This is a genomic window from Psychrobacter sp. SCQQ22, assembly GCF_015864605.1.
Lineage (GTDB): Bacteria > Pseudomonadota > Gammaproteobacteria > Pseudomonadales > Moraxellaceae > Psychrobacter > Psychrobacter fozii.
The window spans coordinates 363338-478680 of record NZ_JADYWZ010000002.1; the positions used below are offsets into that span (position 1 = coordinate 363338).

93 protein-coding genes, 3 tRNA genes and 1 pseudogene (2 of these 97 running past the window's edge) are annotated in these 115343 nt (G+C 42.3%); 43 read left to right on the top strand and 54 right to left on the bottom strand.

Features of this window, described 5'->3' with window-relative positions:
- Both I6E84_RS04245 and I6E84_RS04250 read right to left on the bottom strand, forming a co-directional pair.
- A protein-coding gene (locus I6E84_RS04245) for an OmpP1/FadL family transporter (protein ID WP_197216363.1) crosses the window boundary here: on the bottom strand, nt 1-1164 show its 5' portion. 39 nt of this gene lie to the left of the window's left edge; only the first 1164 of its 1203 coding nucleotides appear in the window; its start codon is at nt 1162-1164; its stop codon lies beyond the left edge, outside the window.
- A 209-nt stretch (nt 1165-1373) separates the two neighbouring features.
- Entirely contained in the window at nt 1374-1598 is a 225-nt protein-coding gene (locus tag I6E84_RS04250) for a SlyX family protein (RefSeq protein WP_413786936.1), read from the bottom strand.
- 285 nt (nt 1599-1883) lie between these two features.
- Here I6E84_RS04250 and I6E84_RS04255 point away from each other — a divergent pair, with 285 nt between their 5' ends.
- From I6E84_RS04255 to I6E84_RS04280, 6 genes are all read left to right on the top strand, one after another.
- On the top strand, nt 1884-3821 hold the full coding sequence (locus tag I6E84_RS04255) for an ATP-binding cassette domain-containing protein (RefSeq protein ID WP_197216367.1): 1938 nt from the start codon (nt 1884-1886) through the stop codon (nt 3819-3821).
- A gap of 472 nt (nt 3822-4293) precedes the next feature.
- Complete coding sequence (gene petA, locus I6E84_RS04260; protein WP_110922523.1) at nt 4294-4878, top strand: ubiquinol-cytochrome c reductase iron-sulfur subunit; 585 nt, start codon at nt 4294-4296, stop codon at nt 4876-4878.
- A 7-nt stretch (nt 4879-4885) separates the two neighbouring features.
- On the top strand, nt 4886-6106 hold the full coding sequence (locus I6E84_RS04265; RefSeq protein WP_370463022.1) for a cytochrome b: 1221 nt from the start codon (nt 4886-4888) through the stop codon (nt 6104-6106).
- Nucleotides 6106-6819 carry a cytochrome c1 gene (locus I6E84_RS04270; protein ID WP_110922521.1) on the top strand — a complete coding sequence of 238 codons (714 nt, stop codon included), beginning with the start codon at nt 6106-6108 and terminating at the stop codon, nt 6817-6819. The genes I6E84_RS04265 and I6E84_RS04270 overlap by 1 nt, the downstream gene beginning before the upstream one ends.
- 208 nt (nt 6820-7027) lie before the next feature.
- The gene (locus I6E84_RS04275) at nt 7028-7642 is read left to right on the top strand and encodes a glutathione S-transferase N-terminal domain-containing protein (protein WP_197216369.1); all 615 of its coding nucleotides are present in this window, start codon (nt 7028-7030) and stop codon (nt 7640-7642) included.
- A 401-nt stretch (nt 7643-8043) separates the two neighbouring features.
- Nucleotides 8044-8481: a ClpXP protease specificity-enhancing factor gene (locus I6E84_RS04280; RefSeq protein ID WP_197216371.1), complete on the top strand. Its 438-nt coding sequence runs from the start codon at nt 8044-8046 to the stop codon at nt 8479-8481.
- Between the two features lie 80 nt (nt 8482-8561).
- Here the strand turns inward: I6E84_RS04280 and dcd are convergent, their stop codons facing one another.
- From dcd to I6E84_RS04310, 6 genes are all read right to left on the bottom strand, one after another.
- The gene (gene dcd / locus I6E84_RS04285; protein WP_010199897.1) at nt 8562-9137 is read right to left on the bottom strand and encodes a dCTP deaminase; all 576 of its coding nucleotides are present in this window, start codon (nt 9135-9137) and stop codon (nt 8562-8564) included.
- Between the two features lie 201 nt (nt 9138-9338).
- Nucleotides 9339-10574 (bottom strand): iron-sulfur cluster carrier protein ApbC, encoded by a 1236-nt coding sequence (gene apbC / locus I6E84_RS04290; protein ID WP_197216373.1) that lies wholly within the window; start codon nt 10572-10574, stop codon nt 9339-9341.
- 481 nt (nt 10575-11055) lie between these two features.
- On the bottom strand, nt 11056-11856 hold the full coding sequence (locus I6E84_RS04295; RefSeq protein ID WP_197102776.1) for a 3-hydroxybutyrate dehydrogenase: 801 nt from the start codon (nt 11854-11856) through the stop codon (nt 11056-11058).
- A 170-nt stretch (nt 11857-12026) separates the two neighbouring features.
- Nucleotides 12027-12656, bottom strand: coding sequence for a 3-oxoacid CoA-transferase subunit B (locus I6E84_RS04300; RefSeq protein WP_197216375.1), 630 nt, complete (start codon nt 12654-12656; stop codon nt 12027-12029).
- A gap of 94 nt (nt 12657-12750) precedes the next feature.
- The gene (locus tag I6E84_RS04305; protein ID WP_197102773.1) at nt 12751-13455 is read right to left on the bottom strand and encodes a CoA transferase subunit A; all 705 of its coding nucleotides are present in this window, start codon (nt 13453-13455) and stop codon (nt 12751-12753) included.
- A gap of 255 nt (nt 13456-13710) precedes the next feature.
- Complete coding sequence (locus I6E84_RS04310; RefSeq protein WP_197216377.1) at nt 13711-15051, bottom strand: short-chain fatty acid transporter; 1341 nt, start codon at nt 15049-15051, stop codon at nt 13711-13713.
- Between the two features lie 410 nt (nt 15052-15461).
- On the opposite strand from I6E84_RS04310, the gene I6E84_RS04315 reads away from it, so the two are divergent.
- Together I6E84_RS04315 and metG are read left to right on the top strand one after the other, a co-directional pair.
- On the top strand, nt 15462-16877 hold the full coding sequence (locus tag I6E84_RS04315) for a GntP family permease (RefSeq protein WP_197216379.1): 1416 nt from the start codon (nt 15462-15464) through the stop codon (nt 16875-16877).
- Nucleotides 16878-17188: 311 nt separating this feature from the next.
- Nucleotides 17189-19288 carry a methionine--tRNA ligase gene (metG, locus tag I6E84_RS04320; RefSeq protein WP_197216382.1) on the top strand — a complete coding sequence of 700 codons (2100 nt, stop codon included), beginning with the start codon at nt 17189-17191 and terminating at the stop codon, nt 19286-19288.
- Between the two features lie 260 nt (nt 19289-19548).
- Here the strand turns inward: metG and I6E84_RS04325 are convergent, their stop codons facing one another.
- Nucleotides 19549-19956, bottom strand: a complete 408-nt coding sequence (locus I6E84_RS04325; RefSeq protein ID WP_197216384.1) for a hypothetical protein — start codon at nt 19954-19956, stop codon at nt 19549-19551.
- Nucleotides 19957-20486: 530 nt separating this feature from the next.
- On the opposite strand from I6E84_RS04325, the gene I6E84_RS04330 reads away from it, so the two are divergent.
- The 5 genes and pseudogenes from I6E84_RS04330 to I6E84_RS04350 form a co-directional block, all read left to right on the top strand.
- A complete protein-coding gene (locus tag I6E84_RS04330) occupies nt 20487-21542 on the top strand; it encodes an ABC transporter substrate-binding protein (RefSeq protein ID WP_197216386.1) in 1056 nt (351 codons plus the stop codon).
- Nucleotides 21543-21649: 107 nt separating this feature from the next.
- Nucleotides 21650-22687: an ABC transporter substrate-binding protein gene (locus I6E84_RS04335; protein ID WP_197216388.1), complete on the top strand. Its 1038-nt coding sequence runs from the start codon at nt 21650-21652 to the stop codon at nt 22685-22687.
- A gap of 356 nt (nt 22688-23043) precedes the next feature.
- Nucleotides 23044-23943 (top strand): ABC transporter permease, encoded by a 900-nt coding sequence (locus tag I6E84_RS04340; protein WP_194197089.1) that lies wholly within the window; start codon nt 23044-23046, stop codon nt 23941-23943.
- A 31-nt stretch (nt 23944-23974) separates the two neighbouring features.
- Nucleotides 23975-24769: an ABC transporter ATP-binding protein gene (locus tag I6E84_RS04345; protein WP_197216390.1), complete on the top strand. Its 795-nt coding sequence runs from the start codon at nt 23975-23977 to the stop codon at nt 24767-24769.
- 133 nt (nt 24770-24902) lie between these two features.
- A pseudogene (locus tag I6E84_RS04350) lies at nt 24903-25049 on the top strand (IS5/IS1182 family transposase); the annotation flags it as partial.
- 27 nt (nt 25050-25076) lie between these two features.
- Here I6E84_RS04350 and I6E84_RS04355 read toward each other — a convergent pair.
- Both I6E84_RS04355 and I6E84_RS04360 read right to left on the bottom strand, forming a co-directional pair.
- Nucleotides 25077-25472 carry a VOC family protein gene (locus tag I6E84_RS04355; protein ID WP_197216392.1) on the bottom strand — a complete coding sequence of 132 codons (396 nt, stop codon included), beginning with the start codon at nt 25470-25472 and terminating at the stop codon, nt 25077-25079.
- A gap of 279 nt (nt 25473-25751) precedes the next feature.
- Nucleotides 25752-26360 carry a LysE family transporter gene (locus tag I6E84_RS04360; RefSeq protein WP_197216394.1) on the bottom strand — a complete coding sequence of 203 codons (609 nt, stop codon included), beginning with the start codon at nt 26358-26360 and terminating at the stop codon, nt 25752-25754.
- Nucleotides 26361-26507: 147 nt separating this feature from the next.
- On the opposite strand from I6E84_RS04360, the gene I6E84_RS04365 reads away from it, so the two are divergent.
- From I6E84_RS04365 to I6E84_RS04390, 7 genes are all read left to right on the top strand, one after another.
- Nucleotides 26508-27398, top strand: a complete 891-nt coding sequence (locus I6E84_RS04365; RefSeq protein WP_197216396.1) for a LysR family transcriptional regulator — start codon at nt 26508-26510, stop codon at nt 27396-27398.
- A gap of 417 nt (nt 27399-27815) precedes the next feature.
- Nucleotides 27816-30164 (top strand): FdhF/YdeP family oxidoreductase, encoded by a 2349-nt coding sequence (locus I6E84_RS04370; protein WP_197216398.1) that lies wholly within the window; start codon nt 27816-27818, stop codon nt 30162-30164.
- Nucleotides 30165-30276: 112 nt separating this feature from the next.
- Entirely contained in the window at nt 30277-31218 is a 942-nt protein-coding gene (gene fdhD, locus I6E84_RS04375) for a formate dehydrogenase accessory sulfurtransferase FdhD (RefSeq protein ID WP_413786937.1), read from the top strand.
- A 948-nt stretch (nt 31219-32166) separates the two neighbouring features.
- Complete coding sequence (locus I6E84_RS04380; protein ID WP_197216501.1) at nt 32167-33807, top strand: sodium:solute symporter family protein; 1641 nt, start codon at nt 32167-32169, stop codon at nt 33805-33807.
- A gap of 107 nt (nt 33808-33914) precedes the next feature.
- Nucleotides 33915-34049, top strand: coding sequence for a putative transporter small subunit (locus I6E84_RS14080; RefSeq protein ID WP_220034714.1), 135 nt, complete (start codon nt 33915-33917; stop codon nt 34047-34049).
- A gap of 188 nt (nt 34050-34237) precedes the next feature.
- Nucleotides 34238-34311 (top strand) — tRNA-Cys (locus I6E84_RS04385).
- Between the two features lie 124 nt (nt 34312-34435).
- A tRNA-Leu gene (locus tag I6E84_RS04390) sits at nt 34436-34522 on the top strand.
- A gap of 366 nt (nt 34523-34888) precedes the next feature.
- On the opposite strand, the gene I6E84_RS04395 is transcribed toward I6E84_RS04390, so the two are convergent.
- From I6E84_RS04395 to I6E84_RS04460, 14 genes are all read right to left on the bottom strand, one after another.
- Nucleotides 34889-35950, bottom strand: a complete 1062-nt coding sequence (locus I6E84_RS04395) for a DUF6708 domain-containing protein (protein ID WP_197216400.1) — start codon at nt 35948-35950, stop codon at nt 34889-34891.
- 10 nt (nt 35951-35960) lie between these two features.
- Nucleotides 35961-39446 carry a toxin VasX gene (locus tag I6E84_RS04400; protein WP_197216401.1) on the bottom strand — a complete coding sequence of 1162 codons (3486 nt, stop codon included), beginning with the start codon at nt 39444-39446 and terminating at the stop codon, nt 35961-35963.
- Entirely contained in the window at nt 39443-40315 is an 873-nt protein-coding gene (locus I6E84_RS04405; protein ID WP_197216402.1) for a hypothetical protein, read from the bottom strand. Before I6E84_RS04405 ends, I6E84_RS04400 begins: the two co-directional genes overlap by 4 nt.
- A gap of 2 nt (nt 40316-40317) precedes the next feature.
- Complete coding sequence (locus I6E84_RS04410) at nt 40318-43041, bottom strand: contractile injection system protein, VgrG/Pvc8 family (protein WP_197216403.1); 2724 nt, start codon at nt 43039-43041, stop codon at nt 40318-40320.
- 107 nt (nt 43042-43148) lie between these two features.
- Nucleotides 43149-44300 carry a type VI secretion system protein TssA gene (gene tssA, locus I6E84_RS04415; protein ID WP_197216405.1) on the bottom strand — a complete coding sequence of 384 codons (1152 nt, stop codon included), beginning with the start codon at nt 44298-44300 and terminating at the stop codon, nt 43149-43151.
- On the bottom strand, nt 44300-47212 hold the full coding sequence (gene tssH, locus I6E84_RS04420) for a type VI secretion system ATPase TssH (protein ID WP_197216407.1): 2913 nt from the start codon (nt 47210-47212) through the stop codon (nt 44300-44302). Before tssH ends, tssA begins: the two co-directional genes overlap by 1 nt.
- A gap of 140 nt (nt 47213-47352) precedes the next feature.
- A complete protein-coding gene (gene tssG / locus I6E84_RS04425) occupies nt 47353-48393 on the bottom strand; it encodes a type VI secretion system baseplate subunit TssG (protein ID WP_197216409.1) in 1041 nt (346 codons plus the stop codon).
- Nucleotides 48357-50180 (bottom strand): type VI secretion system baseplate subunit TssF, encoded by a 1824-nt coding sequence (gene tssF / locus I6E84_RS04430; protein WP_197216411.1) that lies wholly within the window; start codon nt 50178-50180, stop codon nt 48357-48359. Before tssF ends, tssG begins: the two co-directional genes overlap by 37 nt.
- Nucleotides 50181-50234: 54 nt before the next feature.
- Nucleotides 50235-50726 (bottom strand): type VI secretion system baseplate subunit TssE, encoded by a 492-nt coding sequence (gene tssE, locus I6E84_RS04435; protein WP_197100910.1) that lies wholly within the window; start codon nt 50724-50726, stop codon nt 50235-50237.
- A 101-nt stretch (nt 50727-50827) separates the two neighbouring features.
- Entirely contained in the window at nt 50828-51331 is a 504-nt protein-coding gene (locus I6E84_RS04440; RefSeq protein WP_025651832.1) for an Hcp family type VI secretion system effector, read from the bottom strand.
- A 53-nt stretch (nt 51332-51384) separates the two neighbouring features.
- Nucleotides 51385-52875 (bottom strand): type VI secretion system contractile sheath large subunit, encoded by a 1491-nt coding sequence (tssC, locus tag I6E84_RS04445; protein ID WP_110922488.1) that lies wholly within the window; start codon nt 52873-52875, stop codon nt 51385-51387.
- Between the two features lie 3 nt (nt 52876-52878).
- A complete protein-coding gene (tssB, locus tag I6E84_RS04450) occupies nt 52879-53391 on the bottom strand; it encodes a type VI secretion system contractile sheath small subunit (RefSeq protein WP_110922487.1) in 513 nt (170 codons plus the stop codon).
- Between the two features lie 27 nt (nt 53392-53418).
- A complete protein-coding gene (locus tag I6E84_RS04455; protein WP_197216413.1) occupies nt 53419-54120 on the bottom strand; it encodes a tetratricopeptide repeat protein in 702 nt (233 codons plus the stop codon).
- A gap of 120 nt (nt 54121-54240) precedes the next feature.
- A complete protein-coding gene (locus I6E84_RS04460; RefSeq protein WP_197216415.1) occupies nt 54241-54672 on the bottom strand; it encodes a hypothetical protein in 432 nt (143 codons plus the stop codon).
- A 211-nt stretch (nt 54673-54883) separates the two neighbouring features.
- On the opposite strand from I6E84_RS04460, the gene I6E84_RS04465 reads away from it, so the two are divergent.
- The 6 genes from I6E84_RS04465 to I6E84_RS04490 all read left to right on the top strand — a co-directional run bounded on the left by I6E84_RS04465 (nt 54884) and on the right by I6E84_RS04490 (nt 63422).
- Nucleotides 54884-57838 carry a contractile injection system protein, VgrG/Pvc8 family gene (locus I6E84_RS04465; protein WP_197216416.1) on the top strand — a complete coding sequence of 985 codons (2955 nt, stop codon included), beginning with the start codon at nt 54884-54886 and terminating at the stop codon, nt 57836-57838.
- Nucleotides 57839-57869: 31 nt separating this feature from the next.
- Entirely contained in the window at nt 57870-58640 is a 771-nt protein-coding gene (locus I6E84_RS04470) for an XAC2610-related protein (RefSeq protein WP_197216417.1), read from the top strand.
- An 18-nt stretch (nt 58641-58658) separates the two neighbouring features.
- Entirely contained in the window at nt 58659-61271 is a 2613-nt protein-coding gene (locus I6E84_RS04475; RefSeq protein ID WP_197216418.1) for a hypothetical protein, read from the top strand.
- Nucleotide 61272: 1 nt separating this feature from the next.
- Nucleotides 61273-61920: a hypothetical protein gene (locus I6E84_RS04480; RefSeq protein WP_197216419.1), complete on the top strand. Its 648-nt coding sequence runs from the start codon at nt 61273-61275 to the stop codon at nt 61918-61920.
- Nucleotides 61921-62201: 281 nt separating this feature from the next.
- A complete protein-coding gene (locus I6E84_RS04485) occupies nt 62202-62540 on the top strand; it encodes a hypothetical protein (RefSeq protein ID WP_197216420.1) in 339 nt (112 codons plus the stop codon).
- A 162-nt stretch (nt 62541-62702) separates the two neighbouring features.
- Nucleotides 62703-63422, top strand: coding sequence for a hypothetical protein (locus I6E84_RS04490; protein WP_197216421.1), 720 nt, complete (start codon nt 62703-62705; stop codon nt 63420-63422).
- 148 nt (nt 63423-63570) lie between these two features.
- On the opposite strand, the gene I6E84_RS14085 is transcribed toward I6E84_RS04490, so the two are convergent.
- From I6E84_RS14085 to acnB, 3 genes are all read right to left on the bottom strand, one after another.
- Complete coding sequence (locus I6E84_RS14085; protein ID WP_320158622.1) at nt 63571-63684, bottom strand: hypothetical protein; 114 nt, start codon at nt 63682-63684, stop codon at nt 63571-63573.
- 700 nt (nt 63685-64384) lie between these two features.
- Nucleotides 64385-65029, bottom strand: a complete 645-nt coding sequence (locus tag I6E84_RS04500) for a hypothetical protein (protein ID WP_197216422.1) — start codon at nt 65027-65029, stop codon at nt 64385-64387.
- A gap of 160 nt (nt 65030-65189) precedes the next feature.
- A complete protein-coding gene (gene acnB, locus I6E84_RS04505) occupies nt 65190-67793 on the bottom strand; it encodes a bifunctional aconitate hydratase 2/2-methylisocitrate dehydratase (protein ID WP_197216424.1) in 2604 nt (867 codons plus the stop codon).
- A gap of 440 nt (nt 67794-68233) precedes the next feature.
- Here acnB and I6E84_RS04510 point away from each other — a divergent pair, with 440 nt between their 5' ends.
- Nucleotides 68234-68638 carry a carboxymuconolactone decarboxylase family protein gene (locus tag I6E84_RS04510; protein ID WP_197216426.1) on the top strand — a complete coding sequence of 135 codons (405 nt, stop codon included), beginning with the start codon at nt 68234-68236 and terminating at the stop codon, nt 68636-68638.
- Between the two features lie 148 nt (nt 68639-68786).
- Nucleotides 68787-69830 (top strand): lipoyl synthase, encoded by a 1044-nt coding sequence (gene lipA, locus I6E84_RS04515; protein ID WP_110922474.1) that lies wholly within the window; start codon nt 68787-68789, stop codon nt 69828-69830.
- 262 nt (nt 69831-70092) lie between these two features.
- Here the strand turns inward: lipA and I6E84_RS04520 are convergent, their stop codons facing one another.
- The 3 genes from I6E84_RS04520 to I6E84_RS04530 all read right to left on the bottom strand — a co-directional run bounded on the left by I6E84_RS04520 (nt 70093) and on the right by I6E84_RS04530 (nt 73670).
- A complete protein-coding gene (locus tag I6E84_RS04520; protein ID WP_197216427.1) occupies nt 70093-72135 on the bottom strand; it encodes a TRAP transporter permease in 2043 nt (680 codons plus the stop codon).
- Nucleotides 72107-72586: a DUF1850 domain-containing protein gene (locus I6E84_RS04525; RefSeq protein WP_227681295.1), complete on the bottom strand. Its 480-nt coding sequence runs from the start codon at nt 72584-72586 to the stop codon at nt 72107-72109. Before I6E84_RS04525 ends, I6E84_RS04520 begins: the two co-directional genes overlap by 29 nt.
- A gap of 61 nt (nt 72587-72647) precedes the next feature.
- A complete protein-coding gene (locus tag I6E84_RS04530; protein WP_197216429.1) occupies nt 72648-73670 on the bottom strand; it encodes a TAXI family TRAP transporter solute-binding subunit in 1023 nt (340 codons plus the stop codon).
- Nucleotides 73671-74177: 507 nt separating this feature from the next.
- On the opposite strand from I6E84_RS04530, the gene mtnP reads away from it, so the two are divergent.
- Nucleotides 74178-75071, top strand: coding sequence for an S-methyl-5'-thioadenosine phosphorylase (mtnP, locus tag I6E84_RS04535; RefSeq protein ID WP_197216430.1), 894 nt, complete (start codon nt 74178-74180; stop codon nt 75069-75071).
- Nucleotides 75072-75252: 181 nt separating this feature from the next.
- Here mtnP and I6E84_RS04540 read toward each other — a convergent pair whose 3' ends face one another.
- The 6 genes from I6E84_RS04540 to I6E84_RS04565 form a co-directional block, all read right to left on the bottom strand.
- Nucleotides 75253-76296, bottom strand: coding sequence for a methyltransferase domain-containing protein (locus I6E84_RS04540; RefSeq protein ID WP_197216431.1), 1044 nt, complete (start codon nt 76294-76296; stop codon nt 75253-75255).
- Nucleotides 76297-76432: 136 nt separating this feature from the next.
- Nucleotides 76433-77107, bottom strand: a complete 675-nt coding sequence (locus I6E84_RS04545; RefSeq protein WP_197216433.1) for a TIGR04282 family arsenosugar biosynthesis glycosyltransferase — start codon at nt 77105-77107, stop codon at nt 76433-76435.
- 34 nt (nt 77108-77141) lie between these two features.
- Nucleotides 77142-77861, bottom strand: a complete 720-nt coding sequence (locus I6E84_RS04550) for a TIGR04283 family arsenosugar biosynthesis glycosyltransferase (protein ID WP_197216434.1) — start codon at nt 77859-77861, stop codon at nt 77142-77144.
- A gap of 70 nt (nt 77862-77931) precedes the next feature.
- Nucleotides 77932-78753 carry a DUF547 domain-containing protein gene (locus I6E84_RS04555; protein ID WP_197216435.1) on the bottom strand — a complete coding sequence of 274 codons (822 nt, stop codon included), beginning with the start codon at nt 78751-78753 and terminating at the stop codon, nt 77932-77934.
- Between the two features lie 128 nt (nt 78754-78881).
- The gene (gene arsS / locus I6E84_RS04560; RefSeq protein WP_197216436.1) at nt 78882-79877 is read right to left on the bottom strand and encodes an arsenosugar biosynthesis radical SAM (seleno)protein ArsS; all 996 of its coding nucleotides are present in this window, start codon (nt 79875-79877) and stop codon (nt 78882-78884) included.
- 347 nt (nt 79878-80224) lie between these two features.
- A complete protein-coding gene (locus I6E84_RS04565; protein WP_197100879.1) occupies nt 80225-80380 on the bottom strand; it encodes a hypothetical protein in 156 nt (51 codons plus the stop codon).
- Between the two features lie 678 nt (nt 80381-81058).
- Between I6E84_RS04565 and I6E84_RS04570 the strand changes: the two genes are divergently transcribed.
- From I6E84_RS04570 to I6E84_RS04595, 6 genes are all read left to right on the top strand, one after another.
- Complete coding sequence (locus I6E84_RS04570) at nt 81059-82027, top strand: alpha/beta fold hydrolase (RefSeq protein WP_197100877.1); 969 nt, start codon at nt 81059-81061, stop codon at nt 82025-82027.
- A 129-nt stretch (nt 82028-82156) separates the two neighbouring features.
- On the top strand, nt 82157-82978 hold the full coding sequence (gene dapD, locus I6E84_RS04575; RefSeq protein WP_110922464.1) for a 2,3,4,5-tetrahydropyridine-2,6-dicarboxylate N-succinyltransferase: 822 nt from the start codon (nt 82157-82159) through the stop codon (nt 82976-82978).
- A 360-nt stretch (nt 82979-83338) separates the two neighbouring features.
- Complete coding sequence (locus I6E84_RS04580) at nt 83339-84085, top strand: radical SAM protein (RefSeq protein ID WP_197100875.1); 747 nt, start codon at nt 83339-83341, stop codon at nt 84083-84085.
- Nucleotides 84086-84141: 56 nt separating this feature from the next.
- Entirely contained in the window at nt 84142-85275 is a 1134-nt protein-coding gene (locus tag I6E84_RS04585; RefSeq protein WP_197100873.1) for a multidrug resistance efflux transporter family protein, read from the top strand.
- Nucleotides 85276-85380: 105 nt separating this feature from the next.
- Nucleotides 85381-86016 carry a trimeric intracellular cation channel family protein gene (locus I6E84_RS04590; RefSeq protein WP_197216437.1) on the top strand — a complete coding sequence of 212 codons (636 nt, stop codon included), beginning with the start codon at nt 85381-85383 and terminating at the stop codon, nt 86014-86016.
- Between the two features lie 95 nt (nt 86017-86111).
- Complete coding sequence (locus I6E84_RS04595) at nt 86112-86777, top strand: trimeric intracellular cation channel family protein (RefSeq protein WP_110922460.1); 666 nt, start codon at nt 86112-86114, stop codon at nt 86775-86777.
- 67 nt (nt 86778-86844) lie between these two features.
- Here I6E84_RS04595 and recJ read toward each other — a convergent pair whose 3' ends face one another.
- Entirely contained in the window at nt 86845-88656 is a 1812-nt protein-coding gene (gene recJ / locus I6E84_RS04600; protein WP_197216438.1) for a single-stranded-DNA-specific exonuclease RecJ, read from the bottom strand.
- A gap of 342 nt (nt 88657-88998) precedes the next feature.
- Here recJ and I6E84_RS04605 point away from each other — a divergent pair, with 342 nt between their 5' ends.
- Nucleotides 88999-89514: a hypothetical protein gene (locus I6E84_RS04605; RefSeq protein ID WP_197216439.1), complete on the top strand. Its 516-nt coding sequence runs from the start codon at nt 88999-89001 to the stop codon at nt 89512-89514.
- A 101-nt stretch (nt 89515-89615) separates the two neighbouring features.
- On the opposite strand, the gene I6E84_RS04610 is transcribed toward I6E84_RS04605, so the two are convergent.
- Nucleotides 89616-89930 (bottom strand): hypothetical protein, encoded by a 315-nt coding sequence (locus I6E84_RS04610; RefSeq protein ID WP_197216440.1) that lies wholly within the window; start codon nt 89928-89930, stop codon nt 89616-89618.
- Between the two features lie 381 nt (nt 89931-90311).
- On the opposite strand from I6E84_RS04610, the gene I6E84_RS04615 reads away from it, so the two are divergent.
- Both I6E84_RS04615 and I6E84_RS04620 read left to right on the top strand, forming a co-directional pair.
- The gene (locus tag I6E84_RS04615; protein ID WP_110922455.1) at nt 90312-90710 is read left to right on the top strand and encodes a hypothetical protein; all 399 of its coding nucleotides are present in this window, start codon (nt 90312-90314) and stop codon (nt 90708-90710) included.
- A gap of 89 nt (nt 90711-90799) precedes the next feature.
- Complete coding sequence (locus tag I6E84_RS04620) at nt 90800-91294, top strand: hypothetical protein (protein ID WP_197216442.1); 495 nt, start codon at nt 90800-90802, stop codon at nt 91292-91294.
- Between the two features lie 121 nt (nt 91295-91415).
- Here the strand turns inward: I6E84_RS04620 and I6E84_RS04625 are convergent, their stop codons facing one another.
- The 3 genes from I6E84_RS04625 to uvrB all read right to left on the bottom strand — a co-directional run bounded on the left by I6E84_RS04625 (nt 91416) and on the right by uvrB (nt 95439).
- Nucleotides 91416-91799, bottom strand: coding sequence for a hypothetical protein (locus I6E84_RS04625; RefSeq protein ID WP_227669259.1), 384 nt, complete (start codon nt 91797-91799; stop codon nt 91416-91418).
- A 174-nt stretch (nt 91800-91973) separates the two neighbouring features.
- The gene (locus I6E84_RS04630; protein WP_320158623.1) at nt 91974-93026 is read right to left on the bottom strand and encodes a histidinol-phosphate transaminase; all 1053 of its coding nucleotides are present in this window, start codon (nt 93024-93026) and stop codon (nt 91974-91976) included.
- A gap of 301 nt (nt 93027-93327) precedes the next feature.
- Entirely contained in the window at nt 93328-95439 is a 2112-nt protein-coding gene (gene uvrB / locus I6E84_RS04635; protein WP_197216443.1) for an excinuclease ABC subunit UvrB, read from the bottom strand.
- Nucleotides 95440-95841: 402 nt separating this feature from the next.
- On the opposite strand from uvrB, the gene dps reads away from it, so the two are divergent.
- Entirely contained in the window at nt 95842-96324 is a 483-nt protein-coding gene (gene dps, locus I6E84_RS04640) for a DNA starvation/stationary phase protection protein Dps (RefSeq protein ID WP_110922451.1), read from the top strand.
- 168 nt (nt 96325-96492) lie between these two features.
- Here dps and I6E84_RS04645 read toward each other — a convergent pair whose 3' ends face one another.
- The 8 genes from I6E84_RS04645 to I6E84_RS04680 form a co-directional block, all read right to left on the bottom strand.
- The gene (locus tag I6E84_RS04645) at nt 96493-97086 is read right to left on the bottom strand and encodes a DUF2059 domain-containing protein (RefSeq protein WP_197216444.1); all 594 of its coding nucleotides are present in this window, start codon (nt 97084-97086) and stop codon (nt 96493-96495) included.
- Between the two features lie 130 nt (nt 97087-97216).
- Entirely contained in the window at nt 97217-98299 is a 1083-nt protein-coding gene (locus tag I6E84_RS04650; RefSeq protein WP_197216445.1) for a cation diffusion facilitator family transporter, read from the bottom strand.
- 162 nt (nt 98300-98461) lie between these two features.
- A complete protein-coding gene (locus I6E84_RS04655; protein ID WP_197216446.1) occupies nt 98462-99007 on the bottom strand; it encodes an acyl-CoA thioesterase in 546 nt (181 codons plus the stop codon).
- A gap of 77 nt (nt 99008-99084) precedes the next feature.
- Complete coding sequence (locus I6E84_RS04660; protein WP_197216447.1) at nt 99085-99495, bottom strand: DUF2177 family protein; 411 nt, start codon at nt 99493-99495, stop codon at nt 99085-99087.
- A 215-nt stretch (nt 99496-99710) separates the two neighbouring features.
- Entirely contained in the window at nt 99711-101165 is a 1455-nt protein-coding gene (locus I6E84_RS04665) for an SAM-dependent methyltransferase (protein WP_197216448.1), read from the bottom strand.
- 122 nt (nt 101166-101287) lie between these two features.
- Nucleotides 101288-102238: a DUF1365 domain-containing protein gene (locus I6E84_RS04670; RefSeq protein WP_197216449.1), complete on the bottom strand. Its 951-nt coding sequence runs from the start codon at nt 102236-102238 to the stop codon at nt 101288-101290.
- Nucleotides 102239-102278: 40 nt separating this feature from the next.
- Nucleotides 102279-104009, bottom strand: a complete 1731-nt coding sequence (locus I6E84_RS04675) for an NAD(P)/FAD-dependent oxidoreductase (RefSeq protein ID WP_197216451.1) — start codon at nt 104007-104009, stop codon at nt 102279-102281.
- 256 nt (nt 104010-104265) lie between these two features.
- Entirely contained in the window at nt 104266-105003 is a 738-nt protein-coding gene (locus I6E84_RS04680; RefSeq protein WP_197216452.1) for an SDR family NAD(P)-dependent oxidoreductase, read from the bottom strand.
- 673 nt (nt 105004-105676) lie between these two features.
- On the opposite strand from I6E84_RS04680, the gene I6E84_RS04685 reads away from it, so the two are divergent.
- Both I6E84_RS04685 and I6E84_RS04690 read left to right on the top strand, forming a co-directional pair.
- Entirely contained in the window at nt 105677-106879 is a 1203-nt protein-coding gene (locus I6E84_RS04685) for a pyridoxal phosphate-dependent aminotransferase (protein WP_197216454.1), read from the top strand.
- A 260-nt stretch (nt 106880-107139) separates the two neighbouring features.
- Nucleotides 107140-107215: transfer RNA gene (locus I6E84_RS04690), tRNA-Asn, on the top strand.
- A gap of 278 nt (nt 107216-107493) precedes the next feature.
- On the opposite strand, the gene icmH is transcribed toward I6E84_RS04690, so the two are convergent.
- The 4 genes from icmH to I6E84_RS04710 form a co-directional block, all read right to left on the bottom strand.
- The gene (gene icmH / locus I6E84_RS04695; RefSeq protein WP_110922442.1) at nt 107494-108306 is read right to left on the bottom strand and encodes a type IVB secretion system protein IcmH/DotU; all 813 of its coding nucleotides are present in this window, start codon (nt 108304-108306) and stop codon (nt 107494-107496) included.
- 241 nt (nt 108307-108547) lie between these two features.
- A complete protein-coding gene (tssK, locus tag I6E84_RS04700) occupies nt 108548-109894 on the bottom strand; it encodes a type VI secretion system baseplate subunit TssK (RefSeq protein WP_197216456.1) in 1347 nt (448 codons plus the stop codon).
- A gap of 9 nt (nt 109895-109903) precedes the next feature.
- Entirely contained in the window at nt 109904-110572 is a 669-nt protein-coding gene (locus I6E84_RS04705; RefSeq protein ID WP_197216458.1) for a hypothetical protein, read from the bottom strand.
- A gap of 43 nt (nt 110573-110615) precedes the next feature.
- Nucleotides 110616-111650 (bottom strand): M15 family metallopeptidase, encoded by a 1035-nt coding sequence (locus I6E84_RS04710; RefSeq protein ID WP_320158624.1) that lies wholly within the window; start codon nt 111648-111650, stop codon nt 110616-110618.
- 429 nt (nt 111651-112079) lie between these two features.
- Here I6E84_RS04710 and I6E84_RS04715 point away from each other — a divergent pair, with 429 nt between their 5' ends.
- Together I6E84_RS04715 and tssM are read left to right on the top strand one after the other, a co-directional pair.
- Nucleotides 112080-113774: a hypothetical protein gene (locus I6E84_RS04715; protein WP_197216460.1), complete on the top strand. Its 1695-nt coding sequence runs from the start codon at nt 112080-112082 to the stop codon at nt 113772-113774.
- 67 nt (nt 113775-113841) lie between these two features.
- A protein-coding gene (gene tssM, locus I6E84_RS04720) for a type VI secretion system membrane subunit TssM (protein WP_197216462.1) crosses the window boundary here: on the top strand, nt 113842-115343 show its beginning. It continues 2536 nt past the right edge of the window; the window shows 1502 of its 4038 coding nt (coding positions 1-1502); it begins with the start codon at nt 113842-113844; its stop codon lies off the right edge, out of view.

Consider the following 115343-nt stretch of genomic DNA (forward strand, 5'->3'; position numbering starts at 1 on the left):
ACCGTCATTGTTTTCAAAGTTAGCAACAGTGTCACCAGTTGGCACTTGACCATCAGCATCACCAAGCCATAAATATTTACCACCAGCTGAGATTGCCCAGTTTTCAGTGACATTATACTTAGCTCCCAATCCTGCGCTATAGTAGCCTTCAGTAGGCCCTAATGAGGTCACAGGGTTACCAGCACCACTATCCCAACCTACCGTACCACTTACTGCTAGAGCTGGCGCCAAACGTTTGGCAAGGCCTAGCTCAACTACCCACTGATCTTCATCATAGCTTACTAGTGGCAAGCCATCTGGTTGGTAAGCAGGGTTCAGTTTGCTAACGTCATTATATAATGACGGTACAATTGAAAAATCACTCCATGGCACCCAACGTACTTTTGCTGTGGCTAAAGTCGTAGGGTTAATACCAGTCTGGAAATCAAAGTTTACTGACTCAGGGGTAGTAATATCAATATCACCTGATCTTGGACCATATCCAGGGAAGCTTGCTACTGCAGGATAACTTTCAGCTGCATTAGCTGTATGCTCGATTTCTGAGCGATAGGTCAACGCTGCTTTCAGTGCAATTTCAGGCTTGCTGTATGCAATACCAGCAATATAGCCATACTCTTGATCTGTACCAATATGAGTAGTATAGCCATTAGCAGCACTATAAGCTGGACCGCGCAGCTTTACATCCGCTTCTACACGTTGAGCGACTGGACCACCATATACTTGAAAGTTCTTCTTTTCACCGAATTTTGCACCAACAATAGCAGTAATGCTTTCGGTACGTACTTCTACATTTGTACCTTCACCATTTCTAGGTGAAGCGGTATTTTGGTCGACGAAGTTATTGTCACCACTATAGTCAGCCGCAGCACCAAAAGGCTCGTCATATAAGATACCAACACTAAAAGTCTCATTAACGTCTGCTTTTACACCATAACGAAAGAAATCATAAGATTCTGCGATATCACCAATTTTATTACCTGAGACATCATTGCCTGTCACATCAGCATCGATATAAGTATAGACGGCTTCGGCATAGGTGCCGTCTTGTAGGAATGCGGTGACATCCTGACCTGAGCGATCAAGACCAGCAGCACTAGCAATGCTAGTAATAGAAAGTGCAGCAACAGCTACTGTAAGAGTTTTTAAATGAAAGGTGTTGCGCATTATATGTCTCCAAACGTCCGCATTGTTTTACTGCCTTACCCATTTTTGACAAGTAAGCAGTATCCGAGATGGAGAATAGTAATGATTTTCGAACATTAAAACAACTAGAAGAATACATTATTTCTTCATTATGACCAGATAGTCATAATATAGTGCCTTTATATAAATACGTGAATATAATTTTATTAACGGTTCAATATTTATATATATCAATAATGAGGCGGTCTGTCTGCCATCACATCAAATGGTGCAATGCCCGTTTCTATATCTTGACTATCCACTTGCTTATAAATCAGCTGCAACTGCCGCTGTAATGTCTGAAGATCTTTATCTTGACGTGCAATCACCGCATCGAGTCTCTCTACTGTCATCTCAAGATGCGCCATACTCATTTGCAAGTCAATGACTTGTTGCGTTTGTAAATCAACCTGCATAGCTGATTCATCGATTTGAGCATCGTTTTGAACATTGTCTTGAGTGTTAGATTGATTCATGTCTTTCTCTGAGTTATCGTAAATATAAAGCTAGTAGTATTGGTTACACAAGTAAATGAGTAACCGATATATTACCGCTATTAAAAAATAAGGCTTTTAAAACGGTAGCTATAAATAGTGTGTATAAAACCATTTACACGCACTACAGTCACGTAGTGGCATGTTATACTGCTAGCAATTCTGCAACAACCCCTACCTCACTATTATATAAGCTTAAGATATTCTATGGCACTGATACATTTAAAAGATATTCACCTTGCATTTGGCGTCGCTCCTGTACTTGATGGCATTGATTTTGCTATTGAAGCAGGCGAGCGTGTCTGTCTAATTGGCCGTAATGGCGAAGGCAAATCCACTCTATTTAAGCTGATTAGCGGCACCTTACAACCTGATAGCGGCGAAGTTATTATCAATAGTAGCGTACGTGTTGCGATGCTAGAACAAGACGTTCCTGAAACCAGCGGACGTATTTTGGATATAGTCATGGGTGGCAGCCGCCGCACGGCCGATCTGCTTATCAACTATAACGCCCAAACTGACTTATGTGCGAATGGCGATATGGATGCCTGCGAGCGTATGGCTGATTTGCAACATGATATCGATGCCGTACATGGCTGGGATCTAGAGCGCGAAGCTACCCGCCTTATCAAAACCATGGGGCTTAACCCAGACGATGATTTGTCTTCATTATCAGGTGGCCGTAAGCGCCGTGTACTACTAGCACGCTCTTTGGTAACCAAACCTGATGTACTGCTTCTCGATGAACCAACCAACCATTTGGATGTTGATAGTATTGAATGGTTAGAACGCTTTTTATTAGACTGGCAAGGTCTGACACTATTGTTCGTGACCCATGATAGAGCATTCGTTAACAAACTATCGACTCGCATCATTGAGCTTGATCGTGGCCAATTGACCAGCTATGACGTCACCCAAGGCGAAGGTGGCTACGCACGCTATCAAGAGCTAAAAGAGCTACAGTTACTGGCTGAAGAAAAGAATAACGCCAACTTTGATAAAAAACTGGCGCAAGAAGAAGTTTGGATTCGCCAAGGTATTAAAGCCCGCCGTACCCGTAATGAGGGCCGTGTCCGTGAGCTAAAAGCCTTACGTGAAGAGCGTGGTGATCGCCGTGAGCAAGTCGGCAATGTCAACATCACGATGGGTCAAGGCGAAAAAAGCGGCAAGCTCGTCTGTAAAGTTAAAAACTTACATCTTGAGTATGACGGCAATGTATTGGTTGAAAACTTTACGACGACTATTATGCGCGGCGATAAAATCGGTATTGTCGGACCTAACGGTGCGGGTAAAACCACCCTTATCAAAGCCCTACTCGATATGTCTGATGACGAAGTGACCAAGTCTGGTAGTGTCGAATTGGGAACTAACCTAAAAATCGCTTTCTTCGACCAGTTACGCGATCAGTTAGACCTTGAAGCAAGTGTGGCGCAAAACGTCTCAGAAGGCTCGGATTTTGTAGAAGTGGGTGGTCGTAAGACGCACATCATGAGCTATTTGCAAGATTTCTTGTTTGCCCCAGAGCGTGCACGTACGCCCGTTAAGGCATTATCAGGTGGTGAGCGTAACCGCGTCCTACTTGCCAAGCAATTATTGAAGCCTGCCAACATTCTAGTACTTGATGAGCCAACCAACGATTTGGATATGGCAACACTTGAGCTATTAGAAGAGTCAGTCGCCAGCTTTGGTGGTACGATTTTGCTCATCAGTCATGATCGTTCATTCATGGACAACGTCGTTACCTCAACATGGGTATTTGGCGAAGACGAAGATGGCAAAGGTACTGTCAGCGAGTATGTCGGTGGCTATCAAGAGTATTTGGTACAAAAAAACCGTGAAGAAGCAGCAAAGGCGGCTAGAGCACCAGTAATCAATACAGCAGGTAAAGCTGCCAGTAAACCAACAGCCGCAAAACCCAATAAAGCAGCCAAGAAGCTTAACTTTAATGATCAACGCGAACTAGACAATTTACCAAAAGAAATCGCAGCATTAGAAGCTGAACAAAATGATCTACAAGAAAAACTGGCAGATGGCTCTTGGTTCAATAGCGACTTTGATGCGGCGACTGCTGCTAGTGAGCGTCTATTGACTATCGAAGATGAGATGATGACTAAACTTGAACGCTGGAGTACGCTAGAGGGTTAAGTATTCGTTTTAGGTTCTTTGATAAATGCTTATTTGATGAGCATTTATAGTGGTAAGCAGTTAAATATTAAAAAATAATCACCACTTGATTGTACAAAGTGGTGATTATTCGTTTATAGCGACTTACAAAGCAGTTAGATAGTGAAAGTTACCTTAATTTCAAGTATCATTCGCTATTGCTAAATATCCTTATTAATTATAAGGTCATCCGCATTTATAATCCTTGCTAGAAAACAGAGTCCAGATAGTGATAAACCATCTACTTTACTTAGGTTATCGCTTTCAACCTTATAATATATCCTATTAAGGTTGCTTTATTTTTAACGCAATAATTTATTTTATCACCGAAATAGCTTAGAATAGCAACAATTAGCAAAATTAGGCATAGCCAAAGTGGCTTGATATTATATATTTTATAAGTCACAAACCCAGTGTGGGATAATCCCATTTCATTCACCTGGAGGAAGTATTAATGAGCCAAGCCGAAGGCGTTAATGTACAACGCCGTAGAGTTCTTATTGCCTCAACTGCCGCGATTGGTGCAGTTGGAGTCGCTGCTGTGGCAACACCTTTTGTCCGTTCTTGGTATCCAAGCGCTAAAGCTGAGGCTGCAGGGGCTGCAGTGACCCAAGACATTGGTTCTATCGAAGCAGGACAGATGATTGTTGTCAAATACCGTGGTAAACCTATCTATGTGGTTAAACGTACCGAAGAAATGATTGCAGGACTAGAGTCAGTCAAGCCATTATTGTCTGATCCTGAGTCTGCAGCATCGTTACAGCCTGAATACTGTACCAATCCTACTCGCTCTTTAGAACCAACTGTGTTGGTCGTCGAAGGCGTTTGTACGCATCTAGGCTGTGCACCGAACTATCGTCCTGATGTTGGTGCAGCTGATTTGGGTGGTAATGACTGGTTTGGTGGATTTTTCTGCCCGTGTCATGGGTCTAAATATGACTTAGCCGGTCGCGTCTTTAGTGGCGTTCCAGCACCGCTTAATTTACCTATTCCAGAGTACAACATGGATGGTACCATCTTGACGGTTGGGGAGGCTTAATATGAGTATGGGTAAAAAGTTAATGCATTGGGTAGACGCTCGCTTCCCAGCGACCGAAACCTATGAATACCATATGTCAAAGTACTATGCACCAAAAAACTTTAACTTTTGGTACTTCTTTGGCGTATTGTCAATGATTGTACTGGTTAACCAATTGGTGACTGGTATTTGGCTGACGATGATGTATAACCCAAGTGCCGAAGGGGCGTTTGCATCTGTTGAATACATCATGCGTGATGTAAAAGGCGGCTGGCTCATTCGTTATATGCACTCGACTGGCGCATCAGCGTTCTTCGTCGTGGTATATTTGCATATGTTCCGCGCATTACTATATGGTTCATATCAGAAACCGCGTGAGCTTATTTGGCTCATCGGTATGGGTATTTACCTAGCGCTAATGGCAGAAGGCTTCTTTGGTTATCTACTACCTTGGGGTAACATGTCATTCTGGGGTGCACAGGTTATTTTGAACCTTCCTGCTGCCCTACCTGTGATCGGCGATGGTCTTGCTGAATGGGTACGTGGTGATTATATTATCTCTGGCATTACGCTAAACCGTTTCTTTGCTCTACACGTTGTTGCTATTCCATTAGTACTGGTAGGCTTAGTATTTATGCATTTGGTGGCACTGCATCACGTGGGTTCGAACAACCCTGATGGCATTGACATTAAAAAGCTAAAAGATAAAAATGGTGTGCCATTAGACGGTATCGAATTCCATCCGTACTACACTGTGCATGACATGGTTGGTATTGTTGTGTTCTTTATCTGCTTCTTTGCAGTGGTATTCTTCTTCCCAGAAGGCGGCGGTTTCTTCCTTGAGCCACCAAACTTTGAGACAGCGAACTCACTGAAAACACCAGCACATATTGCACCAGTATGGTACTACACGCCGTTCTACGCTATTTTACGTGCAGTTCCTGATAAGCTAGGTGGTGTGGTCGCGATGGGTGCTGCAATTGCCGTACTATTCTTGATACCATGGCTGGATAGATCACCAGTACGTTCTATACGCTATAAAGGCATATTGTCTAAGATTGCTTTAACAGTATTCGCTATTAGCTTTGTCGTACTAGGCTACTTGGGTGCAACACCAACGACCCCAACAGCAACATTAATGGCTCGTATATTTACGGTCTTGTATTTCTTATTCTTCTTATTGATGCCGTTCTACACTGCTATTGAGAAGTGTAAACAGCCACCAGAACGCGTTACCGGAGGTCACTAATGAACACGCTAATTAAATCCCTAGCTGGTCTAGGCTTGGGCGCGGCATTAACCTTGACTGCTGGTACTGCAATGGCCGAAGGTAGTGGCTGTGGTACGTTCACTAATGCCGATGGCGTTGATGAACATCTGGCTTGTAGTACAGCTCCTATTGATTTTACCAATAAGGGCTCATTACAAAACGGTGCTAAAATCTTTATGAACTACTGTGCTGGGTGTCACTCAGCCAAGTATGTTCGTCATTCGCGCATTGCCAAAGATTTAGAAATACCGCCTGAGCTTGTTGAAAAGTATCTGATGGTCACCACCGATCAAATCGGTGACCATATTACTGCTGAGATTGATCCTGATATTCAAGCATCTTGGTTTGGTGCTGCGCCTCCGGATTTGTCACTTGAGACAAGACTACGCGGCGATGACTGGGTATATACTTACCTACTGTCGTTTTATGAAGATCCAAACCGTCCTTGGGGCGCTAATAACCTAGTGCTTAAAAACGCTGCTATGCCTCACGTCTTGCATAACATGCAAGAAAAATTGAGTGCAGAAGAGTTTGAGAGCGAAGTTGGTGACCTAGTGAACTTTATGGCATGGATGGGTGAACCTGCTCGTCATGACCGTCAAGTGATTGGTTTCTTTGTGATTCTATTCTTATTAGTACTGCTCATCCCAGTTTACTTATTGAACAAAGAATTCTGGAAAGACGTAAAATAAGATAGTAGTAGAAGCATAAGAGACAAGCATGATATTAGGCACTACTTCGGTAGTGCCTTTTTCTATTCTGATAAACCATTAAATAGTAGAACTATCGCCAAAGAAGTAGACAAATAAAGCGCTCACAAGCAATGTTTACGTACGTTGCCTTGATAATCAGGGCAACTTTGTTTACGATGATAGTCTTTACTATTAACATTAGGCTTTCATGATTGATGCGAACGACATTCCAAGTAGTCAGCTGATTTTGTATGCTGATGACGGCTACGACAGTCATGTGGTACGCCTATTACTTGAAGAAAAAAAGCTCGCCTACTATTTATCACGTTTGCACTCTGAGCGTCCTGAAGATTTGACTGAGCTGAACCCCTATCATACTTTACCTGTCCTGCAGCAGCGAGAAATTGCGCTCTATGAGATCAATGTTATCTTTGAGTATCTCGAAGAACGCTATCATACAAACAAACTACTGCCTGATACCCCGCAGGAGCGTGCACAGTTCAGACAGTTAGCGTGGCGTATTCAGCGTGATTGGCTCTCACTTGGTAAGCGCCTACTCGTACATCCAGATAGCTTTAATAAAGCACAAGCAGTGGTTGCCAAAAAACAGCTGAGTGATTCGCTGATTACCTTATCGCCTTTGTTTGCCCATAAGCCTTATTTTATGGCAGATGAATTTGGCTGGTGTGACATACTATTAGCACCGTTATTGTGGCGGCTTGAAGAGATGCATATCGAACTGCCTCGTGCCATTAGTCGTCCACTATTTGATTATCAAAAGCGTGTCTTTGAACGCGATAGCTTCCAAAAAAGTGTGCGTTGATTAGACAGCTGGCTTAGAATAGAAAATTATTAGAATAGAAGTTAAATAGGGTCTGTTGAACATTCAAATGTGGTGCTGGCAGTCACCATTTTTTAGACAATATGCAGTGAAATTTTTGACGCCTAGTTATTCTAGGTTAGACAATTTCGCCATATATTGGCAAAAAATAGTACTGCCCTGAAAGGCTGATGCTAAAATTACCCCAAACGTTGTTGCAAGCCTAGTTAAGGTCTCGACATTATCGTCGACTTACGCCTAGCTTGATGCAATTTTAGCAATCAGCAGCCCTAATATTTGAATGTTCAACAGACCCTAATATTTATTTAGTTTTTTTCAATGAACAAGCTACTCCAAGAAGTATCTGTTCACTATTAAAAATAATTCGTATAGGAAATCATCAAATGAGCGAAACCACCTCTATTACCCCAACACGTCCCTATATGGTGCGCGCACTGTATCAGTGGATAGAAGACAATTCACTTACCCCGTATCTAATGGTTGATGCCACTGCTGAAGAAGTACAGATTCCAAGAGAGCATGTGCAAGATGGTCGTATCGTGCTCAATATTGCTAGCCGTGCAACTGGTAATATGAGTATGGGAAATGACTATATTAACTTCAGTGCCCGCTTCGGTGGTGTATCGCAAGAAATTTGGGTGCCACTGACTGCCGTATTGGGTATCTATGCAAAAGAGAACTCACAGGGTATGTTCTTTGATCCTAACGAATATGATAATTACGTACCTGAAGAAGACTCAGATGTTACGGTTAAGACAACCCCTACTGCTGCGCCCAAGCCAAAACGCGATAACAAAGCAGGCCTAAAAGTCTTAAAGTAGTCAATTTTTCTATATAAAAAAGGCCAGTCATATGAAATATGACTGGCCTTTTTTGTACTACGTATCGCCTAAGACCTAATCTAGGTTCTTGGTAGTGTCACACCGCGCTGACCTTGGTATTTACCACCGCGATCTTTGTAACTGGTCTCACAAACATCATCAGCATCACTTTGGAAAAACAGCATTTGTGCCACACCTTCTCCGGCATAGATACGCGCTGGGAGATTGGTGGTATTACTAAACTCTAGAGTGACGTGCCCTTCCCACTCAGGCTCAAGCGGCGTCACGTTGACAATAATACCGCAACGCGCATACGTTGATTTACCTAGGCAAATAGTCAATACGTCACGTGGAATACGGAAGTACTCCATGGTACGAGCCAATGCAAATGAGTTTGGCGGAATGATACATTCGTCACCAACGATATCAATAAAACTTTTTTCATCGAAGTTCTTAGGGTCCACTACTACTGAATGTACGTTGGTGAATACCTTGAACTCAGGTGCACAGCGCACGTCATAGCCATAGCTTGACGTGCCATAGCTCACCAAACGCTCGCCAGCATCGTTAAAGCGTACTTGACCCGCTTCAAATGGCTCAATCATGCCATGCTCTTCGGCCATTTTACGAATCCAGCGATCAGATTTGATAGACATTGTTATTCATTCCTTAGCAAATATTTAATAGCGACGATTATACGGAATTGATGACTTAATTTATAGGGTAGCGAGGACTTTAAAATCCACTACTCTATTAGATTGATAAATCAAATCGATGATTAGACAACTCTCAACACCCTCATTCCATACATGCTAAATGTTAAGCGTTGAGATTGAGACATCTACACTGAATAACCATCAGAAAATCCGCTTATCATCGACAGGCTTGGCAAATTTATTAATATTGGTTTCAATGTTTTTAGCAATGCTCAAATAATATGGTGCAAACTCATCATCAGCCAATACACTTGGTTCGCCTTTATCCACTTGAGCACGAATACCGCTGGCTAAAGGTAACTGTCCTAATAATGGCACATGATATTGTTCAGCAATTTTTTCGCCGCCACCTGTACCAAAGATAGCTTCGGTATGGTTACAGTTGCTACAGGTATGCAGTGCCATGTTTTCAACCACACCCAGCACAGGGATGTTGGTTTTGTTAAACATCTCGATACCTTTTTGCGCATCCAGTAGCGCAACATGCTGCGGTGTCGTCACAATCACGGCTCCGGTGACTGGAATACGCTGTGCCAATGTCAGTTGTATATCGCCAGTACCGGGTGGCATATCAATCACTAAATAATCTAGCTGCGGCCAGTTGGTTTGATTATAAAGCTGCATCAAAGCACCAGTCGCTTTCGGTCCACGCCATGCGACAGGCGTATTATCGCCATCAAGTAAGCTACCAATTGATAGCATCGCTATGCCATGTGCATCAACAGGTACGAATTGCTCGTTCTCTAGTTGTGGCTTCACATCGGCAACACCCAACATCGTAGGCATACTAGGACCATAAATGTCAGCATCAAGCACACCAACACGATTGCCAAGCTTTTGTAATGCCAACGCGATATTGACTGTCGTTGTCGATTTGCCGACGCCGCCCTTACCCGATGCCACCACGATAATATGGCGAATACGCGGATGTGCTGCTAACGATGCTTGTGTCGGTGCCGCTTTAGTAATCGGTGGTTCAGCATTGTTATCATTATTACTATTGTCATCAGGATTGGCTACAGGCTTGCTTTGACTATCCATAGCATTGGTCGTCTTCGGCATTTTCTTTGGTAAACTTGAACCTGAGCCTTTTTCTGGCGCTGGTAGACGTACATTCATATGAATCGTCGTAATACCATGCGGATGCAGTAATTGACCCAGCTCTTGCTGAATGGCTTCAGGCTTACTCTCTTGCGGTAGACGCAAGTCTAAAGTGAGCTGGTCACCATCGCGATTAAGACCCGTTACCATAGTCGCGATACTAACCGTACCGACTTCATAACCAAGTAATACCTTGTCCACAGCACTATCTCGAGCCGCTCGCTGCTCTGGCGTTTCTGGTTTATTGGTGGGAGTTTTCTTCATAAAGTTAAACATAGCGACCATTACTGCCTATACAAGTGGGTTGGTATGCTAAAACAGCTCGTTCAACACCATAGTAGATATGATAAACCACATAGTCAGTTCAATATAATTTGAATACAAGGAAGGCGAGTGAAAGTGCTACAAGTAGTAGACTAAGCGAGCCTGACACCGTATCCAATTTATAGAGGATTGACTATATAATATATGAGCGTTTAGCCAGACCTTTTATCTTGATAGTGTAGCTGAATTACAAGCATAAAAAAACCACAACGCCAGTAGGACTGAGCTTTGCTACATATGTTCTACTGTGAGCCAAGTTTGCTGCCTGCTATTTCTTAAACTATCTCAACCATTAATCAAAAAATAGACAGGAAAAAGCAATAAAAAAGAGCCAATCTAATTGGCTCTAATGGGTATAAAACAAGATGCTGATCCGATAAGAATCTAGAAGAAAACGAGTGGCTATTCCATCGAATGGATAGTTAATAATTTCTTAGTTCATAAACCAACCATGACTGGCAACGATAGATTGTCCAGTAAATACATTGGTTGGGAACGCCGCTAAAAATAGCGCCAATTGCGCAATGTCTTCTACCGTCGTAAATTCTTTGTCTACCGTGTTTACCAACATAATATCGTTAATGACAGACTCTTCACTGATGCCCTTTTCAGCTGCCTGCTCTGGGATTTGTTTTTCTACCAAAGGTGTTTTAACAAAGCCTGGACAAATCACATGCGAACGTACTTTATGCTCGGCACCTTCTTTGGCCAATACACGACACAGACCTAATAATCCATGCTTGGCGGTCACATAAGGGGCTTTATATAATGAGGCCTCATGCGAATGAGCAGAGCCCATATAAATGACCGTGCCGCCTTTATCGCCTTTATACATATGCTTAATCGCTGCTTTGGTGGTTAAAAATGCACCGTCCAAATGGATATTGAGCATTTTTTTCCAATCGCTGAAAGCCATTTTATCAATAGGGTCAATGATCTGAATACCAGCATTAGAGACTAGAATATCAATACCACCAAAGGTATCTACTAGCTGCTGTACACCTTCGTTGACTGCATCTTCTGACGTAACATCCATCGCAATCGCGAGAGCACGTCCGCCAGCCGCTTCAATAGCATCAACGGTTTTCTGTGCTGCTTCTAGATTAATATCTGCAATACCAACCGCTGCACCTGCTTTTGCATAAGTCTCAGCGATATCACGTCCGATACCACTTGCAGAGCCAGTGACTAACGCTACTTTGCCTGTCAAATCTTGTTGTAGTTGGGTCGCCATACATATTCCTTATAATGGTCTAAAATATTGTTAATTTTTATAAAAATAGAACTGAATGAATACGCCACTATAATTATAGTGGCGTATCTATCTGAGGGATAAAGCTCATTGATGTTAAGACAATCACATTACAGTAAAGAGCTTACTGTACAAAGTTTACTGGATAATGTTTACTGGATAATGTTTACTGGCGTTTTTTCTTGTAACGCTTCAAAGCTAACACCGTCTGCTAATTCAACCAATTTTAACCCGTTATCAGTAACGTCTAATACAGCAAGCTCGGTGATGATACGATCGACCACGCCTTTGCCTGTCAATGGTAGCTCGCAATTGGCCAGAATTTTTGGGTCGCCGTGTTTATTGACTTGTTCCATTAGGACAATCACACGCTGTACGCCTGCAACCAAATCCATCGCGCCGCCCATGCCTTTGACCATCTTTTTGGGAATCATCCAATTGGCCAAATCGCCATTTTCTGATACTTCCATCGCGCCCAATATCGCCAAGTTAACATGGCCACCACGAATCATCGCAAAAGACTCTGAGCTGCTAAAATAGCTGGAGCCTGGCGCTGCTGTGACCGTTTGCTTGCCAGCATTAATCAAGTCAGCATCAACGTTGTCTGCTGTGGGAAACTCGCCAATCCCTAGCAAGCCGTTTTCTGATTGTAGCCACACATCCACGCCTTCAGGAATGTAGTTAGCGACCAACGTTGGTAGACCAATGCCTAAATTTACGTAATAGCCGTCTTGTAGTTCCTGTGCAGCACGCTGCGCCATTTGTTCTCTTGTCCATGCCATGGTAAATTCCTTATTTCTACGATATTCTATTTTTGTTCATTTAGACTGCTAATTATTTTCAATTAAGCTTCGACCACGTTTTTATTTAAGCACCTTACACTGCTTTAATTGTCGTTTTTTCGATGCGTTTTTCAGGGCTATTATTCAATACAATACGTTGAACAAAGATACCCGGTAGATGCACTTCATCTGGATCAAAAGTGCCTGTCTCTACAATCTCTTCGACTTCGACAATCGTGATTTTACCTGCCATTGCACAGTCTGGATTGAAGTTACGAGCGGTTTTGTTAAAGATCAGATTACCCGCTTTATCGGCTTTCTGTGCTTTGATTAAAGCAACATCCGCGCGCAATGAATGCTCTAACACATAAGTTCGACCATCAAAATCACGCGTCTCTTTACCTTCAGCGACCAGAGTACCTACGCCTGTTGCGGTATAAAACGCAGGGATACCTGCCCCGCCTGAGCGTAATTTCTCAGCCAATGTGCCTTGTGGTGTCAACTCAACCTCTAACTCGCCAGCTAAATATTGACGCTCAAACTCTTTGTTTTCACCGACATAAGAGGAGATCATTTTTTTGATTTGGCGAGTTTGTAGTAACAGCCCAAGACCAAAGTCATCCACGCCCGCGTTATTACTGATACAGGTTAGACCCTTAACTTTACTATCACGCAATGCTTCGATTAACGATTCTGGAATACCGCATAGACCAAAGCCACCAATAGCGAGTGTTTGCCCATCAGTCACGACGCCTTTTAGCGCCTCTTCAGCACTACTGTATATCTTTGATTGACTCATACTTATCTCCTGTAATTCTCATTTATATTTTTAATCCTTGCATAAACTAATGCTGAATTAAGTATTTCAATTATCCATTTGCTTGTTACTTTTAATAAGACCTAACAGCGAAAACTCATTATGCTTGTTTTTCTTTTGAGCGTTATAACCTTGTATAGTCAATTCAATTTAAAAATAGTACAAGGCAACCGAGTGTAGATGTATATTAAATACTTCAAGCGAGGTTAACGCAGTAATACTTTTATAGTGGAATGACTATACCACCAGCCAAAACACACTCATGATAACAGCACCAGATACCGCCAGTACTATCAGACAGTAACCCATGATAGCGCGTGCATCCAAACCTGCGATACCCAATAATGGCAAAGCCCAAAACGGTTGAATCATGTTGGTCCACGCATCACCCCACGCAATCGCCATCGCAGTAATGGCTGGACTAACACCCAGCTCAATGCCAGCAGGAATCATAACAGGACCCTGTACCGCAAACTGTCCACCGCCCGATGGTACAAAGACGTTGACCAAACCAGCACTCAAAAAGGCAAAAATCGGGAAACTGTCTGCGGAAGCTGAATTGACGAAAAATTCGGTCACTTGCGTACTGATAGAAATCCCATCAGCATTCGCACCAGTCATGATGCCCATGATACCGCCATAGAACGGAAACAGTAGCACAATACCTGTGATGCCACCTATCCCTGAGTGCACGGCTCGATAATAACGCTCTAACGTGCCATGCGATAGTAACCCTATAAACAAAAACAGCCCAATGACGATGTTGAGCCCGAGGTTAAAACCGTTACTACCAAACTCGCTGATATAGTACATCAGTGCCAACGCCAATAGGATAACAGCAATAATACGGCTGTCATCTAGTTTTTGTGCCGGCGTGTCTCTCTGAGGTGCGACATACACTTCTTGTTTGATCAATTTAGGATCGATAACCGTAGGGTTTTTGGGATGCATAAAGCGATTGACGAGTGGCAAAATAATGATGAGCAAACCTACTAGCAACAAGTTATAGCCTGCAAATACCGTCTGTGACAGAGGTACCGCTTCGGTCATGGTATTGCCTGATAGCGTCAGCAGCGTATCACCGCCAGAGCTAAGCGTCAGTGGTATCGAACCTGAAAAACCGCCATGCCAAATCACGAAACCTGAGTAAGCAGCAGCGACCAATAGCGGATAATCGACATTAGCGACCTTTTTTGCCAGTGCTTTGGCAAAGATAGCCCCGATGATAAGACCAAACCCCCAGTTTATCCATGAACCGACCAGACCAACCAAGGTTGATACGATAATAGCGGTCGTAGGAGAATGCACTCTACTGGCAAGATTGTCTAACAAACGCTGAATAAATGGTGCGCTGGCAAATGCGTAGCCTGTCACTAGGACCAATGCCATTTGCATGGCAAAGCTATGTAATGACCATAACCCATTGCCCCAGTGCCCTGCCATAGCAATCATATCTTGGCCAGTAATAGCCAGTCCCACCGCAAACGCGATGAGCGTCAAAACGATCGAAAATACGAATGGGGATGGTAGATAGCGGTTGACTAACTGCACGCTCATATTGGTGATGGCACTAAACATATTCACATTCCTTGTAAATTTAATGTTTGGTTTTAAAAAATATAGTTAGAGCTATATTGAACGATTATCATATTTGAGAGTAATTACTGTTTACTGTACCTAATAAATGGAAAACATTGTATTTTATATTGTCATCCATAACAATACATTTTATATCGCTATATCATGCGTGAAACACTTGTGCTAACTTAACATATTATTTTCGTAGCGACTAGAAAATAACAGTCAGTGCATGTGAGTCAACGCTGTGCAGTATATAGTTCGGTAAGATATTAATGATGGATAGCGCATGAGTCTAGATTTATGTTTGATAAAACAGACGAAATAGACCTGTTTTGATTAATTTTATTGACCTATATGGATAAGCACGGCATACTCGCTGCCTTATTTTTTTGCCAAGGAGGGCCATCATGTTTAGTACGCTTGCTATTGTCATTACTCTAATATTACTCATGTTCTTTGCTTATCGCGGTTATTCTGTGCTGATCTTAGCACCGATTATGGCGACATTAGCCGTATTTCTTTCAGGTGACTTTTTAAGCAGTATTCCCGCCTATACCGATGTTTTCATGGGTGCTTTGAGTGGATTTTTACTCAAGTTCTTCCCTATTTTCTTATTGGGCGCGCTCTTTGGGCGTTTGATGGCAGACTCTGGTGCAGCAACAGCAATTGCCAATACCGTGGTCGAAAAGCTTGGTGCTAGCAAGGCTATTTTAGCCGTTATCTTAGTCTGTGCTATTTTGACCTATGGCGGTGTGTCATTATTCGTCGTGGCATTTGCTATTTATCCAATCGCCAAAGACTTGTTCAAAGCTGCCGATATTCCTAAGCGCTTGATACCAGCAGCGATTGCTTTGGGCTCATTTACCTTTACGATGACAGCATTGCCAGGTACGCCTGCCATTCAGAACGCCATTCCAATTCCTTATTACAATACCAACGTATTTGCCGCGCCTATTTTGGGTATTATCGGTGGTCTGGTTATGTTTATTGGTGGTTGGTTGTGGTTGCAGTCACGAGCCAGAAAGGCCAATGCAGCGGGTGAAGGCTATGGTCAGCATGATGAAGAGGATGTGGGCGGTATCAGTTCAACTGCAAAAGAAACTGAAGCATTAAACACGCATCACACCTCATTTACCGTTGCGATGATTCCATTAATATTGGTCATCGGTTTAAACGCTGTATTGACGTACGCTATCTTTCCATCGATGGACTTTAGCGCTTTACAGACGCAGTTTCCTGACTTAAATATCGCAGGCTCACTCGGATTATGGTCAATTATTCTCTCATTGGTTGTGGCTTGTGTGGTATTAATCTTGCTACGTATCGGACATTGGAACAATCTACAAAAAACCATTAACCGTGGTACTTACGACTCTATGTTGCCGATTTTTAATACTGCATCGGAAGTCGGTTATGGTGCTGTCATCGCCTCGTTGGCAGGCTTCCTTATCATTCGTGATAGCATCTTGAACCTAAGCCCTGAAAACCCACTCATCTCAGAAGCGGTCGCAATGACCACGCTGGCGGGTATTACCGGTTCATCGTCTGGTGGTTTGAGTATTGCTCTATCCACTTTGGGTGAAGACTATCTCAGAATGGCCGTAAATGCTGGTATCAATCCAGAGCTGATGCATCGAGTCGCTGTCATGGCAGCCGGTGGTTTGGATACCTTGCCACATAGTGGTGCGGTTATTACCTTACTAGCGATTTGTGGTCTGACCCACAAGCAGTCATATCTAAACGTTGCCATGGTCACAATGGCTATTCCACTGGTAGCGGTCGTCACTGTTATCACTTTAGGTACTATGTTTGGTTCGTTTTAATTTTTAATAATAAAGTCTAAACAACAGTACCTAACCAAAAACCCACCTAGCGATTGCTCGGTGGGTTTTTTATGGCCAGCTGATAACGTCTAAATTCGATGTAAGCCTATTGTTTATGGTTAGTAGATGCCTAACGAATGAGAAGTAATTACCAAGGAATATCACAAATTTAGCCGAATTACGGTATCATAGGCACACTTTTTAAATTTTCATTATTTTTGGAAGTTTTTAGCATTGATAACATCGCGTCTAATGGCCATAAGCTGCTTAAGACGTTTGATAACTAACCCGTTTATATAAAAATATAGGTGATGAAAGTGCGTGAGATTCTAGTAACCAGTGCGCTGCCCTACGCCAATGGCTATATCCATTTGGGGCATCTTGTAGAATATATTCAGACAGACATTTGGGTACGTGCGATGAAAGCGCAAGGCCATCAGGTCACTTATGTCTGCGCAGATGATGCACACGGTACCGCCATCATGCTAAAAGCAGAAGCCAATGGCGTGACACCAGAAGAACAAATTGCGTCAGTGAAAGCATCACATGAAGCTGATTTTTCTAAGTTTTTGATTAATTTTGATAATTATCACTCTACTCACTCAGAAGAAAACAAAGAGTTTTCTGAGCTTATTTATCGTCGTCTTAGTAGCGCTGGACACATCAGCACCAAAGACGTTGAGCAGTTATTTGATCCTGAAAAGCAGTTATTTTTAGCCGATCGCTTTGTCAAAGGCACCTGTCCTGAATGTGATAGTCCAGACCAATATGGTGATAACTGTGAAGTATGCGGCACCACATACAATGCCACCGAACTTAAAAATCCACAGTCTACGCTGTCTGGTTCAACGCCTGTACTCAAAACCTCTAAGCATTATTTCTTTAATTTGCCAGAGTTTGAGCAATTCTTAAAAGACTGGACACGCAGTGACAACCGTTTGCAAACGTCAGTGGCCAATAAATTGCAAGAGTGGTTTGAGGCAGGCTTAGCGACTTGGGACATCTCACGCGATGCGCCTTATTTTGGCTTTCAAATTCCAGATACTCCAAGCGATGAACCAGACAAATACTTTTATGTATGGCTAGATGCACCAGTCGGCTACATGGCAAGTTTTAAAAACCTATGCGACAAACGCGCAGGTACAGAGCAAGCGCTTGATTTTGACCGCTATTGGGCACAAGAAAACGAGCACAAAACCGAGGTTTACCACTTCATTGGTAAAGACATCGTTTACTTCCACGCTTTGTTTTGGCCAGCCATGCTTGCGGGCAGCGAGTATCGTACACCAACAGGCGTCTTTGCCCACGGCTTTTTGATGGTCAATGGCGAGAAGATGAGTAAGTCACGCGGTACCTTTATCAAGGCCGAAACGTACGCTGAGTATTTACATCCTGAGTACCTGCGCTATTACTTCGCCAGTAAACTGTCTGACAAAGTCGAAGATATCAATCTAGATTTAGAAGACTTTATGCAAAAGGTCAACTCTGATCTGGTTGGAAAAGTGGTCAATATTGCCAGTCGCAGTGCAGGGTTCTTGGTTAAGAAATACGACGGCATGCTTTCAGAAGTTTGCGCAGAACCAGAACTGTTAGAAGACATCACCAAAACGGGCGATGAGATTGCTGCTGCCTATGAAAACCGCGAATTCTCACGTGCTATGCGCTTAATCATGCAGTGTGCAGATAAGGCCAACGAATATATTGACGAGAAAAAACCATGGTCGCTTGCTAAACAAGAAGGCACTGAACAAGAAGTTCAAGACGTCTGCTCGGTTGCGATTAATATTTTCCGTCAATTGATGGTCTACCTTGCGCCTGTACTACCTGAGCTGACCAATAATGCCAAAGAATTCTTAAACATTGACAGCTTAGATTTCGCTAGCCGTAATCAGTGGTTACTTGGACATAAAATCAATAAGTTCAAACCACTCATGCAGCGTATCGAAGAAAAAGATATTGAAGCTATGGTAGAAGACTCAAAAGCCTCTCTCGCACAAGTAGACGCGCCAGCTGCTATCACAAACAGCAAGCCAGCAGCAAAAAATGCAGCACCAGAAGCCAATGCAGACGCTGAGCAAACTGACTACATTGGTATCGAAGACTTTGCCAAAGTTGAGATGAAAGTGGCACACGTCTTAGCCTGTAACCATGTCGAAGGCGCGGACAAGCTTTTACAGTTTACGTTAGATGTTGGTGAAGACAAGCCACGCAACGTGTTCAGCGGTATCCGTAAGTTTTATGAGCCAGAGCAATTGGTTGATAAAAAAGTCGTTTGTGTGACCAACCTTGCACCGCGTAAGATGAAATTTGGTATCTCAGAAGGCATGGTACTATCAACTGGTGAGCCAAAGACGGGCTTAACAGTCGTTACCTTACCGGATGCTTGTGTCGTTGGTGATGTTTTAGCTTAACGGTTATTTTTAGGGCGTGTCTTCATTTCAAAAATGGTGATAAAAATGAGATAAATTGCCGTCAAACGAGGAAAATAGTGCAGATAATATCGGGATATTAACTAGCTATTTAACGATATTTGGCAAAATTTAGCTGTTTTTAGCCCATTTAGATAACTATCGAGTGAATTGAAGACACGCCTTAGTAGTAAAAAATAAAAAAGATGCCCTAGTGGCATCTTTTTTTATGGTTGATTTATTAAATGAATAAAAACCAAGCCTTACCTATTCAAAATATTAATAATCTGCAACGTGTCACTAATCACCGTCACAATATTATTTTCTGGCGTGCGAATACGAGTGTAGCGGTTATCATAACGGTCTAAGACGACCGAACGATCGTAATCTCTTCTATCAATCTTGCCGACTACTCTGTAACCGTATCTATCGAGATCACGCTTGAATGAGGCGTTAGGGCTAGCATTGCGATAAGCGTTAATATTAGGTCGGGCTTTACTGTGATGGTTATTATCTTTATGGACATAAGCAGATTTGCCATTTCCGTGTCCATTTCCATGTCCATTCCCGTGCCCGTTTCCATGACCATTTTTTGCCATAGCAGGTAAGCAAATCAATGAGGTAGCAGTGATGCCAGCGATGGTTAATAGTTTGAGATTAGCAGTGTTCATAATGTTGCCTTCATAATGTTGCTTGCAGAGTATTCGTTTAAACAATATCAAGTAGAGACCAGCGTGAGTTCTATATTCGCCACGTCAGCGCAATAGTAATGGGAACTTTGGACTTACTATCATTCTTGTATCAGAAAATTCTTGTATAAAAATTAGCTTACGTTAATTATGAAGGCAGTCCGTAATAGATGCGTTGCTAGCTTGTAAGCTTTTTGATGGTGATTTTACTGAATAAGATAGCCAACCTACTCCTTATTAGCACCGATGACGAACACGACTGAATTTTTTATTGCGATAACTTACATTACTGTCATAATATAAATATAATGATCGATGGAACGATTATTTTATTGTTAGCCTGCTATTTTGGCATCAACATAGCATTGACTCGGCTAACCTGCATTTTCCAATATCATGTTTAAAACCCAAGCATAACGAAGGCGAGTAAGGTCTCTTATAAATAGACTGAACACATCTAACGATATGCACTTGGTTTTTACGATTGATATAACCTATGAGTTAACCTAATAATGACTATTGCTTCTACCTTACGCTTAAGCCTATACGGTGCTGCTATCAGCGCCACTCTCGGACTGATCGGCTGCTCAAACGCTACAGACACTACAGACACTACTGCAACTGATGACAGCGCCACTGCTGATGCTAGCAAGCCCGCCAAAACATTGGCCATCACGCAAATTGTCGAACACCCTTCGTTAGATGAGATGCGCCGCGGTATCATAGACGAGCTGGCTGATAACGGTTATGTCGAAGGCCAAAACCTAACAATTAACTTCCAGAGCGCTCAAGGAAACACAGCGACAGCGGGTCAGATTGCCAAGCAGTTCGCAGGAGATAACCCAGATGCCATCGTGGCCATCTCAACGCCCTCTGCCCAATCAATCGTGGCTTCAACCAAAACGGTTCCTGTTATCTATACCGCTATCTCAGATCCTGTCGCGGCAAAGCTTATCGATGCAAATGCGGTGCCTATCCAATCTAATGTGACAGGCTTATCTAGCGAGTTGCCTATCGAGCCGCAATTAGACAACATTCAGAAAATTGCGCCTAATGCTAAGACCATTGGTTACGTCTATAGCCCAGGTGAGGTCAACTCTGTATCAGTACTCAACCAACTGAAAAAAGCTGCACCCGCGCGTGGCCTTAAAATATTAGAAGTCACTGCCAATCGCCCAACGGACGTTGCTATGGCAACGCGTAGCTTATCTGGTCGTGCTGATATTATTTATACCTCGTTAGACAACAATGTCGTCTCTGCCTTTGAAGCGATGGCAGGTGCAGCCAATGAGCTTGATATTCCTGTCATTGCCTCAGACGAGTTTAGTGTGAGACGCGGTGCTACTGCGGCGCTTGGTGTCAATGACTATGACTTTGGTCGTACCACAGGCAAAATGGTATATCGAGTATTAAGTGGCGAAGCCGTCAATACGATCAAGCCCGAAGTCATGAATACCTTAACCTTATATGCCAGCCCAAAACATGCGGCTGAACAAGGCGTAAGCTTGACCGATGAGCTGCTAAAAAATGCCATCAATGTCGACAAAGAAGCAAAGAGTGCCAAATAAGTAATCGTTACCTATCTGGTGCGTGTTATCAATATAAGAACCGCTAGCAATCATTTTTATTTATTAAATAATGTACGGACACATTATTATTTTCAGGAGTGAGACCCATGTTGTATCAAAATCGTTTTGGTCATTTCAATTTTAGTAAGGCGCTATTATTAGGCGGTGTTTGTACCGCTCTATTGACTGGTTGCAATCAATCAGCACAAGATACTGGTAGTACTGACAGCGCTACTGGCGATGCCGCAACAGAGATGAAAAACGTCGCTATTACGGCTATTGTTGAGCATCCAGCGCTTGATGACGTACGCAAAGGTGTCATCGATGAGCTAAATGAGGCCGGCTTTAAAGACGGTGAAAACTTAACCGTTAATTTCCAAAGCGCACAGGGTAACACTGCTACTGCAGGACAGATTGCCAAGCAATTTGTTGCAGACAACTCAGATGTTATCGTTGCCATTGGTACGCCATCAGCACAATCGGTTGCGGCTGCTACCAGCACTATTCCTTTGGTATTCTCTGCGGTAACCGACCCAGTAGAAGCCAAATTAGTATCAAAGCTTGATGGTTCTGGCACCAACGTTACTGGTGGTTCTGATGCGCTCCCTTATGAGCCACAAATTGCTTTAATGCGCCAAATTATTCCAAGCTTGAAAAATGTAGGTTATGTTTATAGCCCAGGTGAGGTGAACTCTACCATCATCCTAAAAAATCTCAAAGAAAAGCTGACACCAATGGGCATCACTGTACATGAAGCCCCTGCCCAGCGCAGTACCGACATCGCAATGGCTGCACGTAGCCTCGAAGGTAAAGTCGATATGATTTACACATCAACCGATAACAACGTGGTATCTGCTTACGAGTCGCTATTCCAAGTCGCTAAAGAAAGTAAAATCCCGCTGGTTGCTTCAGACACCAGTTCTGTTGCACGCGGTGCCATTGCCGCATTGGGCGTTGACTATTATGCACTTGGCCGCGAAACAGGTAAAATTGTGGTGCGTATTTTGAACGGTGAAAAAGCAGGTGATATCCCTGTTTATACACCACAAGCACTTGATTTGTATGTCAGTCCAAAAAATGCCACAGCTGAAGGCATCACATTGCCACAAGCAGTTATCGATAAAGCAAAAGAAGTGGTAGAATAGCGCCCTCTGAATGTAAGCATCACGTTAAACGACTATATAGATAGTTTAATCATAGATTGTTGCTTATATTTACTGCTATTATTTCAGTATAAAAATGACCCAGCTACTGGTATATGAGCTGGGTTATTTTTAATGTGATATAAGCATTAAAACCGAATTTCGAACCAAGGTATTTTATGCTCATTCCTCATAGGAAGATGTTTTGGTTTACCCTAACCGCAGATTGCTTAATCTGTTAAATTCACCGCTTAGCCGTTTGGGTTATATAGGCTTATAGGCAGCATGCTTCATGCCTTTGCTGCTTTTTGCTTGTGATAATAATCGCTAAACGCTTGATGATAACCGACTAATATCTTATGTCCTTAATTGCTTTTTTTGGTGCGCTTGAAAGCGGTCTAATTTATGGCCTTGTTGCACTTGGCGTGCTGATTTCATTTCGTACGCTCGACTTTCCCGACTTGACCGCTGATGGTAGCTTTCCGCTAGGTGGCGCAGTCGCTGGTATATCCATCATCGCTGGTATCAACCCATGGTTGGCCTGTGCCTTTGGTATGTTAGCAGGCTCCGTCGCTGGTATCGTTACTGCATGGTTGCATGTCAAACTTGGCATACTGCAATTACTTGCCAGTATCTTAGTGATGGTTGCCCTATATTCTATCAATTTACGTATTATGGGAGCGCCAAACTTACCGCTATTGGGCGAAACCACGGTATTTAGCACCTTGGTGACCGATGGTAATGGCTATTGGATGCGCTGTTTGATTATTGGTATGGTTGTGATACTTGCCATGCTGTTTTTAAACTGGTTCTATAGTACCGAGACTGGTCTTTCAATGCGTGCCACTGGCTCAAACCTAAGAATGGCGCAGGCTCAAGGTATTAATACCTCATGGATGACCATCGTTGGTATGGCAGTGTCTAACGGTTTGATCGCTTTAGCGGGTGCATTGTTCGTTCAGACTCAAGGCGGTGCAGATATCTCGATCGGTATCGGTACGATCGTCATTGGTCTAGCAGCGGTCATCATCGGTGAAACCATCATTCCGGCCAAGCGCATTTGGCTGATTACTTTTGCTGTGGTCGTCGGTGCTGTGCTGTACAAGCTATTTATTCAGGTCGCCCTATCGAGTGATACGCTGCGTAGTATTGGCTTTGGCCCGCAGGATTTGAACTTGATTACAGCGTTACTCGTCGTATTTGCCTTGGTATTGCCAAAAGCTAAAAATAAATTCTTAAGTCGTAAAGTTCGAGCTTAATGTCAATGTGCAACCATAAGGAATAATTATTATGATGCAAGCTACAGATTTGCGGTTGACCTTTAATCCTGGAACGCCCATTGAAAACCCTGCACTACGCGGTATCAATTTAAACATTGCAGATGGTGAGTTTGTGACTGTCATCGGTACCAATGGTGCTGGTAAGTCGACCTTTCTAAACGCCGTCAGTGGCACCACGCGCGTCGATAGTGGCTCAATCCTGTTAAACGGTATTGATGTCACCAAAAAGACTGCGCACCAACGTGCTCATTGGGTTGCTCGTGTGTTTCAAGACCCAATGGCAGGAACTTGTGAAGCGCTCACTATTGAAGAAAACATGGCGCTTGCCTATAAGCGCGGCGGCAAACGTGGTTTGAGCTTTGCGCTGAACCCAAGCAACCGAGACTTGTTTAGAGAGAAACTCTCAGTCCTAAAGCTTGGACTAGAGAATCGACTGACTGACCGTATGGGACTGTTGTCCGGTGGTCAACGACAAGCCGTCAGTCTGCTTATGGCATCATTGCAACCGTCTAAAATCTTGTTACTGGATGAGCATACAGCGGCACTGGATCCCAAAACGGCGGCTTTTGTCTTAGAGTTGACCGATAAGATTGTAACGGACAATAAGCTGACAACGATGATGGTCACGCACTCAATGCAACAAGCATTGGCGCATGGCACACGTACTGTTATGTTGCATCAAGGCCAAGTCGTACTAGACGTCGCTGGTGATGCTCGCAAAGGCATGACTGTACATGATTTGCTCGATATGTTTGAGCAAACTCGTGGCGAAAAAGTCGAAGATGACAGTTTGATTTTGAGCTAACTTGCAAAACAGCTGCATTTGAATGCTAAATAAAAAATGCCTGTTAAGTGGGCGTGTTGAACATTAGGAACAAAAAAATAGCAAACGAGTAATCTTTAAGTTCTCACACAAAAAGGACGTCGTTTGCTATGCCTTGCTCAAAGAGCAACACTGGACAAGACTAAGGTCTATATTACTAGAGCTTAATATCTATGTCACAGGGAATCTTAGACAAACGGTCGAAGGCGTACTGTATCGTATGCGTGTCGGCTATCCTTGGCGTGATCTACCCTCCTCATTTTTAATCATCATAGTCATTATATAAATTTTATAAAGAATGACAAACGACTTCAATCTTGTTCCCTGAAGGGTCGATTAGAAAAGCAGCATAATAACCCTCATGATACTCAGCTCGAAGTCCTGGCTGCCCAGCGTCATATCCACCATTAGCAATGCCTTGAACATGAAAGGAATCAACTCTATCTCTCTTATCGACTTGAAAACACCAATGGTTAGCATGGTTACGAGTGAAGTCTTGTGCCTCAAAGATAGTCAGATAGCTATTATGATGAGCATCTGGCGTGTTCCGAATGCCGTATTTTAAAGCCTCGGCTGAACCCTCTACTTTCTTAGCACCTAAAACAGGCATAATAGCATCGTAAAATTTTTCAGCATTATTTAAGTTGGCAACCGATAGTGAGATATGATCAATTTGTAGCGTCATGAAAGTTCAACCTTAAAGTTATTAGAGTGTTAGGGTGTGTTATCAATTAGCACATTAATACATTATTTATCTACAATTTTTCTTATTTTAAGCCTCATGATCTAATCGATGACACACCCTAGGTGATTTAAGCATAAATAAGCATAATAGAGACACTTCTCTACTTTGCGCAAAAGCTTTTAATACCTATCAGCCGCAATGCTTACATTAATTTCCATATCTCCGGAACCAAGACCCCTTTTATATCGATAAAAGCAACTTTCTTCATATTGAAATCCTCTAGTTTAAGTTTGTAAAAAGCAGGAAGACACCTAATAGCCCTAATATAAAACCAATGACACGATTAATTGCGACTTGCTGCTTTAGCATTTTTTCTCTTAGCGTCCGTTGAGAGAACAATAAAGCCACCAAGGCGAACCATATGAAGTGAGCCACAGACATAAACAATCCATAACCGATTAAAATAGACTTTGGGGTACTAGCACTAACAATCTGTGTATACGTACTAATAACAAACAATGTGGTTTTGGGATTCAAAGCATTGGTAAAGAAGCCATATCGCAATGCTTGTCCAGAACTGATGCGCATAGAAGAACCTACGTCATGTACCGGATTTTGTGTGAATGTTTTATAACCAATATAAATAAGGTAAAGTGCACCAAGATATTTGATGATGGTCAAAAAATTTGGCGCAAGCTTCATGACAATCGCAACAGCTACTAACGTATAAGTCACGTGTACTAAGACACCTAGCGCTATACCAATAGACGTTAGCACACCGACTGAACGCCCGTATAGGTAGCTATTCTTAGTAACAATAGCGAAATCAGCCCCAGGACTAATCACAGCAAGAATGGTAATCATAATAACGGTAAAAAATTCTGTCATTTAATGAACTCTATAAAGAAAATACCAATATATAAAGAGTTTTATCTTTATATTAGTCTTTTCATATTATTAATTTAAGTGCATTCTCCTACATTTACAGATAAACTAAAATTGAGTTTATTACATCATCATCTATGAGATTTTGGCATGATAGAAAAAATATCGTTGAATTCATTAAGGTTCTTTTACTATGTTGCAGAGCATAATAGTGTGACGCTTGCTTCTCAGAAACTGTTTGTGACACAAAGTGCAGTGAGTAAACAGATTAAGAATTTGGAAGATGCTTTAGGTGTATCTTTGTTTAACCGAGTCAATAAGAAACTGGTGCTCACAGCCAATGGCAATCTACTTTTTTCTTGTTGTCAGCAGGTTTTTGCGAAATTAGATGATTGTCTTGTGGATCTAACGAGGCAAGATCATCGAAAAAAGCAACTGGTACTCTCCTGTGAGCCCACTATTTCAATGAAATGGTTGATACCGCGTTTGGCTGAATTTAATTCATTAAATTATGGGTTTGAAATTGTATTACTAACGGATGGTGGAACAGTAGACTTTCAAGGGAAATCTATCGATATTGCTTTGCGCAGAAATGATTTTGAATGGGACAAAAATATATTTCATGAGAAAATTATTGAAGAATACATAGTCGCTGTCCGCAACCCTAGAACTGAACCAACGAACACCCTATTACTGACTTCTTCTCGACCAAATTTTTGGCATCACATAAATAAATCTAAGTTAGTCAGTAGCGAGATTTTATCGTACGAGACCATGGTGTTAGAGCACTTTTACTTATGTATTGAGGGGTGCTTAGCTGGTTTGGGAACCGCTATTGTTTCAATATTTATGGTGGAAAAAGAACTTTCGCATCACTTTTTAGAATTAATCCATCCTCCAATGGCAGACAGCTCGTCTTATCATTTATTGTCTTATCATCCTTTTTACGAAGATGAGAGAAAGGTGGTGTTTAAAAATTGGCTGAAAAAAGAGATGCTGAATAGCAAAATGCAGTTTATGGAAACTTTGCAATGCGTATAGAAGTTATATCGTGATATTTCGACAATACTTGCATTTTGTTATAAGTAAAAAAATATATTGAGTAAGATGAACCGCCCCAACTTTATCGGAGACTTGATATTCTGAGAAAATTGACTATATGAGATTCAACCCTCTTCGAAAAGGTGCTCGGTATTACTCACTTTATGGATTTAGGCTATAGAACGCCAAGACAGATGTGGTTTGACTTTTATTGTCAGGCTACGTAACTAAAATCTCCCAAGTGAATGTCTACAGATTTGACAGCATAGGTCACTTATCAACCTTTGAGAACACTCAATCTTCTCAAAGGTTTTTTGTTATCTATAGTTACTGATTCTACAAATTTCTCGCTCATCATTATATAGTTGTCGTCTATAACTACAACTTATCCATCACCGTTTATCTATGAGGTTTGTCATGCGCAAAATTCCTGTCTACTCCCACCCTGCTGCTGGTTGGCCTGCGCTGTTTTCCTCTACTCGTAAACTGATGGACTATCAAACTTTTTTGCGTGGCAGTGTCAGCGTATTCAAAAGCAATCAGCCTCAAGGCGGGTTTGATTGCCCAGGTTGTGCTTGGCCTGACCACAAGTCACACAAAGCCATCGACGTCTGTGAAAATGGTATCAAGGTCATCGCTAGTGAAACCATGACCAAAAAAGCAGATGCCCAGTTCTTTGCACGACACACCGTCACTGAGCTACAAGGGTGGACAGGCTATGAGCTAGAGCACAGTGGCCGTTTATCAGAGCCACTATATTATGATGCCGCGCAAGACCGCTATGTAGCGATCTCTTGGGAGATGGCTTACCAACGTATCGCTGAACAATTCAAACAGCTGAGCTCGCCAGATGAGGCGCTCTTTTATACTTCAGGTCGTGTCACCAACGAGCCGGCCTTTATGTACCAGCTGTTCGTACGCTGTTTCGGTACTAATAACCTACCTGATTGCTCAAACATGTGTCACGAGCCAACCTCGGTCATGCTAGGTAGGCAGTTAGGTATTGGTAAAGCAACGGTCAAGTTAGAAGATTTTGAGCAAGCCAAACTTATCTTGATGTTTGGACAAAATCCAGCGACCAATCATCCACGAATGCTTGAGATGCTCGCCCATGCTCACGAGCAAGGATGTCGAATTATTTCTATCAATCCCATGCGCGAACAAGGTCTCAGTAAATTTAGAAACCCACAAAAACCCACACATATGGCAGCAGGTCAAAGCAATGACATGGTCGATGAAGTGGTTCAACTTCAGATCGGTGGCGATGCGGCATTATTGACAGGTATCGCCAAATGGCTGATTGAAAACGATAAAATCAACCACGATTTCATTACCACTCATACATCAGGTTTTGAGCCAATAAAACAGTGGTTGGCAGAGCAGTCATGGGCAGATATCGAGCTTGGTTGCGGTATTCTAGAAACAGACATTATAAATCTCGCCGAACTGGTGGCTGCTAGTCCTGCAACGATTTGCACATGGGGTATGGGTATCACTCAGCATGTGCAAGGGGATGACAATGTCGCGATGATTACCAATCTATTATTATTAATGGGTATGATTGGTATTGATGGCGCAGGCGCGTCTCCTGTTCGTGGGCACTCTAATGTACAGGGTGATCGCACCATGGGTATCCATGAACGTCCTAGCAAAAGCTTACTGGACAGTCTGGAGCGTGTCTTTGAGCATCCTATGCCACAAGAGCATGGCTACGACGTGGTTACTGGGGCCAAAGCGCTTATCGCTGGTAAACTAAAAATATTTATGGGCATGGGTGGCAACTATGCTGTGGCAGCACCTGATACCAGTGCCATTGAACAAGCTTTAATGACAACGCAACTTAATATATTCGTAGGTACCAAGCTAAATGAAACCATGCTGTACCCGGGTGCAAACAATCTAATCTTGCCATGTTTAGGGCGTACTGAACGCATCGTGACGGCTAAAGGCGAGCAATTTGCAACCATCGAAGACTCTATGTGTCAGGTAGTACCCACTCAAGGCACGCTCAAACCTGTCAGTGATACCTTAAAGTCTGAATCACAGATTGTGGCAGACATAGCCACTCATGTGCTTGGCCCTGACTCTACTATTCCTTGGCAAGCCATGAGCGAGGATTTTGACATCGTTCGTGACTATGTTGCCCAAGCTATCAATGGCTTCGAAAATTTTAATCATCGCATTCGCACTACTGAACGTGGCTTTCATTTATATCATGCTGCTCGCCATCGTATATGGAATACTGACAGTGGTAAGGCACAGTTCGAAGTACCCAAATACCCAATTACTTATGTCGCCGCACAAATGGCAGAAACAACATCAGCTCTTGAAGACAATGCGAGAAAAAATGGCAACGTTGATGACGATCAAAACGATGGACAAAAGATTTGGCAATTGACCAGTGTTCGTAGTCATGACCAATTTAATACGATGATTTTTGGCTATAAAGATCGCTATCGTCAAACCAATCGCCGTGATGTTTTATTGATGCATCCTGATGAAATCAGCCGCCTAGGCTGGCACGCAGGTGATAGTGTCATGGTATCTCGACAAGGTAATCCAAATGGTACTAGCCAGCCGCGTACACTAGGGCCACTGGTATTGACTGAAATGGATATTGCGTCTAATGCTGTTGCCGCCTATTACCCTGAATGTAACGACTTATTTGACTTAGACACGCATGCGCCCGATTCACACATACCAGCGTATAAATCAACGACGGTTGTCTTACAACGGGTCAATGCAAGCATCGCTGAGCCAGTATAGTAAGTGGGAAGTAGATCGTAAAATGATAACAATTGAGACCTATGTTAAAGAAAATGAGCGCACCAGTGAACAGCCGCATGAAAGCAATGTGTTTGAAAGCGTAAATACATCGATGACGCCACTGGTACGTACCCATTTATCAGAAAAGCATTACTATTCATCCGCTAACAACAACGATGACAACATTGCTCAAGTACATATTGATCGCCAACCCGCCAGTCTCGCTGTAGAGGCGGCGGTTGCCATCATTATCAATGGTATTCACTATGCGGTATTGATGGCAAGTCCGCATCAGCTAGAGTATTTAGCTGTTGGGTTTTTATTTAGCGAAGGCTTGATCCAACACAGCCATGAATTGCTTGATTGGGACGTCACTCAACTGACCGATACCGCAAGCTACCAACCCCTTACTCAAGAATCAGCTGATCTGGAATCAGAAGATGCTGAAGCAGAAAGCCTTGAGCAAACCTTACAACAGCTACAGGACTATGATATTTATATCGTGGAACTGATCTTAAACCAACGCTGCCATCAACGTATCCAAGCACAGAAACGTCAGCTCGCAGGGCGCACAGGTTGCGGTATGTGCGGTATCACGGGACTGGCACAAGCACTGCCTGATTTGAGTAGTTACGCCCAAGATAATGTATCAAACGGCTCAAATAAAAAATCCGCAACACCGAGTCTAGATTCCTTATTAAAAATGCGACAACAAGTCGATGCCACACAGCACACGCACCAACTGACAGGTGCCGTACATGCAGCGGCAACCATGCATCAGCAGCAGTTATATCTATTTGAGGATGTAGGACGTCATAACGCCCTCGATAAACTGATTGGCTGGCAACTGCGTCAAAAGGTCGATGTCGACTGTGTGCTAATGACTTCACGCCTATCAATTGAACTGGTACAGAAATCTATCCGTGGTCGCATACCTTGGCTGGTTGGCATGTCTGCGCCTACCAGTACAGCGGTGCGTGTCGCTGAGCGTTACGGATTGGGATTAGCAGGATTCTTACGTAACGATAGAGTGACCTACTACTCAGGCATTTAATACAGCATCAAATATTCTTTAATAAAAGCTAACGCCTAGAACTAATGAATACGCATCACCCTATATCTACTCGTATTAGCTTCTCGTAACAACTCTCAATACCACCCCTTTCACTAAACCTAGACTATCTATTGATGGCTTACCTTGGGCGTTCCGACGTTCAAGGTAAGCCGTGTCTATATTTTAAAGATATTAATAAAAATAAGATAAGTTGCCGTCAAACGATAAAACCATCGCAGATAATATCGAAATATTAACTAGGTTTCTGACGTTGTTTGGCTAGATTTAGCTACTTTTAGCCCATTTAGATGGTAAGCAATTGAATTGAGAAGATAGTCTATTAATCTCGCATAACATTTGAGGTTGACGACATAATAGGTTACCCTAACCTCACGAACATGTTACATACACTTAACAGATCTGTAGTTTTATTTATTAATACCAAGTTCATTGTGCTGATTATTCACACAGTACTGGATTTGGTATTTAAATTACAGGTGATGCATCAATGCGATAGTTGAGTAAAAACTTCTTAACTATTGCTTATTACAGCTGATAAGGCTGTCTAAACCGAGCTCAGGTCATGCCCTCATGGCTTAGTGCTCATTCGTAATTCTGCTATAGACGCTCATCATATGAGCTTTCTTTAGCACTCAGCTACCTTTGTGTATGCCTATTAATAGCGTCATGGTTTATCCATGAACTGACGCCTATTGAGAGTAGCCCCTGTCATTTTGATTTAACACGATGTGAGTCATAAAACAGCGGCACGACACTTAGTACTTGCTCAACACTACAGTTGGTATTTTTGCTGTCTACATTAGCCACATACATCCAGTATGAGGGCTTTTTAGGCCATGTCGTATGCTCAATAGTTTGGAATAGATAATTTTAATAAACTTTATTTACTTAAAACAATTGCGAGGTATAAGTTTGAAAACTGAGTCATTGTTCCAATTTTCATCATTAACCATTATTTTATTACTACTAGCTTTTTATGGCGGCACTTACCTGCTTTCTTTGTTGATAAAAAAGGACAAAGAAACAACTTCTGGGTTTATGGTCGCAGGCCACGGTGTTGGCTTTGGTATGGGTGCGGCTAGTATGACCGCCACTTGGATTTGGGCTGCTTCATTTTATGCTGCGGCTACCTCTGGCTATAAATACGGCGTGTCAGGACCGATACATTATGGGTTTTGGGGAGCGTTGATGATTCTATTCATCTACCCTTTTGGTATGCGCTTTCGTGAGCTTGCCCCCAATGGTCACACGTTAGGCGAGCTCATCCATGCCCGCCATGGTTCATCAAGCCAATTAATTTTAGCAATATCTAATATTATGGGCAGCTTAATTAGCTTGATGGTCAACTTCACTGCTGCTGGAGCACTGGTGTCAGTCTTGTCACCATTATCGTTCCAAACCGGTGTGATGATCGCGGGTATCGGGGTATTGAGCTATACGTTGACGTCAGGCTTCCGTGCATCTGTATTTACCGACTTTGCCCAATTGGTCGCGTTGATGGCCATTGGTGTTGTCATTATCCCAGCAGTACTATTTGCGATGGGTGGGCCTGAAGTCATGGTTGAAGGATTGTCAAATCTGACATTGGAGCAACAAAACTTCTTTTCTTCTGAAGCATTCTTTCAGCAAGGCGCGCCCTATTTCGTTGCGGTATTGGCTTACGCTATCGGCAACCAAACCATTACCCAACGATTATTTGCGATTGATAAAACTAAGATTAAGGCTACCTTTGTCACAGCCACTGTGGGCTATGCAGGTATCGTCATTGGTCTAGGGATGATCGGATTGATGGCCGTCACCATCGGTATCGAACCACTCGATGGCAACATGAATAACCTGATTCCACAGATGGTGAGCACTTATCTGCATCCCGTCTTTATCGCATTATTCTTTATATTAGTGATTGGCTCATTGTCATCCACCGCTGATTCAGATCTGTCAGCGCTATCGACGATTATGATGGCGGATGTCTATGGTAAAAACATTGCCAAAAAAGGTCATGTTAAACCGAAAACTATGATGCTTGTCGGTCGTGGCACGATGATTGTCGCGACAGCAGCTGGACTGATTTTTGCCAGCTTTAAACTAGACATTTTGGTTATGTTGGTATTCGTTGGCGCATTATGGGGGGCGATCGTCTTTCCTGTCATTGCCAGTGTCTTCTGGAATCGCGTGACCAATACTGCTTTCACCTCAGCCGTCATCATCGGACTTCTTCTATTCTGTGTTGTACGCTTTGAATTACTACCAATTACAGGTTTCACTGCCCTATTCTTCGAGATACTAGCCAGTGTCGGTGGCGCTGTCGTGATTGGTTTGATGGTCTTTGGGTTCTTAGGTCGTAAGATTGGCATGGGAGCCGCTGCTATCACGCTCGTACTGATGCTAATCTTTGCCACTGGCTTCCTACGTCAATATATGGTTCTACTGGCCTCACTGACCGCTTACGGTGCCAGTACTATCGTCTGTGTGATAGTCAGCCTGATGGGTGACGAGCATTTTGACTTTGACTTAATTAAGCAGCGTGTGGGTGACTACGATAATAAGCCTGATACACCACAAACTTAAATTGTCTTAATTGAAATTATTTAACGCAAACAGCGATTGGTCAGTTTGTTATAGCATCATAAAACTGATCATCTGATAATTATTAAAAAAGACTATAAGGAGATAGTATGGATAATGTCTTTATCTACGGCTCATATATTTTGATTTGGCCAGTGATTACGCTAGGGGTGCTGATATTAATTTGCACCGCCACTTATCGTGATATTAAAAAAGCAAAACGTGATAACAAGGATATTGTTTAGCGTCTCATCGCCATTATTCTTAGAAGATATCACTGAGCACTAGCTTGGTGATAGCGTTACAAAGCCTATTAATTGTATAAATAACTCTAAATCAGGGTTATTTATAGATAAGGTAGCAAATAACCTGTTTTTAATGAAAAAATCACTTGTAATTTATTATATTTTTGCTAATATAGGCCACCTTGATTGGCTGGATGGCAGAGTGGTCATGCAGCGGACTGCAACTCCGTTAACGCCGGTTCGATTCCGACTCCAGCCTCCAATTATTTATTAACTTTACGTTAATTTAAGCTTGCATTATTATCATAACTGACTATAATAGCGAGCACTTATCTAGTAACTAGATGGTCTATCAGCTAGTTTACATTTTAGATAAAACAAGTTTTGCCCGGGTGGTGAAATTGGTAGACACAAGGGATTTAAAATCCCTCGCTAGCAATAGCGTGCCGGTTCAAGTCCGGCTCCGGGTACCATTACATTAAAAGGCTTCCAAGCAATTGGAAGCCTTTTTCTTATGCCTTAATATTTCTTATTAAACTGAATCTCTTCTTTAAACGCCCACTCCCTAGATGGTCTTCAGTAAGAATTTCATCTATATCTTTTTAGAACCACACTTCTTTACATATCATATGCTACCAGCAGCAAATTTTATTGTCTTCTGTTTGCATGGCAGAGTCAGTAAGCATTCATACAAACAATGCTGTATCGATTTTAAAGTTATTAGATTATAGTTTGAGTCCATTATTTAAAATCAGTATTAACCTCATAGGTCTTCTAGACAAACCTCCTACTTATATTATTTACTCTTCAAATTAGGGGCTGTAGTAGATAACTACTAGCTAAGCATTATAGGCTACTACCGCCCAAGCAAATAAACCAGCATTAATAAGTATGATACACACCCATCTGACATTAACTTCCCAGTTTCTGCCTTCAAAGGCTAATTCGGCTTCATCAGTTATGGGCTGTATCGGATAGGGATTGTCTTGTCCGTCCCAAGTGAGTAGCTTAATGACTTCAGGATGTAATATAGCTCGCTTGGTACATTGATAATGATTTGCCTGAAATAGATTACCCAAAGCTATTATTGAGCCTATTATAAAGACCATGATCTGATCACCGCCAGAATGATTGCTAGGTAGTATACCGTTTTTGCGAAAGACAATATCAGCACAGGCAAATAGTGATTTGCTTGTATCAGCTGGATAAGCTTCACAGAACTGAGCGTCTATTGGTAACTCATCTGCAGGGCTTTCCATATAAGTGCGGATAAATGCCCATTGTACGCGTGGGTTGACTCTATAATCTTCTAACTTTAGATGATGGGTGATGTCGCCTGTCTCAGGATCGGCGACATATAGATTGAGCGGTGTGTAGGCTCGATTGTATGGGTCTTGATGCAAGTCTGGATGTACGTCTTTATAGTCGACTATTTTAAGCTCATAAGGCTGTCTGAACTTCATTAGCGGACGATAGTAGTAGGCAATTTTTTGTTCTTTTTTTAAAAAGTAGTACTGGGTACGAATAGAGTATTTTCTAAAAAATTGATAGATGAGTAATATTAGTGGTGTGCAAAACACTATAAACATTAATAGTAATATAAAAATATCTAACAAAAATAGAGGCACATTAGAAATTTCTAAACGAAACACTTCACCAATAGAAACAATAAAAAACATAAAAGAAGCAAAGTAAGTCCAAGCAATAATAAAATAAAAATACCAAAAATACGCAGGTAGGAATGTTAAGTAATCAGGATTAACATCATGAATTTCTTTATTAAGATGCTCAATATCTTCAGTATTCTTTAATAAGCTTTTGTCTATACTGGCGGTATAAGGACGCTCAAGTGGATCGTTAAGCTCACTGATATGCTGGGCAAAGTCGTCGCGTAATTGCATGTTTTTACCCTTATTGACTTGTGACGCTTGTACGTAGTTGGTAATATGGATTCTTGCTTGGGTTGAGCGCATACTTTACAACGGCTCTGAGCTTATCAATTTCACGACCAGCATTGGCTTGTGCTATCTCTTTAGCTTCTTGCATTTTCTGTACCTCATTAGGGTTTCGCGTACCTGCCTGATATGAGCCTAAATAATGCGCCTGAAAGTGACTGGTCTTAGGAATATCCAAAGTAACCTGTAGTACTTTTGATGTTTCAACGGCTTTGTTTTGTCGTTTAAGCGTTTTTATGTTAAATGATTTTCTATCTAGTCCTCGCTCTTGGCTGCTGATACCGATAAACTCAACGACAATCTCACTATCATCATTCCATTGACTTAAAGTGACTTCTATTTGTCCCGATAATGTTTGTCTAAAGTCAGCAGTACTTGTTGCAAACCTTGGATTAACTTGTATTTCAGTTAAAGCTAGGGAGTAAGCATGCATGTCTTGCTCAAGGCTACCCATCGCTTGTATTTGAAAAGGATTATTGAGATATTCGCTATTTAGCATAGCTTTATTACCAAACACACCAGCATCAAGCCAATAGTGAATCGGTAAGATGTGACTTTTATCATAAGTAAAAGCTATCCATTGAGCGATTAAGCTCACCGCCCATGCCACAGCCACAATACCAATCACCCATGGCATGACAAAACCAAGTCCAATAGCTAGACTGGCTACACCTGCTGCGCCCGCTGAAATCATTGCTATGCTAGTAGTTCTCCTACTTATACCACTCTTATTTTCAATATACCTTTCTCGACTTATATTAAGGCTATAAACCTCAAACCCGGCTCCCACAGCACCAAGTACACCGACACCGAGGCTAATCCTTGCTATTGCAGCAGTACTGGCACCTCGTATCTGCATACCAGCGGCAGCGACATCAAGCGCCGCCCCCGTTAATGCAAGAGAAGTACTGGCATAGCTGGTCATAAACTCGAGCGCCATAAGGTCGCCGCGATCGGCCATTTCACTAAAGCGACTCTTTCCCATCCACACACTACGTAACTGAAATAAGCCAACTCCTACAGCCACCAATGCAGCCTTACCTGCACTGCTACGCTCTAACTGTCTCTGTGTCCCGCTATTGCTATCGACAAATTTATTCAAATCGGTTTGTCCATCAGCAATTGATTGATTGACTGACGCTGCAGAATCAGCAGTCGCCTTGTCTGTATATATCGTCACCACCATTTGCGCATTTTTATCACCACCCGCCGCCTTGTTGTAAATATCTAATGCTTGTTGATTTTTATCTAGGGAGTGCATGAAATCTACCGCAAAAGGCACACCACTACCTGAAACCTGCTTGACCGCTCCAGTATCTATACTTGAAGGTATGGTTACCATATGTGACATTGCTTTGTTGATTCGATTATTTACAAATTCCCCTAGCCATTTGGTCGCCTTTTCGGGACTATATTTTAATACTTTTTGTGCCAGTCGAAATCCTGTGGATTGATTGACTGATGCCTGTGTCCACAAGTCCATCTTGTACAGCCAGCGGTTATTTTCCTTAATGTAGCTCATATTATCACTCATCGTCTGTACGATTCGAGCTTTATGACTTGCCAGCTCATTAAGATACTGGATTTTTTCTGCGGTTTTGGCTTCTATAGCTTTTTGTTTGGCTTCGTTTTTAAATGTATTGAGCCAGCTTATTGATGTACCAATGAAGTCACTCGCTCGCGCGAAGTTTTCATATGCTGGCGCAGCTTGCATTTTTTGATTATCGTCAAGGTTTAAACCTATTAAGGCTTTGGATAACCAGTTGTCTTCAGGTAGTTTTTCTCCTGAAAGACAGGGTAATAACGACTGTTCAAACTCTTGTTTGGCAGTCATACCTCTTGCCTGATCTGCCTTGTAATCTGACCATATCGCATCTGGTATGCCGATATTACTTTCATCAATACCAATACCTTGAATCGCTTCAGCAATTATTTGAGCATAGCCTAAATGACTTTCTTCATCATTTTCAGGAAAGTCTTCACGCATGACAAAAGCAAACTCAGAGCGTTTAATTGCGTCTATGAATATTTGGCGCGCTGCTGCGATTGCAGCCTTATCTTTGCGGCTTTTTTTCGCAGTCGCTAAAACTGCTTTGAATTTTGATTCATTAATGTAATTATAGACATTCCTACCAACTGCTGCATTTGCTTTACGATTACGCTTAAGACCTGCCCTTGAATAACCTTGTTGTTCATGCACTGATGATTGATTAGCAGCTTCTACACTACTTTTAATATTATCAATAATAATGGCATTGACTTGTTCTCGGATTTGACCTTTATTTTTTTGAGCATCGTCTAGTTTCTTAAGTAAATAATTGCGTTTCTCCGCTGCTGCTAACACCTCTCCTACAGGATCGTGTAAAGCAACCATCATAGGTTTGGTATCTTTTAGAATTTTCAGCTGTTGCTTTTCAGACTCTTCGTATAATTTATCATCCTCACTATCTCCGTAGCCATCATCTATATTTTCTTCAATATCACTTATCCTATCATTAATACCCCTTTCCATATTTTCGTATAGCTGAAAAGCTGAACTTATAGCACCTTTAGCATCCTCTTTGAGGATATTTTCCTCAACCTCTCCATCTTCTATTGAATATTTTTCACGTTTTGAATATTTTTCATGTATTACAAGTTTATCACCGATGTCACCGCCCTGCTCTAGCTGCTTTCGTTGATGGAAACTATTTATATACTCTATTTCCGGGGGATATTTAGACATATATTTAGTATTTTTATTATCAATCAAGTCATCAGCGACGAACTTTTGCATACGCTTATCGCGTATTGCTTCATCATAAAAGTATTTTTTTAATGCTGATTTACTTAGCTTGGCATGACTGACCATAAGCCATACTATCTCACCTGGACTTAAGGTAATATATTTACTATCTAACGTACTATGGTTATCTCTATCGCAGAGAGCTGGCTGCACCATTTCATCGAGTTCATCATCGTCAGGCTCATCTATATTTGTTACCTCTATTTTATTAATATCTTCTGCTTCTTTTTCTTCAAAATCATATTTGTTATACGTTGCAACTCTTTTTAATGCACCATCTTTACCTGTAAATCTCTCTTCAACTGATTTTTGTTCATCTCCATAACTATCAATATAATCATAAAAACAATAAAGGTAGGTGTGTGTAGGTAGGCTCGCGATAGCATCATGTTTGGCTGATTTTGCAGACAACCTATCCCCAAAATAACGCCTATCCTTGCGACTTACTCTATAATCATCTCGACTAAATACCACAGGTAAAATCGGTATGCCTGTACGTCCACATCCATAACGACATGCTATTACTGTGATTGTGGGTAGTGTGGCAGTAGGCGTAGAGCCATCAACCACACCACTACCTTCTGGTGTACCTACTATTGTCTCCTCATTTACTCTTGAAGTACTTTTTATAGAATCTGGAACGCTACTTTCACTCATGCTTGTATTCCTTTATCTTTTATTTGCTCTAAGCTTTTGACAATATTCTTAACGGCTTGCTGCTGCGACATTTTACGCTGAGCAATCAGTAGTGCTTGACTTATGATAATGTCATAAACTCGATCAGTGATTACCACTTGACCCTTTAACTGCCGCAGTATCATATTTATCCACTCTGTCTGTATAAGCAGCTGCCACTGCTGCTGACTGAACCGAAAAGGTAACGGTTGGAGCTGATCTAATGCCACTTTCGTATTAGACGGATAGACCTCATTGGGTGTCGGCAATGCTATCTCTATAAAGGTGTTATTCCAATTTATATAGTGAATACGAGGTAATTGCAGTTGATATACTTGCAGCTTTTGTTGATCAGTCCACAGGTGTGTTAATAGCGCTAATACTCTAGGGTCCCAATAGCGCAAATAACGACGCTTGTTTGTCCCTATTCCATACGCCTGTCCTATCAGATAGATACTATGTTTGAGCGTTTCGGTGATTGGTTGGTCAAACAGCCATAGACAGACGCTGCGTGAGTGCGGATGACCAGATATATCATAAGTGTTTTCATATAGTGCCAATGCCAGTAGCTGCTCAAGTAGCCGTTGACCTTTACTACTATCAAGTGACATCTCAATAAGTGCCAAATCATCGCTAAAGCTATAATGAATGCGTTTAATACGCTCAAATGGCAAATCTATGCCGCAGTCTAATAAATCAAAGACGGCTGTACCGTAAGTATTTAGATCGATAAGGACTGTCAGCGTTTTATATTGATTGTCAGAGACTGTTAGATATAAATCCTGAAGTTGCTTTTGATAATCGTCAGTCGCTTGAATATCATCGAGAAACTCTACTTTTGGTATTAGCATACCTAAACCGCTCCGCCTTTATTGCCAGCACTACCAGTCTTGGCAGCACAGTCAGCAAGCTCGTCTTGAGGCATGGTAATCGTTGGGCTACTACCACCACCACTACCCCGATCCACCTTACTCGCCTTATAGCCCACTTGAGCAGGCGTGATAAGCGTCACATTGCCACCTGATATCTCAATACCACTACCTGCAGCTTTTAGCGTCAGCGTATCAGGGGCAATGATCTCAATACTGTCTCGGCTATGGATGCGTAGCACTTGCTCACTATCGAGTCGCATCTCGTTCTGATGCGCCTGTATGGTGACATCGCCGTGAGCAGCAGTATGGGTTTGGGCTTTATTACTGTAGTAATGGATATCCCCTGCCGCCAGCTGATTCATCTGTGTTTGACTATGATGATGCGTGCTATCGGTGGCGTGGCTGTGCGTGCTTTCAGTACTGGTATGTTGGCTATGCTGTCCGCTTAGCATGGCGAGGTGACGCTGAGAGTCGATGAGCAGATTGGATTGTTGCCACAGTCTGGCATCATCTAGTGCGCTGTCATTGGTGTCTTTGCTAAATTGACCAAATGGCGTTTGTTGCTCTCCTACTTTGCTACTGCTTTGACTGCTGCCATCTATGCCGACAGGTTGATGGGTTTCTGCTAGGCTTTGATAGGCTATTTGATGTTGGTCAGCGGTTTGTAGTTTGCTATGACTGTCATGGCTCATGTGACGGTTTGATGAGGGGTCTGACTGGCTGCTACTGATATGAATGCCGGTGCTGCCTTGGATGTTGGCAGCCGCTTGGGTCTCGATACTGATGCCTTGTCCACGTGCTTGACCACGGGTATGGTCGGTGTGCTGATAGAGATGACCAATGCTTAGGCTGGACTGATGGCTGCTGCTATAGACGTTGATCTGTGGACTCTCAGGATGGGCGTCAAACATGAGCTGGTTGTAGCCATTAGTGATGCTATCTTTGGTCGCATCGCCTGTGCGACTGCTGTCGATGCTTTGAGTTTTGATGCCGTCTATGGCGTAAGCATGGCTTTGGTTAATGAACCAAGCCGGACTGGTGGCGTCGATGCTGCCTGAGTCACTGACGATGCTATTATGCTGAGCATCAGAATTACCTTGTCCGTTATGGGTGCTGCCGATGATGATGGGATGGGTTAAGTCACCACCGATGAAGTCGATGAGTACATGCTGTCCATGACGCAGAGGATGGGTCTGTCCCATGTGGTCGGCGACGAGGTGACTGGCAACGGGTATCCAGTGTGCATTGTCACCGCTTTGTTCATTACTGTCATCAGCTTGCCAGTGATATCTGATATGAGCACGGTGGTTACGATCATGGGTAATGGCGCTGCTGTCTGTGTCTATGATGCTGGCACTCATGAGACCTGTGAGACTCGGATGTGGTTGCCCAAGATCGCTCAGTTGCTGACCAAAGGGAATATGGTGATGATGTGGAAACGGTAGGTAGCAGGCATTAACATAATGGATGTTGTTATTATTATCACTGTCGTCATGACTGGCATGATTGGCATTCGGCTGCAAGGTAATAGGATCAAAGGCTACTGCGCCCAACCAGTCTGCAGGTATGTGGTTATTAATGTGCTGATGAATGGAGACGAGACTGAGCGGATCAGTTAAATAAGGATTACCATCGATATAATGGGCACTTGGCAGATTCAGATGACGGATGTTGCCGGTTAGGCTACCAAGATTGGCAAGCTGCTGTGCATGCTGCTGATAGCGGGTAGCAAGCGCGGTGAGTCCGTCATCATTTAGGTGACTATGACTGTGCAAGAAACGACTGTGACCATTGGGGCTGTCCGAGTCAATAGGTTGCTCACTGGTGCTACTGCCAGTATAAGTACCAATTAAGCGGTTGTCATAACGATATAGATCACTCTGCTGAGTATGTTGGGCAACTTGCGGACGAACGGCGGTGATACGGTCTTGTCTGTCAGCGAGGCTCGCTGGGTTTTGACTGAGAATGCTTTGGATATCGTTTGTGTCTGGTCGCAATGCTTCGCCATCATGAGGTAGTAACACCAGCGTGTGACTGTCGGCTTCGTGACGGTAATAGCCAGTAATGCCGTAAAGGGTTAGATACTGCGTTAAGTAAGCCAGATCGGTTTGGTTGTATTGCACGCTGTGCTGAATATGATAGACACTGTCATCACTGAGACGCTCGTCAATCTCAACCTCCATGTTGTATGGGCTAAAAATATCGGTGATCAGCTCGCTTAGACTGAGATGATGATGACGGCGGTTATGACTAGATAGGCGTAATTGATTCAAAGCGGGTTCGCAGATGATACGATAGGCCGCCATACCACTGTTGCTACCTAGAGCGACGACTTCGGTGATGATGCCGTGACGGATCTGACTGGTTAACAGCGCATCGCCAGTATTCCAGTGAATTGTTAAACTCTGCCCTATCCAATCTTTGGTAGCCAGTCCTGCTTGCGGATGCAGTAGCGTAATGCTAATACGATAGCCGCAATAGAGGGCCAGCTGACGCTGCTGATAGGACTGCGCTCGTTGATCTTGATGATAAGGGCTTGGGTAAGCATCAGGCGTTGGCATCAGCGCGGGCTTACTCCACACGCTATCAGGCAGCGGCAAACCAAGCAAACTCTCTATAAGGTCAGCTTGTTGAATAAGGCTAGTAGCAATATCAGGATGGGCACTACTAATTTGCAGATGCCGCTTCGTTTGAGTCCATACCATGACAAGCCCTTCTCTATCAGTCCAAAGGTGTAAACATACATTAAAAATGGCACACAAATTGCCAGTTAAGCCGCAGCCAAATTGACTATTTAGTTATAACTGTCTTCTTAGCTATAACTGTCATCAGATGATTCACGTTTTGGCTGAATACCAATCATGTCTGAAAGATTAGCAAGCTGGTCTTCATTTTTGATGATATGTGTGAGCCATTGATCTAGCGGCATATCAGCCCAATTGATCGCTCGACCGAGTAAAAATGTCACTGGACTGTGCGGCTCATTGGTCGCAAAGTAATCTTGGATTTGACCCAATAATTTAAGCGCTTGCCGGCGATTGCTTTGATGATCGCGATTGTTTGGATTAAAGCTGGTTGATGCGCTTGTTTTTGCACCAATTGCTTGTCCATCATTTAGCACTGCATTCTCAGTAGAAAAACCTTCTTCCATATCGTCAATGCCTTCTTGACTATTACTGTCTACCATATCAGCCTGCTCTGGTATCAATGAGTGCAGGTGTTGCTTCAGTCCAGCCAGCAGCTCTGTCACTGGCGCGAAGACAGGCGCATCGATACCCATGAGGTCATTAAGCTGGTCAGACAATGCCTGCCACTGCTCGGTAACGGTACTCAGAGTCGTCATCAATGCGCGTTGCCATGATTCGCTACTGCTTTTGATGGCTTGGTTATAATCACTAAGCGTCAATTGGCTGGACGATTCGCTATCAGGATTCTGCTGACGCTGCTTGTCATGGTCACGAGCGGTTAGATAATAGTTATAATTATATTTTTCTGTTTTTGTATCAGAGAGCGATAGCTGTTTTAGGTCATCAGTGAGCGCTTTTACAAACCATGACAGTAGCCCTGCCCTAATATCCATGCTGTCTTCTTCACCATCCAATGGCGGATACATGGTGAGCCAGTACTCGTCATTGAATGCTTGCAATACGCTTAGCCCATGACTAATACCTGCCAGATGATTCGTATGACTCAAGGCATCAACGTACCAAAGCGCCAACTTCATGTCCTTACTGGTATGGCTCAGCAACTCTGCACACTGGTTTTTGACAAAATCCCAATCAGCGACTTTTAATTCAGTGACCCAGTTGCCTTGTGCCAGCAGTGGATCGTCCTCTTGACGAGCAGCAACGATGGCATCGATACGTAAATCAAAAGTCAGGTCTTCGCCGACACCATGATGACTGCCATCAATAGGAGCGATAAGGGCATCCATATTGGTGGCTAAAGAGTTATTAGTGTTCATTATAGTAATTCCTCTTTAGCAGGTTTTTTGCGTGCTGTTTTTTTAACTGTTGGCTTTTTAGCAGCAGGCTTTTTGGCCGAAACTGGTTTGCTTGCCGACTTTTTAACCTTATCCTCAGTCTCATCTTCACTGTATTGCGCCATTTGATTCAGTGGCACAACCGCATCAGTATCAAGACGATACGCAAAATTATCTTCATCATCGACGAATACAGTAATTTTCTTTAGCACACTCTGACTGTCATCGTGAGCCAGTAGCTGACCTGCCAGCTGCGGTAGCAAGGTATGACTGATGATGGCATCGGCATTACGTGCACCAGAGTCGACCTCATGACAGCGCGATAAAATGAGCTCAATGACTTCAGGATCAATGACACAAGGCACATCATAATTGTCACGGATGCGGCCAGTAATTTTGTCCAGTTTTAGGCGAATGATTTCTGCGAGCGCGTCATCCGTCAATGGATAGTAAGGAATGACCGTTAGACGACCCAAAAAGGCAGGCTTGAAGGCTTTGTATAAATGCGGATTGATCACCTGCTTTAGGCTATCACTGTCGGGCAAACTAAAATCAGTAACGGCTGGATCAGTATTGATACACGCTTGCATAATCTGCGATGAACCAACGTTACTGGTCAATAAAATAAGCGTGTTTTTGAAATCAATTAAGCGCCCTTCGCTGTCTTCCATCACCCCTTTGTCAAAGACCTGATAAAACAAATCCAACACGTCTGGATGGGCTTTTTCTACTTCGTCAAGCAACAGCACACTATAGGGACGACGGCGGATAGCCTCCGTTAACACGCCACCCTCACCATAGCCAACATAACCTGGAGGCGAGCCTTTTAAGGAGGCAACACTATGCGCTTCCTGATACTCTGATAGATTGATGGTAATAAGATTACGCTCACCACCATACAATACCTCTGATAGCGCCAATGCGGTTTCTGTCTTGCCCACACCACTTGGCCCGACGAGCATAAACACCCCTTGCGGGCGATTGGGGTCATCTAACCGTGCTTTTGCAGTATGAATCCGCTTCACGATAGCAGCCACAGAATGGTCTTGGCCAATGACGCGCGTCTGTAAGGTATCAGCCAAATTCAAGATATGGTCTTTCTCATTCCCCGCCATATCGTTGAGTGGAATACCAGTCCAATCTGAGATAACTTGCTTAATAACTTGTCTGTCTAATACAGGATGAATGAGACGATGTGTCTCTTGTATTTGTTTTAGCGACTGCTCAATGCTTTGGTATTCAGATTGTTTGTCTAAGCGCTCTTTTGCACTGAGCGTATCAGCACCATCAGCCTTACCATTCAACTGCTGATTGAGTGCATCAAGCTGATCATTAAGCTGACGTTGCTCATACCAGCGACTGGTCATGTCAGCGATACTTTGCTGATTGGTTTGACGCTGTTCATCAAGCACGGCAATTTTTTGGCTGACTTTTTCTTTTTCGTCCACACCGCCGATACGCTCAAGCTGTTGACTGAGATTATTGATATGCTGCTCTAATTGCACACCTTTGGCTTGTAATCTATCCAGCTGATTGGGCATGGCTGTCTTCGATAAGCTCACCCGTGCGGCCGCCGTATCTAATACGCTGACCGCTTTATCAGGCAGCTGTCTATCGCTGATATAGCGTGCTGATAGCTCAACGGCTGCTTGCAGTGCATCATCATCTATCAATATGCCAAAGTGCGCCTGCATCTTGGCACTCAAACCACGAATCATCGCCACTGCCGTATCAATATCAGGCTCATCAACTTTAACTACCTGAAAGCGACGTGACAATGCAGCGTCTTTTTCAAAGTATTTCTTATACTCTGACCACGTCGTCGCAGCAATGGTTCTCAGCTCACCACGAGCCAGCGCAGGCTTAAGCAAATTCGCCGCATCATTTTGACCTGCTTGCCCGCCAGCGCCAATCAAGGTATGCGCTTCATCGATGAACAAGATAATCGGCTGTACCGAGGCTTGTACTTCTTCGATGACTTGCTTTAGACGATTCTCAAATTCACCTTTGACACTCGCTCCAGCTTGCAATAGCCCCATATCGAGACTACGTATCGTCACGTCTTTGAGCTGATCAGGTACTTGACCAGCAACTATCTTTTGCGCCAAGCCCTCCACCACAGCAGTTTTACCTACCCCTGCCTCACCTGTCAAAATAGGATTGTTTTGACGACGACGAATCAAAATATCGATCAGCTGATGAATCTCAAACTCACGGCCTATCACTGGATCTATTTGATCGGCACTGGCCTTTGCGGTCAAATCGTAAGTATATTTATCCAACGCAGGGGTTGGCTTAGCTTCAGTTTGCTTAGCGTCTAAAGACGCCTGACTGTCCGTACTATCATCTACACTACCCTCAGCATCTTTATTGATGCCTTTATGATTGGTCGAGCTACTACCCTCGGTGCTGCCGAGACACTGACGCTCATAATCATCTTTTAGCGTAAAACGATCAATATACTGCAGCTGCTCAGGGAGAGTTTTTAATAATGACTGATAACGCTCATACGCCAATAACACCAGTAATATGTGCCCAGAGCAGATTTCTAGTGGACTGTTATTATCAGCGCTTTGATTATGCTGGCTACTCGCTAGCTCCCACGCATCTTCTAACAACGCCATCAACCCTTGGCTAAACACAGGCGTTGAGCCTGTTGCCTGACCAAAAGTATGTAGCAAGTCTGTGATGTCTGCTAATAATGACTGCTGATTAATCTTATTGAATTTCAGTATTTGAGCCACATCATTGTGCGGCGTCGCTATCAATTCATGTAGCAAATGAACAGTATCAACTTCGCGATGACCATTATTGATACAAAGCCTAGCTGCCTGCTGCAAACACTGTCGGCAACTCGGACTCAAGCGGGTAATTACAGCTTTTAACTGGCTCATAAACCTTTTCCTTTGGCATTCTGATTAGACTTAACATTATTTTTATAAAACTGGTGTATGGCTCTTAGGGCGTGTCTTCAATTCACTCGATAGTCATCTAAATGAGCAAGCAACTTATCTATCTATTAACCATAAAACATTTACTGAATAGGCAACGCGTAGCGAGTGTCATCATAATGATGAGTGGCGGGCTGCGATACCAAGAAACCACCTTGCCCCAAGCCGCCAAAACCACTTTCAGACAACGACAAAGGGGTAATATATTGCTTGTCTAACTCCAGTTGCATCTCGACTGCCAAGCAAACACCGCACCATCTACGAATAAAATCAATGATGACTTGATACATATCGCCGGCTGGCAATAGTCTCAAATAACGCTTGGCATCCAACTGGTGAAATACGATTCTAATTTTGCTATCGAACTGTACGACGCGCGCACCGCAAAATGCAGATAAGCCAAGTGCTGCATGTTGTCCACCAAGCGCGGTCTGCTCACTAGCTGGCAAGTCAAACCATTCTGGTACGAACTGCTCCACACTCACCGTGCTATCCAAAAAGTGCGACAGTACATGTGCTAACTGATCAGCGGTCAGACGTCCGGGGGCAATCATGCCAGCATAGGCAATCAAGCTGTCGATGGCAGTCAACTTTTTGGGCTGACGTGCCAGTGCCCGCAAGCTCAACAGGTAGCTGTCTTTTTTATCCTTTAACTCATACTGTAATGGCAAGTTATAAAACCAGCTCGCTTCGACATATAAATCAGTTAAACGATGGTTAAATAAATCTAAGAATGCCGGTGCCGCTTTGTCTTTTGCATGATTGACTCGCGATGCTAGATGGTCGGTATACATAGCGGGCAAAGCCGATAATGGGCCCGTAAGTCCGATAACTGCTGGGCAAACCTCTATCTGTCTGACCATTAACGAACTGGCCTTTATTTGATCATCCTCTACTAAATTGTCACTGCCTTCCATATTGTCTTGGGCAATGAGCGCCATTGACTCAATTTCAGCTTGCGGATATGCCAATGACAACGAGGCACGGTAACGCACTTCGATAGGCGCATGCCCCATGCTAACTTCATGCTGAACCAAGCGCAGCGCTTGCAAGAGCTCATAAGATTGCGGCGCCGCCAGTAAATCCGTTAGATAAGAGGACTGAGACCGCTGCGTGGCTGACATCTGTATATCTCCTCTTTCGTAACGGCATCACTAATGGCAACCTCAACGAAGCTATTCAAGCTAGCGTGATAGCCAAAGACATGAGCCAATAAATGGGCAAACTGGCGGATACTCACTCCAGCAAAATTCTTTTGGTTAATTTGAATATCAATGACCGTACCACGCACAAACCCAGGTTGCGGTAAGCGCTGAATACGCCTAGCCGCAATACTGGTTTCGACAGAAACGATGCCTTCAACTAGCAGCTTATTAGATGCTGATTGGGTAATATCATAAAGCGACAGATACTCTTTCATCAGCTCCGCATCTTGGGCTGCCAATGATAAAAAATTTAGACTAATCAGCGATATCAATCGCCAACGCTCTTCACCTGTGTATTCAAATCGTGCCGTTCTGGTTGGCTGCTTTAATAGTGACAAACTGCTAAATCCTGTCATACCTTCACTAAACAGATCGCCACGGCTTTGACCAAATATTACTTGGGCGGGCAAGTCTCTATTGGTACATAACAAAGAAGCACTCATGCTCACCGCGCCTGACAAGTCTTCACGGTTTTTTTCTACAAACATAATCTGGTATTCAAAACCTTGCTTAAACTCAGCCATGTCTTTATCACGTTTAATATGATAATAACGGCCTTCATCTTGCTGCTCATAGTGATTGAGCGCATAAAACGGATGGTATTCGCGTTGTATCAGACGATTGTCGCTTTGCTTAGACTCTATGACTTTATTGACCTCATAGATTTCATGCTGAAAAAGTGCGCGCGTATCTGGCACCAAATCATAATAGACAGAACGATGGGTCACTTGGATAGGCTTGGCAGCAGCTTTGAATAGATTGACAACAGGCGTGCAAAACAACTTGATACTGCTAGCGCTTAGCTGCTGCAAGTTTTTTAGGCGAATGGTGTTTTTTTTATCAAACTTAAAATAACAGCGAATCTCAAAGCCAGTGCTATCGATTTTTAAATTTGGACAAGCACGGCCAAGATTTAGGCGTAAAAAGTTGAATTTTTCAGGGAAATAAAAATACTCTTTTAATAAAGCAGAGGCGGCATTACTCACACGGTGACTGGGGAGCACTTGCTGTTCAGGGTCAAAACCTATAATCTCAAACGGACTACCCGTTATCTTGTTAACCTGCCTACCATGAAGGTGCGTTTGCTTGACATCACACCATAATAAATCCCAGAGACTGGTGCCCTGACTGGCATCTTCGTCTATATACAAATCTAACGAATGACTTAATAACGCCTGATAGTCAAAGCTTGGGTTCAGAGCCTTAAACTTAATACTGATACAACCATTTAGCAGACCATGCTGATTGTCATAGATTTCTTGGCGAGTCTCAAAGCTGACGCTATCTATCTCTATCGGTAACAACGTCACGTCTTGGGTTGACTGAAACTGGCAAGGCGTCCCATTTATCTTTTGGGTGGCAAATGTGCTCTGTTTCGGTGCCAAGACCGCTTCACTCATTGCGTTGCCCTGCACGCCTAGATTGAACTGTGCGATAGAGACGGATGGAAAGGGTTTGAGATAATCAGGATAAACAACTTCTAATAACGATTCTGTAAAGTCAGAATACGAGTCATCTAGTTTTTTATTGATACGTGCGCTAATGAGAGAAAAAGCCTGTATCAACCGTTCAATATGTGGATCATCTACGGTATCGTGCCCCATCAATAACCGATTGGCTATTTTTGGGTACTTTTTGGCAAACTCTTTTGACTGTTTATTAAACAGGCTAAGCTCATGCTCAAAATAAGGAAGTAGACTGTCCATGATGCCTCAATACGGTTATCGCTGCCAACTCTGTCGGTTAAGCATTGATATGGGTTATTTTATTAAGTAACGTTGAGAGCTTGGCTCAAAGAACGCATCGAAGCTAACAAGCTCTTGTGCTGGATACACTTTCAGTAACGCTTCAATCGAAAAACACAGCTGATTGACATCAACCGCGCCAATATCTAGCGATACTCGAACATTTTTTAGCCGGGTATCTTGCTGTTCAACGGTTGTTGCGATTTGTCGACAGATATAATCGCAGTCAGCAGGGTTAGCACTACTGAGTCCTACAAAATCCAATATGCCAAAATTCAATATTGATGAGCGCACGTGCTGATACTCTTGCAGCTTGCTAGAAACCACACAGCGCGTATTCAATAAAGCCTCAAGATCTCGCGCGACAGAAGACTTTAACTCATCAATATTAAGGCGACGCACCACGAGCTCATGCGCCAAATGACGAGGCTGATCATCAAATAACTGTTCGAACAAATTTGGGCGAAACCCAAGTTCTTTGTTAGAGGCATTAGTAGCGTAGTTCATCGATACGATCATTCCTATTTAGAAAAGTAAAAAAGAAAGGCCTAGATATAAACCTTTCTTTTTCGGTACGATAAGATAGACAACACCTGATACAGCCTGACTTAGGCAGTATAAGTAGCAGTGTTATTGGCTAGTGACCATTTCTTAGTCACAGCGCCTTTAGCAGTACCATCGATATCTTGCTGGGTGTAAGTCCACTCAACAGCAGCATACTTGATACCGACTTTTTCGATTGGTACGCCTTCTGAACGTACGGTTGGCTCAACACTTGCGATAAGCGCATGCTTAAGCTTCACTTCAAGATATTTAACGCGCTTGTCACCGTTGGCACGATAAAAATCAATTTGAATTTCATCGAACGTGTAACCGGCAGAACAGGCTTCCCATAGCTTAGGACTGGTCGAATCCAAATCTTTCATAAACGTCATGTCAGCATGCTCACAACGCTCAGAAGTGTGACCACCAACGCTACTTGCTGTCGCTGATTTTGGCTGACGGATCAAGTGATCCCAAGTGTTTACTTCAAGCCAACCTTTATGCTCGCTATCACGAGACTCGCCATCAATTTTATATTTACCACGGAACTGAATATAAATATCTTTCATGTCACATACCTTGTTTTGAAAAATTAAATTTAACGTTAGTTTTTAATAAACGATTAGCTGTTGCTAGACTGCGGCAGTTGAGTAACAAGACGCAAAGAAACAGACAATTCGTCAAGTTGAAAGTGTGGTCTCAAAAAGACCACTGACTTGTAGACACCAGGCTTACCCGGTACTTCTACAACTTGTACAGAAGCTTCGCGCAGTGGGTACTGGGCTTTTGCTTCCTGTGAGGCTCCGTCATCTAACAAGACATAACGTGAAATCCAGTCGTTCAAAAACGTCTCAACATTACCAGGTGCTAAGAAACTACCAACCTTATCGCGCATCATCGCTTTTAGATAATGGGCAATACGTGACACAGCCATAATGTATTGAATCTGCGTCGATAGCGCAGCATTGGCATTGGCATCATCGTTTTGATAAGTTTTGGCTTTTTGTACTGATTGCGCCCCAAAAAAAGCAGCGTAATTGGTATTTTTGCAATGGACTAATGGAATGAAACCTAAATCGCTGAGCTCTTTCTCACGGCGATCTGTAATAGATATCTCAGTTGGACACTTGAGTGCCAAATCCCCTTCATCTGTCTTAAAGGTATGGACAGGTAAACCTTCAACCAAACCACCGCCCTCTACACCACGAATAGCAGCACACCAACGGTAATCAGAAAAGGCAGCCGTCAAGCGTGAGGCAAATGCATAAGCTGCGTTCACCCATAGATAATCACTATGGTCGCTACCTGAAACGTCTTCGGTAAAGTTAAACCCTTCGACCACCGTGCCATCTTTAGGATCATAAGGCAGGCGCCCTAAGAATCTAGGCGCAGTCAGTGCGACGTAACGAGCATCCTCTGACTGTCTAAACGCGCGCCAGCGTATATATTCAGCAGTTTCAAATATCTTCGATAGATCACGAGGACGACCGATATCGGTGAACGAATCCAGACCAAACATCTCAGCAGATGCTGCTGATACGAAAGGCGCATGAGCCGCAGCAGCGACATGAGACAGTTGCTCGAGTAGATACATGTCTGAATTTTGACGAGTAAACTCAAAATCACCAACGATGGCAGCATAAGGTTCGCCACCGAAGCTACCAAACTCTTCTTCGTAGATCTTTTTGAACAATGTGCTTTGGTCAAAATCGATTGAAGACTGAAAGTCTTTGGTGAGCTCACGCTTGGTGGTATTCATCATGCGGATTTTCAGCATAGACTCTGAGGGCGTTTGACTACATAGATAGTGCAAACCGCGCCAGCTAGACTCTAGCTTTTGAAACTCAGGCGCATGCATGACGGTCGTCAACTGCTTAGATATCAGCGCATCAATTTGTGCAATACGAGCATCAATCGAGGCAGCCAAGTTATCTGATAACGTCACAGTACCTTGCATGACTTCGTTGGCAAGCTCGGCGATTTGTGACTTCGCACGATTTTTTTCATCATCGGATTTGGCAACGTTACTTTTATTGACGATTTCTTCAAGCAAGTCGTAGCTTTCACTATTTACGGAATCCGTTGCTATATTCTGCTGGGCTTGGGCACTCATCGTTTAATCCTCACCGTCAATTTGGTTTTGTTCAGCCATTTTTTTGACTTGCTCAGTATTTTTGAGCACATCATCCAATAAATCTTCGAGTTTTTCGTTGGCTGATATTTTATTGCGTAGATCTGCTAAGCGATCTCGTGCTTGTACCAATTGCTTTAACGGTTCAATCTGGTCAGCGACAGCTTCGGGGCGAAAATCATCGATACTATTGAATGCCAAGTCAACGGCAAACTCGCCGCCTTTATCACTCAAATCATTACTGACACGGAACGTCGCACGAGGTGCTAGACCTGACATCACCTCATCAAAGGTATCCAAGTCCACTTCGACGAACTTTTTGTCTTTAAAGCGAGGTTGCTCAAGTTTAGAATCTCCTGAGAACTCTCCTAGCACACCGACCACGAAAGGGATTTCTTTCGTTTCGATCGCATCACCAACTTCGACGTCATAGGTAAGATGTACACGAGGAGCACGTACTTTTGCGAGTTTCTTTTGCACACTGTCTTGCTTTGCCATAATTAATTACCTCAGCAGTTTCTGGTTTCAACGCAATATATCAAATGGATCAGTAGATACAGGAGTATTGCTTCTAGTAGGGGTAGGCTTTTGAATAACTGGTTTAACGTAAGTTCTTTTTGGTTTCACTACTGTTTTTTTCTTAATAGGAGCAGCTGTTTTCTTTGTGCTACTTGTTTTTTTAGGAACGCTACGTCTTACAACTTTCGGTGGTTTTGGCAAAGACTCATCGTAATTAAATCCGTAAATATCACCAGTTATCTTACTCAAGGCGTGCTGATATTCTTTTTTAAACGCCGCATCGACATTATTTAAGTAACCAGACTGCAATTGTTTTTGAGCAATAATGGCACTGCTATTCAACAAAATATTTTTGAGCTCAGCCGTGCTCTTACCTTGATCAATTGCTTCACTAGCAGCATAGACCGCATAGTCATGATAGCCATTGTTATAGTAAATCTGCGCCAAGACTTCCCATGCCAAAGAGTCATTGGGATTAACAGCCAGCCTTTGGTTTAAATTTGCAATTAATTGATGCAGCTGCGGTGATTTGGCATCTGCATTTTTAAGCGTGGCGAATTGATTGACAATACTGGAGCCTGGATCTTTTTCTTGAATCACAAGCTCACTGTGTGCAGCACTCATCGCTGAACCCATGATAAACAAACCCGCCAAGAGTGCTTTCGGTAGCTTAAAGCTGACGTTAATACTGCGTTGGATACTGGTCATCGTAAGTCGGTGCTCGTCGTTATTAGTATTAAGTGCGTAAGTACTAGATGGATACTTTTTTACTTTGAGTGTCTTTGCTCTAAAGCTTTTTAATCAAACCAGAGGCTTTAATTAGAAGCTCTAATTAGAGGTTTGTATCAAGGTTGTGATATTGGTTAGCTTGTTTTTAAGCATGGCTTTGTCACTACTATCCATTAATGAATCGTTGTGATAAGCACTGATATTATTCTCTGTTAATTTGATAGATGAGAGCATGGCTATTTGACGCGCCTCAACTGCTTGCCTATCAAACTTAAGGGCTTCATTAGCCGCTCTTAATGCCCGCGCATAATTTTTTGAGTCATAATTGATTTTAGCGACAGTCATCCATGCTTCAAAATCACTTGGATTGGCATCTGCTAAATACACAAGTGATGGCTGACTCAATGCCTTGACAGTGGCACTTTTTTCTTCTTTAGCAGTCGTGTTACAACCAGTTATTACCATCGAAGCGCTCAGTACTATAGATAGCAAACCCATCGTTTTTAGGTTGGTACGATAAATATGATTCATAGGTGCGGTATCATCACTTAAGTATAAAAGGAAGTATATTGACGTAAAAATCTAACTAAAGTCTATCAAGTAGAAGAATTAGGTGAGATTGATTATACATACACTTGACAATATTTCAATAAACTCTATACTTTTATTGACAAATAATTCAGCAACAATCCAATTCGGGCCATTTCCTTGGTATAAAGCCAGTAGTAACGGTACCCCTCTCATGCCTTCTAATACCAGTCGCCTACATACAATTACCGTTCATGCCGACAGCTTCACAACCAATGCTTTCTATCCTATTGCATTTTTTGGGGCTAGCGGTGTCAATAAAACCGATATCATTGACATACTAGTGTTCAGTTACGATTTTTTGGACTCGGACGCTTGTTTATCGTTGGTCGGTACGCCTATATGCTTGACCACGCTGTCCTCTAATCGCACACCTACTTGCCGTACTGGCCTCATACGAGGTATCAGTTATCAGCAGTCTGATGGTGCGATGCATTTTTATGCGTTAGAGGTCGTGAGCCCTGATTGGCAATTGACGCAGTCGATACATACTCGCAGTTTTATCAATCAATCCACCCTCGATATCCTGACCGCTATTCTCGGTGACTATGATATAAAGTGGCAAATTTCTGAGTCTCTTTTGTCATCAGACAGTGCCTACTCAGAGCGCTTATCTCTACCCTTACCTATACGCACGCAGTCGGATGTCAGTGACTATAAGTTTGTCACTGGTCTGCTAGCGGATATCGGCGTGTCTACCATGTGGGTATCAGGAAAGTCAGTTGATGACTTGGGGACGTGGTGGTTGGTCAGTGGTTTCGATGAGAATGAACAATTACCATTGACCTATAGCTACGCCCAATCTTCCATACAGTCAGGTCAAGACAGCGTCAATGCACTGCAAATGACTACGCAGCAGCTAGGCAGTCATCTGGTTATGGTACGAGCAGATGGCCTTGCGGCTGATACCATTTATGAAGGTCAAGCCGTCGATGAATCACCGCTTGCGATAGAGGATGCAACTGTATTAATCGGTGCACCATCACGTGTGCACAGCGATGATGCGGCGACTGCGATTGCTGAACAGTGGATCGCGGCCAATCGCTGTCAGCGTGAGACGTATCAAGCGACTGGCGCCATGCGTGGTCTAAGTGTCGGTAGTCCAGTGAGTATCAACAACCTACCCTCCATTGGCAGCTTATCGACGCATTGTACCGCAGTGATATTGATCGGCATTGAACCTGACAACGATAGCGTGTCTTATCACCATCAGGCCTTTATCAAACAGTGGTTACAGCAAACTGTACATCTCATACAACGCCGTACCACAAGCTCGAACCTATTATCAATGCCCGATCATGGCTTTAATATCGCTCGTGATACTGGGGTTTGGGTATCAGCTACGCTACTTGAAGCTACCATCCCCTATCGTCCTTATCCAAGCAGCTTGTCTTTTGCCAGTAGTACTTATCACGGCCTGACGCAAGCGCGTACGGGAGATACGAGTAGCTCGCCTTCTCCTAGTTATGCCTCTAGTATCACTAACGACAATCTACAACAAACCATTACTACACCTGTCTGGTCAGGACTGAGTCCTCATGATGATGGCACTACCCCGCCATTACGCTCATTGCAGTTGTCATCAGGTAGCACTCATGGTTGGCAGTTCGCCCCGCGTATCGGACAGTCCGTACTCCTTAACCACTGGTATGGTGATATTGACAGTCCCGTGATCAGCCGTGCGCTCTTTGACGGTATCGGTATGGGTGATGTGGACGAGAAAGACATCACCACTCAGGATGCAGGTTTATCTAATCGACATAACCTCAAAGGCGGTGCTTCCCCTAGATGGCATGGCGGTGGGCTTGGTCACTCGCAAATCAGTGACGATGATACTCATAGCGGCTGGATCTCTGGTATTGCTCAATACGGGCTGACGGCTGAGTCTGAAGTGGCGATGAGTTTTGATGATACGCCTAACAAGGTCGGTCTACAGTGGACGGCAAATACTGGCACACGCGCCAATGCCGAGACACCAACCATCACTTCTAGCGCTACCTTTGCCCCTGATGAGCATATCGTCGCATTGGGCACGCTACGCCATCGCTTTAGCAATCATCAATCAAGTGATAGTGGTCAAGGCATCAATGTTGCCACCGATCATGGGCTACAAATCACTGGTGATACGGGCGTTCTACTCTCTACCTTTGATATCAGACACACGCAAACCGAGCATGAGTCTGCGTGGGTCAATGATGCAGGACAGCAGCAGCTTAAGTTGGGCGCTGAGCTGAGTGAGACGTTAGCGGAGGCCAAACATGCACATCTGCAATCGACCAAGGCGCTTACTAATGCCCGAGCGTCAATAGAAGGCTTTAAGAGTACAGCACAAATCATTGATGAGACGCTAAACACCGAAGTGCTTGGCGCAGCAGATGTACTGCTAGTAAGCAAAGATAGTATCCTCGCATCAAGTAGCAATACGCTGTGGACGGCGAAAACCATCGTCAGGCAATCAGGCAGCACGCAATCAGATATGGTCGCAGGCAATTATGCGCTGACGGCAAATACGATTGACTCACTCTCAGGGGTTGGCGGTCAAGCGGCTCAGTCAGGATTACATATCAGTGCCAATACCAAACCTGTGGCGATACAGGCACAGGGCGGTGAGTTGCAGCTGCACAGTCAGCAAAGTATGACAATCGGTAGTGAGTCGGGACAGGTCAATGTGTCGAGTCCTAAGCGTATTAAGCTGCAAACGTCAGCTGGGGCTTCTATTACGATCGATGACAGTGGTATTAAGCTGGTGTGTCCAGGCACGGTTAAGATTAAAGCGGTGAAGAAGGAGATGGTTGCGGGGGCTAAAATAAATGCGCCAATGATTGCTTTGCCAACTTCAGGGTTGTTTAGTAAAGCGTTTGATCTCAAGAAATTGCTACCGCAAGATTTAATAGATCAGGGTGTAAGCTATAAGCTCATCAATCACTCTAAAGGAACAGATTTTGAAGGAAAACTTAATAAAGATGGTCAGACATTAAGAGTGTTCGGTGATAAAGTTGAGAAGGTTGAGTTGATATTGGATAGTATTTTTATCAGAGAAAATGATAATTTTGAATTAATACCTTTAGATAGCGAATATGATCATGATCACGGTGACTGTGGTTGCTAATCTCTAATAATTAACTATTTAGGAAAAGAACATGCACACTTTTAGTAGCTACAAAAATATTAATATCGAAATTACCATGCCTAAGATAATTGCAAGTTTAGTGTTTCTTACACTTATGCTCCCAATGTATAAAGCCCATGCTCAATTAAATACAACTTTCAATAACTATGTTTTAAATAACTCAGGCAACGTAAAGTTTTTTGAAGTCCAAGCTACAACTTGTTCCAAAAACACTTGGGATTATTGTTTCACACCTGTTTCAGTTACAATAAAAGATAATTTTGATCCTAATTGGCATCAGATGATAAATATTAGTACAGCTACCCCTTCTTTACAAGAAATTAACAAAAGGCTATCTTCAGATACTCGTACTAACAAATATTCTAAATATGAAAGATATACATTTATATTCGGTGATTTTAATTTTGATGGTTATAGTGATTTTGCATATATATCAGGTTTATTAGGGATTTACGGAAGTCCGTCTTATACTTTCTATCTATACAATAAAGATAAAAACACTTATGAACCTAATTTGCAATTTTCTAAATTAACCACTCAAGGTAAATCAGTTCCAGATTTCAATTATCTTCAAAAGGAAATAGTATCCTCTGAAAAAATCGGATCTGGAAACCTTTCAAACTATTACCATGTAAAATCCAACAAACTACAGTTATTTAAAGTTATTAGTCGAGATTATATTAATAAAGCTGATAAAGTTTATTTAAAAACCACCATCAAAATTTTGAATAATAATTACAAATGGACAACTACTAGACGTTACGATGAATATACTGAATAACACTAATTAGGCTAAAAAATGGCTACTAAAAAATTTGAAATCTCAAAATCCGAATCTGTAAGACTTCTTATTAAGACTTGCTTTGAAAATAACGTAACCCAGCATGCTCAGATTGCATGTGTATTAGCTAATTGCCAACATGAGACTCAAAATTTTTTGTATTCAGAGGAAATTGATGGTAGAGAACAAGCGAAGTTATTGGGTTATCGAGGTGGCATTGAATATTTTGGAAGAGGATATATACATCTAACTCACATAGATAATTATGAAAAGGCTGATAGCAAACTTGGTCTCGGTGGAAGATTAACTCGTGATTTAGACTATGCTACTAATCCTAATATAGCAGTTAAAACAGCTGTAATAGGTATGCGAGATGGTTGGTTTACTGGGCTAGGACTCAAACGATGGATTGATGGTGATAAAGGTTGGATTACTGGAGATGGCCTTTCTTACTACTATGCAAGACAAATTGTTAATGGAGATTTTAAAACAACAAGCACTTCAGAAATTGCTAAAGAATGGAGTTTAAAACTTCCTTCAGTTATCAATGATATAGATGGATATTCAGTGTTATCAGTTAACTTAGTTGACATTAGAGAAGCTTCAGTTCCTGGTTCAATAATTGAAATAACAGTTACTGAAAATTCAAGCTTTTCACAAAAATACACAACTAATAAGGAGGGAGTAATTCCATATATATATGCTCCCCTTAATTCCACTTTAGAATTTAAAATTGACAATCGAACTTGTATAAATAAATTAGTAATGGATAAAAAATTAAAATCTATTACTTTGGTTGACTCTAACTGTAATTTTAATACCGACACCAAACCGCATCAAATAGTTAGCAATACAAATGATCAAAAATCTAGTCAGTCAGATAAAGGTAATACTACTTCTAGTAAAGTAATTGAAACTGCAAGTAGTAGCCAATCAAAAGTTGATAGTGTAACTTTCAACATAAAGCTAGTTGAAGGCGATACTGGCAAGCCATTACCAAATACAACCTATCATCTCGAATATAAAAATAATATTAAACCCCATAAAACTGACAACTCAGGTGTCGAATCAGGTATCAAAGCAGATATCAGCCAATCTATCAGCGTCTATCTTGATGATGACGGTGGTAAGAAACAATCTATTTATAGCATGGCATTCCCCGTTACTGGTGATTTAAATGGACAGACTAAAGTACTCAAAGTCCCTGCCGTTACGCTGCAACTGAAATTCGTTGATAAGACTAAAAAGCCTATACCTAACTATCAATTCAAAACAGTGTATCGCGGTCGTACTTCTGAAATTAGAAAAGCGAATGCTAGAGGCATAGCCACTGTCAAAGCACTAGCAGGACAGCAACTAAAAATCATTCATGTAACAGCAAATAAATTTACGAGAAACATTGTCACTGACGGTGCAACTGAATGGACATACAGTACTGACAAGCTAATTGAAGATCCTAGCGGTACTACTAGCCCTACTAGTAATGTGCCATCCAGTACAAACTCTCCTTCGCAAAAACCCAATAATACAAGCGCTACTGACAAAGGTAACGTTATACGCAATGATAAAATCACGCCAAAAGGCCCAACACAAGAAGTTGGTTTAGATAAAGCAAAAATTACTATAAAGTTCGTTGATGAAGTAACCAATAAGCCCCTATCAGGACTGACATATTGGACTCAATCAACTAAGTATGGTAAAAACGCTTCTACTACAGGGAGTAATGGCACAAGAGGTCGTACGCATGACTCAGATGTCGGTATCAGCATTGCGGTGATAGTCAATGAGAATGGTAAGGAAATTAAGAAAGGACCTATCATCGCTAATAGTGATAAGAATGGTATTGCTTATGTTTATAAGGCTAAGAAGCCTGAATTTGAAAAAGATATAATCACCTACAATATCTATGAAGATTATCAAATTATTAAGTACATTCCAAAAAATATATCTCCAAGCAATAAACAAAAATATAAGTATATATATTACGAAAAAAACGGTAAAAAACATAATATTTGTACTGTTAATTGGAATACCACTAAAGAAAAGAGTAAAGGAGAAAAACGCAGTAGCAAACCAGCTAATGCATCTATTTTGTATGATAAAAAAGTTAATCAAGGTCAGACGTCTAGACGAGTTAAGTATAAAAATGGAGATATCGCAGAGTACGGAGTTAACAATGGCGAATATTTTTGGAGGCTATTCAAAGCTTTAGCTGGAGATGTTACTTTAGTTAGAATGCCTGACTCATTGAAGTATAATAATGGTAATGTAAAAATATCGTACACATTTTCAAATACTCAGAGAAGATATACTAGTCCAGGGCATTTAGCATGTTTTATCGGTGCATTAGCTACTACTGGTTTAGCGATACAATCTACAGGTAGTTGTTTTGAGGAAGGAACTGGTTTTCCAAGTACTTCACATAACAACGGTAGAAGTGTAGATACTATTTATTTAACGAATCAAGACCATGAACAAAAATATATTACAGCAATGAAAAATTTTGGTTGCCATACACAGTATCGTGGCCATAGCAAGCCTAAATATAAATGGACTACACCAGCAGCCTATCATAACAGCCATTTACATTCAATGTTCGATGAAAAACGCGTAATAATAAGTAGAGAATAATATGTTTAAATATAGCTTAATACTCGTAATGGCCACACTTTGCTCCTGTAGTGTAGATACAAGTGAAACAAAAACTTCGTCTCCTTTAAATGAAACATTATCTAAAGAACTTAGTTCTACAGATTTACACTCTACAGGTATGGGTATCAGACAAATTTCTGATAAAGAATTTATACCTCTACTAGAAAAATCATGTACAGCTGAAAATCTTTCTTACCCCGAAAAATGCTTATATTACGACAAAGTTAGTAATTATAGTTTTGATAGTATAAACCTTGATAGTTTCTCAGGTGCTAACAGTAAAGTCATGCTAAATACTAGACTGCTCTTAGGGTCAAAGAATGATGATGGTGATTATTCTACTAAAACACTTGAGTTAAATACGAATATTGATGGGTTAGAGGTTGATTCTATCAATATTTATGAATATGAATTTAATGAGTATTCATATAATGAACGTATTTTCTATATGAATCAGGATTTTGAACTATGGATTCTTAATTCAATCATGTTTGAAGGTGTCTTATATATCGTATCTTGGGAAAAATATAATATCGATCCCAAAACTGGGAAAATATCAATTGACTCTACAGTACATTACACTTCAATTCACGAATCGGAATCAATTTACAAAGGGTTGATAATGTAAGTGGTCAAAATAGAATATCAACGTTAAAATTCTATTTATCATAGGATAAACTTTCAATTGAATAAAACTTTATCACCGCTACGTCTCCAACATGCTCAGTCCTCACGATGATGGTACTACCCCGCCCCTACGCGCATTACAACTATCATCAGGGGCAACGCATGTTTGACAGTTCGCTCCTCGCATCAAGTAGCAATACACTGTGGACGGCGAAAACAATCGTACGGCAATCAGGCAGCACGCAATCAATGACAATCGGCAGTGAGTAAGGACAGGTCAATGTGTCGAGTCCGAAGCGGATTAAGCTGCAAACGTCAGGCGGAGCGTCGATTACGATCGATGACAGTGGTATTAAGCTAGTATGCCCAGAGACGATTAAGATAAAAGCGGTGAAGAAAGGGCTAGTTGCGGGGGCTAAGGTTAGTGCGCCAGTAATTGCTTTACCGACTTCAGGGTTGTTTAGTAAAGCGTTTGATCTCAAGAAATTGCTACCGCAAGATTTAATAGATCAAGGTATCAGCTACAGGCTTATCAATCACACAAGCGGTACGGAGATCAAAGGGAGGCTTGATGAAGACGGTCAGACATTAAGAGTGTTTAGTGAGAAGGCTGAATTGTAGATTATTGGCAACGTGAACCATAAAGGAGAGATTAAAGCTATTGAGGTATCAGATCAAACAGAGTGTGATAATTACTCTATTGAAGATTTATTTTTAGATAGTGATAACGACGATAGCTCTGGCTGTTAAACCTCTTAATAAGATTAATTTATAGGACAAGCTATGGACTTATTTAATAATAATAAAATATGCTTTTTTTCAATACTCCTCTTCACGACACCGTTCATCAGTGTAGCTCAAACCACAAACGAAGAAGATTATCAAAGTTATATAGATAGCATACCAGTTGTTCAGCTCAAAATGATTCCTAACTCAAAAAAAGAAGAAGCAGACGAATCTTCTATACAAACGCATGAACTAGATTCAATGAACTATACCGATAAATTAAATAAAGAATTAGCAGATAATAAGGTGCCTTTTCAGTACTTAACTCATGAGTATGGCGATGGAAAATTTACTACATATCCATTTGAGTTAGTGAATGAGAAATTACCAACCGTAGAGGGTATTAACTCTAATTACGATAGTAGATATGACAAAGCATTTCAAAAAATGATTTCTAAACTTGTTAGCCCTATCGATCTTACTAAAAAAGAAATCTATGCAATGGGAACACAACGAGAAGGAATGTACATACAAGATATAGATACTAACAAAAAGTATGTATTTAATAAAATTTGCTTTGATAGTAAATGTGCTATAGGTCAAGTGTTCTATATTTTTGATCCGCAAAACTATGAAATGACAGGGATGCTCTATGATGGTTGTTCGTTTGTTAAAGATAATATAACAGGTGATGATCAACGCACTAGAGAGCTATTAAAAAAATATATTAATACACAAGACCCTCTAAGTTATAGCTATGCTTCTGGTGCTTGTTGACCTATGCTGTCAAATTTGGAAGATTGTAGTTGCGCAGCCTGACGATAAAAAATGTTGTCTTATAACCTTGGTGATATATCAATTCGTTAGTAATACCATCAAAAAAGGGCTGCCAAGATGGTAACCCCTTTTTAGTCAATGTCTTTAGTTAAGAGGCAGACGCGGGTTTATAGTGGTAAGGTAAAGTAAATATTTTATCGAAAATAAAGGTGAATACGAAGTTATATATTAAGAAGAAAACCATTAAAGCGGCTTCCATCATAAACGCTTCGATCAAGCCGACATCGTACTAGATGATGTATATCGGTAAACAAACCAGTACTAGACCGATTTCAAAGATTAGCGCATGCGCACTACGAATCAGCAATGTGCGCTGTGCCACTTGTCTGTGGCGCTTCCAATCTTCAAAAGCAGTATTGTATAAGAGCAGCGAGCGATAGCATCATAGCAGCGGACAATGATTCTGATGCATCACTATTGCTAAGCTTCATCAATACAAAAGTGGAAGAAATAATAGCTATAATTTAAAAGACAGCCACATAGAGGATACGACGTTTAACTGGGGATAAGGTAATCAACCAAAACTCCAAAGCACTTGAGCATAAACAAAAAGTTCCTATCAAAGTATCAGTCTGCCCCGAGATAGAAAAGATAAAACAAGTGCAGAGCCACGGTTTCCGTCTGCTGCTATATTATACCTAAAATAATGAGAGAAACCAGCTATCGCTTATAGCGAAACAACTCTCAATAGAACACTAGATATGAAAGGTGAACAATAGAATATTATGCCTAAAATCGCTAACTTTACTCTTGACAATTAAAATAGTCAAAATTCTCATATAATTACAGTAAAAAGGCTTTTACTCTTAAAAGATAGAGTTTTGATTATATTCAAATATTTAATACTATTATTTAAAAATTAATTTTTTATTCAAACTAATACCGATAAGTTTTTTAGCATCTTACTTTATATTCTTTTTAGTTCCCTCCTCCCAGATTACCGTTGAGACTGGAAAAAATTGTATTAATGTTAATTTAAGAGTTTTTTTCAGTATAACTGTAAACGATTCTAAGTCATATTTATTGTATATTTCAATTCCTTTCACACCTTTAATTCTAGCAGATATTTCTAAATCCTCATTGAAATCACTAGCAAGTATATTTACAATAAACTTATCATTAGGATTGAGTAGTAGAGGTTTTATCTCAAGAAATTTTTCTTTTTCTTTGATAATAGCATCTAAATTTTCAGGAACTCTTTCCACTATTTCATGGGTAAGTATATTTACAGCGCTATCATATTTAATACTGATAGGTTTATCAAAGTTATCAACAGATATTGGTTCATTACCGCTGTTAATAAACTTAATGGAAATCAAATGGACGTTTGTAACTTGCTTTTCATCGTATAATATTTTAATCTTATCTTGAATACTATTTTCAATACCCACTAATTGTGTATTTGAAACAATATAATAAGCTAAACGTTTTTTCTTTTTTCCTAATATGAATAATGTAATGGTAACGATAATAGCAACTAATCCTAAGATAATAGTTGAGATCACTCCTACAGCAGTCCAAATTTGATTGCTCAGTATACCTTCCAAAATATCCACTCCAAATTTCAAAAAAATTACTAGTATCATAGATTATAGATGGTTCTAATTTATAAAGCTTATAAAAAACCCCGCATCATAACGATACGGGGTTTTCTTGTTTTGAACGTAAGACTTCTAACTTTAGAAAGAAGTCTTACAACATCAAAAACTAGGTCAACTGAGCGACATTAATCTTATCTGCTTCTTCAGTGTATTCTGACATACGGTCGAAGTTCATGTATTGATACACTTCCTCGCCCATGCTGTCTAGCATACCAGCATACTGCTGATATTCGTCATTGGTTGGCAATTTACCAAGTACCGCTGCTACTGCTGCAAGCTCTGCAGAGGCAAGGTATACGTTAGCGCCTTGACCTAAACGGTTCGGGAAGTTACGAGTTGAGGTCGATACCGCAGTAGATTTCGGTGCGATACGTGCTTGGTTACCCATACATAGTGAACAACCTGGCATTTCAGTACGAGCGCCGGCTTGTGCATAGATGTTGTAGTAACCTTCTTCCATCAACTGACGTGCATCCATCTTAGTTGGTGGCGCAATCCATAGACGAGTCTTTAGGCTTCCTGCTGGTACATCTTTTAGCAGTTTACCAGCGGCACGGAAATGACCGATGTTGGTCATACATGAACCAATGAATACTTCATCAATAGTATCACCAGCGACGTCAGCTAATGTTTTAGCATCATCTGGATCGTTCGGGCAGCATAGGATAGGCTCTTTGATGTCAGACATATCGATAGTCATATCGATCGTGTACTCAGCATCTTCATCAGCACGCAACAGGCTTGGGTTCGCTAGCCAATCTTGCATCTGTTCGATACGACGACTGATGGTACGTGCATCGCCATAGCCTTCTGAGATCATCCACTTAAGTAGCGTGATGTTTGAGTTTAAGTACTCAGTCACTGATGCTTCAGATAGAGTGATAGAACAACCAGCAGCACTACGCTCAGCTGATGCATCAGACAATTCAAACGCCTGCTCAGCAGTCAAGTCTTCTAGACCTTCGATTTCAAGAATACGGCCGTTGAACTCGTTGATTTTGCCTTTCTTATCAACGGTCAATAGACCTTCTTTGATTGCCTGATAAGGAATAGCATGTACTAAGTCACGTAAAGTGATACCAGGCTGACGTTCGCCAACGAAGCGTACACGGACAGACTCAGGCATATCAAGTGGCATAACACCAGTTGCTGCGGCAAATGCCACTAGACCAGAACCCGCTGGGAACGAGATACCCATTGGGAAACGAGTATGCGAGTCACCACCAGTACCAACGGTATCTGGAAGTAGCATACGGTTCAACCATGAGTGAATTATACCATCGCCTGGACGTAAGCTTACGCCGCCACGGTTCATGATAAAGTCAGGTAGTGTGTGCTGAGTTTCAACGTCAACTGGCTTTGGATAAGCCGCAGTGTGACAGAATGATTGCATCACGAGATCTGCTTGGAAACCTAGGCAAGCCAAATCTTTTAGCTCATCACGCGTCATTGGACCAGTAGTATCCTGGCTACCAACAGTTGTCATTTTAGGCTCACAGTACATGCCAGGACGTACGCCCTCTAGACCACAAGCTTTACCAACCATTTTTTGCGCTAAGGTAAAGCCTTTACCAGTGTCTACTGGCTCTTCTGGTTTAGCAAAGATATCCGAATGACCAAGACCCATGTATTCACGAGCACGATTGGTCAAACCACGACCAACGATCAATGGAATACGGCCACCAGCACGAACTTCGTCAAGCAAAGTTGGCGAGTTTAGCGCAAACGTTGACAATACTTCGTCAGAGTCATGCTTAGTGATTTTGCCTTCGTACGGATAGATGTCAAACACATCACCCATGTTTAGGTTATCAACATTCACTTTCTCAATTGGCAATGCACCAGAATCTTCCATCGTGTTGAAGAAGATAGGCGCGATATTGTTACCCAATACCAGACCGCCGCCACGTTTGTTTGGCACGTTAGGGATATCATCACCCATTAACCAAAGTACTGAATTGGTCGCAGACTTACGGCTAGAACCAGTACCGACGACATCACCAACATAAGCCAATTGATGGCCTATTTTTTTGAGCTCTTCGATTTGCTTCATTGGGCCGACAACGCCTTCGTCATCAGCATTGATGCCGTCACGAGAGTTTTTATGCATGGCTAATGAATGCAATGGGATATCTGGACGACTCCATGCGTCTTGCGCAGGTGACAAGTCATCGGTGTTGGTTTCGCCAGTTACTTTAAACGTTGTATAAGTTGTTTTCTCTGGTACCGCAGCGCGGTTCAAGAACCACTCAGCATCTGCCCAAGATTGAACGACTTCTTTTGCAATAGTGTTGCCAGCTTCTGCTTTTTCAGTCACGTCATTGAACGCGTCAAATACTAGCAAAGTTTTTTTCAATGCTTCAGCTGCATCTTGTGCTACTTCCGCGTCATCTAGTGCAGCAACCAATGGCTGAACGTTGTAGCCACCTTGCATAGTGCCTAAGATTTCAACTGCTTTTTGCTTGCTGATAAGTGGTGATGATGTTTCACCCTTAAGGATCGCAGCTAAAAAAGCCGCTTTAACGTAAGCAGCTTGGTCAACACCAGCAGGAATACGGTTTTCTAGCAAGTTCATCAAGAATGCATCTTCGCCTGCAGGTGGCGTTTTTAATAGCTCAACCAACTCTGCTACTTGTTTTTCATTCAGTGGTAGCGGAACCGTTCCTAGCTCAGCACGTTCTTCGACATGTTTACGATAAGCTTCTAACACAATAGTCGTCCTCGTCAGTTGGTGTTTAGCACATTACGTTGGGTAGTCAGTATGACAGCCTGCGTCCATGTACTAGATGGAATAATTATCTGTGCAATCATAGCTCAAAACGCTCTAAATGTTAATGGCTCAGCTTGGAAAAGGCTTAGAATAAGGCCATATTGGACATTTATTATAAAAATAGTACCGTAAACAATACGCTTAAACGGTCTTTTATAACTTATACGTCGCGCGCTACGCTCATATACTGCTTTATGATTTTCGATTAAATAGACGCTACATGACTGCTATAATCTTTTGTAAGATATTATTTTTCAAACATGCCTTTTTTCAAATGTGCTTTAGTCATTTAATGCACTCTAGCACAGCAACTTAATAAAGTAGCACATATTATTAGCATACATAGCTAGCACATATAAACAGCCAGTGAGGATAATAAAATGAATGATAAAGAAAACAATACCAATTATGACAACGGTCTAAAAGTTCGCACCGAGGTAATGGGTGAGCAACATGTCAAACGCTCACTGGATAGCGCGACTGGGTTTACTCAACCATTACAGGATTGGATCGTTGAGCATGCTTGGGGTAGTACGTGGCAAGATGACTCAGTATTACCACGCAAATATCGCTCATTAATCACTATCGCTTTTTTAATTGCTCAAAAAAGTCCCAATGAGCTAAAAGGACATATTCGAGGCGCTATCAATAATGGTGCTAGTGTCGCTGAGATTCGAGAAGTACTCATGCACAGCTTACCCTACTGCGGCGCACCCGCGACCCAAGAAGCGTTTCGTGCTGCCATAGAAATCCTGAATGAGTTAGATATTGACATAGATATTTAAAACTATGGTAAAGAGACAAGTCGTAGTAATCTTAACAAGATTGATTAAAAGCTACCCCTTGAATTTCTGTTATAATGTCCTCACTCACAACACATTCTAATAATTCCATAAACCCTTATAAGATAAAGGGTTAAGAGATAATTTTATTATGACAACTGCCGTACAAACCTATGTACCTGCTGCTAAGGCCAAACCCAAAAAAGCCATTCAAGGCGAAAAGCTGCGTGGCTACGATAAAGTTGCCCGTATCCCAATTAAAGTGATCCCGACCGTCGAGGCAAAGAAAAAGCCAGATTGGATTCGGGTCAAGATGTCATCGCCTGCTGAAGTAGCCCGTATCAAAGCCACGTTGCGTGAGCAAAAGCTTTATACCGTCTGTGAAGAAGCGGCCTGCCCTAACCTGCCACAGTGCTTCGCTGACGGTACGGCGACCTTTATGATCATGGGTGATATCTGTACGCGTCGCTGCCCATTCTGTGATGTCGGCCATGGTCGTCCAAATAAGCTAGATGCTGATGAACCACGCCATACTGCTGAGACGATTGAAGGTCTAAAACTCAAGTATGCAGTCATTACTTCTGTGGATCGTGATGATCTAAAAGATGGTGGTGCCATGCATTTCGTTGAAGTACTCAACGAATCACGTGCCCTTAGCCCGAACTGCTTAATTGAAATATTGGTACCTGATTTCCGTGGTCGTATGGATATCGCGTTGGATTTGCTAACGGAAACGCCGCCAGACGTGTTTAATCACAACATTGAAACGGTGCCACGTCTGTATAAAGCATTCCGTCCGGGTTCTGATTATCAGCATTCACTCGACTTGCTCAAACTATATAAAGAGCGTCGTCCAGATATCGCTACCAAGTGCGGCTTTATGGTCGGCCTTGGCGAGACCGAAGAAGAGATTTATGCGCTGCTTGACGATTTAAAGGCACATAATGTGGATATGATTACGGTTGGTCAGTATCTACAACCTAGTAAAAACCATGCGCCTGTTGATCGCTATGTCCATCCAGATGAGTTCCAGCGTTATATGGACTACGGCAAAAAAATCGGCTTCTTTAATATTTGGGCAGGCCCAATGGTACGCTCAAGCTACTTTGCAGATCGTCAGTACTACGGCGAAGACTGCCCTGCACCAATCCGTAGCAAAAAAGCATTGGCAGCAGAAGGCAAGCTTGGCTGCTAATCTGACAATATGGTGGATGTGAAAGCGTTCGCTAAGAAAAGCTACTAAGCGTAAATGAGCATAGAAAAAGGGTGAATAACAAATTTGTTATTCACCCTTTTTTATGACTGATTTAAGATATCGATGTAATAGATATGAATGCCTAAAACTTAGACATTCATATCATTCACAAAAATTTGAGTAGTAAGGAAAACAAGTGCAAGTACTACGTATTGTAGACTAAACGAGTTTGACACAACTAATCAACTTTTTGGGGTTGATACTAGACACTTAACGTCGGTGTCGGTGCTTCACTCGTCTTAATATTAAACACAGCAATACCAAGGACAATAACAGCGCCTGCAACACCAGTGATGATCTCAGGATAAATCAACAACAATGCACCAACAACCAAAATGACACGGGTGAGTGTATTCATTCCGCCTCTGAAATATCCTTCAAGCGCAGCGCTTAAGGCGATCACACCAGTGATTGACGTTACTACCACGGTGATGATATCCACAATAGGAGGCAGTGGGAAATCTTTCGCCGTGACTGCCAGACCTGTTGGATCTATCATTAGCATCGTTGGATTATAGATAAACATAAACGGCACGATAAATCCGGCAAGTGCAAGTTTCAATGACAAGAAACCCGTTTTCATCGGATCACCACCGGATATACCCGCACCTGCAAAGGCTGCCAAACACACAGGTGGAGTAATATTGGCAAAGATACCAAAATAGAAAACAAACATGTGCGCTGATAAAATTGGAATATCAAAGCCAGCTAGTGCAGGTGCTGCCATCGTTGCTGTAATGATATAGGCAGGAATAGACGGTAGTCCCATACCTAAAACCATAGATGCCAACATGGTTAAGATGAGCGTAAAGAATAATGAGCCTGCACCTAGCGTGACAATAGAGGATGTCATCACCGTACCAAAGCTGGTCAAACTCACGACCCCAATGATAATACCGACGACCGCACAAGCAGCCATTACCGCTAGCGACTGGCGCGCACCATCTTCTAATGCACCCAAAATATCAGACAACCCCATGCGAGTCTCAGCACGTAACATACTGATCACAACAGTGAACCCGATGGTATAAGCCGCTGCATAGCCGACAGGGACATTTTTGATTAATAAGAAAACCAAAAACACAATCGGTAGTAGCATATGACCACGGGCTTTTAATACTTCTTTTACCGCTGGCAAGTTTTCTTTAGCAATGCCTTTTAGATCACGGCGTCCAGCGCGGAAATGCACCTGTGCAATCACACCAAGATAGTACAAAATCGCGGGCAATAATGCGGCCAACGCAATCGTGCTATAAGGTAAGCCTGTTGTCTCCGCCATAATGAATGCACTCGCACCCATAATTGGCGGTAATATCTGCCCGCCAACTGAAGCACTTGCCTCAACGGCACCGGCAAAATCTTTATGATAGCCGACCTTTTTCATCAACGGAATGGTAAAGGCACCCGTACTAACCACATTCGATAACGCAGAGCCATTGATACTACCCATAAAGCCACTAGAAATGACCGCTACTTTTGCAGGGCCGCCTTTTTTGTGACCCGCGATGGCCAATGCCAAATCATTGAACAGCTGCCCCATTCCCGAGCGTGCTAAGAACGCGCCAAAGAGAATGAATAGAAAAATAAACGTTACCGATGCGCCAATCGCAACGGAATATAGGCCTTCCGTTTTTAGGAACAATTGACCAAATATATCACCCATGTCATAAGGACGAGTCAATAATCTATCGGGCATAAAGTCCAAATGACTGACAAATGGATAGGCCAAAAATATCCCTGCTAAGATCGGTAAAATCCAACCAGTGATACGGCGACTGCCTTCTAGCACGCAGACCACGGTAATCAGAGAAAATATCACATCGACCTGATTTGCCATGCCGCCACGTGAGGTCACAATATCTTGATACTCATAAATCAGATAACCCATGCCAGATAGCGACAGCGCAAACCAAATCCAGTCATACCATGCCACACTTTTTCGGCTGCTTTTTTTGCTAGCAGGGAAAATCAAGAATATTAATGCAAAACCAACACCTACATGCACAGAGCGTTGTAGCAATGCTGGCATTGGATTAAAGGTAATATAAAGGTGAAACAGTGAATAGAGTATACAAACCCCAGCGATCAAATACTTCACTGGTCCTTGGGTAATATGACGCGTGATTGACTCTCGGTCATATTTTTCCAATACTGCTTTGTTGATTGCCGCAGCTTCAGCGTCGGTATCAACATGAGCGTCTGGCTTGGTAGTTACGCTACCGTGATCCGTCACTTGGGATGTCATGACAAAAGTCCTTGTTAAATCTATCAATGAAACCATACATTTTCGGCATGATCGTTACTTCAGAATAATCTGGCACCAACTGGTGAATTAAAACACGATGGTCGCCATAATCAATCTCACCTTTGGTCAGTCTGGATACCACCCAATTGAGGTTAGGTAACTTCTCATTGATTTGGTAACCCAGATAGCCAGGTTTTTGTACGGGAGCAAGCATTTCGGTGGAAGGAGTACCTGCACCGAAAGCTTCAAAATAGGTTGTGGTCAGTAGCAGCTCAGCAGCTTCTGTACTGCTGCCGTCTATGCGTTGGTACTGCTCCTCCCACCATTGTTTTTCTACAGAATGTATCCATCGCAGTTGAAAGTCAGGCTCAACGAAATAACAAACCGTATCATCAGCGCCCTCTACCCCTGCGACGCGCACTTCAACTACAGGCTGGAGAATAACTCCCATCCATAACGTAAAAAAAACCAGCGCGGCAATAAATGCTGCGCCAGCTGTTAGCCCTAATGAATTACTTGGCTGCTTGTTCGTCATAGTATTTTTTAGCACCAGGATGGATTGGAGCGACCATACCTTCACGAGCGGTTGCTAGGCTGATGTCGTTGGCTGCTTGGTGAGCGGTTTTTAGACCCTCTAAATTATCAAATAACGTTTTGGTTAATTTATAACCATCAGCTTCAGATAGATCAGAACTAACCAATAGCGCATTCATAATTGCTGCCGTTGGGATAGCGGCTTCGTTACCGTACGTGCCAGCAGGAATCTCAAAGGTTTTGAAATAAGGCTTGCTTGCGATGATTTCTTTTAGCTTGTCTTGGTCGATGCTGACAATCTGTAAGTCTAAACCTTGCTCTAGCTCCATCAAAGATGAGTTTGGAAGACCACTACTAAAGAAGGCCGCTTCAATTTTACCTGCTTTCATACCATCAGCGGCTTCTGCAAAGCCTAGATAATCAACGGTGACGTCGTCATACGTGATACCAAACCCTTCCAATAACGTGCGAGCATTGACCTCTGTGCCAGAGCCTTGATCGCCGACAGCGATACGCTTACCTTTCAAATCTTCAATTGTTTTTATACCAGATTTTTTTGTCGTGACGATTTGCACGACATTAGGGTATAAGACAGCAATCTGTTGAATGTTAGTAATTGGCTTCTCAAAGTTGTTTTTACCTTCGATTGCATCAGTGACCACGTCACTGAGTGCTAATACCATGTCGACTTTGCCTTGGGTCAATAAATTGACGTTCTCAACTGAAGCACCCGTGGTTTGTGTCTTTGAGTTTACACCAAAGGTTTTGACATAAACTTCAGACAATGACGTACCAATGATGTTGTAAGGGCCTGACGCACCACCAGTAGCGATGGTAAGAAACTTGGTATCTAGCTTATTATCAGCAGTGTCAGTCGCAGCGCCATCTGTTGCAGTACTATCTGTGGCTGTGGTATCACTACTTTCTGAACATGCTGCTAGGCCTAACGTAGCGCTTAGCATCGCTGACAATAATAATGGAGACTTGAAAGAGTTGAGCATAGAATTCATCCTTGAAGTAATCAATTTAATACATAGGGTCGCATTAACTTATGCTTATTAATGCGTTACAGACTTGTAATAATATAGCAATTTTTACAATAAATAAACCACAGACTGTTTTCTCTTTTGCTTTCAATACCTTATATTTGAAGCTGTTTGAAGGCATACTAGCGTTTTATCATCAAATCTGAATATATACATAGTTCCTCTATATAAAACTGCGTTCCTATCATCAACTATCCAAGCAAAGTTTGAGGGTATTACAAACCTTTATCAAAACCAGATATAGATGGCACATACTGCCTATTTGAGACAGCATCTACTTTAATTGTGACAATATCTCGTTATAGGTAACACCTAAAATCTGACCCAGTACTTATTTTTGATTGCTTTCTATTACCACTCAGTTTCTGCTATATTTTCTTTAAATATTAATAAGCGCCAATAACAAGAAAGTTCTTCTATATTAGCAAGGTTGTCTTTGACAACTAAAATTGGATAATACTTATGACAACCTCTATAGAACAAGCACCACTGTCTGCGGATATCGCTATCATTGGGGGTAGCGGGTTGTATCAAATGGATGCGCTCATCAACAAGCGTCATATCACTATTGACACGCCCTTTGGTATTCCTTCTGATGATATTGTCCTTGGTGAGTTAGCAGGTGTGACCGTTGCTTTTTTGACGAGGCATGGTCAAGGTCATAGACTGACGCCGTCTGAAGTGCCTTATCGTGCCAATATTTATGCGTTAAAAACGCTTGGGGTGCGCTACATCGTGTCCGTATCAGCAGTAGGCTCTCTACGAGAATCACTTAAACCACTAGATATGGTCATTCCAGATCAAATGATTGATATGACCAAGCAGCGAGTGAGTACGTTTTTTGGTGCAGGTGCGGTCGCTCATGTATCAATGGCCGATCCGCTTTGCCCTGCCCTAGCAGAACTCTTGACGCGTGCCTATGACAATGCAGATATTGCAGAAGGCACCAGTCACTCAAAAGCGACCTATGTCTGTATCGAAGGACCACAGTTCTCAACTCGTGCGGAGTCAGAGTGGTATCGTCAGATGCAGGCAGATATTATCGGTATGACTAATATGCCAGAAGCCAAATTGGCACGTGAAGCCAGTATTGCTTATGCGACCTTGGCACTGGTGACAGATTTTGATTGTTGGCATCCGACTGAAGAAGCCGTCAGTGCAGACTATGCGATAAAAAATCTAATGAAAAATGCAGATAACGCTCAAAAGGTGATTAAAGAAGCGGTCGCTTTGATTGCCGCTGAATCGCCTGACTCAATTGCACATGATGCGCTTGCTCAGGCACTGGTGACATCAGTAGATATGATGGATGAGGCAACCAAAACTCGATTGGCGGCATTGCTTCCTAAACATTGATAAACATTGATAAACATTGATAAACATGTCGATAAATGAGTATTTAACCGAAAATCAATCGTTTAAACAGTAAACCGCTATTTCTATAGCGTCTGCCAATATACAAGCATCAACAACGAATGACTCATAAAAAAGGCCATTAAGTGAATTAATGGCCTTTGCTAATGTCAATATCTTAGTTTTAACAACAACCGCCTAACCCAGAGGTTAGCATCACAGACTGGTTAAATGGCATCAGCTCACCGCAGCCTGCAAAAATACCGTAGTGACGACTGTCATCACCGATGAACTCAAAATGCGGCGCAAAGCGAGACTCTTTTAGCATTCTAAACGTATTGCCACAGACTGGGAATACGCGACCCGCTTCGATAGCATGATGTTTATCAAGATCAAAACGATGCGGTGACTGCTCGATAGTTCCTTTGTATATAACCGCTTGACCATGATCTTCGCAAGCATCTTCGAGCGCTGCAATCTTAAACAAACGATAAGTAGCAGAGAAAAACTGGATATCACCAATTTTGGCAGCCAAGGCAGGATCCGTAATTTCAAGTGGACGATCCTCGACCAAACGTACATCTAAAAACCCTGCCTCTCGTGACAGACGGGTAAAGTCTTTCCAGTACAATGCGCCGCTCAAACACTCGCCATACAAAACTGGATCATTGATCAAATGTTGCGGAATACGGCGGTCAGCATACACATCAGAAAAATAAAACTCTCCGCCAGGCTTAAGTAAACGTTGGACACTGGCCATAACGGCTGCTTTGTCTGGTGAGAGATTAATCACGCAGTTTGAGACAATAATGTCGAAGCTGCCATCTGCAAGATTAAGCTCATCTAGCTTTTCGATATAGCCATGCAAAAAAGTCACATTGTCATAGCCAAACTTGTCGATGTGATATTGCTGATGCTCTTTAGCAACGGCTAACTGCTCATCGGTCATATCGACGCCGACCACATGCCCACTCTCGCCCACCAATTGCGCCAATGCATAGACATCACGGCCTGAACCACTGCCTAAGTCCAAAATTCGGCAGCCCTCAAGCAGCGCTGGACATACCAGCCCGCAACCATAATAGCGACTCAGTACTTCATCATGGATATTGGCCAATAATGGCTTGAGCCACTCTGGCATATTGCTCACATCACAACACGCTGAGGTTTTTAGATCATCGGTACTTTGTAACTCTTTACCATAGTAATTTTGCACAACGTCATGCATAACAATATCCTTATTGAGAGTAAAACCTGGTTAAAGTCTGAGTAAACATCATAAAAGTAAAGCGATACGATATAAATACATCTATGACAAGCGTGTGCTGACAATCACAATCACCTAGTCATTTGTATAGTCATAACTACTGAGCAAACTTAAGCCAATCTGATGGTAGATGTGCTAAATCCTCAGGCTCATCAATGTCATGTAACGGTGCTAACAATGCCAATGTCCAACCCAAATTCGCCACACGCTGCTGGGTCACAGCGGCCACGCTAGCTGTACTCCAAATAATATCCGAAAACAGACTACCATCAACTTGTTTAAACCCGAGTAGAACATAGCCACCATCAGTCGCTGGAATCATAACCGCATCATGGGCATCGAGCTGCTGTATCGCAGTTTGAATACGCTCTGCCGTCAGACTGGGACAATCAGACCCTATCAATACGATTTTTTGGTGTTTTTTCAGCGCATATTGACTTGCTGTGATTAAACGCGTGCCCAAGTCGCCATCCGCTTGAGTCGACCACTGCAGTGAGTCAGGCAAATTAAGGGTTTGCCAACAAGGGTCTGTCACTGCTGGACTGACACATAACTCAACGACAAAATCAGTAGCGACGGCTTGCTCGACACTATGCAACAGCAATTGCCTTGCCATAATCGCAGCACCCTCTACGCCTAGGGCTGGTTGCAGGCGAGTTTTTGCCATATCACGCGCCGGATATTTGGCAAACAATATGACACAGATGTCTGGGTGTTGTGCTTGTGCATCGGTTATCGTACGGGTTGTTTGAGGGCTTGAATGCTCAGTCATGCTGGGGCGCATCCTTAATCTAAATTATGTGAATTCAACGATAGTAGCGCTGCCTCAATACTTCAGGGGATACGCCGCGCCAATAATCGAATCGTAAATGCCACATCAAAAAAATAGTGCGCCATGTACCATGTTGTTGCCAACGCCGCGCTGAGGTAGTCACTTTACTTTTTAAGCAAGCAGGCTTAGCAATACTTTTTAGACGTTTGCAAAGTTCAATATCTTCCATCAATGGCTGATCAGCATAGCCATTCATTCGCTCAAACAAAGACCTTTTGATAAAAATGGCTTGATCACCCGTGGCGATACTCACTAAGCGTGAACGCTTATTGATCATCATGCCGACAATTTTTAATAACGGATCACGGCTATTCAGACGCACATCGAAACGTCCCCAGTCATACTGAGTCATTGCCTGCTGAATGTTATCTATCGCATCAATTGGCAACTCGGTATCAGCATGTAAAAAGAGCAAAGCATCCCCTGTTGCTTGCTGAGCGCCCGTATTCATTTGTCGAGCACGGCCTGCTACGGATTCAATCAACTGCCAGTCGATAGTAGGCTGTGTCACACTTGATAAATCATTTAATAAACGTCTAGTAATACCAACCGAATCATCCGTCGAGCCACCATCCACCACTATCACTTGCGACGGTGGTGGATATAGACCATTAATATGAGCAATGAGCTGCGGCATATTATCTGCTTCATTGAGCAACGGAACGATGATAGAGATGTTCAATAAATGCACCATTTTGATGAGTCATCATCATTTTCGCCTGTCTTTAATAAAGACCAGCACCTGTATCTACCAAATTTTAGATTTACTTTTTATTTAAGTTCCAATTGTAATCGGTATAACTGATTTTGATTTTGCCTTGCTTCAAATCAGCGGTTTGGGATTTACTCAATCCCAACGATGAAGAGTAACGACCCAAAAACCCTTCCAAATCGTTGGTACTACGCCAATTGGTCGCAAAGTCTTCTTTGTACCATTTGAAGATTGGCGATACACTCAGCGTATTACCCTTTAGGCGATTTCGGCTACTGTCTGCCAAAAATTTCGAGGTCGCTTGCTCTAGTTGCCCATCCAAACCTTTGCCAGTGAAAGCATCATCTTGCAATGCAGGGCAGCCAATACTGGCACAGTTAACCGCGAAGTGAATGCGCGGATCATTGTAGCGCTTAGAGCCACGGATCAAGGTGTGCTCGATCTCATCTAGTGAACGAGTCTTACCCAATAATGGAATAAATTTTTGCTTCCATGGCGAGCCAAATGTCCCACCGATGTCTTTGATAGATTTGATATTAGGATATTTAGTCAATACCAAATCGACAGTACCCGCATTGTAGACATTGATTAAAAATGCCAACTGCTCGTTTTTACTCCAACGATTAAACTCTGACTGAGATACCTTGCTCGTGGCATCCAAATAGCTTGTGAGCTTGCTACTATCTGCTTTCATGCCAGCATAATTGACCACCGAGGCTTTGCCACCATTGGTCATGGTGACATGCTTGTTAAGCAAACTATCCCAGCTTTGATGGTTAAAATCAGCATAAGCGGCAACACTGGATAATAGAATTGCTGTCGCAATCACGGGCTGTACCACTAGGTTTTTGACTGAAAAGTTAGATACTGACATAAGATTGGCTCCATTTGAATCGATGATGTTTTGCTATTTAATTTTTGTCTGCTTCAATAGTATTTACTGACAAAAACTGTTTATTTATTTTTGTTGAGTTTCAACGTGTGATAATTTTAGATGAATTATTAAATAATCGTCTCTTCTGCTGGGTGACCCATCTCCTCTTCCTCTAACGCGCCACCGCAGCTACTGCCCTGTCCTGCGGTGCAGCCATAACAATGATCAGCAATAGCGATGTCATCGCCAGAAGGGTTTTGGGTCAACAGATCGTTTAGATGTCGACGCGATTTATTGGGTACGGGTATCTCTAACTGTTGATTAAAATCACAGTCAAATAGTTCGCCCAGCCAATTGACGCTAATGGTTGAGCGGCACATAACCCCAGCTAAATTGGCAGCGACATAGTTGTCTTTGAGCAGTGTCATATAGGGGTGAAATTGATCTTTGGCCAATAGCACTGCCCCAAAACGCTGAATCGGCATATTAGTCAGTGCAAATAATTGATTAAACTCTATATCGAAATGCTCTTTTAGCTCCCGCTTATAGTCGGCTTCAAGCTGCTGCTGATTGGGCGGCAGTGTGGCACCTTGCGGATTGAAGACCAAATTCAGTGTCAAGCTTGAGTCAGGCTTGCCATAGCCCAAGCTATTGAGCTTTTGCAATCCCAATATACTGTCATCGAATGCGCCTTTGCCACGCTGTTTGTCTACATTTTCTAAGGAATAGCATGGCAATGAGGCCACCACTTCTACCTGATTGTCTGCCAAAAACTGCGCCATATCCTCATAGCCTTCTTCCATGAGAATGGTCAAATTGCAGCGATCTATTACTGTGACGCCGAGTGCGCGAGCCGCTTCTACCAAATACTTAAAGTCCTCATGCATCTCAGGCGCACCGCCCGTGAGATCAAGCGTGTCAATATTTTGCGCTTGTAGCACTTTAGGTATCAGCTCAACCAACTCTCGTGACATCATCTCAGTTCGATAAGGACTGGCCGCCACATGACAGTGTACGCACGACATATTGCACAAGTAACCCATATTGACCTGCAATATGGTTAATTGTTGGCGTTTAATAGCAGGAAAGTCCGTATGCTCAAGTAATTCAATAGTCGATTTCATAGTGGTACAAAATCCTTTTAGTTGTACAGCTAAAGAAAATAATAACGTGAACATAAAAAAGCAATAGTAGTCAATTCAATTTAAAGGCAGTACAAGGCAACCGAGTGTAGGTGTATATGTGATAATTCAAGCGAGGTTAACGCTGTCATACTTTTATAGTTGAATGACTATAACGACATGTAAACAATTGCTTTTATGACTATTTCATATTCATACTACCTCATTTATAAATTCCTAACTTTGTCTTTTTTCTAATGAATGGTAGCTGATTATGAATAAGCGCTCACAACTCACCATGTTGATTACACATCCATATATAGATGACATACTGTGCTTTTAAATAAACATTACATGTCATAGGACTTTACAAATCGTCTATCAATTTTTTGTTTGAGATACCATATCCAACATCCTTGTAGACTGACCCACCCATTATCTATCGTTTTTAAATCAGTCGATGATGTCCATACCGAGCCAACCAAGTAACATCCCAATGTGGGCATAACCTGCTCCTGCTAGTAGTAATATTTTTTAGACAGATTCGTCATAGGCTACTTCGTATCAGTCAGTGGTATAGTCAGTTCAGTATAAAAAGAACCTCCGATAATTTTTGAATGGTAAGCATGGCTTAAGTTATTAGCATGGCTTTGACATTCTGTTTAAAAATAACATGGAAATGCAACGGGTTTGAGAATGGTCTGTTGTAAACGTGCGATGACAACATCAATGGCTTGAACCATGCACATTAAACAGTGGTACTTGATTGTTCAGTCTCGATAATATTTATGATGTTAAAGCAAGCATGTTACCTACTAGCACCTGCTTACCCTTAGCTGTCCAGTTGATTCAGTTTATAAGAGAGTCAAGGCAGCCGATTGCAGATGTAACTGTGATACTTCAGGCGAGGTTAACGCTGTCGCTCTTTTATAGAGAATCGACTGTACCATTAAAAATAATCTGTCTGTGTGGGTCACTTAACCTAGTAAAAGCAGGTAAAATGTATCCACGTTCAATAAAACAAACCCGTTAAAGCCCTATAATTATTTGATTTTTTAGCATATCATTTATAGTAACTATACCTTTATAGTCACTATTGGCATGCTTCAGATACACTGTCTCTTTATTTATCAGATTTTATTCATCAAAATTACAAATAATAAAAACCCGTCAAGGAATACTACATGAGTACCAGTAACGACCATATTCTCTCCTCCGACAATACTCACTATTTGCACCATGAGTTTTTTGAACCCAGTAATAAAGATGTCGATATCAGTGCCACTTTATTGATTGTACATGGCATGGCGGAACACAGTGGCCGCTATAGCGACTTTGCACAGTTTTTGGCAGATCATGGCATCGCGGTGGCAACTTATGATCATTTGGGTCATGGGAAAACGGTGAAAACAGAGGCAGATTTAGGGTTTTTTGGAGATGAGCATCCAGTGCAATCGTTGTTGAAAGACGTGATTATCATGGCCGATACCTTAAAAAATCGCCATCCTGACGTGCCGCATTTTGTCTTGGGTCATTCAATGGGTTCGTTCATTATTCGCAACGTCCTCAAGCATCATGCAGGCACCTTTGCTGGCGCTATTTTAATGGGCACAGCCGATGCCAACCCATTGACTAAAGTACTACTGCCCGTCAATAAAATTTTGGCAAAAGTCGCCTCAAGAAAACAAAATCCTGTGTTTGCGAAGGTGATGAATAAAGTCCTTAATAGCAAGCTTGAAGATCGCATCTCTTCATCAGAATTTGCATGGTTAACTGAAGACCCTACAGCCATCGAAATCTACGAAGCAGATCCATTAACGGGCTTTGACTTTACCAATAATGGTTTTATGACGTTGTTTTCTCTAATGGAAACAGGCTTGAATAAAAACTGGGCGACAACCATCGCTAAAAACTTCCCAATGCTATTTATCAGTGGTGAAGATGATCCCATTGGAGATATGGGTCATGGTATCCGCAAAATCGTCACTCGCTTAAATAAGAAAAATTTTAGTAACGTAGACATCCAGCTTTATCCAAATATGCGCCATGAGCCACTACACGAAAAAGATCATGAAATCGTCTATCAAGATATCTTGGAGTGGATTGAGAGTAATACGTCAGATAATCAAGCTCAATGCCGAGGTTCACAGTGAACTCGTTTGCTAAAAGTTGTTAAATTAGCGACAATACGGCAAGTAAAATCTTAGTCCGAAACTAAGCAAACATTTAACTATAAGTACGATGTATTTTTTAATTACCTTTAACTAACGTTAGGATTTTTTATGTCATTACAACAAACCATCGAACAAGCTTTTGAAAACCGTAACGAATACAGCCCAAGCACTATGCCACAAGACGTGCGCGATGCTGTCGAGCAAGTGCTTGAGCAACTAGATAACGGTAGCCTACGTGTTGCAGAAAAGAAAGACGGTGAATGGATCGTCAACCAATGGGCGAAAAAGGCGGTATTATTGTCTTTTCGCTTGAATGACAACTACGTTCAAGCCGCTGGTGAGCATGTGCAGTTTTATGACAAAGTGCCAACTAAGTTTGCTGATTGGACTGAAGCGCAGTTTAAAGAAGCGGGCGTACGTGTAGTACCACCAGCCGTTGCTCGTAAAGGCTCTTTCATCGCAGCTGGTGCAGTATTAATGCCATCGTATGTCAATATCGGTGCTTACGTTGATCAAGGCGCTATGGTAGATACATGGGCAACCGTTGGCTCATGTGCCCAAATCGGTAAAAACGTGCATTTATCAGGCGGCGTTGGCATCGGCGGCGTATTAGAGCCATTACAAGCCAACCCAACCATCATCGAAGACAACTGCTTCATCGGTGCGCGCTCTGAAATCGTTGAAGGCGTGATCGTAGAAGAAGGTTCTGTGATCTCTATGGGTGTGTTCATCGGTCAATCTACCCGCATCTATGATCGCGAAACTGGCGAGATTCATCGTGGCCGTGTACCAGCAGGTTCTGTTGTCGTACCAGGCAGCTTACCGTCAGAAGATGGCACGCACAGCTTGTATGCTGCTATCATCGTGAAAAAAGTAGATGCGCAAACTCGTGCAAAAACATCAGTAAACGAGCTATTACGCTTAGCCTAAAATCATATTACAGCTCAAACCTGTATTGATTAAAAGAGATGCTAAAGTCAGGCTTTAGCATCTCTTTTTTATCTTATTTTTGCAGCGTAGTATTGCTCTGTGCGTTATAATCCTTTCCTTACCCTTTTAATTATTTGTTAAATCATAAGCTTTACGGTTTCCACGATTTTTTATTAGCCCATACTCTTATTTTGCAAACTTGTTCTAGATCGTGTTGAACATGATTCTGCAATAGGCTGTTTTTAGTTGATTCAACGTTCTCTAGACGATATAACGTTAAAAAATAAGTATCGTCATTCTAAGCATATATTTTTAACACGCCCTAACCACTCCATTCTTTTATCTGATATCGACATTGTTATGACCAAGCCATCGCTACGTACTGCCGCCATCCCTGTCACTGATCCTGAAGCGGGTCTACGCCTGACAGAGATTTTTTATTCCTTGCAAGGGGAAGCCATCACTTCAGGCTTGCCGACAATATTTGTGCGCCTGACCGGTTGCCCGTTACGCTGCGTGTATTGCGATACTGAATACGCATTCACAGGTGGTGAGCGCCAGTCGCTCGAGGCTATTATCACCACCATCAAAAGCCACCCGTGCAAGCGCATTTGTCTGACTGGTGGTGAACCGTTAGCCCAGCCAAATGCCATTGAACTAATGAAGCGACTGCTGAGCGATGATTATGACATCTCGCTTGAAACTGCAGGGGCACTCACGGTAGAAAATGTACCGCCAGCCGTCAGTAAAGTGATGGATCTCAAAACACCAAGTTCAGGCGAAGTCGACAAAAACCTATGGTCAAATCTTGACTATTTGACTCAACACGATCAAATCAAGTTTGTCATCATGAACCGCGCTGATTATGACTGGGCAAAAGACAAACTGTTTGAGCACAAGCTGAATGAATTGGTCGGTACGGTTTGGTTTTCTCCGATGTTCAATGTCGCAGATGATATCAGTGAAGATGCTAGTAAAAATTTGCCTAGCCCTGAAGTACCAGTATTGGCGCGTGAGCTTGCAGAATGGATGTTAGCAGATGCCCTACCCGTACGCTTTCAGTTGCAACTGCACAAAATCATTTGGGCTGATGCCAAGGGCAAATAACAATCCTCTATATGGACATTTAGTATAAGTAACAAGCCAAGGATACAGGCGTAGGTATGATTAGACTCATTTTATTGGGCTTGTTGGCGGGTGCATTTTTTAGCACCACGTTTATTTTAAACGAGCTGATGAGTACAGCTGGTGGTCATTGGTTTTGGTCAGCCAGTCTACGCTATGTCTTTATGTGGTTGATTCTCACTGCCATTATCGTCATGCAGCACGGCTTTGGACGTATTAGAGAGCTGGCGACCATTTTCCGTCAACACTGGGGCTTTTGGTGTGTGACGGGCAGTGTTGGTTTCGGACTATTCTATACTGGTATCTGCTACGCTGCTGATCATGTCTCAGGTTGGGTAGTCGCAGCAACCTTTATGTTTACGGTAGTGGCAAGTCTGCTGGTATTGCTAGCATTTGGACAGCGTTTTGATAAGAAATTTATTGCGTATGCGTTGCTGGTTTTTATCGGTGTCGTATTAGTCAATGTGAGCGAAGGATTACACGCAGCTGAGGTAGCCAATGTAAATGCTATACCAATGGCGGACATGCTGCTTTACGGTGCTCTGCCTGCATTAATTGCTGCCTTTAGTTACCCTATTGGTAATCAGCTAGTTTGGCAAGTGTCTTATAATGCCAAAAATCACAATACTAAACTGCCCCTCACCGCTCAAAATACTAACCAGATATTAGACTCTGAGCGCCCCTTTCTGTCTGCAATTGATGCTCACTATGCAGCTGATACTACTAATATCACCCATACGACAGATACTGTCTCAGCTCACTCACCACCCTCTTTACTACCACGCTTAATTGCAAAAATCCCCGCTATTGAAACTTCGCTCTTGAAAAACGCATTTAATAAAGTATGGTTAGTGACTGTCGGGAGTTTGCCATTCTGGCTGGTTTTAGGCATGATAGTTCGCCCTGAATTACCAAGTACGTCACAGATTTTCAATACTCTGCTCGTGGCTTTATTGGCAGGGGTTGCGGCAACGACTATATTTTTGTATGCGCGCGAGCAAGCCGTTACTTCAAGCGAAGTCGCTGGTGTAGATTCCACACAGGCCAGCGAGGTGATATTTTCATTAATTGGTGGTATGTTATTACTCAATAGCAGCCTGCCATCGTCGATGGGATTGATAGGTATTGGGCTGATTATAATAGGGCTTATTCTATTTGCGAAGGATGGTTAAATCACCATCTAAAACCATACTAACTATATACTCATCATTGATATAAACACCTTCAAAACCAGCCCAAGCTATCTATTTTGACGGTCACTACTTGATAATATAATTATGTCTCATAGTTTAGTTTTTCCTGATATTTTGTTATATTTATTAGACATGGTTGGCGTGATTGCTTGCGCGATAGCAGGTACTTTGCTTGCTCAGCATAAAGGCTTCGATATTTCTGGCTGTATCTTAGTGGCGATGGTCAATGCGATTGGCGGTGGTACGCTACGAGATATGGCGTTAGACCGTCATCCGCTGTTTTGGATGACTGACCTCAATTATGTGATTGTCATCACCGTGACGTCCCTCATCTTACAAATATTCTTTCATCTATATCATAAGATTGATAAGGCATTGAAGCTTTTCGATGCCATTGGGCTGGCTGCCTTTAGCGTGATTGGTTTTAAAATCGCGTTGACACAAGATATGTCGCCTATTATTGCTATTATGATGGGTGTATGGACGGCGATGATTGGCGGTATGCTTCGTGATATTATCTGTAATGAGATACCCTTAGTGCTGCAGCGTGAGATTTATATCACGGCTAGCATTGCAGGCTCTGTGGCTTATTTGATTTTGCAACAATTCGGCGTGTCCTCTGGTATTAATGAATTTATCATGCTGTTTATCATCTTTGCAGTACGTATGTTGGCGCTCAAATTTGATTGGCACTTGCCTTCTATTCGCCTAGTCGCCTAGCTGCTTAGTCGCTTGGCCACTTAAAGTAAAAGTGGCTATAGATTTAGCACTCATCATATCGATTTATCATCATCAGAAACTAGTGAGACTTGATCATGTTGGCCATCTCTGTGGATCCTAAAGCACTAATCACTACGTTTGATCCACGCTCGCTGATATTTGTGTTTGATATGATTGGTATCATCGCTTGTAGTGTATCGGGCACGATACTGGCCAAGCACAAAAACTTTGATGTCTTTGGCTGCTTATTGGTATCAATCGTGACTGCCATTGGCGGCGGTACTGTTCGTGACGTGATTTTAGATCGTCATCCATTATTTTGGATGGTAGACATGAGCTACTTGACCGTTATTACGATATCGTCACTCGTGATGCAGATATTTTTTCATCCCAATTCTAGACGCGTTGATAAGTTTCTCAAACTCTCAGATACTATTGGACTGGCAGCGTTTACCTTAATCGGTATCAAGGTTGCCGATAGCATGGGCACGAATGTACCCGTGGCATTGTTACTTGGGGTTATTACCATTATCGTCGGCGGTATCATCCGCGATATGATCTGCAATGAAATTCCCTTAGTACTACAGCAAGAGATTTATATTACCGCAGCCTTGACCGGCGGTATCCTTTACTTTGTCTTACGCAATTTAGGCGTGACAGATTGGATTACTGATATCGCCACCATGAGTACGATTTTTACCTTACGCATGATGGCGATACGCTACGATTGGCAATTTCCAACATTGGAATGGAAGTACTGATATCCAATCAAAAAGCGACAAATGCTATAAGTGCGTTCAAACTTAAACGCACTGATACCTTATAATCTTAGCTCTGCTCTACCACAGCCAAGTCCTTTACCATCAGCTGTAGGCTTTGTTTGCCATTCCACTCGTTGATGTCTAGCTGAAATAACAAATGTACCTGCTCGGCACGGTAATCCCATACATCGCTATCGAAGTTAAAGTAAATCGCTTCGATTGGATATTGCACATCCGGATAGCGCAACGACAGTTTCAGATGCTTATCCTTTAAAACTTTAAAGCTTAGCACTTCGAATATCCCATCAAATATCGGTGGTGCAAAGCCATGACCCCAAATACTGGCATCCGCTAAGTGCTCAGCAAACCATAAGCTAAAGTCACTCGCCTGCAATTCCCCATCTGTGAATTTCTGCTCAGCGAAAACGTCATCATTCATCTCTGCCATGACTTCATCAAAAGCTGTCACAAACCCATCAAAATTGCCACGCTTAATCGTCAAACCTGCTGCCATCGCATGACCACCAAAGTGAGTGATCAACTCAGGGTAACGCTCAGCCACTTGCTCAATCGCGTCACGAACATGCACGCCAGCGATAGACCGTGCGGAGCCTTTTATAGCGTCCTCGTCACCTGTCCGAGCCGTGTCTGCTGGCGCGAAGACAATGCTAGGCAAATAATGACTTTCTTTTAATCGTCCCGCAACGATACCAATCACGCCTTGATGCCAATCGTCTTGATATAGCACAATGCTTCTTTTAGCACCATTAACAGCCTTCTTTGCAGGCTTACTTTGGGTGATGACATCACTGGCTTTATCTATATCGTTATCCGTCTCCACTGCCAACGCTTCCACAATGTTGTCTGCTTGCGTCCGCATCTCACCCTCTACCTGACGACGGGTACGATTCAGCTGTTCAAGTTCTTGCGCCAACCGCTGTGCCGTACTCCAGTCTTCCGTCAACAAGCACTCAATACCGATGCGCATATTATCCATACGCCCAGCAGCGTTGATACGTGGTCCTAAGACAAAGCCAAAGTCCTGTGCATGCAACTGCTTAGGGTCACGGCCTGCCTGCTCAAGTAACGCTAAGATACCTAGGCAACAGCGCCCCTGACGGATAGCGTTCAACCCATGATGGACTAAGATACGATTGTTTTTATCTAGTACCCCAACATCAGCAATCGTCCCAAGCGCTACCAAATCCAAATATTGACTGACTTGTACGGTGGACTTACCAGCCTCTCGGCGCAGCTTGGCTAAGCGTCCCAGCACATAGAATGCTACGCCCACCCCAACCAGTGCCTTACTAGTAAAGTCACAATCGAGCTGATTTGGATTGACCACAGCCTCGGCAGGCGGTGTCTGTTTAGTCGTCAGATGATGGTCAGTGATAATGACAGTGATGCCATCGGCCTGTGCACGAGCCACACCCTCATGACTTGATATACCATTATCCACCGTCACTATCACATCGGGTCGACAAGTCTCGATACCCAACTCGACAATCTCTGGCGTCAGACCATAGCCGTATTTAAAGCGATCGGGCACTAAAAAATCAACGACTGCGCCCATCTTTGTGAGCGCGCGCATCATCAGTGCGGTACTGGTTGCGCCATCACAGTCGAAGTCACCCACAATCAGGATACGTTGACCATCATCAATGGCAATATCTAACAAGCGCACTGCCTCAGTAACGCCATGTAGCATCTCTGCAGGCAGTAGACCTGATAGTCCTGTTTCAAGCTCATCGGGATCAGTGATACCTCGACCAGCATATAAGCGGGCAAGCGTTAATGATTGAGCAGCAAGTGGCTGCAGCGCGGTGGGCAACTCGTCGATGCGAGTGCTGGTATAACGGGGGGTTAAATTTAGCATGGGTGTATTCTACTGGCTTTAGCAAAAGGTCACAATGGTCATTTCTAGCGGAACGGTTTATCATTTTTCTTGTTATTGCATTACCATCAATCCTATTTGGGCAGCTATATATTACAGGCCATTCTTAGACTATATCTATACTTTATGAGATGGTTAGTTTACAAAAACGGTGCATAGTGACTGTATTTTTATGCATTTTGCTACAAAGCAATGATTGTATGCCTCTTATAAATCCATAAAATAGATAGCAACTGAGATATTTGTTATTCATTAAAACTATAATTCGATATTTTAGAGTGTTTTATTTTTATTACTTACTTCAATTACTTATAAGGAACCTTTATGAAAACCACACCAAACGCTGAAAAACTACCAAACACAATAGATCCTAGCTTAGACCTCGAACAAACAAAAAAAGAATGTCAAAAGCTAGTCAAAAAACGCGCTAAGTACTCTGCTGGTGTTGCCATCGTTCCTGTGCCTTTCTTTGATGTCGCTGTGGATGCTGGCATGCTTACCCAGCTATTACCTGATATCAGTGAACGCTTTGGTTTAATTGAAGATCGTCAGTCAGCTGTTGATTTAGATTCACGAGCCGTTCATTGGGGCGCTTTAAAAGACCGTACCGTTGACTTTGCAGGACTAATGGCGACACGTGGTATCGTGAAAAAGACAGTACAAGGCTTCGGTGGTCGTATCGCTGCCAAACAAGTGACAAAATTTATTCCATTGGGTGGTCAAATGGTTGCAGCAACCATGGGTTATATGATTTTCAAAAAAATTGCTAATGACCATATCAATGAATGCTACAAGCTAGCGAAAGAGATTCAGCAAAAGCAGCATGGCAAAAATGTATAAAATTAATCATTAAGTAGTATCAAAAACCAGCTTAGACCATTTGTCTTTTCTGGTTTTTTTATGTCAACTTAGCAGCGCATATATGCGTTTGATTTCGCTATTTAATAACAGCCTTTTTCATAATATATCTCCAACTCAGAATAATCTATATCGCTAACTATAATGATGTTATCAGCATATGGACGATACTTTCTAAGCATTATTTGTGCTGTTGGTTGCTTACCTAAGTAAATTACATTACCTTCAAGCCGAATATAGTTATCAAAACTAAATGCATCTCCCATGACTTTTGATCCAGAGCTTTTCCAATGACATTGCTGTATATGATGATCAGACATTACATATATGCTTCTTATAAAAAACAGGCTAGGTATCAAAGCCATTAAGACACATAAGATAAGTAACTTACGATTCATATGAGATTTCACCTCTAGTTAAAATCTATTTAGATCAGTATTTTTTACTATATTCCAAAATCAAATTTGTCGTCGGTAGTTTACTAATAATTACTGGATATATTGGTTACAAAGTCTACGCTTATTACCATCCTTATGCGTGGCTGGATTAACATAAAAAGTGGCTTGATTTTCCTTAAGTAAGCATTGATAGTGTTATTAACGTATTTTGCTGATAATATACGACTTGCTAAAGAGAATACTAATTCCGACTAGCAAACATTAAGTCGTGTTGAACATTCGCAGATAGACACTATCAGTGATATCGCTGAATAGTCAACACGCCCTAATTCCTATCAAACATTAATCTTGAAAAATCATAAAACCTCAAAGGAAAATTCTGTGAAAAAACTCCTAGCTTCGACCGCTATGCTTGCCACTCTTGCTCTAGCTGGCTGTACATCAACAGGTACTGGCACGACTACAGGCACTACTGCTAGCACAGCCATGACGACTGCAAGTAGTATTGGTATGAATATATTTACATCAGCCATTGATACGCAATGCCGCAGCGAAATCGAAAAACAAAATGCATGGCGCGTTGCTAGTGTTGCGATGACTGATGCTCAGCAAGAAACTGTTAAAACCAACGTCTGTGGCTGCGTCAGTGAGCAAGCCCCTCAACAAGTAACCATGATTGAATTGGGTAATGCAGCCATAGACTCAAGCTATCGCACTGAATTGGTCGCTAACGTGGTCGCTAAATCACTACAAAGCTGCTATACCAGTTTGGTTAAATAAGTTATTTATTAATGGCTTATTGATAAGAAAAGGGCTAGGTTATCATCGATAACCTAGCCCTTTTTTATATACTAATGTTGCGAACCACTATGAAACACATATTATTAGCATTAGCTATGACATTGTTTGGAACTGTCAATGGTCATACACACAGTCAAGATAATACAAAAGAAAAACTACGAACAGATACCAATGCAGAATTTAAGAGAAATATATCAAAATGCAGTATAGAGGTAGATGTCGTCACTGACTTTGGTAAGAAAAAAGAGTTTTGGCGAATCTGTAACTTAGATAACAACAATCGAATCATCAAAATAGAGTCTCATAGCGAAGATACTTATTATCAAGAAGCCTATTTTGAAAGAAACGGTAGTTTGGTTTATGCCGCAGAAACAGAAAGATATATGCCAAAAAACCACTTTACTCAGCAAGTCTGGCATTGCGAGTTTTATATAAATAATGGAAAACTGGTGACCATGATGTCGCTTGGACATGGCAAAACTGAGATGGATGACTGGAATCCAAACGTTATTTTTGAAATGTATAAAGGTCGACTCGGTGAAATGGAAAAAATAAAAGAATAATCATCCAAAATATCTATATTAACCCAACACGACCGCTAATCAATCTTGACTCTCACCAGCTATAGAACACATTATTTCTTGAACAAGAGTCATGATCAGTATATAGCATAATCAGTTAAACCTAATACTTATCAGCCTCTGTAATAACGGCATCACTGCCTCCTAATGCAGGTGTAAGAGGCAAGACTTTGCTGCGACGGAAATACTTAGAATGACTGTCTATAATATCATTTACGTTACCTACCACATCATCGATGACATCATCATAAATTCCATGATGTAGCTCAGTCGCAAAAGAAGTAAAAGGATGCTTTCGAGCAGCGGCTCTGACGTCAGTGATTCCTGCCTTAGTATAAAAAATATTGACACTACCATCGCTATTTAGCACGCAGGTCAGCTCCCCTTCCTCAACCGTCATCTCTATTAGCTCAGGCTTAAATATATAGTCATCCACATCTAGTAACTGTTTTTCTATGCCCTTTTTAAATAATGCTTTAACGTCCATTATAATTATGTCCTTGTTATTCGATATTTTTTGATCTTGATAAGTCAAAAACAGCTATACACTGTGTTTGCTTATCCTATTAGAAGGACGGATGTTTGTTAAGGGGTAATGTGTAAAACTGCGTTTAAGGTTGGTAAAAACCAGATGCAAACTAACCGCTTAACCCAATGAAAATCACACCCAACCCTTCTCACGAAATGACTTAAGCACTTCTACAAATACTGCCATCTCATCAGGTCTGCCAAGCGTCAAACGATTGAAACCAGTAATAGGCGCAAACTCACGACCGACGGCAATGCCATGCTCGCGCATTCTATCGATATAGGTCTGTACATCGCCTTTTATCTCATGGAATATAAAGCTAGCCTGCGATGGCAAGTAACGCAGACCAAGCTCATCTAACGTCTGCTCGACCATCTGGCGGGACTGGTTGGCAGTACGTAAACTCAATGCCAAAAATTCGTCATCATCTAAGGTCGCCATCGCGGCAACAGCACCTGATAAATTGGTATTATCAATTGATATGAACGCTTCTAGCTTAGCAGTCATTTGCGGGCTAGCAACCGCATAGCCGATACGCATGCCCGCGAGCGCACACAGTTTCGAAAAGGTCCGCACGACAACGATATTGTCTGAATGCGGCTCCCTTATCCAAGTAACACCGCTCTCAAAGCTTGAGTCTGTCACGTACTCTGAATAAGCTTCATCTAGTAAGAAATAATGATTGTCTGGTGCGCTCCCTACCCATTCTTTCAGCTTATTTGTATCAGTAATCGTCGCTGTCGGGTTATTGGGATTGCACAGATAAAACAAGCTTATTCCGTCAAAGTCATCAGCCACTTTTTGCATATTTTGCAAGTCAAAGGCATAGCTTTCATGTGTTAACGGTACTTTTAATACAGGTACATCGATAGAGGTCGCATATAACTCAGCATAGGCAAAGGTTGGATGCGGTACGACCACTTGGAAGTTTTTGCCTTCTCTCAAGGCTTTGTTTTTCAGCATCTGTACAACCGTACGGATGTTTTCGCTAGAGCCGCAGCCTAGAGAGATTTGGTTTTCCGTAACGCCGTTTATATCAGCAATTCGGCTGATAAGGGCAGCACGTTGTTCGTCCGGATAACGAAACCCGACATTTAAGGAGTCGATAACGGCTTGTTTGGCAGAGTTTGCCATACCTAGTGAGTTTTCGTTAGAGTTTAATTCTATTAAATTATTGGTAAGCACAATATAAATACGCCTAGTTAGTACTCATACCAAATATTGAATTCGCAGTGTCAGTATTAGACTCGCAAAGTCTATTAGACAAAATGCTTGCGACTGAAAGTTCTTACGACTGTTAGTCACTGCTCTCATTATTTGAAATGATATGATTTATGGATGGAGAGACTCACTTTCATAAGTGCTGATATGGTAAGTGGCATCGATTATTATTACAAGGATTCTGATATCAAATGCTGCATAAAAAAATGAGCCACAGGATATGCAACTCATCATTTATATTATTGAGTAAATGCCAAATCACACCTTAGATTAAATGTGCTTTTAACTCTAATACTTTATCACGCGTTTTTGCCGCATCCTCAAACTTCAAATCACGCGACATCTGTTTCATGAGCTTTTCAAGGCGGTTGATTTCTTTGGCAAGCAAATCAGGACTGCGCAAAATACTGATATCAACATCAGGCAGATTGCTCTTGATTGGAATCACCTGATTGTCATTGGCATTCTGATCGTCACCCGTGTCTATTTTATCGGTGATACTACGGCGCGCTCCCTTTGGCGTGATGTTATGCTCAAGGTTAAACGCCACTTGTTTTTCACGGCGACGGTCGGTCTCATCTATCGCCTTTTGCATACTATTAGTGATGCGATCGGCATACAGAATGGCTTTACCATTGATATGACGCGCAGCTCGTCCAATGGTCTGAATCAAAGCACGCTCAGAACGCAAAAAACCTTCTTTATCAGCATCGAATATCGCCACTAGCGAGACCTCTGGCATATCAAGACCTTCACGCAGCAGGTTAATACCGACCAGTACGTCATGCACGCCAGTACGCAGCTCGTGAATGATTTGCATACGCTCAACAGTATCGATATCTGAATGCAGATAAGCGACTTTAACATCGTACTCTTTTAGATAACTGGTTAAATCCTCTGACATGCGCTTGGTCAACGTCGTAATCAAGACGCGCTCATCTTTTTCGCGGCGTTTGGTAATCTCTGATAGCACATCATCGACCTGTGTCAGCACCGAACGTATCTCAATCTCAGGATCAATCAGTCCAGTAGGACGCACCACCTGCTCGACGATTTGCTCGCTGTGCTCTAACTCATACAAGGCTGGCGTGGCACTGACATAAATCGTCTTGGGCTTGATACGCTCCCACTCTTCAAACTTCATTGGCCGATTGTTCATCGCGCTTGGCAGACGAAAGCCATAATTGACGAGGTTTTCTTTACGTGATCTATCGCCTTTATACATGGCGCCAATTTGTGAGACGGTCACGTGTGACTCATCAAGGAACAACAGTGCGTCTTCTGGAATATAATCAAACAACGTCGGCGGCGCTTCCCCTGACGGACGACCAGACAGATGCTGCGAGTAGTTTTCGATGCCGTTACAGTAGCCGAGCTGCTGTATCATTTCAAGATCATATTGAGTACGCTCTTTGAGGCGCTGTGCTTCTATCAGCTTATTATTCTCGCGGAAGTACTCCAATCGTGGCTCTAGCTCCGCGCGTATAGTATGGCTAGCCGCTTCCAGCTTATTACGCGGCGTCACATAATGCGACTTTGGATAAATGGTAATGCGTGGCACGCTACGCACGGTCTTGCCCGTTAATGGATCGAACCAAGTAATTTTCTCTACTTCATTATCAAATAAATGCACACGTACGGCCAACTGCTCAGACTCAGCCGGATAGATATCTAGCAGCTCACCACGCAAGCGATACGTACCACGGCCAAAATCTAACTCGTTGCGCATATATTGCATCTCAACGAGGCGCTTAATCGTCGCCGTACGATCTATGTTATCGCCCACGACCACATGCAGTAGCATTTTTAGATAGCTTTCAGGATCACCCAAACCATAGATACAAGATACTGACGCCACGATAATCGCATCACGACGCTCTAGTAAGGCACGCGTGGCTGAGAGACGCATCTGATCGATATGATCGTTGATGGCGCTGTCTTTTTCGATAAAGGTGTCACTTGCTGCAACGTAAGCTTCAGGCTGGTAATAATCATAATAACTAACGAAGTACTCAACCGCATTGTTAGGGAAGAATGACTTAAACTCGCCATACAGCTGAGCCGCAAGCGTTTTATTATGCGCCATGATAATGGTTGGTCGCTGGGTTTCAGAAATTACCTTCGCCATGGTATACGTCTTACCCGAACCCGTCACACCCAATAGCAACTGCTCATCCATACCCGAGTTAATACCGTTGACTAGCTTCTTGATCGCTTGTGGCTGATCCCCTGCCGGCTCAAAATCTGTGACCATCTCAAAGGCACGGCTCGATATTTGCGTCCCTGACGCATTGACACCACTAATTTCAGCCTCGCCTTGGAGCTGAGTGGCCAATTGATTTAACTGACGCGATGAGCGCGGTTCAGGCATACGCATAATGGCTTTCTTCCTAATTCTTATAATGAGGTAAGGTTTATAACAATATGGGGTCTGAGTGTCGGTTTTTAAAGGACAATCATGGGCTGAATACGATGCTAGTGGATACCAGTCCTAGCTTATATACAGGTGCATAAGACCGATATTGTATACGCCTGTTTTGGCAAAAAGTCTAAGACAGTTATAAAAAACTCACATGATTTTGGCTATATTTACAAAGCTTTTCATGGTTAACAAACTCCTTACACGACCACTCAACAAAGCCTAACGCTTGAGGGTTCCAATAACGATTTAAGCTGCTATTATTTATAACGAATCAACAAGCAGTACCGATATAACCTATCAAATAACAATAAGCTAAATATTCAATTCAATAAAACAAAATACATAATGGAGTAAGATATGAGAGAACGTTACGCAAGTGGAATATCAGACGAAACAGCCAAAAACATGGTAGAGCTGTTAAATGCAAATTTAGCCAACGTCATCGATTTAACGCTAGATGGTAAGCAGTGTCATTGGAATCTACAAGGTACTGGCTTTATCGGTGTGCATCAGTTATTAGATGATACATCGGACCGTATCCTTGAAGTGTCAGATACTATCGCTGAACGTATTGTCATTTTGGGCGGTCAACCAAACGGTTTGGCCAGTCGTGTGGTAAAAGAATCTATCTTAGACGACTACCCAACAGATATTACTGAAGTCGATCAACATGTCCGCGAGTTGACTAGCCGCTACAAGAAAGTAGCCGAAACATTGCGTAAAGCAATCGCTACTGCTGGCGATGCAGGTGACGAAGATACTGCTGATTTGTTTACAGAAGCCAGTCGTATCATTGACAAAGATGCATGGTTCATCGGTGCGAATGCCCCTAGTAAGTAACTTTAATAAGTAACCCTAGCAAGTAACAAGCAGATAACTTACTGAGCGTTTGAGACGTAAGTTTAAGACATAAAAAAGGTCGCCGTAATTGGCGACCTTTTTTATGCTCACAGACTTTTATATAAACGATTTTTGGAATGAATGATTCTAGGCTAATAACGCTCTATATTACTCTTCAATTTTAAGGGCTTTAATATCTGCAGCCATTCTTGGCATAATATCTTGCACCTTTTCCATCGTAGACTCCATAACGATGGGCATTACTTTTGCCATATAATCTTTCATCATATCAGGCTGTTTATCAATGATACTTTGACCTGCTTTACTGCTATAAAATGCTATCTGTGCATCAACCTCTGCTTGGTCAAAGTGCTGTTTCGCTGTCTCCATATAAACCTTGATAACTTGCTGATTCACGCTGTCCCTGTCGCTATTGTCTGTCATCTCTTTACTATATTTACTGATAATACCTTCTAGACGTTGACGCTGATCTGTACTCAAATTATCAACCGGCAGCGAAGATAACATCGACTGTGTCACTTGATCTGTGATGCCACTGTCACTAGACATGTCATTCATCATCTCAACGACCTTAGTGACCTTGATGAGTTTTAATAGAGAGGCATCCGTCGGTACTGCCGCTTGTACAGATAGCGTTGGCACCGCCATCAAACTGACAGCACTTATGCTTAAAGATACAGCAAATACGGTGTTCTTCAGTATAGCGCTCTTAAATAAAGTTCTCTTAAATAAAGTTCTCATATAATTATCACCCTATGGTTTGTTAGCTACTTTTTAGTGGACTATAGTCGATTAAATTAAAAGATAGTATAAGGCAGCCGAGTACAGATGTATATTGAATACTTCAAGCGAGGTTAACGCAGTAACAGTTTTAAAATGGAGTAACTATATCCGGTAAAGCCAAAACATCTGCATCTGGTACGGATAGTGTCAAGATAACTTCTTGAAACAACGGATCTTTGCGAAATTGGTTTTCGATAGCTTCAAACTTATGAGCGATTTCTCTCTCTTTTTGATTACCGGCGATGTCTACTGCCGCCACCATAAATATTTTTTTGGGTCCTACCCACTCTAGATGTAAGTACGAGACACTATCAATATCTGCATGACTCAGTAACTCACTTAACGCATAGCCATGTATCTGCTCTGATACTTTGTAACCAACCAAAAAGTCACGGTTACGGCTAATCAAAAATATGGCTACAGCGCCCAACAATATGCCAACGATAATAGAGCCTAATGCATCCCAAAATGGCTGTCCAGTATAAGCATGCATGCCCATCGAAGCAGCAGCAACCGCCAAGCCAATGACAGCGGCCAAGTCTTCGAAGAACACACCACGTAACGTTGGGTTAGATGTATTGATCACATAACCGATGGCACTGACATTAATTGCTTCACCATGTTTTTTACTTTGTAAATAAGCCTGCCCTAACGAAAACCCTTCGAGCACAAACGCGACTGCTAATATAATAAAACCGATGGTATAGTTGGTCTCACTCTCCGCTGCATTCCATTCGGTGATACCCGTATAAATGGAGACGATAGAGCCTGCCATAAACACACCAAAGGCGGCAATCATCGACCAGACATACGACTCCTTGCCGTAACCCAATGGGTGACTGCTATCCGCAGGTTTAACTGCCTTCTTTTCTGCGACAATGAGCAAGGTACCGTTGCCAGCATCTGCCCAAGAATGCGCGGACTCCGCTATCATAGAAGCAGAACCTGTCATAACTGCTGCAACGGTTTTTGCAATAGCGATAACGAGGTTAGCCCCGACGGCAATCAATACCGTCGTCAATGAGCCAGAGTGTGGCTCACTTTCATCGGTAGCAACATTAGCAGCATGATTAGGATCTACACTATCCATACCAGCACCACGCGCAATTCGTGTGGTTGGTTGAGCGATAGGCGTGGCTTGCAATTTGGTTTCTGGCGGCTTCAGACTCATAGTAGCCTCGATACAGACGTGTTAAACATAGATATTTAGATACTCAACGAGATAGTCGACTCAAAGTGACCATCTCAAGATAACTGGGATACATACTTAGGAACTTAGGAACTTAGGAACTTAGGAAGAGTAAATTAACTCACTACCTATATTCCCATTATTTTAACGCTCATGCTCACCATCCAACTCTCCGACCATCTCTTTTAACTCACAGCTTGGACGATGCGAGCTTTGCATACGCAAGTTTTTACGATCTAACGCAGCATCAGCACGGCACTGTTGCAGATTATTTTTAATCTCAAGTGGTGGCACTGCTGTTGGCTTACCCTTATCATCGATAGCGACCATCGTAAAGTAACAACTATTGGTATGACGAACGGTACGAGCACGCACATCTTCCGCTTCAACACGAATGCCAATCTCCATCGACGTATTTCCCACATAGTTAACACTGGCAGCAAAGGTCACCAGTTCACCCACATAGATAGGCTCTCGAAACATCACTTGGTCGACAGACAGTGTCACTACATAGTTACCGCTATAGCGACTGGCACAGGCATAAGCCACCTGATCAAGCATCTTTAACAAATCACCACCATGCACATTGCCAATGAAATTCGCCATGTCGGGCGTCATGAGTATCGACATGTATAGCTCACTGTTTAAGGGAGCTTTTTGAGCGGATGTGCTGGTGTTAGATTGTGGCATGATGATCCTTATTTTTAGAAATTTTTATGTGTATATATTTGCATGCCAGTATGACAGATTTAATGACTTAATAATATTTAGCTGAGCCAATGAAAGCGATAAGCCAACCATGCAACAACAGCGCTTACCGTACCCGTCAAAATCCCACCCCAAGCAAAGTCTACTAACGCAGTATCTAAGGTAAATCCTTTATATAATGCTAAATTGGTAAAATCATAAGTACCATAAGCCATCAGTCCAATCAAACCACCAAGCAAGAAAATATGACCGACAGATGCGCCTGCTTTGATTTGCGGATACAGCACTAAGATACAAAGCGCCAATATATAAAACATATAGAACACGCCAGCAGCCATCATGTTTGGCTCATCAGCCAATAGATGTCCGATACGCGACTCATAAAAAGCCCCTTTCATGGTCGTCAGCCAAACAGCATCAACACCCAAAAAGATAACCACAGCGGCGAGATAAATAAAAACGTAACCCATGATATTACCTCTTATAAAATGAATAAAAACGTAGAAAATTATAATGTCGATGAGGCGTTAGCGGTGACACGCTATTCAGGGTTCCTTGATAGACGCGCTACTCAAACAATATAAAATATCTCAATGTACAACCTTTTAATACATGGGTCTCAAACGGTTAATGCGTTATGAGACCTTACGAGCGCTAAAACGAAACCATATCCACATCAAAACATCTACATAGTCGCAGTGTCTGACATATCTTCATCATTAAAGACTGTATCATCGTTTAAAACTGTTTTATGATTTAAGACGGCAGCTGGCAAATCAGAGAAATGCATTATATCGATGTTGTTTGGCTTCACTGCTGTCAACTGCACCACGCCGATCGTGCGCTCCAAAAACCCACCTTCGCAATAGCAAAAGTAAAACTCCCACAGTCGGATAAACGCTTCATCATAACCAAGCGCAACTATCTCTTCACGCTGCGACATAAATGCTAAGCGCCAATCTCTGAGCGTATGCGCATAATCAAAACCATAATCATGCAATTGTTTGACGACCATATCGGTCTGCTCAGTAAATTGGGTAGTCAGCTCTTGGTTAGATAGCAGACAACCACCTGGGAAAATGTGCGTCTGGATAAAATCGACCGAATTAACATAGTCTTGGTAGTTTTGATCGTTAAAGGTGATTGCCTGCAGCACCATCAATCCTGTTGGCTTGAGCAAACTATTACATTTAGCAAAGAACGTCGGCAGGTATTCGTGCCCGACTGCTTCAATCATCTCGATACTGACTAACTTGTCGTACTGCCCTGTCAGCTCGCGATAATCTTGCTTGAGTAACGTCACTTTATCAGACAGCCCAGCTACTTCGACTCGGCGCTGTGCCTCGCCATACTGCGCATCAGAGATGGTTGTCGTGGTGACTTTACAGCCATAGTGTTTGGCAGCATAAATAGCAAACCCACCCCAACCGGTACCAATTTCAATCACGTGATCGTCAGCACTAAGCTGTAGTCGCTGACAAATGAGCGCCAGTTTATGCTGTTGGGCATCGCTAAGAGACACATCGGGCGTACGGTATACCGCTGACGAGTACATCATTGTGTCATCTAAAAAACGCTGATACATGTCATTGCCCAAATCATAATGAGCTAGAATATTTGACTTGGAGCCAGACTTATCATTGCTACGCAGTTGATGCTTGGCTTTTTCAAAGGCTTTACTGACACCTGCAAAGCGATTCTCTAGTTTATTCAATACAGCCAAGTTACGAGCTGCCAACCGAATCAAACCCGTCAAATCATCCGTATCCCACTCGCCGTTGATATAGCTATCTGCTAGCGCAATAGAGCCGCCAAGTAGTAGTTGACGATAGACAGCTGGATCATGAATGGTCAAGGAGACATGTAAGGAGTGACGACCCACTGCCGAACTACTGGCTACCGTAGTAGACTCACTGCCAAAACAGCTGGTCTTAGGTGCCTCATTACCGAACGATTCGATGAGAGTAAGGCTACCAAACTGTATATGCTGCAACGCGCGAAATATCAACTTCCTTGCCACTTTATTGACCCCGCCACTGACGGGTTTTAAGACAGCGCTCTCATTGACCACTTTACTCATCTGTGCAGTTAATCTCTCTAATGTTGAAACAGGTGCTCGATCGGTCAGTCTGGCTGGCATCGTGTATTTATCCTTGTCTAAATGCTTTATTGGTTGGTCTAACATTCATGAGATTTTTAGATTGTTAATGACTTCAAATAGCTAATGGCTTTGAATTGCTAATGGCTGTCTTTTTAACTGTTTTATTTTTGCTGTTGGCTATCTGCTAGCTTTTCATCATAATTAATATAAGGGACTTTTTTGACGGCATAGAGTTTAAAAGCATGCCAGTAGATACGAGTCAAAGAAGTCAGATTCATCACTGGGTTTTGTCGTAAGCTTTTGCGAATAGAGATATCAGTCATTGGTACGCCAGACATCTTTATACCCGTCTTTAGCACTTCACCACGCTCATCACTGATATTAATGGCGATACGAACTTGCAAACAGTTATCTGGCTGTTTTTTTACCTGAACCTGCCAGCGATAGAGCTGATCGATGGGATTAAAAGGTGAGACATGAAAATCTTTATCATGACAAAATTCCGTGTCTTCACCGTCGAGTAAAAACCCATAACAATGACGTTTGTCCCATGGCGTATTAGAAACTTCAGCTAACAGATGCGTTGGGATCTGCTGCTCATCGAAACCTAAATAAAAATTGACTGGGCTGAAGTACAAGCCTGCATTACGACACACTAGCAAACCGAGCATATCGCCAGTCGGTGCGCTACCTGAATACTCAACGAAAGCATCCCGCAGACGATTATTGAGTGCTTGAGTAGGATTTAAATCAACATTGCCATTGATACCGTTGTTGTCGTTATCTTTATTGCCACTTAAACCCTCTAATTTCTGCAAATAATCATCTGGGCAAAACTGCTGCAAGGCTTTTTTATTTGCTGAGAATAACGGTAGTCCTTTTGCTAAAAGTCGTTTGAATAGTGATTTTTTTATCAGGCCATTTTTGGCAAAAATATTTTTGCTTACTTCAGGAAGTGCTTGTCCTATAGCCAATGCACTTATATTCACGCCCCAATAGCGATACGGGTAGACAAATTTATTCACACTAGGCAGTAATCGGCTGTGCCATGTTGTCCCATGAAACAACTGATGTGGTAAGGCGTTGTTAGACGAGTAGTCTTCGTTAGACATAGCACTCTCTTTAGTGGTGTTTTTTATTTTAATTCTAAAATTACTTCGAGTTACGATAACCAAATAAGCCACGTTTTTTCTTCTGTCCACCATCTATGACGGTAGACTGTAAACGCTCAGCATACTCAACCAGCTCCTGATTGGTGGTCGCTGTGATGACTTCACGCTTATTAAGTTTACGTAACTTGGTATCTGCCTTTATCGGCATGTCTTTATAACGGAATGGCGTATGAGCACTATCAGCATCTGGCAAGTGAGTCGGATCAACATCGTCTTTTATCTCAATATTATGACCCAATGCCTGACAGACACGTAGACCACTACGCACACCATCTTCATGAAAACCATTAAACCAATACGCACCGCAAAAATGCGTGTGCAAGCCGTTACCAGAGATACTTGACCATTTGGTTTGAGCATCAATCATCGCAAGGTCAAAAACTGGATGGCTATAATCGATGCTTTTGATGACTTGCTTGTCATCTATATTTTTATCAATAGTTCCTGGATTAAGCGTCACTAGATAATTATGCTGTTTGGTGAGTCGCTGCAGGATATTCATATGATATGTCAGTACGGGCTTAGCAGGGCTTTGTACGCCTTCAGCAGCTTGCTCAATCTCCGTCGTGCTGCCCGATGCTGTTTCATCAATGAGGTAGTTCCAACTTGCCCATGCCAACGGTTTTTTAGGTAGAACGCTGATATCGGTATGAAGTACGGCGGTATTTTTGGTAAAGCGGAAATGCCCTAGCACTTCAGACTCTTCTGTACTGGCATCTTTTAAAATCTTTAGCGTGGTATCTGCATGACAAGCAAAGATAACTTCATCAAATACAAAATTTTCGATCGTGTTATCAGTGTTACTTTTGTTCTGAACCGTCAACAATACTTGCTCACCATCACGAACCACTGACTGTACTAGGCTGTTTACTCGTACCTCGCCACCCGCTTTGATAAAGCGTGGCACTAACTTATTAACGTACTGTTTTGAGCCGCCTTTAATCGTGAACCACTGCGGACGATTGACCACATCGAGCAAGCCGTGGTTGTCAAAGAACTGCGCAAAAAACACCAATGGAAAATTTTGTACTTCATCCAGACTGGTCGACCAAATAGCAGAAACCATTGGCAGCAGATAGTTATCTGTGAACAGTTTTCCGTAGTTTTTTTGCGTGAGATAACCACCCAGCGTTTGCTCAGTGAAGATGCTGACGTCTTGCCCTTGAGCACGTGCCGTTTCGTAGTCTTGGCGGAGTTGCTTGATATGTTTGTTGAACTGTAGGATATCTTTTATAAATCGCCAAAATTTTGGATTGAGCACGTTTTTGCGCTGCGACAATAAAGTGTTAAGCGTGTGACCATTGTATTCAAAATGACGTGCGGTATTTTTTACTGAAAAGCTCATGTCTGTCGATTGAAACGGTACTTTTAAGTCATATAACAAGCGAAAGAAGTTAGGATAGGTACGCTCGTTAAAAACAATGAATCCCGTGTCTATCGCACTGGTTTCCACATTACCCGTTTTTGCTTTTTTGCCATCTTGGAGTGCCACATCAATTGTATTTACATGCCCGCCGATGTAATCATTGGCTTCGAACACTGTTACATCATGTTGTGCCACGAGGTAATGAGCACAAGTCAATCCTGACACACCTGAGCCAATAATAGCGATACGCTTTTTGGCTTGGACGCTAGACGTATTTTTCAAAACGTTGCTGGCTTCGTTAGAGACTATTTCTGTGTTCTTACGTTTACGGCGGATAAACGACATACATGCGTTCCTTTCTAAGTTTTGACGATCTATTTTTAACGACTGTTTTTTAGCAGTTTATTTTGAACGACTCTTTAGGCCGTGTCTTCATTTCAAAAATGGTGATAAAAATGAGATAAATTGCCGTCAAACAAGAAAAATAGCGCAGATAATATCGGGATATTAACCAGCTATTTGACGATGTTTGGCAAGATTTAGCCATTTTTAGCCCATTTAGATGACTATCGAGTGAATTGAAGACACGCCCTAGTATCAGTTATTTTTTATTAAGCTTTCCACTGACTTGCTGCCACACTAAATCTGGCAATGTACCTAATGCCTTCAATGGCAAGGTTAGCTTCTTCGGGAATTCAATCACATCATGCCCGCTCGCTATACCGTCGCGAATGGCCTGACTTGCCTGAGCTGGTGTCTGGATAAATGGCATAGGGAAATCATTTCGTTTGGTCATTGGTGTTTCGACAAAACCAGGCACGACTAAGCTGACTGATACATCATGCGGTGCAAGACTAATCTGTAGAGTCTTCATTAAATAATGAATGGCCGCCTTTGAGCTGCCATAAGCCTCAGCACGGGCAAAAGGCACATAAGCAGACGCTGAACCAATACCAACTAAGCGACCTTTTGAAGCAATAAGCTTTGGCAAAATGCCTTCGATAGCGTGCGACAATGTCCCCATATTCACTGACATAACTTTCATAAATGACGCACTATCAAAGTTCGGCATATCTAGATATTCACACATGCCAGCACCGCAAATCGCCAAATCAACCACATCTATTTTCTCAAAAGCTTCTATTACTTTTTCTCGATCCATTAGATCCAAATCAATGGTCTCAGCACCCAATGATTTTAGCTCAGCCAATGCGGCATCATCACGGCCAACAGCATAGACATGATGGTCGTCTAACAAATAATCTTTTGCTAATTGATTGCCTATACCTGACGTTGCGCCAGTAATGAGAATATGTTGTTTCTTAGGAGAGTTTGTCATTGTCAGTATCCTTTATTATTTCTTTTATAATGTATAAGTCAGTGCTTAGCCAGATATTAAATACTCAGTTATTATTGTTTTTGGTATATAACATTAATCGCATTTCATTAAGCTAATGCCTATTTTATTTAAGAAATCTAAATAATTATAGTGTGTCGATACAGGTTTATTGTTGTGTCTTCGCAATTAAAATGGGCATAGAAGCACAAAGACACTCGGTTTATCCAGTCAATGATAACGCTATGAATAATGACATTAATTCCTATTATTAAGACGTCTCTCTCATTCTATAAAAGATTGGTGAAAATTCGATAAATGGTAGTTAATCGAGAAAAACAGCGCAGACAACACGATACAAATGACATAGGAGTATTGAATGGCTATTTGGCAGAATTTCGTCATTGTTTGCTCATTTATCTTATTTAGCTTATTTAAATGAGTGTTGATTAGATGTCGATTGAGTTGATTACATGTCCTAGTGTCTTGGGACAGCCCAATACCTGCATGCTACAATATTGAAATCAAAGCACCTGTATTATTGAGCATTGTTTATATTCTCAACAGCTCAAAAAACCTCCTCGTGTTCAACACGCCTACAACAGTTGCATGGAGCACGTTATATAATCAATATCAGCTGTTCACCCACTCTACTCTAATACAAAAAGGATACCTCATGAGCGAGATACAATTGTCTAACCGCGTCAACAACATCAAACCGTCACCGACTATGGCCATTACCAATAAAGCCAAAGAGATGAAAGCTGCGGGCAAAGATATTATCGGCTTAGGCGCTGGCGAACCTGACTTTGATACACCAGAGCACATCAAAAAAGCAGCGATTGACGCCATTAATAATGGCTTTACCAAGTACACTGCTGTTGATGGCACACCAGAGCTAAAAAAAGCCATTATTGAGAAATTCAAGCGTGACAATGACATCAGCTATGAGCCAAACGAAATCCTAGTATCGGCTGGTGGTAAGCAATCATTCTTTAACCTTGCTCAAGCCTTTATCAATCCAGGTGACGAAGTTATCATTCCTGCGCCTTACTGGGTCAGCTACCCTGACATGGTCATCATCGCAGAAGGTGTACCCGTCATTGTCAAATGCCCTGCTGAACAAGACTTCAAAATCACTGCCGACCAACTAGAAGCAGCCATCACTGACAAAACCAAAATGTTGGTATTGAATAGTCCATCTAACCCAACTGGTATGATTTATACGTTAGATGAGCTAAAAGCCATCGCTGAAGTCTTGAAAAAACATCCACAAGTCTATGTAGCCTCAGATGATATGTATGAACATATCCGTTGGACAGGTGATAAGTTCTACAATATTTTGAATGCTGCACCTGAGCTAAAAGAACGCGCCATCATCTTAAACGGCGTCTCAAAAGCGTATGCAATGACAGGTTGGCGTATTGGTTATGCTGGCGGCCCTGCCAAACTAATCGGTGCCATGAAAAAGGTGCAATCACAATCTACCTCATGCCCAGCTTCGATCAGCCAAGTTGCTGCCGAAGCGGCTATCAGTGGCGACCAAAGCGTACTAGAACCAATGGTAGCGGCTTTCGAGAAGCGCTGTGATTTGGTCGTGAATGGTCTAAATGCCATTAAAGGTATTACTTGCCTGCGCCCCGATGGTGCATTCTACGTATATCCAAATATCGTACCGCTCATCAAAGCTGCTGGCCTGTCGTCATGCACAGAGTTCTCAGCATGGTTGTTAGACAAGGTTGGCGTGGCAGTCGTGCCTGGTGATGCATTCGGTCTTGGCGGTTACATGCGTATCTCTTACGCCACTGATGAAGCCACATTAAAAGATGCCTTGTCACGTATCGAGCAAGCAGTTGCGGATTTAGACGTTGCTGAATAAATCATAATGGGCAATCAGTCTTACAAGTGCCTTTATAAAAAAGACGCCCTATAGAGTGTATAGGGCGTCTTTTTTTTGCGAGATTCTTAGGCATAATTAAGAAAAACACGTTATCTCATCATTAAAATGACAATTTTTACTAATTATGCAAAAAAAAGCTTGACGTATTTTTTATCTTTGCTAGAATACGCCCCACTTAGCAAGAACTCGTTAGAGACTTTTTAAGCTCGTTGTAAGCGTATTTAATACTTGCAACCTATTCTCCAATAGCTCAGTTGGTAGAGCAACGGACTGTTAATCCGTGTGTCCCTGGTTCGAGCCCAGGTTGGAGAGCCACATTTTAGTAGTAAATTTTTTGAATTATTATTAATTCGATTATGGCATTTGCCAAAACCCTCATCAATTTGATGAGGGTTTTTTTATGTCTGCTATTTTTTTAATCGACATGCATAAGATAAAAGATATGAGTCAAATAATAGGTACTATGCGCACAAAAAAGGGCGTTAGTAATAGTCACTATATAAATAGTAACCATACTAATGCCCTTCTTATATTGCTGTCTACTCGTAGAATCAATTCAGAGCTTCTACATACTTACCATGGCATAACTGTCATTAAGGTAAGAAAATCGAAATATGAGCCTGCTCTTTGTTCTCTTGAATCACATTATCATAGGCGGATAGCTGCTCGTTAGAGAAACTATTGGTAAATTGCCACATGGTTGCAAATATCACCGTCAATAATACCGCCATCACCGCCAAAATAATCCATAATGGCGTTTCGCTCGTAAGCGTATGTTTGATCTGATCTGGAATTGCCCAAAACGGTGAAAACTCATTCTTATTACCGCGTAGATGTTCAATCTCATCACCCAGTCGTGAGATAAGATAGCGGATTTTTTCAGGGGCTTCTAAACGATATTTTCCTTGAAAACCAAGCAGCATTGCGTAGTGGTAAACTTCTAGGGCTGGCAGACGTTTCTCCCCCTGCTCTCGCAGCCCATCTAGACGGTCGAAGAACTCATTACCAGCAACTTGTGAGCCAAACAAATCCAATTGCAACGGATTAAGCTCCCAAGAATCTTTTAGCGTTTGAAACTCTGGCTCTTGCGATGTCATGATGGTTTCATCAATCAGCGCACAATACGCGTACTTGGCTTCATGGATATCCTCTGACAGAAATCCTTTTTTGCGCGCATTCATCTCGAACTTATCTAAAAAATCATATATTTTTTGACGAAATTTGCGTGGCTCTGTACTGAAATAGTGATTCCGCAGTAAAAACACCAAATAAAAGCCGTCATACATGATATCAACCAGCGACTGGCTGCTGATACGTTTATCAAGGCCCGTTGCTGAGACTTTTGAGGCCACCTCACCTGAATCTAATAGCGAAGGCGCAGAACCCGTTGAATTATTCCCTGACATGATTGTTCCTAATGCTTATTATTTTGCGAATACTAATTTGCAAATGCTGGTTTGCGAATACTAATTTAAAAGCACTGACGAAAAGCACTGACGAATAGAAATCCTTAACGACTGTTGATGTATAAACTAATAGATACATTGGTATATAAATACATTAATAGATAGTCGTTAAGTAGAATCACTTTGCCTGTTTATATAAAGCTGTACTCAAAATTGAAAACGACAATAGCGATTAAAGAGACTACTGTACGATAGCCATCAGTTCAATTTTTAAGTCATCAAAGCCATTTGGCACATAAATACAGATAGATTCAGACTTTAGCATCTCGTCATACAGCTCACCTACCGGCTCAATAGTGAAGTAGCTGAATCCAGGTCTCACAGGTATCGCACTAGGTACTTGAGTAACGTGTGACACAGGTGAGCCTGGAAGCGCAGACAAGACTCGTTTCTCTACTGAATCAGGGGTCGCAATCTTAAAGCGGCGCGGTACGATATCGATGAGCTCATGCATCGGTAGCGACGAGCTAATAGACAGATACAGCTGTGAGCCACGCGTAATCTTGTCACTGCCCAACTCACCAGTATAGTAAGACGGCTTATTCTGACGCAATGGAATCGATATAAAGTTACTCGCAATGACCGTATTGAGCAGCTCACGAATGATCAGAATAATACTCACAAATGACTCATTAGCATTATCATGATGATAGGCAGGCAAATCGCCTACTTTATATAGTGAACTAAAAGTCGCTAACTGACTGGCCACATTCAACAGCGCTTCATAGAGGCGCTCTGGATGCAATTTAGCGTTGTTATATAAATGACTCAACTGAGAATATGCCGTATTCAGCGTATGTAACAACCAAAAAGAAGCAATATCTGAAGATCGGAATTCTAGTAAGTCATTGTTGGACTGACGATGATGATCGTACAGCGAAGTAGACTTGGTATTAATCATAGTCATCAAACGATAGACCTGACTCACAAGCGCGGGATTACTCGTAATATGTACGCTCGGCACGATGTAATCATCGTCCACTTGATAAACACCTTGGGTCGTACGCACTAGCTTAGCAACCAGTAGAGACACGGTATCTTGACTAGGCGCTTGCACGGAATGACTTAGCTGTAAGCTAGGTGATAACTTAACGACATCAATAACGGCTTCGGCGGCTTGACTGTACAGATCCTGCGCCTCAACAGCACCTCTGACATAGCGAGCGGGGTTGTCACTATGGTCAGTCTGTATATTGCTACCACCACTATGGACAATTTCTAAGCTCAAGAATACAAAAACTTCATCGCCATTGTCTTGAGTATCTAGCGTAATGGCTTTTGGCAACGCATCGGTACGAGGAGCCTGATATATCGTGCCATCTGGCAGTACGGCATAAATACTCTGAAAGCTTAATAGATTGCTTTCCAAAAGTTGTTTGTCAATCTGCACATCCGATACGCCATAAGCATAGGGATGCATCAGCATCATGCTCAATGCTCGCTGCGAGTCATGATAGGTGTCTTGAATCTGAAAATGCTGAGGTCGTAAGAATAGCCCCTCGCCCCATAGTACTTTGTGTTTACTCAAGACAATCTCCTACGAACAGCTGACAAGCGGCTGCTGATAATATTTAAGTTTGGTGGTAAATGTGGGTGCCTGATCTGGGCTGATACCTTCTACGATACTCACATCACATGCGCCAATATTCAGAGTAAGTGGGGTATCAAAATCGAGACTGGTAATAGGAATAAGGAACTGTGAGCGCTTTTTGGTATACCTCAATCCCACTTTTACTGCGATAAAGCGTGCATCCTGTGGAATATTTAATGTCAAATTACTCTCACGATTGGGCACGACACTGACCTCTTTCGCTGCTAGCGATTCGATGTCAGTGAATTCGCTTTCTTCTTCCAAAAATGCAATATAAGCCGTACTCGCTGTACCCTGCTTTGCGCGTCCTGCATTGGCATTGGCCGATGGCTTGATCGTCAATGTGACCTGCTGACGCTTTAGCTGTTGCTGCAACGCCTGCTGCTCGGCAAGCATTGTCTCTAGCTGTTGCTGCTGCTTCTCTAGCTGGCCTTTGAGATTCTGTAAATCATCATTGTCACTGCTAATGATGTCTTTTATCTTATCACCAATACCAGACTCGCCAGCCAGCTCAGAGGCTTTATCAGTTGATTGACTAAATCTGTCCGTGCTACATCCTGTGAGCACGCCACTTAACAAACAGGCAGTGGCTATTAACGCTGTCGGCAATGTCATACATCTGTCCATATTTTCAATTTACCTTGAAATATTATTATCATTATTGACTGGTCAAAATCTCTGCCATTTCTGGCCGACCGAGTACGCCTTTTTTACGTAGCTCAACATGCCCGAGATCCATCATTCGCCAGTCACCACCCCACACAAGTCCGGCAGACTTGGCTACTTTACCATATAATTTGTAGCCCCGCATCGCCCAAGGATCCTTTTCAGTTATGACAATCTTGCCATTTCTGATAAAGGCACTATCACCTGCTAAACCAAACTGATGATAGCTCTTATATGAGCCTGCTTTTGTCACATGCGTTCCTTTTTTGAGCAGTCTGCCTTGCCTTTCAGGGCTACGATACCCTTCTAAAAGCACCATATCATAACCATATTGATCACTCATCACCTTATACACAGTCAACAGCCGTTGAACAAATTCTGAATTCATTTTTTTCCAATTACGGTCAGCATTCTTGATGTTTATATGACCACCACTCAAGTGCGAAGCCAACATGTCACCTGAATAGCCAGTGCTATGATCTAGCGCATCTAAGTTAGACAGGTCAGATTCAGGCATCATCAGCGGTCTATCTATCTGACTCACATCCGTCTGAGCATCCGGCCAATAGTCCACATCTGCTTTGCTGGCTTGATAACTCGCAATCTCAGCATCAAGCTCATCGAATAGCTCTTCTGGTGGCGTTGGTGGCGGACGCAATCGCTCTCCTATCAGTAATTGGCTGATTTGTGTGCTGGTAGTGCTGGGTGCGGTATCTTTCGCATGGTACACCGCCAGAGAATGATTGTTAATCAGTGCATAGCAAAGACCAGCGGTTGCCATGACAATCAATACCGACAGTGCTGATATAACTGGGACACGAGAGACATCAATACGCGAAGCCATGCTACTCAGCTGACGGATACGAGAACGGAATGGTTTTGCTTGTGATTTGACGGCTAAGCGCTTAATTTTTAATCTGAATAATCGCTGAAAACGAACAGCTACTTTATTAAACAGTCGCGCGCACAGCTGCCTATCAAACAGCATGATAATCATGATGATAGAGACAATAGTAAATGCAGACACAGTCCAGTAAATCATAAAGAAGCAGCAACGACAGTTAAGGCGATGAAAACAAAAAAAAACAGGCGTTTATTATTGGTATTGCGCAAGTATTATATAGACAAATGACCACCGTTTAAAATAAAGCTGACTTAATTACGTTAATTTTCTTATCTTTCCGTTTGCTTTTTTATTTATAAGTCATTTTATATTGAGATTATCTTATAAACTCTCACTTACAACCCTTTATATACCTTATTTTTATAGATATTTTTTGTTTGAGTAGACCGTCATCGATTACGCACTCCTTCCATAAGCAAATGACATATAAGTAAAATAAAGTCATCAAATATAGTAGAAAGTAGTCTATGAATGCCCTAAAATACTGCCTAGCAAGTTTATCTACATAGTAACAATGATAATAACAACCCAACAAATAGGGAGTTTAGATAAGTGGCTGCAAAAAAAATACTGTCGTACAGTCGCTTTATTTTAGGAGCGTTTTTAGGCATTTATCTCATTTTGGTTTGGATGTACTTCAAAGACAATGCACGACAGCTGACTTCATCTGGCTTATTACTGTGGTTCGTTGCCATTCCTTTACTGTTACTTGGCACTATCATGGCACTCCTGTGGTGGCAAAAAAAGTTAGATAAGCAAGCCAGCAAAAAATCAGACTCCCTTGATGACATATCAAATAAAACAGAAAGTGCCAAGCAGCCCGATACTTATCAAGTATTTATATTTAGCCGTGTTTGCCTGCCTGAAGGAGACAGCTGGTCTGAAGTTATTGACAACGACGAAGACCTGACACTATTAAGTGATGAGCTGACAGATTTCGATGGCTTGCCGATACTAGTAAAACCGATTACCAGACTTACCGATTCAGCATCGCTACCATATCAGTATATATCTAAGGATTTGGAAGACGCCGACTGGGATGTTGATACCACCGATGAAGACGAATCGAGATCAGAGCGTATGGCTGCATTGAATGACACAACCTTGCGCTTGTGCTCATTGATTCATGAGCAGCTTACTTTGAGCGATGAGATATGGTCTGTACTCGGTGAACATTTTTATCAACATCATCAGCAAGACAATATGCAGTCCAACTCGGCTGCCCATATTCATCCCGAATGGCAGCAGCATTACTTAGTTAGTGCCAAAGAAGGCAATAGCGATGAGACAATGGCGACCGCTCCTACTATCCGTCTGTCCAACTTGCCTATCTATTTGTGCTTGCCTGCCAGCGCTGACTCAGCATCTCTTATCTCAGTAGTAACAGAACAGTTAGCGACCTACGGTATTCCTGAAACCGCACTCTCTTTTACGAATATCGCGACTGACGATACCGATGCAACAAGTGACAGAGTAAGCGAGGCAACAACGGCCAATCCTGCCGAGTTTATCAATAGACATATCATCTCCTTGTCGCAATCAGCTGCCCCTGACATTTGCTTGATGCTCATTGCAGATTCGCAGATTAGTGAAGAGTGGTTGGACTCTGAACTGTATTCCAATCAAACGGCCAATGTCATTCCTACTGAGGCGGGCGCTCTGCTGGTATTTTTTAATAAAGCGGCTCAGGATTTGCTGAATATAGATACCAGTACCCGTATTCTATTAACTGAGATAGATACCCCAAAAGCCAACGATAGAGATAAGGAAGGTCACACCTCTAATCGCCTAAGTAATAACCGCTACTACCTTAATCATCTAACGACGATCCAAAAATTATTAATCGATAATACGCTGTCACTATCACCGACCAATACGGCAGCACTAAATACTGTCAACAAACCGACAACAAAAGCAGATGATGCTGATTCCAAAACTAATGTTGCACTATCAGACCTCAGTATTACGGCCATATCAGACATTAATCCATCAAACCAACCTTATGACATGTCGGTATACATGAATTTTCTTGACGCATTTATAGCGCAAGGCGCTCTAGTAAACGAACGTCATTTAGGGCATTATATGCCATTGAATCACTGGTTAAAGCCATTTATTAGCTTATCGCTATTCGTAGACTTAGTCGAAAATGACCAACAAGAGTCAGACAGCGTATTTTTGATTACTCAACATAAGCATTGCACCATGCTTTGGTTAGCAGATGCCTCTCAGCAGTCTGAATCATAGCTTTTGGTGACGCTTTATTATTGAAAATACTCATTTTATTATCTTAAGACCACACTAGGTAGCACGCATGTTTTCAAGGTTTTTTCATCTTATCTATAACCCAAGAGTGCTATTAGCCTTGGGTATCATAGTCGCCTTAGTCTTGCTATACGACTACGTCCCTATCAAAACCTTTTTCATTATTATTGGCGTCCTAATCACCTTTACGGTGTTAGGAGCGCTTGCCTACTATCTGTGGAAGAAGCGCAAAAAAGCCTCAGATGAGCTGGCAAATTTGGTAGAAGATAATGGCGGTGAGGATACCAATGAAAATGGCACTCCTACAGCCAAAGATGAAAACACCCAAGAAGTACAAGCGCTACGTCAGCAAATGCAAGATGCGATCAAAACCATTCGCAAATCAAAGATTGGTGATCAAACGGGCAAAGCAGCATTATATGAATTGCCTTGGTATATGGTCATTGGTAATCCAGCAGCAGGTAAAAGCTCAGCCGTACTGCATTCTGGCTTAAAATTCCCATTTATGGAGCAAACCAATAAGCTCTCTGTCAAAGGGGTCGGCGGTACACGTAACTGTGATTGGTTTTTTTCAACTGAAGGCATCTTACTTGATACTGCGGGGCGCTATTCTGTTTATGAAGAAGATCGCTCAGAATGGCTGTCGTTTTTAAGCCTACTCAAAAAGAACCGTCCTAAAGCACCGATTAACGGCATTATCATCGCTGTCAGTATCGCTGAATTGACCAAAAACGATCCAAATTATGCATTAGATTTGGCTAAAAACTTACGCAGCCGTGTCCAAGATTTGACTGAGCAGCTAGAAGTCTATGCACCGGTTTACGTCGTCTTTACCAAGATGGATTTGATCTCAGGCTTTCGTGACTTCTTTAATGACTATGAGCAAGAGGAGCGTAATCAAGTATGGGGTGCGACCATCCCCTACCCTGAAGATCCAGACAATATCAACATGACCGATGTATTCGAAGAGCATTTTGGCATATTGGTAAATGGTCTAAAAGATTTGAGCACGACGAAACTGTCTTTGCGCCATCAGCGGACCGTATCTCCTAGCTTGATGACATTCCCTATGGAGTTTCAGTCATTACGCCCAATGATACGAACACTGATGCATGCTCTGTTTGAGGACAACCCTTTTCAGTTTAAACCTATCCTTCGTGGGTTTTACTTTACGAGCGCATTGCAAGAGGGACAAGTTAGCAGTCAAATGACGCTGCAAATGATGCAGAATTACGACTTGCGTCCACCTGCTATCCCGCTCAATGCGCAGCAAGAGGCCGCTGACAAGCCTTATTTTTTACAAGACCTATTTTCAAAAGTTATTTTAAAAGACAAGCATCTGGTCAAGCAGCACAAAAACCGTAATAGACGCAGTCACCGTGCGATTGCAACCTTAGCAGCTGTCGTAACACTGTGTGCGGCAGTTGGTCTATGGACGTGGTCTTATGCCAACAATAAACAGCTCACTGAACGCGTCGTGGCTGACTTACAACAAGTCGCAGCGCTACAAAAGAACGCTAATGGCGACCTACAGTCTCAGCTTGAGTCGCT

What these genes read in the sequence shown, in the direction of transcription:
- I6E84_RS04370 (WP_197216398.1), top strand. Translation starts at nt 27,816, where the DNA reads ATGCGCAAAATTCCTGTCTACTCCCACCCTGCTGCTGGTTGGCCTGCG.
- I6E84_RS04655 (WP_197216446.1), bottom strand. Translation starts at nt 99,007, where the DNA reads ATGCCACAATCTAACACCAGCACATCCGCTCAAAAAGCTCCCTTAAAC.
- I6E84_RS04345 (WP_197216390.1), top strand. Translation starts at nt 23,975, where the DNA reads ATGATGCAAGCTACAGATTTGCGGTTGACCTTTAATCCTGGAACGCCC.
- petA (WP_110922523.1), top strand. Translation starts at nt 4,294, where the DNA reads ATGAGCCAAGCCGAAGGCGTTAATGTACAACGCCGTAGAGTTCTTATT.
- I6E84_RS14085 (WP_320158622.1), bottom strand. Translation starts at nt 63,684, where the DNA reads ATGATGGAAGCCGCTTTAATGGTTTTCTTCTTAATATATAACTTCGTA.
- tssE (WP_197100910.1), bottom strand. Translation starts at nt 50,726, where the DNA reads ATGAACTACGCTACTAATGCCTCTAACAAAGAACTTGGGTTTCGCCCA.
- I6E84_RS04250 (WP_413786936.1), bottom strand. Translation starts at nt 1,598, where the DNA reads ATGCAGGTTGATTTACAAACGCAACAAGTCATTGACTTGCAAATGAGT.
- I6E84_RS04605 (WP_197216439.1), top strand. Translation starts at nt 88,999, where the DNA reads ATGAAAACCACACCAAACGCTGAAAAACTACCAAACACAATAGATCCT.
- icmH (WP_110922442.1), bottom strand. Translation starts at nt 108,306, where the DNA reads ATGTCAGGGAATAATTCAACGGGTTCTGCGCCTTCGCTATTAGATTCA.
- I6E84_RS04395 (WP_197216400.1), bottom strand. Translation starts at nt 35,950, where the DNA reads ATGCAATTACGCGACGACTTTGCCCAGCATATCAGTGAGCTTAACGAT.
- I6E84_RS04475 (WP_197216418.1), top strand. Translation starts at nt 58,659, where the DNA reads ATGGCTACTAAAAAATTTGAAATCTCAAAATCCGAATCTGTAAGACTT.
- I6E84_RS04490 (WP_197216421.1), top strand. Translation starts at nt 62,703, where the DNA reads ATGGACTTATTTAATAATAATAAAATATGCTTTTTTTCAATACTCCTC.
- tssC (WP_110922488.1), bottom strand. Translation starts at nt 52,875, where the DNA reads ATGAGTGCCCAAGCCCAGCAGAATATAGCAACGGATTCCGTAAATAGT.
- dcd (WP_010199897.1), bottom strand. Translation starts at nt 9,137, where the DNA reads ATGTCTATCAAATCTGATCGCTGGATTCGTAAAATGGCCGAAGAGCAT.
- I6E84_RS04410 (WP_197216403.1), bottom strand. Translation starts at nt 43,041, where the DNA reads ATGGTATGGACTCAAACGAAGCGGCATCTGCAAATTAGTAGTGCCCAT.
- fdhD (WP_413786937.1), top strand. Translation starts at nt 30,277, where the DNA reads ATGACGCCACTGGTACGTACCCATTTATCAGAAAAGCATTACTATTCA.
- I6E84_RS04555 (WP_197216435.1), bottom strand. Translation starts at nt 78,753, where the DNA reads ATGTCAGTATCTAACTTTTCAGTCAAAAACCTAGTGGTACAGCCCGTG.
- I6E84_RS04295 (WP_197102776.1), bottom strand. Translation starts at nt 11,856, where the DNA reads ATGGCGACCCAACTACAACAAGATTTGACAGGCAAAGTAGCGTTAGTC.
- arsS (WP_197216436.1), bottom strand. Translation starts at nt 79,877, where the DNA reads ATGAAATCGACTATTGAATTACTTGAGCATACGGACTTTCCTGCTATT.
- I6E84_RS04705 (WP_197216458.1), bottom strand. Translation starts at nt 110,572, where the DNA reads ATGACATTGCCGACAGCGTTAATAGCCACTGCCTGTTTGTTAAGTGGC.
- I6E84_RS04590 (WP_197216437.1), top strand. Translation starts at nt 85,381, where the DNA reads ATGTCTCATAGTTTAGTTTTTCCTGATATTTTGTTATATTTATTAGAC.
- I6E84_RS04520 (WP_197216427.1), bottom strand. Translation starts at nt 72,135, where the DNA reads ATGACATCCCAAGTGACGGATCACGGTAGCGTAACTACCAAGCCAGAC.
- I6E84_RS04570 (WP_197100877.1), top strand. Translation starts at nt 81,059, where the DNA reads ATGAGTACCAGTAACGACCATATTCTCTCCTCCGACAATACTCACTAT.
- I6E84_RS04460 (WP_197216415.1), bottom strand. Translation starts at nt 54,672, where the DNA reads ATGAATCATATTTATCGTACCAACCTAAAAACGATGGGTTTGCTATCT.
- I6E84_RS04305 (WP_197102773.1), bottom strand. Translation starts at nt 13,455, where the DNA reads ATGAGTCAATCAAAGATATACAGTAGTGCTGAAGAGGCGCTAAAAGGC.
- I6E84_RS04315 (WP_197216379.1), top strand. Translation starts at nt 15,462, where the DNA reads ATGTTTAGTACGCTTGCTATTGTCATTACTCTAATATTACTCATGTTC.
- I6E84_RS04440 (WP_025651832.1), bottom strand. Translation starts at nt 51,331, where the DNA reads ATGAAAGATATTTATATTCAGTTCCGTGGTAAATATAAAATTGATGGC.
- I6E84_RS04525 (WP_227681295.1), bottom strand. Translation starts at nt 72,586, where the DNA reads ATGGGAGTTATTCTCCAGCCTGTAGTTGAAGTGCGCGTCGCAGGGGTA.
- I6E84_RS04405 (WP_197216402.1), bottom strand. Translation starts at nt 40,315, where the DNA reads ATGCTAATACCAAAAGTAGAGTTTCTCGATGATATTCAAGCGACTGAC.
- I6E84_RS04330 (WP_197216386.1), top strand. Translation starts at nt 20,487, where the DNA reads ATGACTATTGCTTCTACCTTACGCTTAAGCCTATACGGTGCTGCTATC.
- tssG (WP_197216409.1), bottom strand. Translation starts at nt 48,393, where the DNA reads ATGTCAGCCACGCAGCGGTCTCAGTCCTCTTATCTAACGGATTTACTG.
- I6E84_RS04665 (WP_197216448.1), bottom strand. Translation starts at nt 101,165, where the DNA reads ATGCCAGCCAGACTGACCGATCGAGCACCTGTTTCAACATTAGAGAGA.
- I6E84_RS04310 (WP_197216377.1), bottom strand. Translation starts at nt 15,051, where the DNA reads ATGTTTAGTGCCATCACCAATATGAGCGTGCAGTTAGTCAACCGCTAT.
- I6E84_RS04595 (WP_110922460.1), top strand. Translation starts at nt 86,112, where the DNA reads ATGTTGGCCATCTCTGTGGATCCTAAAGCACTAATCACTACGTTTGAT.
- I6E84_RS04465 (WP_197216416.1), top strand. Translation starts at nt 54,884, where the DNA reads ATGCCTTCTAATACCAGTCGCCTACATACAATTACCGTTCATGCCGAC.
- I6E84_RS04335 (WP_197216388.1), top strand. Translation starts at nt 21,650, where the DNA reads ATGTTGTATCAAAATCGTTTTGGTCATTTCAATTTTAGTAAGGCGCTA.
- recJ (WP_197216438.1), bottom strand. Translation starts at nt 88,656, where the DNA reads ATGCTAAATTTAACCCCCCGTTATACCAGCACTCGCATCGACGAGTTG.
- I6E84_RS04660 (WP_197216447.1), bottom strand. Translation starts at nt 99,495, where the DNA reads ATGGGTTACGTTTTTATTTATCTCGCCGCTGTGGTTATCTTTTTGGGT.
- I6E84_RS04685 (WP_197216454.1), top strand. Translation starts at nt 105,677, where the DNA reads ATGAGCGAGATACAATTGTCTAACCGCGTCAACAACATCAAACCGTCA.
- uvrB (WP_197216443.1), bottom strand. Translation starts at nt 95,439, where the DNA reads ATGCGTATGCCTGAACCGCGCTCATCGCGTCAGTTAAATCAATTGGCC.
- I6E84_RS04675 (WP_197216451.1), bottom strand. Translation starts at nt 104,009, where the DNA reads ATGTCGTTTATCCGCCGTAAACGTAAGAACACAGAAATAGTCTCTAAC.
- tssB (WP_110922487.1), bottom strand. Translation starts at nt 53,391, where the DNA reads ATGGCAAAGCAAGACAGTGTGCAAAAGAAACTCGCAAAAGTACGTGCT.
- I6E84_RS04540 (WP_197216431.1), bottom strand. Translation starts at nt 76,296, where the DNA reads ATGCATGACGTTGTGCAAAATTACTATGGTAAAGAGTTACAAAGTACC.
- I6E84_RS04620 (WP_197216442.1), top strand. Translation starts at nt 90,800, where the DNA reads ATGAAACACATATTATTAGCATTAGCTATGACATTGTTTGGAACTGTC.
- I6E84_RS04265 (WP_370463022.1), top strand. Translation starts at nt 4,886, where the DNA reads ATGGGTAAAAAGTTAATGCATTGGGTAGACGCTCGCTTCCCAGCGACC.
- I6E84_RS04580 (WP_197100875.1), top strand. Translation starts at nt 83,339, where the DNA reads ATGACCAAGCCATCGCTACGTACTGCCGCCATCCCTGTCACTGATCCT.
- I6E84_RS04680 (WP_197216452.1), bottom strand. Translation starts at nt 105,003, where the DNA reads ATGACAAACTCTCCTAAGAAACAACATATTCTCATTACTGGCGCAACG.
- I6E84_RS04585 (WP_197100873.1), top strand. Translation starts at nt 84,142, where the DNA reads ATGATTAGACTCATTTTATTGGGCTTGTTGGCGGGTGCATTTTTTAGC.
- I6E84_RS04470 (WP_197216417.1), top strand. Translation starts at nt 57,870, where the DNA reads ATGCACACTTTTAGTAGCTACAAAAATATTAATATCGAAATTACCATG.
- dps (WP_110922451.1), top strand. Translation starts at nt 95,842, where the DNA reads ATGAGAGAACGTTACGCAAGTGGAATATCAGACGAAACAGCCAAAAAC.
- tssA (WP_197216405.1), bottom strand. Translation starts at nt 44,300, where the DNA reads ATGAACACTAATAACTCTTTAGCCACCAATATGGATGCCCTTATCGCT.
- I6E84_RS04355 (WP_197216392.1), bottom strand. Translation starts at nt 25,472, where the DNA reads ATGACGCTACAAATTGATCATATCTCACTATCGGTTGCCAACTTAAAT.
- I6E84_RS14080 (WP_220034714.1), top strand. Translation starts at nt 33,915, where the DNA reads ATGGATAATGTCTTTATCTACGGCTCATATATTTTGATTTGGCCAGTG.
- I6E84_RS04255 (WP_197216367.1), top strand. Translation starts at nt 1,884, where the DNA reads ATGGCACTGATACATTTAAAAGATATTCACCTTGCATTTGGCGTCGCT.
- I6E84_RS04270 (WP_110922521.1), top strand. Translation starts at nt 6,106, where the DNA reads ATGAACACGCTAATTAAATCCCTAGCTGGTCTAGGCTTGGGCGCGGCA.
- I6E84_RS04610 (WP_197216440.1), bottom strand. Translation starts at nt 89,930, where the DNA reads ATGAATCGTAAGTTACTTATCTTATGTGTCTTAATGGCTTTGATACCT.
- I6E84_RS04530 (WP_197216429.1), bottom strand. Translation starts at nt 73,670, where the DNA reads ATGCTCAACTCTTTCAAGTCTCCATTATTATTGTCAGCGATGCTAAGC.
- I6E84_RS04565 (WP_197100879.1), bottom strand. Translation starts at nt 80,380, where the DNA reads ATGCCCACATTGGGATGTTACTTGGTTGGCTCGGTATGGACATCATCG.
- metG (WP_197216382.1), top strand. Translation starts at nt 17,189, where the DNA reads ATGAAAGTGCGTGAGATTCTAGTAACCAGTGCGCTGCCCTACGCCAAT.
- tssF (WP_197216411.1), bottom strand. Translation starts at nt 50,180, where the DNA reads ATGGACAGTCTACTTCCTTATTTTGAGCATGAGCTTAGCCTGTTTAAT.
- tssH (WP_197216407.1), bottom strand. Translation starts at nt 47,212, where the DNA reads ATGAGCCAGTTAAAAGCTGTAATTACCCGCTTGAGTCCGAGTTGCCGA.
- dapD (WP_110922464.1), top strand. Translation starts at nt 82,157, where the DNA reads ATGTCATTACAACAAACCATCGAACAAGCTTTTGAAAACCGTAACGAA.
- I6E84_RS04455 (WP_197216413.1), bottom strand. Translation starts at nt 54,120, where the DNA reads ATGACCAGTATCCAACGCAGTATTAACGTCAGCTTTAAGCTACCGAAA.
- I6E84_RS04365 (WP_197216396.1), top strand. Translation starts at nt 26,508, where the DNA reads ATGATAGAAAAAATATCGTTGAATTCATTAAGGTTCTTTTACTATGTT.
- I6E84_RS04325 (WP_197216384.1), bottom strand. Translation starts at nt 19,956, where the DNA reads ATGAACACTGCTAATCTCAAACTATTAACCATCGCTGGCATCACTGCT.
- I6E84_RS04300 (WP_197216375.1), bottom strand. Translation starts at nt 12,656, where the DNA reads ATGGCATGGACAAGAGAACAAATGGCGCAGCGTGCTGCACAGGAACTA.
- I6E84_RS04650 (WP_197216445.1), bottom strand. Translation starts at nt 98,299, where the DNA reads ATGAGTCTGAAGCCGCCAGAAACCAAATTGCAAGCCACGCCTATCGCT.
- I6E84_RS04360 (WP_197216394.1), bottom strand. Translation starts at nt 26,360, where the DNA reads ATGACAGAATTTTTTACCGTTATTATGATTACCATTCTTGCTGTGATT.
- I6E84_RS04400 (WP_197216401.1), bottom strand. Translation starts at nt 39,446, where the DNA reads ATGAGTGAAAGTAGCGTTCCAGATTCTATAAAAAGTACTTCAAGAGTA.
- I6E84_RS04280 (WP_197216371.1), top strand. Translation starts at nt 8,044, where the DNA reads ATGAGCGAAACCACCTCTATTACCCCAACACGTCCCTATATGGTGCGC.
- I6E84_RS04645 (WP_197216444.1), bottom strand. Translation starts at nt 97,086, where the DNA reads ATGAGAACTTTATTTAAGAGAACTTTATTTAAGAGCGCTATACTGAAG.
- lipA (WP_110922474.1), top strand. Translation starts at nt 68,787, where the DNA reads ATGACAACTGCCGTACAAACCTATGTACCTGCTGCTAAGGCCAAACCC.
- I6E84_RS04480 (WP_197216419.1), top strand. Translation starts at nt 61,273, where the DNA reads ATGTTTAAATATAGCTTAATACTCGTAATGGCCACACTTTGCTCCTGT.
- I6E84_RS04625 (WP_227669259.1), bottom strand. Translation starts at nt 91,799, where the DNA reads ATGGACGTTAAAGCATTATTTAAAAAGGGCATAGAAAAACAGTTACTA.
- I6E84_RS04340 (WP_194197089.1), top strand. Translation starts at nt 23,044, where the DNA reads ATGTCCTTAATTGCTTTTTTTGGTGCGCTTGAAAGCGGTCTAATTTAT.
- apbC (WP_197216373.1), bottom strand. Translation starts at nt 10,574, where the DNA reads ATGTTTAACTTTATGAAGAAAACTCCCACCAATAAACCAGAAACGCCA.
- mtnP (WP_197216430.1), top strand. Translation starts at nt 74,178, where the DNA reads ATGACAACCTCTATAGAACAAGCACCACTGTCTGCGGATATCGCTATC.
- I6E84_RS04550 (WP_197216434.1), bottom strand. Translation starts at nt 77,861, where the DNA reads ATGGTGCATTTATTGAACATCTCTATCATCGTTCCGTTGCTCAATGAA.
- I6E84_RS04670 (WP_197216449.1), bottom strand. Translation starts at nt 102,238, where the DNA reads ATGTCTAACGAAGACTACTCGTCTAACAACGCCTTACCACATCAGTTG.
- I6E84_RS04510 (WP_197216426.1), top strand. Translation starts at nt 68,234, where the DNA reads ATGAATGATAAAGAAAACAATACCAATTATGACAACGGTCTAAAAGTT.
- I6E84_RS04545 (WP_197216433.1), bottom strand. Translation starts at nt 77,107, where the DNA reads ATGACTGAGCATTCAAGCCCTCAAACAACCCGTACGATAACCGATGCA.
- I6E84_RS04275 (WP_197216369.1), top strand. Translation starts at nt 7,028, where the DNA reads ATGATTGATGCGAACGACATTCCAAGTAGTCAGCTGATTTTGTATGCT.